The organism is Pseudothermotoga sp. U03pept (assembly GCF_051235805.1).
GTDB lineage: Bacteria > Thermotogota > Thermotogae > Thermotogales > DSM-5069 > Pseudothermotoga_B.
In genome coordinates this window covers 115,344-230,686 of sequence record NZ_JBPNXV010000001.1, presented here as the reverse complement: position 1 = coordinate 230,686, position 115,343 = coordinate 115,344, and the positions used below count along the sequence as shown (strand labels likewise).

At 43.4% G+C, this 115,343-nt stretch carries 100 protein-coding genes, 6 tRNA genes and 1 CRISPR repeat array (2 of these 107 cut by a window edge); of the genes, 53 read left to right on the top strand and 53 right to left on the bottom strand.

The annotated features are described in order from the left end of the window. The 3 genes in view from wecB to ACSFC1_RS01125 are tightly spaced (at most 5 nt apart) and all read left to right on the top strand, a layout consistent with a single transcriptional unit that may run on beyond the window. Nucleotides 1-905, top strand: partial view of a non-hydrolyzing UDP-N-acetylglucosamine 2-epimerase gene (wecB, locus tag ACSFC1_RS01135; protein ID WP_435564298.1) — the 3' portion only. It extends 175 nt beyond the left edge of the window; 905 of the gene's 1,080 nt are visible here — the last part of the coding sequence; its start codon lies beyond the left edge, outside the window; it ends in the stop codon at nt 903-905. Then, entirely contained in the window at nt 905-1,978 is a 1,074-nt protein-coding gene (locus tag ACSFC1_RS01130; protein ID WP_435565957.1) for a Gfo/Idh/MocA family protein, read from the top strand. Before wecB ends, ACSFC1_RS01130 begins: the two co-directional genes overlap by 1 nt. A gap of 5 nt (nt 1,979-1,983) precedes the next feature. Beyond that, the gene (locus tag ACSFC1_RS01125) at nt 1,984-3,597 is read left to right on the top strand and encodes a sensor domain-containing diguanylate cyclase (RefSeq protein WP_435564297.1); all 1,614 of its coding nucleotides are present in this window, start codon (nt 1,984-1,986) and stop codon (nt 3,595-3,597) included. On the opposite strand, the gene ACSFC1_RS01120 is transcribed toward ACSFC1_RS01125, so the two are convergent. From ACSFC1_RS01120 to ACSFC1_RS01100, 5 genes are read right to left on the bottom strand one after another with little or no spacing between them, the layout of a single operon-like run. Continuing rightward, entirely contained in the window at nt 3,584-6,109 is a 2,526-nt protein-coding gene (locus ACSFC1_RS01120) for an AAA family ATPase (protein ID WP_435564296.1), read from the bottom strand. The genes ACSFC1_RS01125 and ACSFC1_RS01120 overlap by 14 nt on opposite strands. After that, the gene (locus ACSFC1_RS01115; protein WP_435564295.1) at nt 6,106-6,720 is read right to left on the bottom strand and encodes a hypothetical protein; all 615 of its coding nucleotides are present in this window, start codon (nt 6,718-6,720) and stop codon (nt 6,106-6,108) included. Before ACSFC1_RS01115 ends, ACSFC1_RS01120 begins: the two co-directional genes overlap by 4 nt. Nucleotides 6,721-6,731: 11 nt before the next feature. Further along, a complete protein-coding gene (locus ACSFC1_RS01110; RefSeq protein WP_435564294.1) occupies nt 6,732-8,717 on the bottom strand; it encodes an alpha-amylase family glycosyl hydrolase in 1,986 nt (661 codons plus the stop codon). Nucleotides 8,718-8,731: 14 nt separating this feature from the next. Next, a complete protein-coding gene (locus ACSFC1_RS01105; protein WP_435564293.1) occupies nt 8,732-9,937 on the bottom strand; it encodes an adenosylhomocysteinase in 1,206 nt (401 codons plus the stop codon). Between the two features lie 9 nt (nt 9,938-9,946). Next, nucleotides 9,947-10,933 carry a DUF362 domain-containing protein gene (locus ACSFC1_RS01100; protein WP_435564292.1) on the bottom strand — a complete coding sequence of 329 codons (987 nt, stop codon included), beginning with the start codon at nt 10,931-10,933 and terminating at the stop codon, nt 9,947-9,949. A 150-nt stretch (nt 10,934-11,083) separates the two neighbouring features. Here ACSFC1_RS01100 and ACSFC1_RS01095 point away from each other — a divergent pair, with 150 nt between their 5' ends. The 11 genes from ACSFC1_RS01095 (at nt 11,084) to ACSFC1_RS01045 (ending at nt 27,429) form a co-directional block, all read left to right on the top strand. Continuing rightward, complete coding sequence (locus ACSFC1_RS01095) at nt 11,084-11,992, top strand: AEC family transporter (RefSeq protein ID WP_435564291.1); 909 nt, start codon at nt 11,084-11,086, stop codon at nt 11,990-11,992. A gap of 140 nt (nt 11,993-12,132) precedes the next feature. Continuing rightward, nucleotides 12,133-12,220: transfer RNA gene (locus ACSFC1_RS01090), tRNA-Leu, on the top strand. A gap of 99 nt (nt 12,221-12,319) precedes the next feature. Next, the gene (locus ACSFC1_RS01085; protein WP_435564290.1) at nt 12,320-13,807 is read left to right on the top strand and encodes a diguanylate cyclase domain-containing protein; all 1,488 of its coding nucleotides are present in this window, start codon (nt 12,320-12,322) and stop codon (nt 13,805-13,807) included. 20 nt (nt 13,808-13,827) lie between these two features. Next, entirely contained in the window at nt 13,828-14,658 is an 831-nt protein-coding gene (locus ACSFC1_RS01080; protein ID WP_435564289.1) for a DegV family protein, read from the top strand. A gap of 899 nt (nt 14,659-15,557) precedes the next feature. Next, a CRISPR array of direct repeats spans nt 15,558-18,783; the repeat unit is 36 nt; unit sequence GTCCGAAAGAAGGTCCTCTCTGAAAGGGATGGCAAC. 155 nt (nt 18,784-18,938) lie between these two features. Then, a tRNA-Leu gene (locus ACSFC1_RS01075) sits at nt 18,939-19,025 on the top strand. A 44-nt stretch (nt 19,026-19,069) separates the two neighbouring features. Beyond that, nucleotides 19,070-19,903 carry a Cof-type HAD-IIB family hydrolase gene (locus tag ACSFC1_RS01070; protein WP_435564288.1) on the top strand — a complete coding sequence of 278 codons (834 nt, stop codon included), beginning with the start codon at nt 19,070-19,072 and terminating at the stop codon, nt 19,901-19,903. Further along, nucleotides 19,903-21,063 (top strand): DegT/DnrJ/EryC1/StrS family aminotransferase, encoded by a 1,161-nt coding sequence (locus ACSFC1_RS01065; RefSeq protein WP_435564287.1) that lies wholly within the window; start codon nt 19,903-19,905, stop codon nt 21,061-21,063. The genes ACSFC1_RS01070 and ACSFC1_RS01065 overlap by 1 nt, the downstream gene beginning before the upstream one ends. After that, the gene (lnt, locus tag ACSFC1_RS01060; RefSeq protein ID WP_435564286.1) at nt 21,064-22,557 is read left to right on the top strand and encodes an apolipoprotein N-acyltransferase; all 1,494 of its coding nucleotides are present in this window, start codon (nt 21,064-21,066) and stop codon (nt 22,555-22,557) included. It abuts the gene before it with no gap. Further along, the gene (locus tag ACSFC1_RS01055; protein ID WP_435564285.1) at nt 22,554-23,741 is read left to right on the top strand and encodes a phosphopentomutase; all 1,188 of its coding nucleotides are present in this window, start codon (nt 22,554-22,556) and stop codon (nt 23,739-23,741) included. The genes lnt and ACSFC1_RS01055 overlap by 4 nt, the downstream gene beginning before the upstream one ends. Then, nucleotides 23,738-24,583 (top strand): creatininase family protein, encoded by an 846-nt coding sequence (locus tag ACSFC1_RS01050; RefSeq protein ID WP_435564284.1) that lies wholly within the window; start codon nt 23,738-23,740, stop codon nt 24,581-24,583. Before ACSFC1_RS01055 ends, ACSFC1_RS01050 begins: the two co-directional genes overlap by 4 nt. A gap of 356 nt (nt 24,584-24,939) precedes the next feature. Continuing rightward, nucleotides 24,940-27,429, top strand: a complete 2,490-nt coding sequence (locus tag ACSFC1_RS01045) for a VWA domain-containing protein (RefSeq protein ID WP_435564283.1) — start codon at nt 24,940-24,942, stop codon at nt 27,427-27,429. Between the two features lie 86 nt (nt 27,430-27,515). Here ACSFC1_RS01045 and ACSFC1_RS01040 read toward each other — a convergent pair whose 3' ends face one another. The 10 genes from ACSFC1_RS01040 to ACSFC1_RS00995 form a co-directional block, all read right to left on the bottom strand. Then, nucleotides 27,516-27,779, bottom strand: a complete 264-nt coding sequence (locus ACSFC1_RS01040) for a stage V sporulation protein S (protein WP_435564282.1) — start codon at nt 27,777-27,779, stop codon at nt 27,516-27,518. Between the two features lie 58 nt (nt 27,780-27,837). Further along, nucleotides 27,838-27,913, bottom strand: a tRNA-Arg gene (locus ACSFC1_RS01035). A 6-nt stretch (nt 27,914-27,919) separates the two neighbouring features. Continuing rightward, a tRNA-His gene (locus ACSFC1_RS01030) sits at nt 27,920-27,995 on the bottom strand. A gap of 5 nt (nt 27,996-28,000) precedes the next feature. Next, nucleotides 28,001-28,077 (bottom strand) — tRNA-Arg (locus tag ACSFC1_RS01025). Then, nucleotides 28,078-28,152, bottom strand: a tRNA-Gly gene (locus ACSFC1_RS01020). It lies immediately after the preceding tRNA gene. A 569-nt stretch (nt 28,153-28,721) separates the two neighbouring features. Beyond that, nucleotides 28,722-29,657, bottom strand: a complete 936-nt coding sequence (arcC, locus tag ACSFC1_RS01015; protein ID WP_435564281.1) for a carbamate kinase — start codon at nt 29,655-29,657, stop codon at nt 28,722-28,724. A 68-nt stretch (nt 29,658-29,725) separates the two neighbouring features. After that, nucleotides 29,726-29,968 (bottom strand): 30S ribosomal protein S18, encoded by a 243-nt coding sequence (gene rpsR, locus ACSFC1_RS01010; protein WP_435564280.1) that lies wholly within the window; start codon nt 29,966-29,968, stop codon nt 29,726-29,728. A 13-nt stretch (nt 29,969-29,981) separates the two neighbouring features. Beyond that, nucleotides 29,982-30,428 (bottom strand): single-stranded DNA-binding protein, encoded by a 447-nt coding sequence (locus tag ACSFC1_RS01005; protein WP_435564279.1) that lies wholly within the window; start codon nt 30,426-30,428, stop codon nt 29,982-29,984. Nucleotides 30,429-30,433: 5 nt separating this feature from the next. After that, complete coding sequence (gene rpsF / locus ACSFC1_RS01000) at nt 30,434-30,778, bottom strand: 30S ribosomal protein S6 (protein WP_435564278.1); 345 nt, start codon at nt 30,776-30,778, stop codon at nt 30,434-30,436. A gap of 136 nt (nt 30,779-30,914) precedes the next feature. Then, nucleotides 30,915-31,832 carry an alpha/beta fold hydrolase gene (locus ACSFC1_RS00995; protein ID WP_435564277.1) on the bottom strand — a complete coding sequence of 306 codons (918 nt, stop codon included), beginning with the start codon at nt 31,830-31,832 and terminating at the stop codon, nt 30,915-30,917. Nucleotides 31,833-31,914: 82 nt separating this feature from the next. On the opposite strand from ACSFC1_RS00995, the gene ACSFC1_RS00990 reads away from it, so the two are divergent. From ACSFC1_RS00990 to larA, 11 genes are all read left to right on the top strand, one after another. Then, nucleotides 31,915-33,411: a hypothetical protein gene (locus ACSFC1_RS00990; RefSeq protein WP_435564276.1), complete on the top strand. Its 1,497-nt coding sequence runs from the start codon at nt 31,915-31,917 to the stop codon at nt 33,409-33,411. Beyond that, nucleotides 33,411-38,207 (top strand): Ig-like domain-containing protein, encoded by a 4,797-nt coding sequence (locus tag ACSFC1_RS00985; RefSeq protein ID WP_435564275.1) that lies wholly within the window; start codon nt 33,411-33,413, stop codon nt 38,205-38,207. The genes ACSFC1_RS00990 and ACSFC1_RS00985 overlap by 1 nt, the downstream gene beginning before the upstream one ends. A gap of 152 nt (nt 38,208-38,359) precedes the next feature. Beyond that, nucleotides 38,360-39,349, top strand: a complete 990-nt coding sequence (locus tag ACSFC1_RS00980) for a D-alanine--D-alanine ligase family protein (RefSeq protein WP_435564274.1) — start codon at nt 38,360-38,362, stop codon at nt 39,347-39,349. A gap of 16 nt (nt 39,350-39,365) precedes the next feature. Then, the gene (locus ACSFC1_RS00975; RefSeq protein ID WP_435564273.1) at nt 39,366-39,737 is read left to right on the top strand and encodes a CoA-binding protein; all 372 of its coding nucleotides are present in this window, start codon (nt 39,366-39,368) and stop codon (nt 39,735-39,737) included. Between the two features lie 220 nt (nt 39,738-39,957). After that, nucleotides 39,958-40,905, top strand: coding sequence for a tripartite tricarboxylate transporter substrate binding protein (locus ACSFC1_RS00970; RefSeq protein WP_435564272.1), 948 nt, complete (start codon nt 39,958-39,960; stop codon nt 40,903-40,905). Nucleotides 40,906-40,957: 52 nt separating this feature from the next. Then, the gene (locus ACSFC1_RS00965; protein ID WP_435564271.1) at nt 40,958-42,475 is read left to right on the top strand and encodes a tripartite tricarboxylate transporter permease; all 1,518 of its coding nucleotides are present in this window, start codon (nt 40,958-40,960) and stop codon (nt 42,473-42,475) included. Then, a complete protein-coding gene (locus ACSFC1_RS00960) occupies nt 42,472-42,918 on the top strand; it encodes a tripartite tricarboxylate transporter TctB family protein (protein WP_435564270.1) in 447 nt (148 codons plus the stop codon). The genes ACSFC1_RS00965 and ACSFC1_RS00960 overlap by 4 nt, the downstream gene beginning before the upstream one ends. Nucleotides 42,919-42,934: 16 nt before the next feature. Then, nucleotides 42,935-44,263: an NAD(P)-dependent malic enzyme gene (locus ACSFC1_RS00955; protein WP_435564269.1), complete on the top strand. Its 1,329-nt coding sequence runs from the start codon at nt 42,935-42,937 to the stop codon at nt 44,261-44,263. A gap of 13 nt (nt 44,264-44,276) precedes the next feature. After that, complete coding sequence (locus ACSFC1_RS00950) at nt 44,277-44,564, top strand: UxaA family hydrolase (protein WP_435564268.1); 288 nt, start codon at nt 44,277-44,279, stop codon at nt 44,562-44,564. After that, complete coding sequence (locus tag ACSFC1_RS00945; protein WP_435564267.1) at nt 44,561-45,718, top strand: UxaA family hydrolase; 1,158 nt, start codon at nt 44,561-44,563, stop codon at nt 45,716-45,718. The genes ACSFC1_RS00950 and ACSFC1_RS00945 overlap by 4 nt, the downstream gene beginning before the upstream one ends. Nucleotides 45,719-45,729: 11 nt before the next feature. Continuing rightward, nucleotides 45,730-46,989 (top strand): nickel-dependent lactate racemase, encoded by a 1,260-nt coding sequence (gene larA, locus ACSFC1_RS00940; protein WP_435564266.1) that lies wholly within the window; start codon nt 45,730-45,732, stop codon nt 46,987-46,989. Between the two features lie 33 nt (nt 46,990-47,022). On the opposite strand, the gene ACSFC1_RS00935 is transcribed toward larA, so the two are convergent. The 11 genes from ACSFC1_RS00935 to ACSFC1_RS00885 form a co-directional block, all read right to left on the bottom strand. Continuing rightward, nucleotides 47,023-47,649 carry an ABC transporter ATP-binding protein gene (locus ACSFC1_RS00935; RefSeq protein ID WP_435564265.1) on the bottom strand — a complete coding sequence of 209 codons (627 nt, stop codon included), beginning with the start codon at nt 47,647-47,649 and terminating at the stop codon, nt 47,023-47,025. Then, nucleotides 47,634-48,293, bottom strand: a complete 660-nt coding sequence (locus ACSFC1_RS00930) for an ABC transporter permease (RefSeq protein WP_435564264.1) — start codon at nt 48,291-48,293, stop codon at nt 47,634-47,636. The genes ACSFC1_RS00935 and ACSFC1_RS00930 overlap by 16 nt, the downstream gene beginning before the upstream one ends. Then, nucleotides 48,290-49,078 (bottom strand): substrate-binding domain-containing protein, encoded by a 789-nt coding sequence (locus tag ACSFC1_RS00925; RefSeq protein WP_435564263.1) that lies wholly within the window; start codon nt 49,076-49,078, stop codon nt 48,290-48,292. Before ACSFC1_RS00925 ends, ACSFC1_RS00930 begins: the two co-directional genes overlap by 4 nt. Before the next feature lie 20 nt (nt 49,079-49,098). Continuing rightward, entirely contained in the window at nt 49,099-50,082 is a 984-nt protein-coding gene (locus tag ACSFC1_RS00920; protein ID WP_435564262.1) for a M48 family metalloprotease, read from the bottom strand. Between the two features lie 8 nt (nt 50,083-50,090). Further along, nucleotides 50,091-50,648: a LemA family protein gene (locus ACSFC1_RS00915; protein ID WP_435564261.1), complete on the bottom strand. Its 558-nt coding sequence runs from the start codon at nt 50,646-50,648 to the stop codon at nt 50,091-50,093. Nucleotides 50,649-50,726: 78 nt separating this feature from the next. Further along, nucleotides 50,727-51,734: a hypothetical protein gene (locus tag ACSFC1_RS00910; RefSeq protein WP_435564260.1), complete on the bottom strand. Its 1,008-nt coding sequence runs from the start codon at nt 51,732-51,734 to the stop codon at nt 50,727-50,729. 55 nt (nt 51,735-51,789) lie between these two features. Then, nucleotides 51,790-52,998 carry an S-layer homology domain-containing protein gene (locus ACSFC1_RS00905; RefSeq protein ID WP_435564259.1) on the bottom strand — a complete coding sequence of 403 codons (1,209 nt, stop codon included), beginning with the start codon at nt 52,996-52,998 and terminating at the stop codon, nt 51,790-51,792. Between the two features lie 127 nt (nt 52,999-53,125). Then, nucleotides 53,126-54,319 (bottom strand): tyrosine--tRNA ligase, encoded by a 1,194-nt coding sequence (gene tyrS, locus ACSFC1_RS00900; protein WP_435564258.1) that lies wholly within the window; start codon nt 54,317-54,319, stop codon nt 53,126-53,128. A 4-nt stretch (nt 54,320-54,323) separates the two neighbouring features. Next, entirely contained in the window at nt 54,324-54,554 is a 231-nt protein-coding gene (gene secG / locus ACSFC1_RS00895) for a preprotein translocase subunit SecG (RefSeq protein ID WP_435564257.1), read from the bottom strand. A gap of 405 nt (nt 54,555-54,959) precedes the next feature. Further along, nucleotides 54,960-55,628, bottom strand: coding sequence for a GntR family transcriptional regulator (locus ACSFC1_RS00890; RefSeq protein ID WP_435564256.1), 669 nt, complete (start codon nt 55,626-55,628; stop codon nt 54,960-54,962). 5 nt (nt 55,629-55,633) lie between these two features. After that, a complete protein-coding gene (locus ACSFC1_RS00885) occupies nt 55,634-55,972 on the bottom strand; it encodes a DUF1292 domain-containing protein (RefSeq protein ID WP_435564255.1) in 339 nt (112 codons plus the stop codon). A 206-nt stretch (nt 55,973-56,178) separates the two neighbouring features. Between ACSFC1_RS00885 and ACSFC1_RS00880 the strand changes: the two genes are divergently transcribed. The 6 genes from ACSFC1_RS00880 to ACSFC1_RS00855 are packed head-to-tail and all read left to right on the top strand — an operon-like array spanning nt 56,179 to nt 62,817. Further along, the gene (locus ACSFC1_RS00880) at nt 56,179-57,162 is read left to right on the top strand and encodes a BMP family ABC transporter substrate-binding protein (protein ID WP_435564254.1); all 984 of its coding nucleotides are present in this window, start codon (nt 56,179-56,181) and stop codon (nt 57,160-57,162) included. Then, entirely contained in the window at nt 57,155-58,684 is a 1,530-nt protein-coding gene (locus ACSFC1_RS00875; protein ID WP_435564253.1) for an ABC transporter ATP-binding protein, read from the top strand. The genes ACSFC1_RS00880 and ACSFC1_RS00875 overlap by 8 nt, the downstream gene beginning before the upstream one ends. After that, on the top strand, nt 58,659-59,693 hold the full coding sequence (locus ACSFC1_RS00870) for an ABC transporter permease (RefSeq protein ID WP_435564252.1): 1,035 nt from the start codon (nt 58,659-58,661) through the stop codon (nt 59,691-59,693). The genes ACSFC1_RS00875 and ACSFC1_RS00870 overlap by 26 nt, the downstream gene beginning before the upstream one ends. Beyond that, complete coding sequence (locus ACSFC1_RS00865; protein ID WP_435564251.1) at nt 59,690-60,574, top strand: ABC transporter permease; 885 nt, start codon at nt 59,690-59,692, stop codon at nt 60,572-60,574. Before ACSFC1_RS00870 ends, ACSFC1_RS00865 begins: the two co-directional genes overlap by 4 nt. A gap of 4 nt (nt 60,575-60,578) precedes the next feature. Next, a complete protein-coding gene (locus tag ACSFC1_RS00860; RefSeq protein ID WP_435564250.1) occupies nt 60,579-61,430 on the top strand; it encodes a MurR/RpiR family transcriptional regulator in 852 nt (283 codons plus the stop codon). Further along, nucleotides 61,420-62,817, top strand: a complete 1,398-nt coding sequence (locus tag ACSFC1_RS00855; protein ID WP_435564249.1) for a xylulokinase — start codon at nt 61,420-61,422, stop codon at nt 62,815-62,817. Before ACSFC1_RS00860 ends, ACSFC1_RS00855 begins: the two co-directional genes overlap by 11 nt. On the opposite strand, the gene ACSFC1_RS00850 is transcribed toward ACSFC1_RS00855, so the two are convergent. The 8 genes from ACSFC1_RS00850 to ACSFC1_RS00815 form a co-directional block, all read right to left on the bottom strand. Then, entirely contained in the window at nt 62,818-63,783 is a 966-nt protein-coding gene (locus ACSFC1_RS00850) for a histone deacetylase family protein (protein ID WP_435564248.1), read from the bottom strand. After that, the gene (rpiB, locus tag ACSFC1_RS00845) at nt 63,783-64,217 is read right to left on the bottom strand and encodes a ribose 5-phosphate isomerase B (RefSeq protein ID WP_435564247.1); all 435 of its coding nucleotides are present in this window, start codon (nt 64,215-64,217) and stop codon (nt 63,783-63,785) included. The genes ACSFC1_RS00850 and rpiB overlap by 1 nt, the downstream gene beginning before the upstream one ends. Nucleotides 64,218-64,223: 6 nt before the next feature. After that, nucleotides 64,224-64,577 carry an STAS domain-containing protein gene (locus ACSFC1_RS00840; protein WP_435564246.1) on the bottom strand — a complete coding sequence of 118 codons (354 nt, stop codon included), beginning with the start codon at nt 64,575-64,577 and terminating at the stop codon, nt 64,224-64,226. Then, nucleotides 64,570-65,169, bottom strand: a complete 600-nt coding sequence (gene lexA, locus ACSFC1_RS00835; RefSeq protein ID WP_435564245.1) for a transcriptional repressor LexA — start codon at nt 65,167-65,169, stop codon at nt 64,570-64,572. The genes ACSFC1_RS00840 and lexA overlap by 8 nt, the downstream gene beginning before the upstream one ends. Then, complete coding sequence (locus tag ACSFC1_RS00830) at nt 65,166-65,543, bottom strand: archease (RefSeq protein ID WP_435564244.1); 378 nt, start codon at nt 65,541-65,543, stop codon at nt 65,166-65,168. The genes lexA and ACSFC1_RS00830 overlap by 4 nt, the downstream gene beginning before the upstream one ends. Beyond that, entirely contained in the window at nt 65,528-67,954 is a 2,427-nt protein-coding gene (gene gyrA / locus ACSFC1_RS00825) for a DNA gyrase subunit A (RefSeq protein ID WP_435564243.1), read from the bottom strand. Before gyrA ends, ACSFC1_RS00830 begins: the two co-directional genes overlap by 16 nt. A gap of 12 nt (nt 67,955-67,966) precedes the next feature. Then, the gene (metG, locus tag ACSFC1_RS00820) at nt 67,967-69,841 is read right to left on the bottom strand and encodes a methionine--tRNA ligase (RefSeq protein ID WP_435565956.1); all 1,875 of its coding nucleotides are present in this window, start codon (nt 69,839-69,841) and stop codon (nt 67,967-67,969) included. A gap of 88 nt (nt 69,842-69,929) precedes the next feature. Further along, nucleotides 69,930-71,498: a ribonuclease J gene (locus tag ACSFC1_RS00815; protein ID WP_435564242.1), complete on the bottom strand. Its 1,569-nt coding sequence runs from the start codon at nt 71,496-71,498 to the stop codon at nt 69,930-69,932. A gap of 430 nt (nt 71,499-71,928) precedes the next feature. Between ACSFC1_RS00815 and ACSFC1_RS00810 the strand changes: the two genes are divergently transcribed. The 7 genes from ACSFC1_RS00810 to ACSFC1_RS00780 all read left to right on the top strand — a co-directional run bounded on the left by ACSFC1_RS00810 (nt 71,929) and on the right by ACSFC1_RS00780 (nt 78,973). Further along, the gene (locus tag ACSFC1_RS00810; RefSeq protein ID WP_435564241.1) at nt 71,929-72,888 is read left to right on the top strand and encodes an ABC transporter permease; all 960 of its coding nucleotides are present in this window, start codon (nt 71,929-71,931) and stop codon (nt 72,886-72,888) included. Between the two features lie 34 nt (nt 72,889-72,922). After that, nucleotides 72,923-73,897 (top strand): sugar-binding protein, encoded by a 975-nt coding sequence (locus tag ACSFC1_RS00805; RefSeq protein ID WP_435564240.1) that lies wholly within the window; start codon nt 72,923-72,925, stop codon nt 73,895-73,897. Between the two features lie 41 nt (nt 73,898-73,938). After that, the gene (locus ACSFC1_RS00800; RefSeq protein ID WP_435564239.1) at nt 73,939-75,471 is read left to right on the top strand and encodes a sugar ABC transporter ATP-binding protein; all 1,533 of its coding nucleotides are present in this window, start codon (nt 73,939-73,941) and stop codon (nt 75,469-75,471) included. Nucleotides 75,472-75,661: 190 nt separating this feature from the next. Continuing rightward, entirely contained in the window at nt 75,662-75,898 is a 237-nt protein-coding gene (locus ACSFC1_RS00795) for a PAN domain-containing protein (RefSeq protein WP_435564238.1), read from the top strand. Further along, nucleotides 75,895-77,196, top strand: a complete 1,302-nt coding sequence (locus ACSFC1_RS00790; protein WP_435564237.1) for an ABC transporter substrate-binding protein — start codon at nt 75,895-75,897, stop codon at nt 77,194-77,196. Before ACSFC1_RS00795 ends, ACSFC1_RS00790 begins: the two co-directional genes overlap by 4 nt. Nucleotides 77,197-77,250: 54 nt before the next feature. After that, nucleotides 77,251-78,132, top strand: a complete 882-nt coding sequence (locus ACSFC1_RS00785) for a carbohydrate ABC transporter permease (RefSeq protein ID WP_435564236.1) — start codon at nt 77,251-77,253, stop codon at nt 78,130-78,132. Between the two features lie 10 nt (nt 78,133-78,142). Then, complete coding sequence (locus ACSFC1_RS00780; RefSeq protein WP_435564235.1) at nt 78,143-78,973, top strand: carbohydrate ABC transporter permease; 831 nt, start codon at nt 78,143-78,145, stop codon at nt 78,971-78,973. Between the two features lie 33 nt (nt 78,974-79,006). Here the strand turns inward: ACSFC1_RS00780 and ACSFC1_RS00775 are convergent, their stop codons facing one another. From ACSFC1_RS00775 to ACSFC1_RS00750, 6 genes are all read right to left on the bottom strand, one after another. Continuing rightward, nucleotides 79,007-80,062: an ABC transporter permease subunit gene (locus ACSFC1_RS00775; RefSeq protein ID WP_435564234.1), complete on the bottom strand. Its 1,056-nt coding sequence runs from the start codon at nt 80,060-80,062 to the stop codon at nt 79,007-79,009. Nucleotide 80,063: 1 nt separating this feature from the next. After that, on the bottom strand, nt 80,064-81,104 hold the full coding sequence (locus ACSFC1_RS00770) for an ABC transporter permease subunit (RefSeq protein WP_435564233.1): 1,041 nt from the start codon (nt 81,102-81,104) through the stop codon (nt 80,064-80,066). Next, the gene (locus tag ACSFC1_RS00765) at nt 81,097-82,689 is read right to left on the bottom strand and encodes a sugar ABC transporter ATP-binding protein (RefSeq protein ID WP_435564232.1); all 1,593 of its coding nucleotides are present in this window, start codon (nt 82,687-82,689) and stop codon (nt 81,097-81,099) included. Before ACSFC1_RS00765 ends, ACSFC1_RS00770 begins: the two co-directional genes overlap by 8 nt. A 75-nt stretch (nt 82,690-82,764) precedes the next feature. After that, on the bottom strand, nt 82,765-83,883 hold the full coding sequence (locus ACSFC1_RS00760; protein WP_435564231.1) for a DUF3798 domain-containing protein: 1,119 nt from the start codon (nt 83,881-83,883) through the stop codon (nt 82,765-82,767). A gap of 77 nt (nt 83,884-83,960) precedes the next feature. After that, the gene (locus ACSFC1_RS00755; RefSeq protein ID WP_435564230.1) at nt 83,961-84,314 is read right to left on the bottom strand and encodes a hypothetical protein; all 354 of its coding nucleotides are present in this window, start codon (nt 84,312-84,314) and stop codon (nt 83,961-83,963) included. Nucleotides 84,315-84,317: 3 nt separating this feature from the next. Continuing rightward, the gene (locus ACSFC1_RS00750) at nt 84,318-85,565 is read right to left on the bottom strand and encodes a DUF1576 domain-containing protein (RefSeq protein WP_435564229.1); all 1,248 of its coding nucleotides are present in this window, start codon (nt 85,563-85,565) and stop codon (nt 84,318-84,320) included. Nucleotides 85,566-85,733: 168 nt separating this feature from the next. Here ACSFC1_RS00750 and ACSFC1_RS00745 point away from each other — a divergent pair, with 168 nt between their 5' ends. From ACSFC1_RS00745 to ACSFC1_RS00730, 4 genes are all read left to right on the top strand, one after another. Further along, nucleotides 85,734-86,162: a 4Fe-4S dicluster domain-containing protein gene (locus tag ACSFC1_RS00745; RefSeq protein WP_435564228.1), complete on the top strand. Its 429-nt coding sequence runs from the start codon at nt 85,734-85,736 to the stop codon at nt 86,160-86,162. Beyond that, a complete protein-coding gene (locus ACSFC1_RS00740; RefSeq protein ID WP_435564227.1) occupies nt 86,146-87,927 on the top strand; it encodes an aldehyde ferredoxin oxidoreductase N-terminal domain-containing protein in 1,782 nt (593 codons plus the stop codon). The genes ACSFC1_RS00745 and ACSFC1_RS00740 overlap by 17 nt, the downstream gene beginning before the upstream one ends. Before the next feature lie 86 nt (nt 87,928-88,013). Beyond that, nucleotides 88,014-88,949, top strand: coding sequence for an inorganic phosphate transporter (locus ACSFC1_RS00735; protein WP_435564226.1), 936 nt, complete (start codon nt 88,014-88,016; stop codon nt 88,947-88,949). Nucleotides 88,950-88,974: 25 nt separating this feature from the next. Then, nucleotides 88,975-89,616 carry a nucleoside deaminase gene (locus tag ACSFC1_RS00730; protein WP_435564225.1) on the top strand — a complete coding sequence of 214 codons (642 nt, stop codon included), beginning with the start codon at nt 88,975-88,977 and terminating at the stop codon, nt 89,614-89,616. Nucleotides 89,617-90,078: 462 nt separating this feature from the next. Here ACSFC1_RS00730 and ACSFC1_RS00725 read toward each other — a convergent pair whose 3' ends face one another. The 7 genes from ACSFC1_RS00725 to ACSFC1_RS00695 form a co-directional block, all read right to left on the bottom strand. Next, nucleotides 90,079-91,323 (bottom strand): glycerate kinase type-2 family protein, encoded by a 1,245-nt coding sequence (locus ACSFC1_RS00725; protein ID WP_435564224.1) that lies wholly within the window; start codon nt 91,321-91,323, stop codon nt 90,079-90,081. Nucleotides 91,324-91,635: 312 nt separating this feature from the next. Then, complete coding sequence (locus ACSFC1_RS00720) at nt 91,636-92,598, bottom strand: TRAP transporter substrate-binding protein (protein WP_435564223.1); 963 nt, start codon at nt 92,596-92,598, stop codon at nt 91,636-91,638. A 57-nt stretch (nt 92,599-92,655) separates the two neighbouring features. After that, nucleotides 92,656-93,837 carry a Gfo/Idh/MocA family protein gene (locus ACSFC1_RS00715; protein WP_435564222.1) on the bottom strand — a complete coding sequence of 394 codons (1,182 nt, stop codon included), beginning with the start codon at nt 93,835-93,837 and terminating at the stop codon, nt 92,656-92,658. Nucleotides 93,838-93,848: 11 nt separating this feature from the next. Beyond that, nucleotides 93,849-94,943, bottom strand: coding sequence for a M24 family metallopeptidase (locus tag ACSFC1_RS00710; protein ID WP_435564221.1), 1,095 nt, complete (start codon nt 94,941-94,943; stop codon nt 93,849-93,851). Beyond that, entirely contained in the window at nt 94,940-96,430 is a 1,491-nt protein-coding gene (locus tag ACSFC1_RS00705; protein WP_435564220.1) for a tripartite tricarboxylate transporter permease, read from the bottom strand. The genes ACSFC1_RS00710 and ACSFC1_RS00705 overlap by 4 nt, the downstream gene beginning before the upstream one ends. 12 nt (nt 96,431-96,442) lie before the next feature. Further along, nucleotides 96,443-96,892 (bottom strand): tripartite tricarboxylate transporter TctB family protein, encoded by a 450-nt coding sequence (locus ACSFC1_RS00700; RefSeq protein WP_435564219.1) that lies wholly within the window; start codon nt 96,890-96,892, stop codon nt 96,443-96,445. A 46-nt stretch (nt 96,893-96,938) separates the two neighbouring features. After that, on the bottom strand, nt 96,939-97,907 hold the full coding sequence (locus ACSFC1_RS00695; protein WP_435564218.1) for a tripartite tricarboxylate transporter substrate binding protein: 969 nt from the start codon (nt 97,905-97,907) through the stop codon (nt 96,939-96,941). Nucleotides 97,908-98,275: 368 nt separating this feature from the next. Between ACSFC1_RS00695 and ACSFC1_RS00690 the strand changes: the two genes are divergently transcribed. From ACSFC1_RS00690 to amrB, 9 genes are all read left to right on the top strand, one after another. Next, nucleotides 98,276-98,794: a hypothetical protein gene (locus ACSFC1_RS00690; protein ID WP_435564217.1), complete on the top strand. Its 519-nt coding sequence runs from the start codon at nt 98,276-98,278 to the stop codon at nt 98,792-98,794. A 387-nt stretch (nt 98,795-99,181) separates the two neighbouring features. Continuing rightward, nucleotides 99,182-100,375, top strand: a complete 1,194-nt coding sequence (locus tag ACSFC1_RS00685) for a type II secretion system F family protein (protein ID WP_435564216.1) — start codon at nt 99,182-99,184, stop codon at nt 100,373-100,375. Nucleotides 100,376-100,435: 60 nt separating this feature from the next. Beyond that, nucleotides 100,436-100,777, top strand: a complete 342-nt coding sequence (locus ACSFC1_RS00680) for a hypothetical protein (protein ID WP_435564215.1) — start codon at nt 100,436-100,438, stop codon at nt 100,775-100,777. Between the two features lie 4 nt (nt 100,778-100,781). After that, nucleotides 100,782-101,768 carry a hypothetical protein gene (locus tag ACSFC1_RS00675; protein ID WP_435564214.1) on the top strand — a complete coding sequence of 329 codons (987 nt, stop codon included), beginning with the start codon at nt 100,782-100,784 and terminating at the stop codon, nt 101,766-101,768. Then, nucleotides 101,740-102,318, top strand: coding sequence for a hypothetical protein (locus ACSFC1_RS00670; RefSeq protein WP_435564213.1), 579 nt, complete (start codon nt 101,740-101,742; stop codon nt 102,316-102,318). The genes ACSFC1_RS00675 and ACSFC1_RS00670 overlap by 29 nt, the downstream gene beginning before the upstream one ends. Nucleotides 102,319-102,320: 2 nt before the next feature. Continuing rightward, entirely contained in the window at nt 102,321-102,785 is a 465-nt protein-coding gene (locus ACSFC1_RS00665) for a hypothetical protein (RefSeq protein WP_435564212.1), read from the top strand. Continuing rightward, nucleotides 102,782-103,258, top strand: a complete 477-nt coding sequence (locus tag ACSFC1_RS00660; protein WP_435564211.1) for a hypothetical protein — start codon at nt 102,782-102,784, stop codon at nt 103,256-103,258. Before ACSFC1_RS00665 ends, ACSFC1_RS00660 begins: the two co-directional genes overlap by 4 nt. A 12-nt stretch (nt 103,259-103,270) precedes the next feature. After that, nucleotides 103,271-106,999, top strand: coding sequence for a type II secretion system protein GspD (locus tag ACSFC1_RS00655; RefSeq protein ID WP_435564210.1), 3,729 nt, complete (start codon nt 103,271-103,273; stop codon nt 106,997-106,999). Then, nucleotides 106,996-107,835, top strand: coding sequence for an AmmeMemoRadiSam system protein B (gene amrB, locus ACSFC1_RS00650; protein ID WP_435564209.1), 840 nt, complete (start codon nt 106,996-106,998; stop codon nt 107,833-107,835). Before ACSFC1_RS00655 ends, amrB begins: the two co-directional genes overlap by 4 nt. Here the strand turns inward: amrB and murJ are convergent. From murJ to ACSFC1_RS00620, 6 genes are read right to left on the bottom strand one after another with little or no spacing between them, the layout of a single operon-like run. Continuing rightward, nucleotides 107,816-109,258: a murein biosynthesis integral membrane protein MurJ gene (murJ, locus tag ACSFC1_RS00645; RefSeq protein WP_435564208.1), complete on the bottom strand. Its 1,443-nt coding sequence runs from the start codon at nt 109,256-109,258 to the stop codon at nt 107,816-107,818. The two genes, amrB and murJ, sit on opposite strands and share 20 nt — an antisense overlap. Before the next feature lie 2 nt (nt 109,259-109,260). Next, nucleotides 109,261-110,454 carry a pyridoxal phosphate-dependent aminotransferase gene (locus ACSFC1_RS00640; protein WP_435564207.1) on the bottom strand — a complete coding sequence of 398 codons (1,194 nt, stop codon included), beginning with the start codon at nt 110,452-110,454 and terminating at the stop codon, nt 109,261-109,263. After that, nucleotides 110,451-111,569, bottom strand: a complete 1,119-nt coding sequence (locus tag ACSFC1_RS00635; RefSeq protein ID WP_435565955.1) for a class I SAM-dependent rRNA methyltransferase — start codon at nt 111,567-111,569, stop codon at nt 110,451-110,453. The genes ACSFC1_RS00640 and ACSFC1_RS00635 overlap by 4 nt, the downstream gene beginning before the upstream one ends. A gap of 46 nt (nt 111,570-111,615) precedes the next feature. Then, nucleotides 111,616-112,704, bottom strand: coding sequence for an iron-containing alcohol dehydrogenase family protein (locus ACSFC1_RS00630; RefSeq protein ID WP_435564206.1), 1,089 nt, complete (start codon nt 112,702-112,704; stop codon nt 111,616-111,618). A gap of 12 nt (nt 112,705-112,716) precedes the next feature. Beyond that, nucleotides 112,717-113,397: an endonuclease V gene (nfi, locus tag ACSFC1_RS00625; RefSeq protein WP_435564205.1), complete on the bottom strand. Its 681-nt coding sequence runs from the start codon at nt 113,395-113,397 to the stop codon at nt 112,717-112,719. Beyond that, a complete protein-coding gene (locus tag ACSFC1_RS00620) occupies nt 113,397-114,560 on the bottom strand; it encodes an LCP family protein (protein ID WP_435564204.1) in 1,164 nt (387 codons plus the stop codon). Before ACSFC1_RS00620 ends, nfi begins: the two co-directional genes overlap by 1 nt. A 93-nt stretch (nt 114,561-114,653) precedes the next feature. On the opposite strand from ACSFC1_RS00620, the gene ACSFC1_RS00615 reads away from it, so the two are divergent. Beyond that, nucleotides 114,654-115,046 (top strand): hypothetical protein, encoded by a 393-nt coding sequence (locus ACSFC1_RS00615; protein ID WP_435564203.1) that lies wholly within the window; start codon nt 114,654-114,656, stop codon nt 115,044-115,046. After that, nucleotides 115,043-115,343 carry the 5' portion of a restriction endonuclease gene (locus ACSFC1_RS00610; RefSeq protein WP_435564202.1) on the top strand. Its footprint extends 179 nt past the window's final position, so the window shows 301 of its 480 coding nt (coding positions 1-301); its start codon is at nt 115,043-115,045; its stop codon lies off the right edge, out of view. The genes ACSFC1_RS00615 and ACSFC1_RS00610 overlap by 4 nt, the downstream gene beginning before the upstream one ends.

Below are 115,343 nucleotides of genomic sequence, written 5' to 3'. Positions count from 1 at the left end.
TCATGACACACAATCAATCCTTGAACTCAATTGTTGCGCGCGTTATGGAAAGATTGGAGCCTGTACTGTTAAAGGAAAGCCCCGATATTATCTTCGTTCAAGGAGATACCACAACTGCCTTCACCGCAGCTCTGTGTGGATTTCATCTGTCCATACCTGTTGCTCACATAGAAGCTGGGTTGCGAAGTGGCGATCTGTACGACCCATTTCCCGAAGAACTGAACAGAAGATTGATCGACGTTGCCAGCAAGTATTTGTTCACTCCGACCAAGAGAGCTAAGGAGAATCTCCTGAAAGAAGGGATTGAAGAGAAAAGAATCTTTGTTGTTGGTAACTCCGTTGTAGATGCACTCGAGTATGTTAAGAGCAAGATTGATATGAACTCTTACAGGGAAAGACTCGTCGCTTTAGATGACTACATTCTTTTGACTCTTCACAGAAGAGAAAACATCGGCGAAAAAATGAGATCTGTTCTGAGGGGTATTGCACAATTTATCGACGAAGTTGACCTAAGAGTTGTCTTTCCTGTTCACAAAAACCCGAGAGTTCGTGAGATTGTAAACCAAGAGGTTGGCAACAACCCCAGGTTCATTCTGATCGAGCCGGTAGACTATCTGCAGTTCTTATCGCTCTTGGATGGAGCTCGATTTGTCGTTACAGATTCAGGTGGCGTACAAGAAGAAGCACCGTCTTTTGGGAAATTCGTCGTCGTTGCAAGGCAGACAACGGAAAGACCAGAGTTGATCGAAGCTGGTTTTGGTTTGCTTTCTGGAACTTCTCAAGAATCGATCTACAAAGCACTGATCGAAGCAAGCCAAAATAGATTGTGTATTTCTGAAAATCCCTTTGGTGATGGAAAAACATCCGAGAGAATATATAAGATCACAAGGGGTGAAGGCATTTGATGTTGAAGATGGCTTTGATAGGCTGTGGACGAATCTCTCCGAAACACATCGAGGCAGTTGTTGAAAACCACAATCTCGTAACACTGCAAGCAGTCTGCGATCTGTTTGTCCAAAAGGCAGAAGCTACGGCTGAAAAGGTCGAAAGAACTCTTGGGTACAGACCACAAGTCTATGTAGACTACAAAGAAATACTCCAGATGGACGATATCGATTTTGTAGCGATTTCAACACCGAGTGGTACACACTATCAAATAGCGATAGATGCTCTCAGCAGTGGAAAACATGTTCTTGTTGAAAAGCCGATGGCTTTGAGCACAGTTCATATGCGGCAGATGATAGAGCTCGCCAGAGAAAAAGAGCTGAAACTCGGTGTTTGTTTCCAAAACAGATTCAATCCTCCTGTTCAGGAACTGAGAAAGAAGATCGAAAACAACAACTTCGGCAGAATCTTTTACGGAACGGTGAGTGTGAGGTGGAACAGAAACAGAGATTACTACGAACAGGCTTCTTGGCGTGGCACCTGGCAGCAGGATGGCGGTGTTTTGATGAACCAGAGTATCCATGGAATAGATCTGCTCCAGTGGATGCTTGGTGGCAAGCCAAAGAGAGTACTTGGTCTCATAAAGAACATGAATCACCCTTACATAGAATCGGAAGATCTCGGCATTGGTATAGTGGAGTTCGAATCTGGAGCGATTGGAGTTGTTGAGGGCACCTCGAATATATACAACAGAAATTTGGAAGAAGTTCTCAGTATTTTTGGGGAAAAAGGGACTGTGAAGATCGGAGGATTGGCAGTTAACCGCATCGAAGTGTGGAGATTTGCAAATGAAGAAACTCATCCTTACATGAATCTACCAGATCCGGAAACAGTCTACGGCAGGGGGCATGTACCACTCTACAGAGATTTCTGTGAGGCTCTGATCGCTGATCGTGATCCATATATAACTGGAGAAGAAGGAAAAAACGCTGTTGAGATCATCTTGGCGATCTACAAATCTGCCCTCGAGAGGCGATGGATTGAACTGCCCATGGAGTTTTCGACAGAAGATATGAAAAGGTGGTCACCTTGAGAAAGATGCATTGGGTACTGTTGGTATCATTAGCCACTGTGCTGAATCTTCTGTTCAAACCTGTGCAGCCAACTCCTTTGGACATAGTCTTTTTACTGTACTCACTTTTAGTCGCATCTCTTCTCGTAGACAGAGTTGATCTCATAAGCCTTCTTCTCGTCGCGTTGCCACACGCGCTGTATTCTCAACACTCACTAACTGCTTTTGTAATTGCCTTTGGAGTCTTGGCGAGAATCGGGAAGATCGGTGTAAAAAGAAGACTATCTCAAGCACTGTTTTGTTTTATAACCATCGGATATTCTCTGTTCATAACATCTGTCTTTACAGATTCATACCTGAGGTTTATTTCCTTTGCACTACTCACTTTATTCCTCCAAATTCCCATTGGCTACCTTTCAAAAGAACCTTTGAAATTGAAATTTGACCAGCTGATCTTTGCAGGCTTTTTCGGATTGATAACAGCCCTTCTCGCAACTCTGAAATATCCATCTGCTTTGACATTATCTCTGTACCCCCTTGGACAGCTTCTGTACTTGAAGGGTCTTTCAATCGAAAAAAGACTGAGAACCTGCGAGTCTCAACATAAAAGATTTGAACAGTTCAGGAAAAAGTTAGCCCTTTTGACAGAGTTGACGAGCTCTGTCTCACAAAAAAGTACGATTCAACAAAGTCTTTCAGAAACAGCAGAAACAATAAGTGAGATCAGCGGTTACAGGTATGTCTTGATAAACCTACTCAATAAAGAGAGTGGTAAAGTGGTCAGAATAGCGCATTATGGTATAAGTCAGCAGGAGTTCGAAAGGCTCAGATCTAACCCGCCACCGGTCGAGTACATATACAAGTTTATGCAAGAACGCTTTAGGGTGAGCAACTCTTTCTTTGTTCCAGATGGCGCCTTGGAGCTACCTGCAGAGTACACTGCGACCTTCTTAGATGCAAAATCTGCCTTTGAAGAACCTGATGCCTGGAAACCCAACGATATGCTCATAGTACCCATATACAGCCCAAGTCAAGATTTAGTCGGATACATATCAGTGGACGCCCCTGTTCACGGTAAGAGGCCCACGCTCGAGGACATCCAGATCATTGAACTGATTGCGAACCAAATCTACAAGTTGCTCGAACGTTCCGAAATCTATCAGAGTATTGTCATAAGACAACCTTATGACCAGCACACGCTACTTTTGACCCACTCAGCCTTCCTTGGTGAATTAGAAAATCAGTGTCAAAAAGGAGAACCTTTTGCTGTTGTCATACTTGATATCGATAACCTCTCGAAGATAAACAGTCAGTATGGACACGAAACCGGTGACAGGATTATAGAGAAAATCGCTGATGCACTCAAGGCAAGAACTCGAAAATCAGATCTCGCCGCACGCTATGGCGGAGAGGAATTCGCACTCTTGCTGAGAAATGTTTCAAAATCAAAGGCAATTGAAATCACCGACAGAATACTCGACGAGATAAGAAAAATACAAGACGTCGTGAATGTCACATGCAGCGCAGGTATAGGGGTCTTTCCAGACCACGGCACAGACTACGACAGCATACTGAAGCAGGCATTGAAAGCACTCGAAATAGCCAAAAAGTCTGGTAAAGACAGGCTCATGGTGTTTTGAGATCAGCGAGCACCAAAGTTGGTTCTACTCCAAAGATCTTCACAAGTCTCTGATCACTGGTGAAGATTATGATCTGTCTTTTCTTAGATTGTTCTTTGAGTATTTCAACCGCCTTTTGCAAACGCATCTCGTCGAATCTGATGAGAAAGTTGTCTATTATCAAGGGCAGCGACTCTTCTGGCTCTAATGTGTTGTAAAGTGCAACTTTGTAGCAGAAAAGCAACTGATCAAGAGTGGCTCTACTCAGAGACTCAGCGGTACTCGTAAGCTGATTCCTGACGAAGAATCTGACTGAAAGATCTGGCTCAACGTACATGTTCTGCGACAGATTAGTGAACTCGGCGAAAAGGTCTTTCAGCGATCTTGAAAACCTTTCAACATAGGTGCCGGTCAAACGATTCAGTTCGTCTTCCAGAAAATCTCTCACATGTGTCATTTGATCTCTCAGTTTTGAGTACGCCTCTCTCTCCAGTTTCTTGAGTGAAAGTTCGTGTAGCTGTGAAGATATATCCGCTGGCAAATTGATCGACGAAATCTGTTCTTCTATCTGTTTCAATGACTCTGTTGTCTTTACGTGTTCTTGAGAAAGCCGTTCTAAAGAACCTTCCAAATCCCTTTTCTGATCGATCAACTTGGCGAGTTCCTTATAGTTCAGACCAAGGAGAACCAGCTCTCTGCGCTGTACCAATTCGAGTATTTTCAAGAGTTCTTCTATCCTTTTGTCAATCTTCTCTATCTTAGAACTTCGCTCAAAGGCTGACAGGAGTTCTTCCATATCTTTTATTCCCAAAGATCTCAGCTTTGAGTAAAGTAAACCAAACAAGTCTGACAGATCCTCTTTGATTCTCTGAAGCTGATTCTTGGTTTGCTGGACAGATTGCTGAATTAAGAGGTATTCCAATTTCTTCCTCTCAAGAGTTTCGAGCAACGTGCTCAATCTCAAGATCACGCTGGGTACATCGCTTATCTCTTTTGCACCAAATCTGCTCAATTCATCGATTAAAACTTTTACTTCTGATGAGAGCTTCTTTTTGAACTCTTCCAGTTCCTGATCGCGCCTTAACCAATCTCGATACTGTTCGTAAGATTGTCTCAGTTCCTCTATGCTGTTCACGCCAAAAGCACTCAAGAGGCGCTGAATAGCTGAATGCTTCTTCTTTTCAATCGCGCGAAGTTCAAGCTGCAATTTCACTTTTTGCTCTTCGTTTTCTTGTAAACTCCTTGCAGTTGATTTCACAGTCACGAATAAAACAATAGAAGCCAAACCAGCAGCAGCAGAAACATAAAACCACATAGGATCGAGGAAGAAACCCAAAGCGACCGAAGCTACGGCGAAGATCAACACAAGTACGGTGAAGATGCGCAGACTGCTTGCGCGTTTCGTCTGTCTTGAAATCTCAGATTCTATGAACTGGAGTTTGTTGTTCGTCTGTCTCGTCTCCAGTTCCAAGGATGTCGGTATCTCTTTCTCGAGAGAGCGAAGAATCTTATCATCTTCGCGTTTGAAAACATCCCAGCCCGCTTGATAGCTCCTCTCATGCCTTTGGATTTGTTCCAATTTACCCTCCAAGACCCTGTAACTGAGTTCAAAGTTCTTTACCCTGAGTCTCATTTTGTCGATATCTTCCTGCCAACCGAGTTCTTTTTCTATCTCTTCGATCTCTTTTCCTGTATCACTCTGCCTTTTCATCAGTTCATCTATCTTGCCCTCAGTATCTTTAGCATTCTTTTCAGCGCTTTGGATCTTCTCATAAAGCTGAACGATTTCGGTATATTCTTTTGTGCCAACGATTGGTAACTGCTTCTCGGTCTCAAGTTGCTGCTGCAATTCCCTTATTTCTCCGTTGAGTTGGTTGGCAATCCTGACAAGTTCTTCATCTATCTGCCTTTCTACATTCTTCAGCCTCTCTGTCGCTTGTTGCTTTTGACTCAGGAGTGTTTCAATTTGCTTTTCAACAGCATATTTATTACCCAGCAGAGCAAAGAGTCTATTTCTTTCTTCTTTGAATCTTTCTATCTGCCTCTGTAACTGATCGATCTCTTCATCGAGAATCCTTTCACTTACCAGTAATTTCGCCTCGAAATCAGGTTGTCTTTTGAGAAGAATAGAGATCCTTTCGGCTTCCTCAAGCTGAGCCATCTTCCTTTTCAGTCTCGCAATCACGGTTTCATCGGCTTTGAACAACTCCATGAGATCTTCTTCGTCTGAAAGAAGTGAAAGTGACTCGAGATACTTTCTGTCCAAAAGAGGTTGCCCAATGAACAATTCTTCCTCTCTGATTCTCTCTACAACCAGCGACCCACCAAACTCATCAAAATCCCATGGTTTGTATCGAGACAGCTCGTCTTCGTCAAGTCCTGCGAGATTTGAGATTATGAATTTGTACAGCGTGGTCTTCCCGGATTCATTCGGACCAACGACTATATTCACACCATCTGTGAAATGCACCTGACAATTGTGAAATTTTCCAAAGCCCAATATCTTCAGTTCTTTTACTTTCAGAAAACTCACCCCTCACAGAAATCTAAGAGCTTTATCAAAGTACACAGCGTATGTTGATCCACTCTGCCGGCAAACCTTCTTTCAATGACATCCTTCGGGTCTCTACACACAAAAGCGACTTTGTTGCCGAAGAGCTTAGCGAGCTCTGATTGAGAAGATGTCACAAAAGTTGGAATATATCCAACAACTCCATCTGGAAGATTAGTCGGCTCCTCGAGTACCTTCGGGACCAAACCTTTCACAGAGCTTTCAACAACATGACTTTCACCATCTTTTAGAAGCAGGAAGGCAGGCTTTTTGTTTTCTAACGGATTTGAAGAAAAATCTGTCTGTGGCTTTTCGTCGGTGAGTTCTATTGTCCTGGGTAACTTCAGATTGTTCAGCAAACCATCGCTTTGACAAATCTTCATTTTTCTTGGGACAAGGGAAAGGATCTCAAGGATCTGCTCAGGTAATGCGAGATCACCAAAGAGGTCAACTGCTACATGTTCATCTGCTTCAAATCGAAGAAATTCCAAGAACATCTCCTTCTTCAGACTCGTCACCTGCTCGAATACCAGTGGAAACTGAGCATCCTTTGAATCATACAATTTCAGCGATATGAGAAAGATTTTCTGCACGATCTCACCGCCTATTTGAAATCTATCTTGTACAGTGCAAAACCGAAACCTTCTATCTTGCAGACAATGGTCTTTGAAGGTTCCAACTCACGCCAACCTGATCTGTCCCACACTTTCACAGCTTCAACTGTTAAAGGCTTTCCGAAAGTATTTTCGATTTCTATTCCAACCTCACGTCCAAATTCATCGAGATTGCAGACCATTATGATCGCCTCTTGATCTGACCAATAGGAGGCATTCGCTGTCTTACCATCCTGCCATGTCAGATAAACCGGTTTGTATTCTCCATTCACAATCAAAGACAGAAAGTGCTCTCTAACCTTCGAAAGTTCTGAAAGAAACTCAAAAACTTCTGAGTCCTTCCAGTGCATCACATAGTGATCGAAGAAGGCAAGTTTACCTTGAAATTCATCTTCACAACTGAGAGTAAACCTGCCGCATGCATCGTTGTCAAGGCCAAGATTCATCGGCTGGGTTTCTTCGATCTCTTGACCCGAGTTTATCATCAGAACCCCGTTGGGTAGAAAAGCACAGAGGAATGGTATGAGACACTTGAGTCTGCCATTCAGCCTTTGAGCAATTCTTGGAGTATCTGGTGTCTCTGCACAAGCGATGTAAGGCAATTCTACCTTAGCGGCTGTAACCTGTGCAAACTCATAGGTCTTCTCAGGGACCCTTGGAAGCATCCACCAGCTATTTCCAATCACCACATCGTATCCCGCTTCCTTTGCCTCTTTCGCCCTGTGCATCTCAAGCTCTTCGGCAATAAAAACAAAGGATGGATCGTAATCCCTCGCGTTTTTGATGATCATCTGTTCCAGATCATCAGGCAAAGCATGTCCCATATCAAGTCTTATTCCGTCCAGACCGAACTTCTTTTGGAAATGTGGAATGACAGAAGCGATGTAGTTCCACAGTTCTGTGTTAGGTTTTCTGCCGGGAAAACGGCTTGACTTTATCACATCAAACAAGACATACGGTGGCTGATCTTTAGAAACCTTCCCCTCGCTTGTAACTGGATGATCATGGTACAACCTCAAAAAGGTTACATCATCCCAAGTAGGTTGTGTATCGTTTATCCAGTCTGAGAAACCAGGCGCCGTCACAATACCAAACTCTCTTGCAATGTTGTAGATGAAATCCTCCTCGGTCAAATCTTTTTTCAATCTTTCCCATTTCTCTGCATCGATTGTCTTTGGGTCAAAGGTGAATCTCTTCAAGTGTTCTTTCACCTGGTCTTGATCGTAGATCTTCTTCATGTTTTCAAAATCAGGCTGGCAAAACCCGAGTCCAGGGATCTTTGGGGGAGCGTAACTGGCGAGTTCGTCCACTTTGATCCAGTAGAACCAATCTGGGTGTTCAAGAATCAGATTGCAATCTCTTGCGGCAGTTCTTGGTATGAAATCGAGGATCACCCTTATTCCCAATATGTGACATGATTCGACAAGAGCCGTGAATTCATCTTCCACATTCCAACCATCGAGTAATGGATCGTGGTAGATGGGATCTATCTTGAGAAAATCTTTTACAGAATACGGAGAACCTATCTCGCCTTTCTTGAAAACCTGACTGCTCTCTGTCAAGGGAAGGAGGTACAGAACATTCACACCCATCTTCACAAGATGTGGCAATAGAGCGATCATCTTGAGAAAGGTACCAGATTCACGATATCCAAGGATGTCATCGGGCTCGAACCGTCCAAAACCTTTGTGATTGTAAGCAACTGTACTTCGAACGAGTGAAGAGTAAATCACAGCCGTTCTTATCCAATTTCGATCTTCAGTGCCGTTTTTCAAGCTGAGTGACTGATTGTAGTCAATGCCATTCTTCTTTTTCCTCAAAATCCAATTGATGATCGATTTGAAATAAGAAGACGGTTCGACGAAAACTCTGTTCCCTTCAAATCTTGCCTCACCATCGTACTCCTCGAAAAACCAGTTTCTTGGAATACAATAATCTGGCTTTTTCCTTGGTTTTATCGAGATCTTGTCGATCACCCACCATCCCCCTCTCAGATGCTTTCAAGATACCTTTTCTGTTCCAAGGAAAGTTCATCTATCTTGACATTCATCGAATCGAGTTTCATCCTCGCGACCCTTTCGTCTATCTCTCTTGGTACAGAGAAAACCCCTGCAGGCAGATTAGAAGATGACAGATAGATCAAAGACAGAGCTTGAACGGCAAAGGAAAGATCCATGATCTCTATGGGATGTCCGTCAGCCGCAGCAAGGTTTACAAGCCTGCCTTCAGCCAACAAAAAGATGGTTTTCTTGTTTTGCATAACATAACCAACTACATTTGGACGGGCTTCGAATTTTTCAGCGCTTATATGTTCGAGTGCTTTGACATCGATCTCCACGTTGAAGTGGCCCGCATTTGCAAGAACTGCACCATCCTTCATCGACAAGAACTCTTCCACGGATATCACCGTGGTGTTTCCAGTAACGGTAACGAAGAAGTCTCCTATTTCTGCGGCGTCTTTCATTCTCATGACTTCAAAGCCATCCATGAGTGCTTCCAGTGCCTTAATTGGATCTGTTTCAGTAACGATAACCCTTGCTCCAAGGCCTTTTGCCCTCATTGCCACACCTTTGCCACACCAACCATACCCGGCGACTACAACGGTTTTACCCGCGATCAACAGATTTGTATTCCTCATGATGCTGTCCCATGTCGATTGCCCGGTACCATATCGGTTGTCAAACAGATGCTTGGTGTACGCATCGTTCACCGCTATGACTGGTACTCTCAACTTTCCCTGCTGGTGCAATGCTCTGAGTCTTCTCAAACCTGTTGTCGTTTCCTCTGTTACACCCTTGACACTACTGAGAACCTCAGGCATCTCAAGATGTGCCGTTACTGTGAGATCTGCTCCATCATCTAATATGAGATTTGGCTTTGATTCGAGTACTGCATAGATACCCTTCATGTATTCACTCTCATCTGTGGTTCTCTTCGCAAAAACATTCAAACCATTTTCTTTCAGTGCCTGAGCGACATCGTCTTGGGTACTGAGTGGATTGCTACCCGTTACGAAGACCTCCGCACCAAGTTTGCTCAGCAATAAAGCAAGATAAGCTGTCTTCGCCTCGAGATGAATTGACATACCTACCTTTACACCCATTAGTGGCTTTTTCAGCATGTACTCACTTTCAATTGAGTTCAACAAGGGCATGTACCTGCCAGCCCAATCGATCTTCCTTTGACCGCTGTTCACAACATCACCTCACAGAAATCTTCTGATTAGGTCTATCGCGTTTTGTGGACAAACCTCATGACACACATAACACCTAATACATTTATCGTAATCAATCCTGTATTCTGAAACCTCAATAGCTTGTGCAGGACATCTCTCTTCACATATTCTACACTGAACGCACCTTCTCTTGGCAATTCTTGGTACTCTTACAATACTCCTCGCTAATCTCTTGAGCGGCTTGGCCACAGGCAGTGTTTGAGCGGTGACAGGAAGCTCTATTGTCGAATGCCAATTACCATCGATCTCGTAAACGGGAACAAGATTTCTCCTCAAACTCTCTTTGACAGTGAAGACTACCTGCGGTTGAACACTAAGCCTCTCACATATGGCGTGATCAAGAGCAAATGCGTTTTCACAGACTGCAAGCACACCAAAGTTCTTCAACTTTCCATTTGCAGGACCATTGCCCTCCATACCCAGTACGCCATCTAAAATTGTGAGAACTGGTTTAACAAGAAGATGAACATCCACGAGCAAAGAGGCAAAATTTTCGTTTGTACCACACCTTATGTGCCAACCTGACTTTTCCAAGCCGGGTATACAACCAAAGGTGTTCTTCACTCCAAGAGTGAGTATCATCTGTGAATGTGTTTTGAGTTTGGCAAGATTGACTACTTTGTCTGCTTCAAAGACCTTTGAACTGATCTTTATCTTCTTGTACACTTGCCCATCGACTACGATTGGATCATCCAGTTCAACCGTTGGTATTCCCAATTTCCTACACACATCTGCAATGCCTGACTCTGAGATAACCCTCTGAAAAACACCTGCGGCGGGGCTATCGCCGACGAACGGCTTTGTGCCGAGTGAGATCAAAAACTTCAAAACAGTTTCTACAACAGCAGGATGAGTTGTCACACCTTGGTCTGGCTTTCTCGCTGAAAGCAAATTCGGTTTTATCAAAACAATGTCACCCTTCTGAAAAAGTTTCGAGTATTTCTCGAGTAGTGGCAAAAGAGTTTCTTCCACTCGATCGTAAGATTCACACTTTGCGAGATGAACTTTCAGATGGCTTCCTCCTTTCTTTGAATATTCTACTTGAATTCGGTTAATATTCGTTGGCACACTCCAGCAGAGATATATGATTGTATTAGAGGTGATCTTTTGACACAAGTTGTTGTAAATCAGGTCTTGATGATTTTTCTTTTGATCGGTTTTGGATATTTTCTGAGAAAGCTGAATGTCATGAACGATGGTTTTACAAAAGGTGCAACCGATTTGATAATCTATGTAACTCTTCCGGCTATGGTCCTTGCTTCGATGGATAGAGACTTCTCAAAGGAACTTGCATCCAACGGTCTTGTAGTTTTCTTCTTCGGTGCTTTGATGTATCTAATACTCTCGATTATTGCCTTTGCCTTTGTGAAATTCAGAGGTATAAACGACAGCGATAGAGGTGTTTATCTCTACATGGTCATCTTTGGAAATGTAGGTTATCTTGGATACCCTATTGCTAACATAGCGTTTGGTGATATCGGTGTCTTTTACACAGCATTTTTCAACATCTGGTTTCAGATACTGACGTGGACACTCGGTGTGAAGTTGATGTCCAAGGAGAAGATCAACTTCACCAGACTCATCTTGAACCCTGGGCTGTTGGCAACTTCTTTCGGTGTGATGATCTTTTTCTTTTCTTGGGATCTTCCAGCGGTTATCAAAAGCACACTCGAAACAGTTGGAAGTATGACTGTTCCCTTGGCAATGTTCATAGTTGGAGCTTTCTTGGCAGATGCGAAATTTTCCGATTTTCTCAGCAAAATCGATCTTTACATCGCAGCAATTGCGAAATTGGTCATAGGTCCTGCATTGATGGCTTTGATACTCTTCAAAGTCGATCTGCCCATCATCGTGAAAGCAATACCGATCATCATGAGTGGAATGCCTTCTGGTGTGAACACGGCAATCTTCGCGAGAATCTTTGGCAGAGATTACAAACTCGCCTCACAGGGGGTTGTGCTCTCTACTGCTCTTTCATTGGTGAGTCTTCCTATTTTGTTGATCTTGGTTCTCTAAAGCTGGAGCAACCATCTTTGAAAATCTGCGTGAAAAATATCGTGCTTTTACTGAGTTGGTTGAATAGGTTATTCGTATGAATGTTAGTACTTAAAACCTCTTGTCATCAGAAGAGTTCTGTGGTAAAATCTTTCACGGTTGCCGAGGTGGCGGAACAGGCAGACGCGACTGACTCAAAATCAGTTGAGGGATGACCTCGTGCGGGTTCAACTCCCGCCCTCGGCACCAATTTCCTTCCTTACAACCTTTGTACACCCCCAAATGTTCAACACCTCTTAAAATCTGGTAAAATCTCTTCAAGAGTATCTTTCACCTTGGAGGGTCATAATGATTCATAACAAGCACTCAGTGAGATCCTTTGTGTACATACTTTTAATCGGTTTGAGCATAGCTGTTCTGGGAATATTCGTCTTGACAACCATTTTCCCAAGGATAGAGAACTTGATCAAGAACAGTCTGATCAGACAAGCAACCGACATGCTTGACATTGCTTACACTTTGATCAGCCAGCACTATGAAAGTTACAACAAAGGCTTCTTTGACGAATCAACAGCACAGAGGATGACGAAAGAGCACCTTGGTACTTTCCTCTATGGTTTGGAAAAACTTGATTATTTCTGGGTTTTGAACAAAGAAGGAATACTTCTTGTACATCCATATTTGAAAGACTACGTAAATCATCACTATCTTGAGATAGAAGATAGCTTGTACAAAGATGCAATCGAAAAGATTCTGCAAGCAGCGAAGGAAAACAAACCTTATGTTGAGTACGACTTCTACAGGTATGATCGAGAGCGAACAGAAAGAAAGATCAGTGCAATAAAAGTCTTCGAACCATGGGGATGGATCGTCGGAACCGGTTTTTACAGAACCACCCTTATGAATCAAGTCAAATCAATAGAGAACAGTTTCAAAATTGCCGTCTATTTGTTTCTTACTCTGCTTGCTGTTATCTATTTCAACTTCTTGGCTCAGTACAAGAAAGCCAACCGCGAGATATCAAGAATTTTAAAGGAAATCTCCACCGAAAGAGATCGTCTCAAGACGCTGATTGAAACAATGCCTCAACCTGTGGCACTCTTTGATCAAACAAAAAAACTTTTGGAATACAACAGAGCCTTCTCTGAAATACAGAACTACGATCATGAACCGTCTACATGCCGCACTTGCGCAGACAATTCACAGCAATCTTTTGAAATCACCCTGAAAACCCCTTCGGGCACAAAGTGGTACAGAGTGAATTGCATTCCAATTTTTGACAAAGACAAAAACCATGAAGGTTTTATAAAAATATTGAGCGACATAACAGAACAAAAATTGCAGATCCTTTTCTGGCAAGACAAAGCTAATCAAGATCCGTTGACGGGTGTTGCCAACAGAAATGTTCTTGAACAGCTCATGGACAGTTTTCCAGACTTGGGACAAGAATTTTCTGTTATAATGCTTGATATAGATGGGTTCAAACAGGTGAACGATACTTATGGACATTTGGTTGGAGATCAAGTTCTAATACATTTTGCAGAAACAATCAAAAACTCGTTGAGAAAAGACACCTTTTTCGTCAGATTCGGTGGTGATGAGTTTCTCATTATTGCTCCAAGAAGTGGAAAGGAAACAGCCAAAAATCTGGTTGATCGTCTCAGAAAAGAGTTCAAAACACCTTTGCAAACCAACGGAGGTCAAGTCAGCATAAGTTTTTGTGCAGGAATAGCCAGCTTTCCTGAAGATGGTAAGAAACTTAGAAACCTGATCGAGCAAGCAGACAAAGCTCTTTACAAAGCTAAGTCCATAGGTACTAATCAGACTGGTTTTTGAATTTTAAGGAGAGTGGTTTTATGAAAGTTGCAATAGTCTTCGACAGCAGTATAGATATACCTGCTGAATATCAATTTGAGCTGCCCCACTACATTCTGCCACTGAAGGTTTATGTTGAAGCCAGTGAATTCAAAGACAAAATCGAGATTACAGACGAACAATTTTATTCACAGGCACTGTCTGGTAAGAAGGTTGGAACGGCTCTGCCCAATCCTTCGGAGACTGCCCAGTTGTTGGTGAAGCTTTCGAAAGAATACGACCATCTGTATATAGTTACCATCTCGAGCAAATTGAGCGGCACCTGGAACATGGTTCGAATGACCCTCGAGCAGATGAATATCAAGAACGCAACTTTGATCGACTCAAAGAGCGGCAGTGTCAAGAGCTTTTACGTAGTTTACAGATTAATAGAGGATTTGAAAGCACAAAGGGAAATTACAGAACAAACGGGGCAACAGTATGTTCAAGATTCTCTTTTGGTTTTCACAGTGACAACCCTTGATTATCTTCACAGAGGCGGAAGAATAGGTAAGGCAAAGGCGCTTCTTGGAAAGATTCTGCGGATAAAACCAATCCTCTCAACAAGTAATGAGGGAGAAGTGTTGAGCCTCGGTTCAGCAAGATCGATCAAACAGCTCATCGAAGAGATGGTCAAGAAAACGAAGGAGTTTCTGCATTTTGAAGACTACATCATCATAGGAGGATATGGAGCACAGCACATGAAACAGTACTTAGACGAACTTTTATCACATTTTCCAAGTCAGAAGATATTCGGAATTTCGAGAATTGGTCCTGGTGTGAGTGCTCACGTTGGTCCAGAGGTCTTTGGATTGGTAGCGGGCAAGATTTAAGTCAGCTTATCCTCGACCGAGGACAGAAACACAAAAACGAAGATCTGTTCAGCCTCACTTTGTGAGTTGCGTGATAGCAAACCAAGCCAACAATATTTCTTCAAATCCAGACTATGATGGTTGACATAGAACAAAACAAGCCATCTCTTGGTGATCTTATATCACGTCAAGACAAAGCCAAATCTCCGTAGTTCTGAAGATGTTGAAAACAGTAAAGCTGGACTAACCGCAATATGCAGAAAAATCTTTATCTCCTTCAAAGCATTCCGAGAAGTTCAAACGAAAATTCCCTCTAAATTACGACAAAACAAAAGCTAAAAACAACACCCCGATTTCAAGATCTGCCAAAAGTGTTGTAGAATATCTATGAATATGAGCAACAAGGGTACTATATTACATTTCAGTAACACTATGAGTTAATCAAACACATATAGCCCTGCGCTCATACACGCGAACTGGAAAAAAGATCCAAAATGCATTTTGAATAAAAGTACTGTAAGGACTAATAAATGCAGCCATGACAACTAATATTACCCATTGCAGGCTCATAACTCCAAAAGTCGTAAAATGCTTTCATGAAGATATTATAAACTGAAACATGCATGAATACACAATAATAGCACACTCTGCCAACTCAACGAAACAACGAGGATTGTAATAACTTTACTCACAGGTCATTGACATATTAATATTGTAGTCCAAAAAGTTCCATATCTCCCTCAAAAAGTATCAGTTGCGTATTTGTGCGGGTTTCCGTCAACAGATCCTGAATACGCATCAATACTGAATAAAATTAACCAAATTGCCCCCATGTTAGCCTCGCACTCACTTTGTTAACACTAGACACAGAATATTATACATATTTGGCATCATATCTATCATATATTCAAAATGTAAGGGTCCGAAAGAAGGTCCTCTCTGAAAGGGATGGCAACTCACCTACACTTCCACTATCTTTATAATAACATTTATTTCGTCCGAAAGAAGGTCCTCTCTGAAAGGGATGGCAACCTATATGTAATCATTTTTTTCATCCGTGCATTATACATGAGTCCGAAAGAAGGTCCTCTCTGAAAGGGATGGCAACTTGGGTTGATTTGTCTTCATGCCCGCTCTTAATTATGAATTGTCCGAAAGAAGGTCCTCTCTGAAAGGGATGGCAACGGGGGGGAGGTGGAACTTAGCTCCTCCCCCTTTTCTAATTTGTCCGAAAGAAGGTCCTCTCTGAAAGGGATGGCAACAAGTCTGCTTTGAATTGTGCTATGATGTTTGCTGTGACTGGTCCGAAAGAAGGTCCTCTCTGAAAGGGATGGCAACATTGGAATTCCCAACAGGTTTGAAACTATTGTTGCTGTATGTCCGAAAGAAGGTCCTCTCTGAAAGGGATGGCAACCCGGGGCGTCTGGGGTCACGATTACTTACTTCTGTAGAGTTGTCCGAAAGAAGGTCCTCTCTGAAAGGGATGGCAACAAATAAGTGTTATCAACAAGTGGGTAAACTCCGAACCAGAGTCCGAAAGAAGGTCCTCTCTGAAAGGGATGGCAACTACGTATCGTTCCTGAGCTCGTAGCAAATACTCTTGGTAAGTCCGAAAGAAGGTCCTCTCTGAAAGGGATGGCAACATTTTGGCACCCTCTGGGAGCGTTGTCGCTCCCTCAGGCAGTCCGAAAGAAGGTCCTCTCTGAAAGGGATGGCAACAAGATCGCGAGAATTAATTCGTGTCTGGTTATGTTCTTTTGTCCGAAAGAAGGTCCTCTCTGAAAGGGATGGCAACTCTTTGACTGTTTTTGTAGCTTCTGCTATGTCTGTTGCTTGTCCGAAAGAAGGTCCTCTCTGAAAGGGATGGCAACTTATCAGGACCTCACCCCCTCCGTTCAACTCCCCTTTTATGTCCGAAAGAAGGTCCTCTCTGAAAGGGATGGCAACAAAAGGAACAACTGTTTTGAAGCGTCAACTGGGTCTGCCGGTCCGAAAGAAGGTCCTCTCTGAAAGGGATGGCAACAGGGGGAGGGAGGATCTTTAATTATAACCTCCCCCCCTTCGGTCCGAAAGAAGGTCCTCTCTGAAAGGGATGGCAACTTGATTGCCCTAAGGACTCTCAATCTGAAGCTATAATTTCGTCCGAAAGAAGGTCCTCTCTGAAAGGGATGGCAACCCCCGCACTCAAGCTCCCAAGAGGGGCGCTCTTGGGAGCTTGTCCGAAAGAAGGTCCTCTCTGAAAGGGATGGCAACCATTTCAACCAGATAATTCAAAAAGCTGGATTTAAAATCCTGTCCGAAAGAAGGTCCTCTCTGAAAGGGATGGCAACGCTACAACGTTTGCTGTATCTTGATGTCCCACAATAGATAGTCCGAAAGAAGGTCCTCTCTGAAAGGGATGGCAACCTTCTCTTTGTCTGCTTGCCAATGTTCTCCAAACTGTGTCCGAAAGAAGGTCCTCTCTGAAAGGGATGGCAACTTTTGGCACCATCTGGGAGCGTTGTCGCTCCCTCAGGCAGTCCGAAAGAAGGTCCTCTCTGAAAGGGATGGCAACGGGGGAGCTGGACAAACTGGCCCTCGATTTTAATCACGAGGGGTCCGAAAGAAGGTCCTCTCTGAAAGGGATGGCAACGGTGACTGGATATTTTTTTCTTATAATTTACACCACTTTGTCCGAAAGAAGGTCCTCTCTGAAAGGGATGGCAACGGGTCTTTGATTATGACCTCACCTTGGGCCGTTTCACCTCGTCCGAAAGAAGGTCCTCTCTGAAAGGGATGGCAACATACTACCTCTAACTAAGTTCACTCTTGGTAGTTCGTTAACGTCCGAAAGAAGGTCCTCTCTGAAAGGGATGGCAACCAAGTGGGCGGCGGCCATCATGAACGATTTCGTATTTCACGTCCGAAAGAAGGTCCTCTCTGAAAGGGATGGCAACACTAATCTTTCTCTTTGGTCTAAATCTCTAACTGGCATAGGTCCGAAAGAAGGTCCTCTCTGAAAGGGATGGCAACCAGGACCCTTTAATTACAACTAAAATTCCATGGGCCTGGCGTCCGAAAGAAGGTCCTCTCTGAAAGGGATGGCAACTCAGGTGGTGGGTCTTTAACGATTACCTCACCACCTGCTTGTCCGAAAGAAGGTCCTCTCTGAAAGGGATGGCAACCCCCTTCCCTGACGGCCGCCGCTCAGGTGGTGGGTCTTTAAGTCCGAAAGAAGGTCCTCTCTGAAAGGGATGGCAACACAACTTACCGCCACGACGGGAGGGCGGTAAGATCAAAAGTCCGAAAGAAGGTCCTCTCTGAAAGGGATGGCAACCCCTGACGGCCGCCACTCGAGGGCGGGGATCTTTAAGTCCGAAAGAAGGTCCTCTCTGAAAGGGATGGCAACTCGCCGCCCTCCAAGCACCCAAGAGGTACACTCTTGGTCCGAAAGAAGGTCCTCTCTGAAAGGGATGGCAACCTCCTTCCCTGATTTTGTGCTACCATGCACTACATTAACAGTCCGAAAGAAGGTCCTCTCTGAAAGGGATGGCAACGAGTTTTTCAACCCTGTCCATAACGTCATCTTTTTTCATTGTCCGAAAGAAGGTCCTCTCTGAAAGGGATGGCAACATAACCTCTCACCGAAGCTGTTGCCCTGTTCAAATTCAAGTCCGAAAGAAGGCCCTCTCTGAAAGGGATGGCAACTTCTAATCCCTGCAGTATCTGGTTCACTACTCTGGCAAATGGTCCGAAAGAAGGTCCTCTCTGAAAGGGATGGCAACCCGCTGGGGGGATCCTTTACTATCACTTCCCCCCCTTGACTCAGTCCGAAAGAAGGTCCTCTCTGAAAGGGATGGCAACGGATTGTTACTGTCTGGTGCAACGACGTCGTTTCGTATGTCCGAAAGAAGGTCCTCTCTGAAAGGGATGGCAACGTCTGGGTGTCCGACTATGCTTTGAAAATTGCCGTTCAAGGTCCGAAAGAAGGTCCTCTCTGAAAGGGATGGCAACTTTGCATATTGTGACCGTTGCTGTGACTCGGTTGTTGAGCGGTCCGAAAGAAGGTCCTCTCTGAAAGGGATGGCAACTTAAGTTCGTAATCTTCTCTGATGATAAGAAAATCACCATGTCCGAAAGAAGGTCCTCTCTGAAAGGGATGACAACAATTTGAAACATCTCAATCTCTTTTATGCTCCAAGGAGGTTTGAAAGAAAGCCCTATCTGAGAGTGATAAGAATCTGTGAAAAAGTGCATAATCACTTTAGGCAAAAAGAATGATTGACAAGATTCGATCAAAGGTGGTAAAATCTTTCTTGCCTGCCGAGGTGGTGGAATTGGCAGACACGCATGGTTGAGGGCCATGTGGGTATAAGCCCGTGCGGGTTCAAGTCCCGCCCTCGGCACCAAAAGGGAGCTTTCAGCTCCCTTTTTTGTTATACTTTTGTTGGTGATGATCTTGGTTAAGTTGATCTGCATAGATTTAGACGGGACACTATTGAACGATGAAAAAAAGATTTCACATAAAGACAAAGAGGCCATTGAAACTGCGAGAAGACACGGCATTTACGTCACGATCTTCACTGGAAGAAATTACTATGCCGCCTTTCCTTATCTACAAGAACTTGGTATAGAGATTCCTGTGGTTTTTCAAAATGGAGCCCTAATAGCCACTCCATCGGCGAGCGAAATCTTTCGAATGATAACCTTGGATTCAAAGATCGCCGCTCAGACAGTTGAGTTGTGTAAAGAGTATGGACTGTACCCTGTTGTGTATGAATCTTTTTTCAGCAAGCAGGACATGATCGTTGAAAAGAATTACCAAGGTGCCTTTGAAAATTACTTTCGCTTCAATCAGCACAGGATAAAAAAGATCGAACGATTGGAATCTCTTCTGCACGCAGTTCAAGAAATAGCCGAAGTGGCAGTAGTGGGCAAAGATGAGTTGATCAAGGCGCTCTTATTAGATCTCCAAAACCACACGAGCGAGTTTACACCTGTGAAGAATCAGAACATCGATGGAGAAACTTTCATGGAAATCTTTGGAAAAAATGTTGGCAAGGAGATAGCTCTCGATTTTCTTCTTGAGTTTTTTGATTTAGAATTATCGCAAGTAGCCTACATTGGTGATAACTACAACGATCTCAAAATAATGCAAAGAGTTGGTTTCCCTGTGGCAATGGCAAATGCCCCAGAAGATGTAAAAGATGTTGCGAGATTCGTGACATCTTCAAACAACGACTCGGGTGTTTCACTTGCAATAGAAAAGATCACGGGGGCGGTTTGATGATACAACTCTCGAAACCATATATAACCCCAACAGAGATTGAAGCAGTTCTCGAAGTTCTCAACAGCGACAGACTGAGCATGGGGAAGTACACCGAACTTTTTGAGAGAGAGATAGCAAGACTTGCTCAAGCAAGATTCGCTGTGGCAGTGAGCAGTGGAACTGCTGCTCTCCACTTGATTTTGAAAGCACTCGGAGTTGAGCAAGGAGATTACATGATCGTGCCATCTTTTACTTTCGTTGCATCGGCGAATGTGGCTCTCTTTGAAAAAGCAATACCGATCTTTGTGGATATAGACCCAGGGACCTTCAACGTCGATCCTGCTGCACTTGAAGATCTCTTGCTAAGAACAGAAAAAGGAAAGGTTTACATAAACGGGCAGCGTGTGAGAATCGAGAGAGTTCGATTCTTGATGCCGGTCGACGTCTTCGGGCAGCCTGTTGATTACGATGCCATAACACCAATCGCAGATAGGTGGAAGCTCAAAGTCATAGAAGATTCCTGTGAAGCTCTTGGCTCACATTACAAGGGTAAGCCGTGCGGCAGTTTTGGAGAGGCTGGTGCTTTCGCTTTTTACCCAAACAAGCAGATCACCACAGGAGAAGGTGGAATAATCGTTACCAACAACGAAGAGATAGCAAAGCTTTGCAGGAGCATGAGAAATCAAGGACGAGGCGAAGACAACGCTTGGTTGTGTCATCTACGTCTTGGTTATAACTACAGAATAGATGAACTGTCTGCTGCACTCGGTTATGCACAATTGACACATCTTGAGGAAATCTTATACAAGAGAAACGAGGTTGCATTACGTTATTCTCGGCTTTTGGCACAGTATGACTGGGTGAAACCTCCATATATTGCAGACTACACAACACAAGTTGGCTGGTTTGTCTACGTTGTAAAACTCGATGAAAAGATCAATCGTGATAAAGTCATAGAATACATGTGTTCGCATCAAGTACAAGCGAGAAATTACTTCGCACCTGTTCATCTGCAACCGTTTTACACACAACTCTTTGGTTACAAAGAAGGTATCTTACCCGTTACCGAGAAGATCTCAAAAAGCACACTTGCCATACCTTTTTACACAACGATGACTTTGCAAGAACAGCAAATCGTAGTAGAAACGCTGAAGGAAGCTGTAGAGAGGGTGGGCTGAGTGATTTCACTTATTCTTTCATCTGTTTTAACTGCTCTTTCAATGCCTGGTTTTCTTGCAGGTTTCATCGTTTGGTTTGCACTTATACCGTTCTTCAAATCACTCGAAAATAGAGGACCACTTTTTGGAGCACTGCACGGCTTTTTGTACTTTTATTTGTTCTCTGCGATAAACCTTTACTGGGTAGTACCTGTACTCACAGAAAACCTGCCTAAGGTCTTTGGGAAATTCCCCGGTTGGCTTGGCATCTTTGTGTTTTTGCTAATGCTTCTTTTGCAGTCCATACCTTTTGCAGCCTTTGGATTTCTTTACGGACTCATGGAAAAAGCAATAAAGAAAAACCCATTCAAAGAAATACTCTTCACCGCTTCTTTGTACACGCTCTTTGACTTCGCCAGAGGCATCGGCGAGATGGGATTCACCGGAGGAACACTCTCTGATGCCCTGTACAAAGATACAGGTGTACTGCAACTTGTTTCTTTGATTGGACCATACGGACTGACTTTTTTGATAGTCGCTGTCAACTGCTGGCTGTACATCATCTTGAGAAAGAGCGCAAGACCGATCGAAAAGATCTCTTTCAATGTACTTTTAATAATCTTTTTGTCTTACCTGATCTCTCTCTATCTACCTATGGCGAAGAGCTCTGATAAAACGATCGTAGCACTTCAGACAAACACACCTCAAAAGGTTAAGTACACAGAGGATCCTCTAAACCTTCTTGGCCAACTGGAGCCGTTTTTGAGAGAAACCAAAGATTCTGTCGTTGTGCTTCCAGAAGATGTCTTTTCTTTTGATCCCAGAACAAGTACCATAGCGTCAGAACTGATAGAACTCTGCAAAGAAAACGATCTGGATATTCTCTTTGGTGCTGTGTCTGTTGATTCAAAGGTTTACAACTCGGTGTTTCACGTCAACGAGAATGGCTTTGTTGATAAGTACTCAAAGGTAAAACTCTTCCCGTTTGTCGAGACCTTGCCCTATCCAAAGGTTTTCGGTGTATTCTCATTTCTTCGCGGTTTGTCATACTTCGAACCAGGTGATGGATATAGACCTCTCAGTGTAAGAGACCATCCTCTACTCGGTGTTCAGATATGTTTTGAATCTTATTTTTCTGAACCTTCAAGAGAGCTAACCAAGAACGGTGCTCAAGTACTTCTGGTGTGCACAAACGACGGATGGTTCATCTTTGACACAGCTTTAAAACAGCACTTTGCAAAATCTGTAATGAGGGCAGTGGAAACAAGAAGACAGGTGATACAGATCTCGAATGCAGGCATAACGGGCATGGTAGATCCTTATGGAAGAATCTTGAAAACAGTAGAACCGAGGAACTTCGAGAAATCAAGCTTTGAACTGATGCCAAGAAAAGATTCGACGATTTATTCGAAGATTGGGGATACCATAATTTGGTTTTGTTTGGGATTGATACTCCTTATTTTGCTTTTCCCAGGTGAGAAAACGATCAGCACAAGAAGGAGGATATGGCAGTGAGAGTGATCGCAATAGTTCTTGACAGTGTCGGCATAGGTGAAATGCCAGATGCAAGTGAATACAACGATGAAGGAAGCAACACGCTTGTTAACACCGCCAAAGCCGTTGGAGGGTTGAACTTACCGAACTTGGCTAAGATGGGGCTTGGGAACTTAGACGAAATACTCGGTGTTCCAAAAACGAAAGCCATTGGAGCTTACGGAGTCATGCTTGAGAAAAGCCCTGGCAAAGATTCCACTACAGGGCATTGGGAACTTGCCGGAATTGTCCTGAAAAAACCTTTCGATCTTTTTCCAAACGGATTTCCCAAAGATCTCATAAAGGAATTTGAGAAAAGAGCCAACAGAAAGGTGATAGGTAACAAACCTGCATCTGGTACCGAGATAATTAAGGAACTTGGGCTTGAGCATGAAAAGACAGGTGCTTTGATAGTTTACACATCGGCAGACAGTGTCTTTCAAATAGCGGCAAAAGAAGAAATCATTCCCGTGCAAGAACTCTACAGATACTGCGAGATAGCAAGACAATTGTTAGATGAGATGGGTTACAAAGTTGGAAGGGTGATAGCAAGACCATTCACCGGTGAGTACCCCAACTACATTCGAACACCCAGGAGGCACGATTACTCGCTTGAACCAGAAGATGAAACTTTGCTTGACATACTCACGCAGAGCAATATTCCAGTCTACGGGGTGGGAAAGATATACGATTTGTACGCTGGTAGAGGAATAACAGAGAGCTTCAAGACTGAGGACAACATGGATGGAGTTGATAAGACAATACAGGTCATGAAAGAAAAAAAGCACGCCTGCATGATCTACGCGAACTTAGTTGACTACGACATGAAATATGGGCATAGAAATGATCCACAAGGGTATGCAAAAGCTTTAGAAGACTTTGACAAGAGATTGCCTCAGATATGGCAAACGATGGAACAAGATGACTTTTTGTTCATCACTGCCGATCACGGCTGTGATCCTACCACACCTTCAACAGACCACTCAAGGGAAAAGGTGCCAATCTTGGTGTGTGGTGAAACTCTCTGTGCAAATGTCAACATAGGTATTCGCGAGAGCTTTGCAGATTTCGGTCAGACGATAGCCGATATCTTTGGTGTTAAAAAACTCAAAAACGGGGAATCTTTCAAACAATTGATTCTGTGCAGCAAGGGGGCAAAAGAATGAGCGAATATCTCATTCTTTCGGCACAGGATATTTCAAAGTTCGAACCCGAGAAGACCGCTGTTGTCTCGGTCTTATCACCAATCGAGACGCACGGGACTCACCTTCCAGTTGGAACCGATGTTTTCATTGCTCGCGAGGTGCTTCAAAGAACATGTGAAATTCTATCAAAGCAGTTCAAAATACTTCGTCTGCCAGATCTGTGCCTTGGTGCAGATGCACAACCAGTCTTTGGCTCGATATCTTTGAAATACAGAACATTAAAAGAGTTGATCATCGATATAGGAAAAAACCTTGCAACGATGGGTTTTAGATACTGGATGATCTTTGACAACCACGGTGGACCGAGACACCAACTTGCCTTGGCTGACGCAAGTGTACACCTGAAGAAAAAATACCAATTCACATTGATAGTTCCCTTCTTGCACATATTTCAGGAAATGCTTCAAGATTCAGAAGAAATAGGCATACCAGCCGGTATGAACGGCGATGTTACAGACCTACACGCTGGTACAAACGAAACTTCCTTGATGCTTTACACACATCCTGAAATGGTGAAAAATTACAATCTTCCAAGGTATATTCCATCAACCCAGAGCCGTCTGGGGAACTTTTTGAGATTTCTTGGATCAAAAGAACTGGCAATCACCGCCGATTGGGTGAAAGACCCAAAGAACCCATATTATCTTGGAGATCCTTCAAAAGCCGATGCCCAGCGTGGAAAGAAAATGATCGATTTTCATGTGAAAAGGTCTGTAGAACTTTTCCAGCAGGCTTTGAATTCACAATACAATCCACCAAAACTCTACAACGCAATCATCCGACTGCTGTTGAGAATCCTGTGAAGATCTAACAATTTGATTGAGCAGATTTCAAGCAAGTAGATCTCATGATATTGCAGTGAAAGAATATCGTCTATCTTTTAGAGCTTCCACTCTTAGATTGAGACAGACGCCGAGACCATCAACCTAAAGAACTTTACCTAAGATAATGCCAGTGTAGAGAGATCAATGTGTGCAAGAGACTTTCTGTCGATTTGCTGCAAATCTCGAAAACAGAATGCACATTCCCACTCAGATGAACTCACCTGTGTCAAAAAGATTCGATACACTTTAGTCGTTGATCTCTCAAGCTTCTCGTTATGAGTGTTCCTGAGTAAAGACTTGGCGCTATAATATGTTTATCCTAAGGGGGGATCTTTGTGAAAAAGGTCTTAACCATTCTGCTGACCTTGTCTGCAATCATGCTGCTGTCTTACCAGATACAACTCAGAGAAAACGAGCTCTGGTGGCCCGAGAAGCTGTGGAATGCAGTCTGGTGCTCTGTTACAGTGAAAGACGATGCGGGAAATTACGTCACAAACCTGAAACTCGAAGATTTCAGAATAACCGAGAAAGCCTACGGCAAGAACCAAGAACTACTGGAAGAGAAGAGCGTTACTTTTGAAAGCCATTCAAGCTACAAGTTTGATGGAAAGGGTTTTTGGGAAAAATCCGTTAACTCGGACAAACTCGACATCGCCTTCTTCATCGATGGAACTGGTTCAATGCGCAAGTACGCAGATTCCATCATCGAGCAGCTGCACAAGTTCGTCGACAGACTGCTCCAAAGCGGCACAGATTTCAGAATCTTCATTAGCATGTACGAAGCAGAAGACAAGCCAGGATGGACCGTCCCCACCTACACGACGAGGTTCCTCGGCCCAGCAATGATCGACGAAATAAGAGCGGCGATAGACGAAATAGACACCTGGGGCGAGTGGTGGAACCTCACCTGGGGTTACGACGCGTACCTGTGGTCTTTGAACTTGGATTGGCGCGAAGACGCAAGAAAGATCGTTGTGATAATCACAGACGTCTACACGGATTCAGTCTACGGTCCAAATTGGTATTTTTCTTCTGGCTGTGTGACGTCCATGCACGCGGTGGACATGGCGATCAAAGACACTAAGATTCAGCTCTATTACTGTCAGCCAGACGAGAAAGACATGGCAAAGACGGAGCTTTCTGAAAACTATTCGCCGCAGGTGAACATCTTGGTGAAAGAGAACAACTTCGACAGACTCGCGCAGAGGAACGAACTGGTCAAAAAGCTTTCTTGGCCGTTCAATCAAGAAGAGATCGAACTTGAAGAACTGCCCATAGTTGATTCGAAGTACTACTTCGCGTGGGTCAGCGATTGGAACAAGTACAGCTTCGTGAGCAGAGTCGAGGTGCAAATTTCTCTTGTTCAGACGAACGAATCCGTTCAGTTCGTCTTTTATCCTCTGGAGAAACCGGACGGCACGAAGACGGACATTTGGGCTCGAAACGTCAGATTTGTTGTGAAAGATGATGCGAACTTACCTCTAAAGGGGAGCAACAACGTCTGGGTCTATTTCTACAAAGTCATGGGAGATTTAGACAGAATGAGAATTATAAGAGCGATGCATCAAATAGGCGATAAAGACGGTGTCTTGAATCTGGGGACTGTTATACCTGGAAGGTATTATTATATCCTGTATTCAAGTTCTGGCACTTATCTTCACAATCGATATCACGAATTGGGTTACACAGCCAGAGGTTGGGTGGAAATTAAGCCAGATGAGGTGATACCGAAAGAGATCACAGCTCACACCTATGGCAAATCGATGGAACTGTATCGTACAAAAGGTTTGCTGTACGAACTTGAAAACTCAAAGATCACGACGAACAAAATGAAATCTTTTGCGGTAGAAGCATCGAAGTGGTTAGACGAGATCTGTGAGGACGGCATAACACTTGTTGAAATGGAAGCAATCAAGAGATTTTACGTCGGCGTTGGTACTCTGGTGAACATGGTCGGATATGCCTGCACAACTCAAGACAGAGTAACGCATGACATAGAACAAATAGTTCAAAAAGCCACAGATATGGTGAGAAAGGCACGTGAAGTGATCGGGAAGCTCGAATCTGCTAAACATTTGATTTTGGACGCTGTAAACACCTTCATAGACATAGTCACAGGCAACTGGGCTGGCATTGCTGCGAATGTGACGATTGAACAACTGATAGATAGGCTGGCAAAGTACGTTCGAGACGAGTTGATCGACGATATCATGAACGCAGTTTACAACAAACTGCTCGAAGTTGTGGCACAACCGGAGGTGATTCTTTCTTTCTTCAAGGGCAATGTCAAAACCTGGGTAGAACAACAGCTCAGCCCAAGCCAAATAAGCCAGGTCTCTCGTTCCTTTGTGAAAAACGACTTAATATACCCACAGTTCACTTCTCACCTGGAAGAGGAACTCTACAGACTTTTGAACACTTCGAAGACGCTTGTGCAAGAGAACTATCAAAATTACTGGAACTTCTACGAGCGTTCTGCATTGATAAGAAAGAGCTTTGAAGAGATGAGAAAAAACTTGATGGGAACTCTTTTTGACATCTCTTACAAGGCTTTAACAGACAAAAAACCGATCGATGATTGGAAAAGTGTTCTTTTGGTCTTTCGAGAAACCATACCACTCGTCATCGATCTTCTGAAATTACTTGAAGTTCGCTATCCTGAGTTCAAAGAGATCAAAGAAGCTTTAGCAACTCTCTACCAAGCTTTGGATGCCATAGGGACTCTGACAAAGACATACGAAGTGGCATTGAAGGTCGACTATCTGAACAAAGAATTTCAGCAAAGGATTTCATCTGTGACAGATGCCATTTATCAGTTCAAATAGCAAAATGCCGTCTTCAGGTGTATAAGGTTGGTAGAATAAAAAACTAAGCCCCGCATTACGCGGGGCTTTTTCATCTTACTTCATTCTCAGTTTCTTGGAAAGACTATAAACTTCAGAGCCGTTCTTGTTTCTTTGTCGATCTCGACATCTGTAAAGGCAGGAATGCTGACAAGATCGACTCCGCTTGGTGCCAAATAACCCCTGGCTATTGCGATTGCTTTGACTGCTTGATTCACGGCACCTGCACCAATCGCTTGAAGTTCAGCCTTACCACTTTCTCTGATCATACCCGCAAGAGCACCTGCGACCTTGTTAGGATTAGAGTTAGAGGCTACCTTCAGTACTTCCATCTTTTCTACCTCCTTTAGAAAAACAACTTCACCTTCTCAGCTACGTTGACCAGGGGATTGGCGCGCCTGGCAGGACTTGAACCCGCAACCATCGGATCCGAAGTCCGACGCTCTATCCATTGAGCTACAGGCGCGCGTCCTGGGGTGACCAGCGGGATTTGAACCCGCGGCCGCCTGATCCACAGTCAGGCGCTCTACCAGCTGAGCTATGGTCACCACGCTGGTGCGCCCGGCGGGAATCGAACCCACAACCCTCGGATTAGAAGTCCGATGCTCTATCCTATTGAGCTACGGGCGCTGGAGCGGGCGACGGGATTCGAACCCGCAGCCCTCGGCTTGGAAGGCCGATGCTCTACCATTGAGCTACACCCGCTTGTGCCAATAAGTATTTTACTACATCATTTGGAAAAATCAAGAGTTACAAAACCATCACCGAATGCATACATCATTTTGATCTAGAAAAACCCTTTTCTTGAACGACTCTTTTTCGATAAGTCATTCCAGCATGTGCCGGATAAACACTCAAGAAAAGTCAACATTAAAGCCACTACTTTCCCGAAGATTTGCCATCTCTTTCAGAAATTTCTGACCTTTTACGGTGAAGATCTAAAAAAGCAATCTTGAATCCTTTTTCGCCAGCTTTACCTTTCTACACTTACGTGGATTAAATTGCTCTCGCGCATACGTGTGGTATATAATATACAGCATTTTATTTGTCAGGAAAGAATCATGTGAAAGATGTCGTATAGTCAATTCAAGGTCAGAGCCTTTCATTTCCACTTTAAAAAGGTGAGGATTCTCGCCTCTTTGTCTTGAAAATGCTCGGCATAGACTTGCCTTCAAGGCTGCTGGGTTTTGGACGATCCTCGAGAAGGCAGGCGCACACCTGGTGAGGGTCATCGCTATGAAGTAAAAAAGGGGCACAAATGTGCCCCTTTGAATTCAGTTTCTTATTCGAGTACCGGTTTCGCCATTCAAAGCCAACTCTATCTTCGCCATGTCTGTTATAATACACTCTCTTCCTGTAGTCTTTACAAAATCTATTGCCGATTCTATCTTTGGTCCCATGCTTCCTGCTGGGAACTGACCTTCCTTTAGAAACCTTTGAGCCTGATCAACGCTCAGTTCATCCAAATCTTCTTGGTTTGGTTTTCCGTAATTCAACGACACCTTTTCAACACCGGTGAGTATTATGAACAAATCTGCATCGATCTCGACTGCAAGAAGTGCGCTGGCTCTATCTTTGTCTATCACGGCTTCCACACCTTTCAAAGCGCCATCTTCTCTGATTACGGGTATTCCACCTCCACCGGCGGCAATGACTATCACATCGTTTTTCAGAAGCATTTTAACTACTTCCTTTTCTACTATCTCAAGTGGCTTTGGCGATGGAACAACCCTTCTGTATCCCCTTCCCGCATCCTCTTTCATGATCCATCCTTTTTCTCTTGCAAGTCGTTCTGCTTCCTGTTTTGTGTAAAATGGTCCGACTGGTTTAGTTGGATTTTGAAAGGCTTTATCGTTTTTGTCAACAACGATTTGAGTGACAACTGCCGCAATTTCACGCGATAGGTTTTTCCGTGCAAGATTGTTTCTGAGGGCTTGGGCTATCATGTACCCGAGACTTCCCTGAGTTTGCGCGTCGTTCACATCGATTGGAAAAGGTGGAATGACCTCTTTTGCCATCTCTTGTTGGATCAAGATATTGCCAACCTGAGGTCCGTTGCCATGGGTGATTACCACATCGTACTCGTCAAGCATTTCAACAAGATATCCCATTGCCTCTGTAAGCGCTTTGAACATGTTTTCTGCCGTTGGTTTTTCTCCCGGCCTGTTCACCGCGTTACCGCCTATCGCTACTACAGCAAGTTTCTTCACAACAACTCAGCCTCCTCAAAAAAGAAATGGAGGGACGAAGTCCCTCTCATCTTCAAGAGCTTAGAGTTTCAAAGCTTTATGAATGGCAACAGTGCCATGTGTCTTGCACGCTTTATAGCAGTCTTCACCATTCTCTGGTGTTTTGCACAATTTCCTGTGACTCTCTTTGGTATTATCTTACCCTTATCTGTGAGATACTCACTGAGAAGGCGAATATCCTTGTAGTCGATGTAATCAACCTTCATCTCACAGAGTTTACATTTTTTGACCTTTCTCTTTCTTCTCTTCTTCTGTTGCTGTTGTTGTGCCATTATTCACACCTCCTCAAAATGGTGGTTCATCTGGGTCGTGCTCATCGATTTCGTGCTCTTGTGGTGCTAATATTTCGTCTTCTTCTCTTGAATAAGAGTTTTCTTTTGGCACGACATCTTCCTCGACTGTCTTCTTCTCCATGAATCTTATGTCCCTTGCCCAAATCTCGGCTGTCGTCCTGTTCGTTCCATCCTTTGCCTGCCATCTCTGTAACCTGAGCTCGCCTTCAACCAGGATCAATCGCCCTTTCTTCAGATATGTCTTTGTGAAATCTGCAAGTTTGTCGAATGCAACTATTTTTATGAAGTCTGCTGTTTGTTGATCCTCTGGAAGATCTGTTCTCGCCGGTCGATTCACGGCAAGGTTGAAGTTTGCAACACTTTTACCGGAGGTGGTGAATCTGATCTCTGGATCTCTGGTTATCCTCCCGATGAGGATCACCTTGTTGTAGTATGACATAATAATCATTCCTTCTTTTCTTCAGGTTGGGCTTGCTCTTTCCTTTCTTTTTTCTCGAGGTCCTCTCTTCTGAAGGTCTGCCAACGCAGAATTTGAGGAGTCACCCTGAAGAATTCTTCAAGCTTGTCTAAGTCTGTAGTCGGGGCTTTGAACAACAAAACGGTGTAATCTCCTTCAACCTGATGATTGATTGGGTAGGCGAGTTTTCTTATGCCCCAGCGGTTAACCGTCTGAATACTTCCTTTAACACGCTCTACGATGATGTTCTTTACTTTTTCGACAAGCGCTTCTCTTTCCTCGACTTTCAATCGAGAATCCATGATGAACATACTCTCATAAATTCTTTCCATCACACATCTCCTCCCTCGGCCTAATGGCTTTGCCCACCTCCGGCAAAGCGGGAGCACAAAAGAGATTATACACACCCCAACGGCAGATTTAGTTACAGAAATGTGAATTACCAAAAAGTGATTCTTCTGAACTTTTTCAATCTATCAAGCATTCAAGAAACTGCTCAGGACACTCTTCCTGTGGAATATGGCCACAATCTTCTATCACACAAAGCTTTGCATTCTTAAATCTTTTCGCCAATTCCTCAATTTCTTGAAGAGGAATTACTCTGTCCTCTCTGCCGTGGATTATTAGAACATCTTTGTCTATTGTTGAAAGCAGAGGAGTTATGTCCTCATACTCAGAAGATCTTACAAATTCCCAAAATGCCTTTTTCCAACCAAGAACTTTTGTGGGCCTCAAATAGGCTTCTTTATCCTCTTCGCTTAACTTTGAGGTGTCGTAATAGATCTGCGAAAGATTCTCACCATAGGATCGAGTGATCAATCGTGCGATTACATCGGGCCCAACGTGATTCACTTGAGGTATTTTGAAAAGAACTTTCACAAAATCGTTGACGCCACCTCTTGTGATTATCGCTGGATCAATCAAAACGATCTTTTCAACCATCTGAGGATAAGTGAGTGCGAATTTCAATACTATAAAGCCACCGGCTGAATGACCAACTAAGGTTGCCTTGGAGATACCTAAGTGTTCGAGCAGCTTTCTCAAAAGTTCTACTTGGTATTCGTTTGTATATGGATTGTACTTCAAATCAAATCTTCTCTCAGTCAAACCAAAGCCTGGTCTGTCGTAAGAGACAACTGTATAGTACTCAGAAAGCTTATCAACAACCTTATGCCAACTGTAGGTGCTTGAACCAAAACCGTAAAGCAAGACCATGTATTTACTCTCATCACCGTAGATTCTGTAATGAATCTCAAGGTCGTCTATTCTCACAAAGTGGCTATCGGGGTAAGCCAGTTCTCTGTGGGTGAACTCACCATCTGTGTAAACATAGAAAAATGGTGCAAAGAACAGAACCACAAAGACCGCAAACCACACTATGTTCACAGCTTTCACCCCGAGATTATTATAGCCTCCTGTCAAGGAATACTGTTGCTATACGATAAAATATATAGAAAGAGGTGCGTTCATGAAGTGGTATTTCTTTGCGATGTTAGTCATCGTTCTGCTTCTGTTTTCATGCCAGCAGAGGTCAGATATAACTATTTCTTTGTCTGTTGACCCATCTGCTCCAACACCGGACAGTACCGTTACGCTGAGACTGTCAGCATCCTTCGATGTTGGAATAACACTGGCTGCAATAAGTGTAGACGGGAAGACTGTTCAAAATGGAGATAGACTACCACTTGAGTACCAGTGGGTTCCAACCGAGGCAAAAGAGTACATAATCGAAGGGTACGTTGAAAATATATTCGGACAAAAAAAGACCACACAAACCGTTGTTACAGTCCTTGACAAAACCGCACCAGTCATAGATCAAATAAAAGTTCTGCCAACATTCCCAGAAGCTGGCTCCAGCATCTATCTGTCGATTGATGCTCAAGACAAAGAAAGCAGGCTCATAAAAGCAGTTGCAAAAGTTGGGTCTCTTTCAAGCCAGGTTCAAACTATAGACAATCCCATCGTCATCGAGCTACCTGCACTAGAAGAAGGTGAATACCCGCTCAGTATCATTTTATCAACCAGCGATTTTGCAAAAACTGCCACATCAACTACACTAACAGTCTATCCAGTTGATATCTCTGCTCCGACCTTAGAGATAAGTTATCCAAAAAAATTCTTCTCTGTAGAAGAAAACGTCATTTTGAAAATAAATGCGCAAGATGACACAGAACTCTCGTCTATCTCGGTCGAATGCAACGGCACTGTACAGTATGAAACACAGCTGAGCAAAACGAAATCTACACAGTTCTCAGTCAACCTTGGAAAGTTCGATCCGGGATTGCAAGCTGTTGTGGTAACGGTGAAAGATGTTCGTGGGAAATCGACCGTTCAAGGTGATTACTTTGCCGTCGGGTTAGGTCCTGCGTCTGTGCGTTTAACAATCAGTAATTCAAATCCAAGTCCCGCAGATTTGGTTCAACTCACTGCGGAAACAGAGGAAACTTTGGTCAAACAGATTTCTTTCTACGTAGATGGAGTACTCATGTCACAAGGAACGGCATTTTCGTATTGTTGGCGTGCAGTTTCTGGAAGGCACACTCTGGCAGTACTTTTAGAAACAACCGATGGCAGAACAGGGGTAGACTGCATTCAAATAGATGTACAGGATAACAAGCCACCACGAATCGTATCTTTCAAAGTGGGGAATGCACAGCTGAAGACCGACGAATTCACAAGCATAGAGGCTGGATATTACGGTGTGAGAATAACGATCTCCGACGATACAGCTGTAAAACAAGGTGGCACGATCTCGGTGATAGTTTCGTCGAATGAATTTCCTAATGTGAACCCGATCAAAACGATAATCTTGGTTCAAGAGAGTGTCTCAGATGATCTCAAAGAAGCGAGCTACGTTGGTGCAACCTCACTGACCCAAGGCAGATATTATTTGTTACCCAGCGGCATAGCAGATATCTATGAAAACCAAAGTGGAAATTTACAGTTCTTACTCGAGGTGAGATGATGAAGAAAACAATTTTGTTCTTCACCATAATATTTCTTGCTGCATCTTGCGCGATGCTTGATAAGATACCACCTACCTTGGAGGTTTCAATCTCTAAGACCACCGACATAGCTGGAGAGAGTATTGTTTTAAACATTAACGCTACTGATCAAAGCGGTATTGGTTCGGTAGAGATATACGCAAACGACAAGTTAATACTCAAGACAACACAGACTGGGCAAATAAGTATCCCAGCTCCCTTTGGATCGTTCACGCTGAAGGTTGTTGTCTTGGACAGAGCAGGCAATTCGACCAGCAAGATAGTCGGCTCTTTCAGAACCAGAGATCTGACTAAACCGACGGTTTCTGTTGACTACACACCGAAAGGTGTTCAGCCAGGCGAGACCGTCACGGTTATTGTCTCAGCACAAGATGAAGAAAGCGGCATCAGAGTTGTTGGGCTGAGAGTCAACAAAAAAGAGGTTCAGCTCACGAACAACAGATACACCTTTCAAGTTCAAGCCGGCACATACGAACTGCAAGCCTATGCGATCGACAACGAAGGAAACGACAATTCATCTAACTTGACGCTGAATGTTTCAGCAGCTGGTGACACAGCAGGTCCACAGATAGAGTTTCCAGATCTCGTCAAGAAGGCTAAGCCTGGGACCGCTGTGAATATAGCAGTTTCTGCAACTGACGAAAGTGGCGTTTCGAAAATCGTCTTCAACGATGGTCGTGAAACGGTCTACGTGCCCACAACACCAGCAACACAGCTTATCTGGACTGTGACAAGAAATGTTGGTACAACAAACCCTTACAGCTTTTCAGTGACAGCTTATGACTCGAAAAACAACTACGCTACAAAGACAGCCTCGATAGAGATTGGTACTAACTTGCCCCCCTCTGTGTTCATAGAGGTGGACAAACCAACACCAAAAGAAGGAGAAAAAGTCGAAATAACTATCACAGCGACCGACGACTCGAAGGTGACACAGGTTGTCCTGTACATAGACAACGTGGCTGTGAGAACCTTCACACAAGAACCTTACAAACACGAGTGGACAGCAGTAAAGGGTATCCACAAGGTTAAGGCAGTCGCAAAAGATGATTCGAATGAGTCCAGCGAGGCATTCTATACGATAAATGTTTCAGTAGTGGACACAGAAGCACCAGTGATATATTTCACACCACCTTATGGTGTTCCTATCAACGAAGCTTACACCTTCTATGCCTTTGTGACAGACAACGTGCAGGTCCAGGAGGTCACCTTCTATTTCAATGGTCCTGAAAACAAAGGACCGTTGAAGGCTTCTACAATCGGCGGGGGCGTCTTCACACTGACAGAAGCATTTACTCAAAAAGGTACATACGAGGTAATCATCGTTGCCAGCGACACCTCTGGTAATAGCTCTTCACAGAAAGGTCAATTCCCTGTCGATGAGGCTTACATAGTTAAAGCTCCAAAGATAAAAGAGTTCTCGTATGCTCCCACACTGTTAGATCAAGGTGAAAGAGTGCACTTCAAAATTGTTGCTCAGGACGATCTTGGTCTGAGTAAGTGCGATTTCTATGTGAATGGAATTAAACGTGATTCTATAAAACCTACCGTGAATATCTTTGAATGGGACTGGATTGCAACTACACTCGGAGTTCAGGATCTAAAAGCGGTAGTCATCGACACAGAAGGATTCACCGCAGAGGCAACCGGTTCGGTGACTGTGGTTACTTCAAGACCAATTGCAAAGATCCTCCAACCGCAAGATGGCTTTAGAACACCTTTTGCAGAGAATATGAGCCTGTCATTGAACGCACAGGTGGTTGATACGAACAAACCATCCACAGCGTACTTTGATGTAAAAGGACCTGTCGATGAAAGAATACCTGTTAGTCCCACTGGTGATGGACCTGTTTACACCTTCACTGCAAACTGGGCTGTTCAATCATCTGGTGAGTATAGGATAGATTTCTACTACAAGAACGATGTAAATCTGTCTGATGCAACTTCCGTCTCGGTGAACATATTAGACCTTGGGGTCGTCTTTGAACAACCTCTACCTGGTCAAATACACCAATGTGGTTATGACTTGAGGCTCAGGGTGAAAGCAAGTATTTACTTAACCGAGAGCGAAGAATTCGAAATAAGATACGCCAACAGAAGCCTAACAATTGGTGTACCTACCCCATTTGCGACAAGCTCGACTTACAACATTTATGAAGCGACTGTCCCTTCAACCTTTTTCACAGAACCAGGTGGCTACTCTATAACCTTTAAGGCAGAAACATCAAAAGGTGAAAAAGGAAGTGCAACCACAACTGTTACAGTCATTGATACTGAACCTCCAACGATAACAAAAGCCAAGATCAATACACAAGATATCACAGAAGGTGCTGTCTACGAAATACTGATGTCAGCTAGTCCAAACATAGAGATTGAGGCAACCGACAACAGACGGGTGGCAAGCATCAGGCTTCAGAAGAGAATATCTGGTTCTTATAATGACATAGCCGTTTCTAGCAATAATACTACTCTCAATTACACTATCACACGCCTCGATCCTTATGAAAACATCTTCAGAATTGTCGTGACAGATTTAGACAACAACTCAACTGTTCGAAACTTCACAATCTACGGATGCGAGGAAACCGCGCCAACAGTAGAAGGTTTTAGAACCATGCAACTATATCCATCATCAACTGTCTATGACATGGGTGCGCAACTTTTGATCCAGATCAGAGGTTCTTTGAACAACAACAGTCAGTTCAAAGTCAGTGACGATACGGGTATAAAAGAGGTTCGCTTGAAGATAGTGGACAGTCAAACAAATGGAGATGACTACGATGAAACGATCAAGAAACTCTACGAATACACTACTGGTAACATACCCAAAGAACTGTTCATAAACAATCAAGATGTTTCAATGTTCACACCAGCGCAAGTTGGTGGATTCAACATCAACCTCGAAGCTGTCGATGTCTTCAACAACCGCTATTTGATAGCCCAGCAACAAGTTATCGTTGAAGATCTCACGCCGCCAATAGTGAACTTAGATATACCGCAAGGTAAGTACGATGGAACCAATACCAGTGGCATGAAGATACTCAGAAGCTTCACAGATGTCAAAGTGAGTTTCTTGGACAACACAGAACCCATATCCAGCGTAGAACTTTTCATCACAGATAGCACAGGTAACAAACAAAAGATCGGTGAAAAATCAGATCTCGCGACCAACAGCTGGACTTTTGAGAACATACCTTTGACGTCATACCCAGATGGTGTAACTATCTTCGAAGCAATAGCGACTACAACAAACGGTGCAACTGGGGCAGGACAGCTTTCGGTGGTGATAGATAACAGAAGATCACCTGTAGTCACCATACAGCTTCCGGCGGCTCAGACCTTCTTGGGCAAAGAAGTTTACAGAGGTTCTATAGATGTCATAGCCCAGATAAGCGGAACAGATGTACCTTACGATGTACAAAAAGTGATACTGTATGTCGATGATGTGCAAAGGGCAATGATCACATCACCGGTGTATGAGGATGGTGAATTCAAATTCAAATTCTCCCTGAATACAAGTAGTTATACCAACGGAGAACATAAAGTCGGTTTACAAGTCTACGATCATGCAGAGAATCATTCTCAACAGACTGACTCAAGATCTTTTGCAAATGTCATATTCGACAACAGGCCACCAGCCTTATTGAGTGACTCTGGCAGACTTTATACAAACCAAAACACAGTCACTCTGCAAATCGATGAAATTACCAAAATAACAGAAGCCTTCATGAGAGTAAATGGCAATACAATAAATCCTTTACCAAACACACTGACCTTTGAACATGGTTTAAATGAAAACACCTCAGCCGAATACTCGCTTTACTTGAAAGACATCGCAGGTAATGTTGCAAATTACGCCGGCACACTTTACTACGACACAATTCAACCAACTCTGAGTGTGGACTTTGAACCTACAGGTGTATCGTCTGCAACACAGATCACATTCAACCTGAATTTCTCAGACAACCTCACCTGGGGATCAAAAATCGATGTTTCTGAAGGATCAACACCTCTTCAAACACTACCATTACAGTGGGGGCAGACCACAACACAATGGCAGTACAATACACCTGCAAATTACGAAGGACAAAAGGTGTTCACCTTCGAATTATTTGACGGGGCAGGTAATTCAAAAAGCCAATCACAAACAGTTGATATCGATAGATTAGCACCGAGAATAGATTTATTTACATGTGACGTTCCCATCTTTGTTAACAACGTTTATTACACGAATTATGCAACTGTTGAAGTTAGCTGGCAAGTCACAGATGGTTACTTTTCTCACATCGTTCTGCAAAAAGGTTCAACGACCATAATAGCCAGTGGCCCAATCTCTGGTGCACAGAATGTTGGTTTAGATAGCGGATCAAACACGGTAAAACTCACCGCGTACGATCAAGCATCGAACAAAACCGAGAAAGCGATGAGCATTGTTTATGACAACCAAGAACCTCAGATAAGCAACGTAAGAATCGAAAATACTAACGTCACAGAGGATGCCACAGTGACACTCACAACAGGCAACAAACCTTTGACCTTCGATGTGAACGAACTGTACATCGACTGGAATAACTGCAAGATTCTTGTGAACGGCGAGCAAACCTCTTCGGGAAATAGTTGGACTAAATCGGGTACATCACAGAATTACAGTGTTTCGAGCCAAGTGAACATAGCCGTTGATTCAACGATAGAGATAATCTTGAAAGATTATGCAGGAAATGAAAGAAAATACCTCTTCTATGTCGATGTACCATGAGTGCTGTACTGTGATCAGCAAAGTATGGGGCAGTTATCTGCCCCTTTTTCTTAACACAAACTCAACTGAACAGAACATTGTTGAAATGATTTTTGCTCATCAACAGCGTGATAATCTGATTGAACAAAACCATGGAGGTGGTTTTTACGAAGGTGGGGTTAGCCTATAACTTACCCAGAGGAATTAGACCGGACGTCGAGGACTGGGAAGCAGAGTACGACAGCATGGAAGTTGTCATGGACATCAAGAGATCTATCGAAAGTGGTGGACACGAAGTTATTCTAATGGAGGCTGTACCTGAAAAGTTCATTCCCATTCTGACATCTGAGAAGATCGACATCGTCTACAACTTTGCAGAGGGTACCTTCAGCAGGGCAAGAGAAGCACAAGTTCCAGCAATACTTTCTTTCTACAACATCCCATACTCTGGTTCAGATGCTACAACACTTGCTGTCTGTCTTGACAAAGCACTGACCAAGCAGATCCTTTTAACCAAAGACATCAAAACCCCACGTTTTCAAGTCATCAGATCACCACAAGAGAAATTGAGGAAAAACATGAGATTTCCTTTGATCTTGAAACTCAATGCCGAAGGCTCTTCTAAGGGGATCTCAGAAACTGGGCTTGTACACGACTACGAAGAATTCAAGAAGGAAATCGACAGACTGTTTTCTATCTACAATGAACCAGTCTTGGTGGAAGAGTTCATTCGTGGTAGAGAGTTCACGATCGGCGTTCTACAAGAAGGCAACAAGTACCGAGTTTTACCCATAATGGAAATTCACTTCAAACATGGCAAACAATTCTACAGCTACAAAGTCAAGAAAAACTCTGACTATTACGTGGATTACACCTGTCCGGCGAAGATTGACTCGGCACAGGAAAGGAAACTCAAGAACATGGCAGTCAAGATCTGCAAGACCCTCGAAGTTAAGGATGTAGCGAGGATGGATTTAAGGGTATCTGAAGAAGACGGGAACCCATACTTCCTTGAGATCAACCCACTTCCTGGAATGGCAAAGGGATTTTCAGACCTGCCCAGAATAGCTGAAATCGCCGGTTTTGCGTACGAAGATCTGGTTCTGCACATCCTTGAGAACGCAATGCAAAGAAACGGTCTTCTTGAACGTGTTACTGTATGAGTGGGGGTGATATATGGTGAACCCCAAAGAGTTCAAGAAAATCGCAGTCATCGGTGCGAGTGAAAATGAACAGAAATACGGCAATAAGATTGTAAGAGATTTGCGCAGCAAGGGTTTTGAGGTTTTTCCAGTCAACCCAAAAGGCGTAACAGTAGATGGTATAAAATCCTTCACGACCATTGAACAGTTGCCAAGAGATACCGAGCTTTTGGTTTTTGTCATTCCTCCAGAAAGAGGTCTTGAAGAACTTCAAAAGGCTGTGTCGTTTGGTTTTAGAAGATTTTGGTTTCAGCCAGGCGCTGGATCAAAGGAAATCGAAAGCTTTCTTAAAAGCACAGATTCAGAATACTCAATAGGAAAGTGCATAATGATCGAAACAAGTTTCTAACCCCGCCGAGAGCGGGGTTAAGTTTTATCTCTCAGATGGTTCTTAGAGCGAACAAGAATGCGAAATAAGAAGAAAAAAGACAAAATCTGTTGATCACAGGGCCTCAAAGCAAAGATTCTGACAAATTCACTCCTTGATGCCATAAAGGTGTTTTGCAGCTATGCTTATAAAAGAGATAGAATATTAGATAAGCTAAATCCACTTAAGGGAGGGTGTCAGTATGAGAAAGGCTGTCTGGTTTCTTTGTGTTCTCCTTTCAACTTTTTCATTAGTTTTCGCGGCAGATTTTCCAACAAAACCTATCACCTATGTGATCTGTTTTGATCCGGGTGGAGAGTCAGACATCACAGCAAGAATTCAACAACCTTACCTGGAAAAGATCCTCGGTGTACCCATAGTTATTACTTACAAACCTGGTGGTGGCGGAGCAACAGGTTGGTCAGAGCTGGTCAATCGAGCTACACCAGATGGATATTCAATCTACGGAACGAACCTGCCTCACACAATACTTCAACCAATTCAAGGTGGAGTGCCGTACAAGACCGAACAGATCGAGAACATATACTTTTTCCAGACAACTCCGTGCACTTTGGTTGTACCTATCGACAGTCCCATCAAGAATTTCGACGATTTTTTGAAAATGGCAAAAGGAAAGAAATCTGTGCTCATCGGCGGTAGTGGCCAACCGACTGCGAACAGCTTTGCCACATTGAGGCTTGCCAAAGTTGCTGGTCTTAATCTGACCTACATCCCGTTCACTGGTACAGGAACAGCTGTGCCAGCTCTGCTGGGTGGAAATGTTGATGCCCTGATGACTTACACAACTGTCTCTGTGCAGTACAAAGACAAGCTCAGGACTATCGCTGTAGCTACAGAGCAGAGAGTGCCGTTCCTGCCTGATGTTCCGACCTTCAGAGAACTTGGATACGACGTCGTTGAAAAGGCTTTCCGCGGTGTGGCTGTACCCCCTGGAACACCTTCAGAGATCAAGAGAATACTCGAAGCTGCCTTCGCTGAGGTGAACAAGAACCCAGAGGTTAGATCAAAGATGGAAGAACTTGGTTTTGTTCTGGAAGATTACAACGAAGCTCAGGCAAAAGAATTGGTGGCAAAACTCATACCTTATTACAAAGAACTGTGGGATGAAACCCAAAAGATGGGTAAGTAATTCCCTCCCGCACCTTCAGGTGCGGGTTTCCTGAAGGGAGGAAAAACCACAGATGGCAAGTTTCGAATATCTTTTGAATGCCATACCGCAGATCTTCTCAGTAAAGATCTTTTCTCTGATGATCGGTGGTGTCAGTGTAGGTTTAATAATAGGTGCATTGCCAGGTATGAGTGCCACGATGGGAGTGGCTTTGTTTTTGCCGTTGACTTACTGGATGACGCCTTCTGAGAGCTTGGTCTTTCTTGGCTCTCTGTACATGGCTGCGATATACGGAGGAAGCTTTTCGGCGATCTTGCTCAGAACACCTGGTACACCATCGAACATAGGCACGACCTTTGATGGTCATCCCATGGCAAAGCAAGGCAGAGGGTGGCAGGCGATCTTGATAGCGACGTACTCATCCTTGTACGGTGGATTGTTCGGTATGATCTGTTTTCTCATATTTGCCCCGATGCTTGCAACGATAGCACTGAGATTCGGACCACCAGAATACTTCTGGTTGGGTATCTTCGGTTTGACAGTCATATCGTCCTTGTCTCGTGGCAACACTTTAAAGGGCTTTATCGGTGGGCTCATAGGCATGATGATCAGCTTCGTGGGTGTAGCCCCTGTAGGTGGAAATGTCAGGTTCATCTTCGGATCTTCATATCTCATATCAGGATTTGGATTGATACCTGCGCTGGTTGGACTGTTTTGTATTCCTGAGGTCATAAACATGATTGTGCAAAGAGGTCAAAAACAACTCTTTGTGGAAGCGAAGGTGGAGAAAGGGACCATAACTAAGACCTTCGTAGATGTCATGAAGAGACAGGTAGATCTCATCAGAGCTTCTGTGATAGGTTTCATAATTGGTGTACTGCCAGGTGCGGGGGGAAACATCGCAAATTTGGTTTCCTACAGTGAGGCAATGAGGGCATCAAAGCACCCAGAAAGATTCGGCACAGGCATACCAGAAGGGGTCATAGCCACCGAGGCCTCGAACAACGCCACTGTGGGTGGTGGTTTTGTCCCATTGATGACTCTCGGTGTACCTGGAACACCCGTTGATGCAATCTTGTATGGAGCGCTCTTGATACAAGGACTGAGACCTGGTGCAGAACTCTTCACAACCCGTGCCGATGTTGTCTACACCTTCATAGTTGGTGTGTTAGCCGCAACCTTACTCATGGTACCCATTGGATTGCTCTTCGGCAGGGGAATGACCAAAGTGATCTACAAAATACCGATACATGTTATTGTTCCTGTAATCTTGTTGCTAACGATGATTGGTTCATACTGTGTTCAGAACGATATAAGCAATGTCTACACCATGCTCATACTTGGTGTGCTTGGTTATATATTGAAAAGATTCGGCTTCGAGGCAGGACCGATCACACTTGGACTGATATTAGGACCCATCGCCGAAACAGGGTTCACTCAGGGTTTACTGATGGGAAGAAAACTCGATTATCCCTGGACGATCTTTTTCATTCGCCCAATCTCGTGGGTTCTCATAGTACTGTCTGTGTTGTTCCTGCTCTGGCCCATGATCAGAAAACAGGCTCCTTCTGTGGCAGGTGACAGACAATGAAATCGAATTTAATCGTGAGCGCCGTGTTCATTCTTCTTGCGTTCGTTTTTCTGTTTGAATCGAGAAATTTGAATTATCTTTCCGCCATCTTTCCACAGATCGTTTCGATCCTGCTGATTGCGCTTTGCACAGCTTTGATGATCACCACATTGAAATCAAAAAAACAAGAAAAGACTCAGAAATTGGGAAAAAAGGACCTTTTGTACATAATTACAGTAATCGTACTATCCTTCCTTTGGGTTTATCTGATGGACTGGGTCTTTGGTTTCACAGTTGGAAGCATCATCTTCATGACAGTCATATCGATCGTGGTCGGCGGAAAGAATCTAAGTTTTCGACAACTACTCGTGAACATAATCAGCTTTGCAGCTACGGCACTGCTCTTTTGGTATCTGCTTGCAAAACTTTTAACTGTTCCACTACCAAGAGGACTACTATTCTGATTAGGAGGTATGTCTGATGTACGAAAGAGACGTTGAGAAACTCTTAAAGAAGGCGCAGAAACCTTCTGAAGATGCGATGATACTTCATCCGTTCTACAAAGGAAAGATCCAAACCGCTCCCAAGGTACCGGTCAGAAGCTTTGATGACTTTGCCATATGGTACACACCGGGTGTTGCAAAGGTATGCCAAGAGATCGCAAAGGATCGAGAAAAAGTCTACGAATACACGAACAAAGAGAACACGATTGCGATCATAAGCGATGGAACGAGAATTCTTGGGCTTGGCGATATTGGTCCAGAGGCTGGACTCCCTGTCATGGAAGGAAAGGCGCTTCTGTTCAAATACCTTGGTGGGGTCGATGCAATACCTTTGTGCATTGGCACAACGCAGATAGAGGAAACAGTTCAGTTCTGCAAATGGCTTTCGCCATCGATAGCGGGAATAAACCTTGAAGACGTTGAAAAGCCAAAGTGCTTTGCTCTGCTCAAGAAGCTTCAAGAAGAACTGTCTATACCAGTGTTTCACGACGATCAACAAGGTACCGCTACTATAACGCTCGCCGGTTTGATCAACGCGCTTCGCATAGTTGGCAAAAAGATCGACGAAGTTAAGATCGCAGTCATAGGCGCAGGAAGCGCCAACTATGCATTCTTGAGGTTACTCGAAAAGGTCAACGTTGATCTTGGAAATATCGTTGTCTGTGATTCAAAGGGCATACTCACAAAAGAAAGGGCGCAGACTCTGGATGAAATAAGCAAACAGATGTGGATCAAAACCAACAGAGAGAACATTAATGGAGGTATAGAGGAGGCACTGAGAGGTGCAGATGTGTGCATAGCATACTCAAAGAGTGGTCCTGGGGTGATAAAACCAGAATGGGTAAGAGCGATGAACAAAGACGCCATCGTCTTTGCGGGCGCAAACCCAGTTCCCGAGATCTGGCCCTGGGAGGCAAAAGAGGCAGGCGCAAGAATAGTTGCAACTGGTAGAAGCGACTTTCCAAACCAAGTGAACAACTCTCTTGGATTCCCAGCGATCTTCAGAGGTGTGCTCGATGTCAGAGCAACAAAGGTGACAGACGAAATGTGCGTAGCAGCAGCTCAAGCGATCGCAGATTTCGCATACAGGAAAGGCATACATGAAGAATACATAGTCCCCACAATGGAAGAAGATCAAGTCTATGTGGAAGAAGCGATGGCTGTCGCAAAGAAGGCAATCGAACAAAAGGTTGCACAAAAACCGTTGAGCGATGAAGAGCTCAGAAAAAAGATCGAAGAGAGAATAAAAGCTGGAAGAATAATGGAAAGAGTTCTGGTAGATGCCAAGATTATAAAGCTCCCATGAGGAGGTACATCCTATGGATGCCATAGTTTTTTCTGAAAAAGACAACGTTGCAACGGCTGTGAAAAACCTTTCAAAAGGCGAAGAGATTCAACTGAATCTTGAGAATAGAACACTGAAGGTAAAGTTGAACCACGACATACCTTTTGGACACAAATTTGCCGTAAGAGATATTAGTAAAGGCTCTGAGATCTTCAAATATGGTGAGCCGATAGGCGTGGCGACAGAAGATATAAAGATCGGAGATTACGTTCACGTACACAACGTATCAGGCAGACGTGGCGTGAGGAGGTATACTCTGTGAAGATCTTCGGATACAAAAGAAAGAACAATAAAGTAGGTTTTAGAAATCACTTTCTGGTCGTCCCAACGGTGATCTGCGCAACGAGGACAGCCCAAGAGATCGCAAACCACATAGACGGTGCTGTTTTCTTGGACAATCAGCACGGCTGCAACCACATGAAACAAGATCACGAAAAGGTCTTCGATGTCCTGGTTGGCATGGCTTCAAATCCCAATGTTGCTGGTGTTCTATACATCGGTTTAGGCTGTGAAACGATACCAACCAGACAGATCGCTGAACAAGCCAAAAAGGCGAACAAGCCAGTCGAGTGTCTGATCATTCAAGAAGAAGGTGGAACACTTCAGACAGCACAAAAAGGAATTCATCTGATGAACAAGATGATAAGAGAGCTTGGCAATCTGGAAAGAACACAGGTTGATCTTTGTGACGTTGTTGTTGCAATAGAATGCGGTGGTTCGGATACAACCTCCGGCATTGCGTCAAATCCTGTGGTTGGATATGTCGCAGACAAAGTGATAGATCTTGGTGGAACAGTTGTTTTCTCTGAGACTACAGAGATCATCGGTGCAGAACATCTCTTGGCAAAAAGAACGGTGAACAAAAAAGTGGCAGAAAAACTTCTAAGGCTCGTTGAAAGATGTGAAAAAAGCGCACTTGCAGGTGGAGAAGACATAAGAGGTGTGAATCCAACACCTGGCAACATCCAAGGTGGTCTTACAACCTTGGAAGAAAAATCACTTGGTGCCATATACAAGGCAGGTACAAGGTCTATACAAGACGTCTTAGAATACGCAAAGCCCATCACCGGTAAAGGACTCTTCTTCATGGACAGCCCAGGGCATGATGTTGAATCAGTCACTGGGATGGTCTCTGCTGGTGCACAAATAGTTATCTTCACAACGGGTAGGGGCACTCCAACAGGTTGTCCAATCGCACCAGTAATAAAGGTTTGCGCAAACTCAAAAACCTCTCAGAAGATGCAAGACAACATAGATATCGACGTGAGCACAATAATTGAAGGAAAAGAAACGATAAAAGAAGCAGGTGAAAGGCTCTTCACAGAACTCATTCAGGTGCTCAATGGCAAAAAGACAAAGACCGAGATACTCAAACACCACGAGTTCGCCATCTATCTAACTCAACCAACTCTGTGAAGGTGATGAAGATGAAGCAGTTCACACTCAAGTATGGTCAAAAGACCGTTCAACTGGAGCTAGCGGATGATCTGCAAGTCGATGTACTTCAACCGAATAGAGAACTCGGTGCACTCAAAGATCCAGTGGAGGAAATCAAGCAGACTCTTAAAAATCCAACAGGAACCTTGCCATTGAAGGAATTCATCGAAAAAGAAAAACCTGAGAACGTAGTGATATTGGTAAGTGATCTCACAAGACCATCGCCATCACACATACTCGTACCGCCGATAGTAGATGAACTTCTCACCGCTGGTTTGAAAGAAAATCAGATAAAGATCATCTTTGGCTTGGGATTTCATCGAAAGATGACAGATCAAGAGATGGAAAAAGCCATTGGGAAAGATCTTTTTCAGAAGGTTGAATCTATCAATCACGATATCTCACAGTGCATCTACATTGGAAAGACGAGCAGAGGTACACCCGTCGAAGTCTTCAAGCCGGTTGCTGAGTCTGATTTCATCATTGCAACTGGGAACTTGGAGCTTCATTGGTTTGCAGGTTACAGCGGTGGAAACAAAGCACTCTTGCCGGGTGTGTGCAGCAAAAGGACTATCGAGACAAACCACTCTTACATGCTCTTAGACGGTGCTGTATCTGGAAAGATAGAAAACAACCCTGTCAGAGAGGACATAGAAGAAGCCGGTAAAATGGCTAAGGTACGTTTCATAGTCAACGCCGTATTGAACAGCAAAAAAGAAATTGTGAAGATCGTCTCGGGTGATCCAATACTCGCCCACAGAGAAGGCGTTAAGTACATAGACATGATGTACAAAGTAAAGATTGAGCACAAATACGATGTAGTTGTTGCATCACCTGGTGGCTATCCAAAGGACATAAACCTCTATCAAGCACAGAAAGGATTGGACAACGCATTTCATGCCGTCAAAGATGGCGGAACAATCGTTTTGGTTGCCGAGTGCAGCGAAGGTTTTGGAGAAAAAACCTTCGAAGAATGGATGAAAAAGGCAGAGACACCAGATGAACCACTCAAATGGATAAAAGAGCAGTTTCTTCTGGGTGGTCACAAAGCAGTCGGTTTTTGCAAAGTTCTCAAGAAGGCAAAGATATTCCTGTGCTCAGAGATGAAAGAAGAAACTGTCAGAAAGATCTTCATGAAACCTTATGATTCAGTTCAAGAGGCTGTCAGTGATGCTGTAAGAGATTACAAAGATTGCACTGTCTTGTTGATGCCCTTTGCCAATTCGACTCTGCCGTACTTAGAAAGTTGACAAACCTCTCCTTTCCAGGAGAGGTTCTGATCTTTAGTAAAGCCTACCGTTGTCTATAAAAAAGATTTTCTCACAGAGCTTCGAGAGTTGTTCTTTATCGTGTGATACAACCACTACATTGCTTTTATTTTGTAGAATAAACTCTTCGATTAATCTTTTGCTGTCTTCATCAAGATCCGATGTTGGCTCATCGAGAAGCACAACCTCTGGATCGAAAACAAAACCGCGCGCAAGACAGACCCTCTTTGCTTGACCACCAGAAAGCTGCCACGATTTCTTGTCTAACAGATCTTCAATCTTTAGTCTCTGAGCTATAACTTGAACTTTCTTCTGTATTTCCCGCTTGGCGTATTTTCTTATCTTCAAAGGATAGGCGATGTTCTCAAAGACGGTCTTTCTGAAGAGAACTGGATGCTGTGGTACGTAGGTCACTACTCTTCTCAGATGTGCAAGATCTTTTTCGGTGACGTTCTTCCCCTTAAACTTGAACAAACGCCATTTTCCAGTGTACAGAAAGGCAAGATTCAGCAGAAAGGTACTCTTCCCCGCACCAGATGAACCAGTCACACCGACTATCTTTTGATCGATCTTGAATTCTTCAACAAAGAGTGTGAACTTCGAATCGTAGCTGAAAGATAGTTCTTCTATTTCGTATACCATCTCTTACTCCTCAACAGCGTCGAAATAGTTGTTGTCACAAGATTCACAGTGAAGGCAATGATCAACAATATCACACCACAGAAGATCGCTTCTTCAAACCTTCCCATACTTGTGTAAAGAACTATTGAAGTCGTCAAAACTCTGGTTCTACCTGCTATATTTCCACCGACTATCATCACCGCACCAACCTCACCTATGACCCTCCCAAAGGCAGTTAAGATGCTACTCATGACGCCAAACGAAGACTCTCTCAAAATACCCATCATAGTCTGCACACTGCTGGCACCGAGTGTCTTCATAATCAATCTAATTCTTTCATCCACAGCGGAAAGGTGAGAATAAGACACACTGAAAACAATCGGAACTGCTATCAAAAACTGCGTAAAGATCATCGCACCGCGGGTGAAAAGAAGTTCAAGCTCACCGAGTGGTCCACTGCGAGAAAGAAGAAGATAAACCAAAAGTCCAACCAAGACAGGTGGAATACCTGTAAGAGTCTGAAAGACCAAGATGATGAGCTTCTTCAATCGAAAAGAGAAAAAGTCTACGAGCAATGCCAAAGGTACCGCAACGAGCACTGCCGTGAAAGTAGCCATAGTACTCACATAGATCGATCTTACAGAGATCTCAAATATCTCGCTCATCTTGGTTCAAAGAGAAGATTGAAAAGCCTTGTTCCATTCACCGAGAATTCTTTTATTGTTTTCAAAATCTTTGGATCAAGAATAAACCTCACAAAATCGAGTGCACCTTCGTAGTTGATCTTACTGCTCTTTTGCGGATTTACAACGATGATGCTGTAGATATTCAGCAGCTGTGGATCGTTCTCGAAGAAAACCTTCATATCGATTCTGTCCTTCAAAGCAACAAAGGTCGATCTGTCTGCCAAAGTGAACGCTCTCTTTTCGTTGGCGATCAAAAGCGTTCTTGCCATATCTTGACCTGTTTGAATGTACCAACTACCAGAAGGAGTCTTTCCCAAGCTTTTCCAGATCTGCATCTCCTTCTTGTGTGTGCCGGACTCATCGGCACGTGACACAAAGCTCACTTTGTTCTGGAAAATGTACTCGAAAAGCTCTTGAGCGCTGTTGAAAGATGGGACCGCCTTTTCAGTTGGTCCAACGATCACAAAATCGTTGTACATGAAACTCACTCTCAGAACGCCATGATTTTGCTGCATGAACGCAAGTTCATCCTCAATGGAATGAACCAACAACAGGTCTGCATCGCCCCTCTTACCATATTCAAGTGCTAAACCTGTCCCGAGTGAAAGCACACTCAAAGAATGGTTGTACTGCTTTTCAAAGAGTGGTTTCAGTTTGTCTAAGAGTCCTGTGTTGTAAAGACTGCTTGTCGTTGCAAGAATCAATTGTTTTGCCATGCAAAAAGAAGAGAGAAAAAACAACATCAAAAGAAAGAGCTTCTTCACTACGCAGCCTCCTTGCAAAATCAAAGCTGCTGAAGTTCTCTTAAAACAACCTCTGGTGAAACGTTCTCAAGCAATGCGATGCGCTTGTGAATCGGCGGGTGGGTGCTGAAGAGGTCTGCAACAAAACCTTCTTTGTTGTTAATGTTCCTTTTGAGTGGATCAGAGATAAAAAGATGCGCCGTTGCACTCGTTGCACCTTTTACTTTGCCTTTCACTCTTTGAGTCTTTGCTATCTTTCTTAAAGCGCTTGAAAGTCCCAATGGATTTCTCGTCAATTCGACCCCCTTTGCATCTGCTAGGTACTCACGGCTCCTTGAGACTGCAAAGAAGGTTAATCGACCAATGAAAGAAAAAAGCGTTGCCAATAACGCTATAACAAGCAGTGCAAAGATGATGTATGCACCTCCGTCATTACCTTTTTTCCTGCTCGATCGGCTCCTTGAATAGCCAAAGGTCATGAATCTGAGTGAACGCCACGCAAATAACTGCACTAACACCATCGTGCCAAGGATCGCACTGATCGTCGTCATCAAAAGTGTGTCTTTGTTGAGTATATGGCTCACCTCATGAGCAACAACGCCTTCTGTCTCTTCTCTGTTCAGATTTTTCAACAAGCCTCTTGTCACACAGACAGCGCTGTCTTGCTCTTTAAAGCCAGTTGCGAAGGCGTTGATATTCTCATCTTCCATCACATAAACCCTTGGCACGGTCTTCAAGCCTGCGGCGATCGAGATCTCTTCGACGATGTTTTTCAGCTGCTTTTCCTCAAGCTCCTTTTCGTTAACAGGCTTTGCACCAACTGAATTGAGTACCAAAGAGGCGCCAGATTGAGTGCCCACAAGCACCTGAATCGCTGCTATGATGAGCAAAACGACCGTACCTATCGGGAAAGTTTCAAACAAACCATCGATGATGAGCCCCAAAAATGCCATCATCGACATAAAAACCGTGATCAAAAGATATGTCTTTCTGAGATTCTTCTTCTGAATCACAAGATAGTCCATATTTCACCTCAAAAAGAAAGATCCACCTTTGGTGTTTCCTTCTCGGCTGCGGCCGCTTCAAAGAACGGGAATGGTTTGAAGTTGAACATCTTTGCGACGATGTTGGTTGGAAAGACCTCTATCGAGGTGTTGTATTTCATCGTGGTATCGTTGTAGAACTGCCTTGCGTAGGTGATCCTGTTCTCTGTGCTGGTCAGCTCTTCCATCAATTGGCTCACCTGCTGGTTTGATTTCAATTCAGGATATCTTTCAAAAACGGCGAGCAAGCGAGACAGTGCACCAGAAAGCTCACCCTCTGCCTTTATTCGATCATCAATTGAGCCACCAGCTACAGCTTTCGCGCGCGCGTTAATTACAGCTTCAAGCGTTTCCTTTTCGTATTTCATATAACCTTTCACCGAGTTCACAAGGTTCGGTATCAGATCATGCCTTCTTTTCAGCTGTACATCGATCTGACTCCAAGCGTTCTCAACGCGCTTTTTCTTCGAAACAAGAGAGTTGTACATGCCAATGAACCAGAAAACCAAGATCAAGACTACCGCCAAGATTATTCCAACGATCAGCATTCAAACACCTCCTGAAAGAATATACCACAAAAAATAAAACCCCGGCATACGCCGGGGTCTTTACAAATCACTTCTCATTCAGAAGCTTACAGACATATCCCAAGAAATAGTCGTTGTCTTATCAGCTGCTTCAAAGACCAAGGAGACCGTGTGAGAAATGAGATCCTGTGTCCAGCTTGCCCATCCTGCTGCACTGAATGCCAACATATCTGTAACATCAAGAGCAACTTCTGCTCCAATCGTTACTGGATCAAGAATGCTTGTGTTCACAGCAAAGCCAAGTGTGCTTGGGCCAGCAAATGCAACGCTGCCGTTGAACTTCTCCATACCAAAGTCAACACCGAGCATGTAATTGCTGGGAACAAAACCAGATGTCGGAACTTCCAAATAGGCATAACCGCTCAGGCTTCCTGCACTGATGTTGAGTGCCTTTGCCAGATCAACTTTTCCACCGACAGCTATACCTGGCAATGTTCCAGCCTGTGCGCTGCTCAGAATATCTTTAACCAAGACTTGCAGGGTTACAAAAGAGAAGTTCATGCTGTTCCAAACATCAAAATCTGCTGTGGTTGCATTTGGCAAATATCCATAAAGGACCAAAGTATCAGACAGATCTCCTGCTTTCATACCAAAATCAAATGCCAAAGCAGGTGTCTGTTTGCGGCTGACGAAATAAGGTGGTGTGACATACCACTGGAAGTTTGCACCGGTCACGTAGCTAAAGCCGCGTCTCAGTAAACCTGCTCTGAGTGTCACTGTGAGAGGATCAGAGACATAAAGCTTCTGCCAAATCTGAGTGCCCCAGGTCATCGCTGGTGCCCATGCGGATGCGCCAGTGTTAATCATTTCAAGAGTTTCTCCAACGCTGCTTCCACTGCGAGAAACAGACAGTGTGAATCCTGTGAGACCTTCTGAGCCAGTTGCACTGAAGTCGATTCTACCTGTTACACCAAGATCAAGGCTTGTTGTTGCGTTGCTGGCATCATACGTTACACCCAGTGAAGTGCCAAGCCAGCCAGAAAAGTTCACGGCTGCGAATGCTGCGACTGTTACCAGAGCGAGCAGAACCACTAAAAGTTTTTTCATACTCTTACACCCTCCTTCACCTTTAAAAGTGTTGTTTTTAAACCCCTGATGGGGTTTACATTGCACCCACGATCATGGCTGCAACTGCAACGATTATAGCACCTATCACAGCACCTGTGAGAGCACTGTTCGCCTTTTGAAGTTCTTCGATCTTTACCATGAGATTTTCAATAGAAGTCGTTGTCTGTGCAAACTGTGAAGCTGTATCCTCTCTCAGAGCAAACAAACCATCACGAAGTTCTTCGATCTGAGTGTTGACGTTGTCAAGTTCATCCATCACGTAGTTGATCTGTTCGTCGTGCATCGCTGCAAAGTCAGAAAACTTTGCTTCGAGCTCTGAGAACTTGTTGGAAAGATCTTGCTTGAGTGCTTCAATTGCTTTTGCGTTTTCATCGATCATCTTTGCCTTTTCTTCGAGTGCCGAGACTCTGTCTGTAACTTTGTTCAGATTCTCCTGCGCCCTGTCAAGTTTGATAGAGACATAACCGAGCGTCATAACTGCATTGTCAAGTGTTGCACTCAGATCGCCGATCTTTCCTTCTGCCAAGGTGAGTCTTTCCCCTTGTGCTGTTACCTTCGTGGTGAGATCTTTCAAGATGTCCTTCATTGGTTCGAGCGACAGAAGTTTCTTTTGAACTGCAACGATCTTTGCATCGAGCTGATCAATAGTCTTTTCAAGTGCTGCGATTTTATCAAGGGTAGCGGCGTCTGCTGCACTGAGCTCGGCAAAACGTGCTTCGCAAATCTTTTGAAGTTCAGCGTACTTTGCATCCAAACTCTTCTGTAGATTTGCGACTGTTTCATAGAGCTTGACGATGTCTTTGTCGTGGATGTTCACAGTCTGTTTGAGCATTTCAACACTCTTGGTCAGCTCTGTGAGCTTAGATGACACTGAACTCAACTCACCCGAGACACCGCTCATAGCGTTGAGCTTACTCTCAAGTTGGTCTACCTTCTGCACTGTCGCACCAAGCTTCAGGCTGATAGCATCCAAGACCCTTAGAACATCAGAGATGTGTGGAGCCACAATTTCAGTTTCAATCAAACCTATCAATCTGCTTATCATTGCTGCTTCTTCATAACGGGTAATGTTCCGATCACCTTTGAAAGTGCCATCTGGATAGCCAATCACAATGCCTTTGTCCTTGAGGTGCTCGACGTATGGATAAGCCCAGTGCTTCGCAGGTACATCGGGAAACATCCCTGCAGCCATTACCCCTACTGCTACGAGCAATGCCGCGACTGATAGCACAAGTTTCTTCATAAACTCCAACCTCCCTTCATATTATTTGCGACGGTGGGATCACTCCCCCCACTTTTCAAAGACCAGAACATAGATCAAGATAGATTATAGCATCACTCAACGTCAAAAATCAAGAGTACAAATAAGTTTACTGCCTGATGAGTTTGAAGAACTGTCTTTTGCCTACTTTGAGAATCATTTCCCTGTCTACCGAGATTTTAGCATGTATGTCTGTAATCTTTTCATCGTCCAATTTCACTGCGCCTTGAGTTATGAGTCTTCTTGCTTCGCTCTTACTGGGAACTACCTGTAACTTCAACAGTAATTCTACCAATTCAACGCTGTCTTTGTCAAGTTCAACAACGGGTAATTCTGTCGGCAGTTCTTTTTTTCGAAAGATCTTAACAAATTCGTTTTCAGCATTCTGAGCTTGTTCCCAGCCGTGGAAGAACTCTGTTATCTTGAAAGCCAATTTCATCTTGACATCTCTTGGATTTATCGTCTTGTCTTTCATCGATTGTTCATACTGATTTATCTCGTTCTCAGGTAACTGTGTGAGAACTCTCATATATTTGATGATCAGTTCATCTGGAATCGACATCAGTTTGCCGTACATCTCTAACGGCTCGTCGTTAAAAGCGATGTAGTTGCCATAGCTCTTGCTCATCTTCATCTTGCCATCTGTTCCTTCGATGATGGGCATCGTCATGACAACCTGTGGTTCTTGTCCAACTTCCTCTTGAATCTTCCTACCAACCAACAAATTGAAGTACTGATCGGTGCCACCGAGCTCGACATCTGCCTGTATCGCAACTGAATCATAAGCCTGCGCAAGTGGATACAAAAACTCTGCGATCGATATTGGGATATTCGAAGAGTATCTTTTTGAGAAATCATCTCTTTCGAGCATCCTTGCAACGGTGTATTTCGAAGCAAGTTTGATCACATCTGCAAAGCTCATCTTACCAAGCCATTCACCGTTGAAGCGAACCTCGGTTTTGTCCCTGTCGAGGATCTTAAAGGCTTGTTCTTGATAAGACTTTGCGTTGTGCTTAACCTCTTCCTCAGTCAACATCGGTCTTGTTGAATCTCTACCCGATGGATCACCTATTTGTGCTGTGAAATCGCCGATGATCAACACAACGTGATGGCCTAAATCTTGAAACTGCCGAAGCTTGAAGAGAACAACGGCATGACCAAGGTGAAGATCAGGTCTCGATGGATCAACACCCAATTTCACACGAAGCTGTTTCTTCCTCTCTAATTTGCTTAAAAGATCTTCTTCACTCACCAGATCTACTACATTTCTCTTCAGAACTTCGAGTTGTTCTTTTGGTTGCATTCCATCACCTCGAGATGAAGAATGCCGTCAAAATACTGCTCACAAAAAACGCAATGCTCAATCCAAGAGTGATCTTTCCAGAAGTATCAAGACCTTTCTTTCTGCCAAACATGGTGTGCAAACCACCAGAACCAAAGGCACCTCCAAGCTCTGCAAACTTGCTCATCTGGTTCAGCACCATGTAAATCAACGCAACGCTGATCAGTGAATGAACTATCATCATGACAGTTTTCACAAAGACACCTCCTTCTTTCGTTATACTACCACAGATTCTGCTGTGTGTATAGGGATTCATCGAAAAGAACAACAATTCTGCTCGATCTGAATCGATAGAAACAAAAAAGGTTTCACAGAGAGTTTTTTCATGTGCGTAATGCATGAAAGACTGTGATGCTGAAAGATGAATTATGTTGAGGAACGGAAGGTTCTTAAGAACCTTCTTGCTTGGGTTTCTGACAAAAACAAAGGGCGATCCTGCGATCGCCCTGAGTGAATCTCTATAAGGTCTATCTATGTGTCAAAAGGAGGGTGGGGGGTCTGTTTTGCTTTCCGATCTTTAGACGGTGTGCCTCGAGGCTAAGTTCAAACAACACATGTGACAGTACTGTAAACACAAAGGTTCGACAATGAAAAGATCTTTTTAGAACTTGTGAGATTGATTGATCTGAACCGAGGGGTGATAGTACAACCAGGAGAAGCCCAGTAACTGCTCAAGGTGATCGAACAAGAGTACAGTCCTTCGAATCAAAAAGGTCTGTTCTTCGATGGAGAGATTTTTCAACACAGCCTTTTGCGGTTTTAAAAGTTCAAAGATCTCCTGTATTCTACCAGATTTAATCTTTTGCGCCGAGAAATCGATCGGATGAATCTTTTCTTCACTCTGCAGAAGCCTCAAAGCAGTCGGATTTTTGATGGGATCGAGGTAACATCTTTCAAAACACATCTTTCTTTCTTCTGTATGCCAAAGGATCTCAAAAGACAAGACAATCTCCCTTTCGAAATAGGGACAATCCTTTGGTGCGTTGCCAAGGTTTTTTCTGAGTATTCGAAAGTCCCACGAACTGTCGATCAAACCAAGTAGCTGCTCTTTTGGTGTGAAAAGAACAAAGGTGCCGCGTCCTTTGACCCTTTTCACGGCACCTTCATCGACGAGTTTTTTTATTGCCAGTCTAATCGCTTGCTTGCCAACACCATATATCGATGCCAACTGTTTTTCATCTGGCAGTCTTCTATCTTGTGAGTAGTATCCACTCTCAATCTTTGTCCTCAGGTCTATGTAAATGGATTCAACTGAATAACTTCTCTGCAAAGTTATCAGTTGTCCTCCTCTTCGTCGTGTTCATGTTCGTGCATCTCGAAGACATCTTTGAGGTTTTCATCTTTTTCCAAAAGTTCGTTCCAAGCTTTTGAGACTTTTTCGAATTCCTCATCGGTTTCTATCGAGTCAACGAAGAGGCTACCGTCTTCGCCTTCTTTAACTTGGAAAGGATATATCTCTCCAAAGTCGGTGATCTCGCCTTTTTCATCAACCATTATTTCTTCACAGACCCAGTACTTTTTGCCAGAATCTTCGATCTCTGCAAGCAAGACAAAATGATGATCGATGTTGTCCTCGTCGGTTAGTACAAAGACCTCAAAATCCTCTTTTTGCATAATACCAACTCCTCAGTCAAGTTGTTGTAACTACATGATACCACATAAAGCACAAAGTACTTTGATTTTGAAAAACAAAAAGATAAAGAACTGGCAAAGGCGTTGACAAGAACAAATTGCTTGGTAAAATATTTTCGGAACCAAGCGAAATAATTTCGACTTTCTCGGTGATCTTGATTTTATTTTACAACAAGAGGTGATGATCTGTGAAAAAATCAGCAGTGATTTTCCTTGTGATGATCTGTGTGATAGCGAACGCTTACAGCGTTGCGCTGCTCATAACAGGCGAGGTCGGTGGCAATGCGATCTACGAGATGATGGTCGATGGTGCAAAGAAAGCTGCCAAAGACTTCGGCTTTGATGTGAAGATAGTCGAGGGTGGTTACAATCCAGCAAAGTGGGAACCTTTGTTGATAAGCCTTGCCTCGACTAAATCATACGATTTGATCATCACCTTCACAGAAGGCATGCCAAAGAGTGTTGAAAAGGCGGCGAGAATCTTCCCACAACAGAAATTTGCACTTCTCGACGGCATCGCCCCAGTTTTGCCAAATGTCTATTCCCTTGGTTTTAAGGATGAAGAGATGGCGTACTTGGCAGGCTATTTCGCCGCATTGGTAACAAAGAGCGATCTTGAAGGTGCCAACTCACAGCTCAAAGTGGGAATGATCGCAGGGGATATCTACCCTGCAATGATGGAAAAGATGAAACCCGCTTATGAAAGGGGAGCAAAAAGCGTTGATCCGAGAATCGAAGTTATCTTTTCCGTGGCAGGGAGTTGGGCTGACCCAAACAAAGGTTCTGAACTCGCACAACTACAGTTTTCACAAGGAGTCGATGTGATCTTCACAGTCGCTGGTGGAACGAGTGTTGGAGCTATACAAAAGGCCAAAGAGCTTGGTAAATACATCATCGGTGTCGATTCAAATATAATAGATATTTCACCCAAAACCATCTTGGCTTGTGTTTTGAAGAAAGCAGACATAGCTATATATGATCTGTTGAGAAGAGCTTATCATGGAGAATTAGTCTTTTCAACCTACGAGAGATGGGGTATCAAAGAAGGAGTTATAGGTTTTACCTTTGATGACCCATATTATTTGCAGAATGTACCACAACAGATCAGAGAGCAGATGCTGAAAGTTTTTGAAGAAATGAGGGAAGGGAAGATAAACCCACTTGGTGACTGAGACGAAAATATACCTCGAGATGAGAGATATACACAAGATCTTTTCAGTGAATAAGACCAAAGCATTGGATGGTGCAAATTTGATCCTTGAAAAAGGCACAATACATGCACTGCTTGGCGAGAACGGTGCAGGCAAAACAACGCTGATGAGAATCCTCTGTGGTTTGGAAAGAATGGACCGTGGGCAGATCTTCTATGAAGGCAAACCAGTTACAGTAAGGAATCTCAACGATGCACGAAAACTGGGAATAGCGATGGTTCATCAGCATTTCAATTTGATAGAGGATTTCACCGCACTGGAAAACATCTTTTTGCAGAGAATATCATCGAAGTGCCTTACGTCCTGCAATCTGAAAAGCGCTGAGCAAGAAATTGGCGAAATCATGAAACAGACCAATCTTGTGTTGGACTTGAGAAAAAAGACCAAAGATCTGTCTGTGGAAGAAAAACAGAAATTAGAGATACTCAAAGCACTCTATATGAAAGCAGAACTGTTGATACTCGATGAACCCACTTCTTATCTTGCAGAGATCGAATCAGAACAACTGCTGAAAGTTATGAGAAATCTCAAGAAGCTTGGTAAAACGATCGTCTTTATAACTCACGAGATAACAGATGCTATTTCTGTGGCAGATCACGTAACTGTTTTAAGAAAAGGTAGGACGGTCTATTCTTCAAAAGATGAAAAACCTTCTTTTGAGAAACTCGCCTACTTGATGGCTGGTGAAACCAATGTAGTAAGAAGTAAAAGAAGGCACAATTCTCAAAAGATCCTTTTGAAGGTCGATAGACTCACACTAAAATCAGAAAGACAACTTATAGGTCCAATTTCATTTGACATAAGAGAAGGAGAAATAGTGGGAATAACAGGTTTTACCTTCAATGGAGCTGTTGAGATTTTAGAGGCAATTACAGGAATGAGAAAGATACTTTCTGGGAAAATAGAGTTTCAAGGTGTAGATATCACCTTCAAAAACATCAAAGAAAGAAGAAAGGTTGGTTTGGCTTACATACCCCAGCAGAAGACTCAGATTGGTTTGTCACTTCAACTTTCCATAGCCGACAACTTGATAGTGACAAACTACGAAAAATTCTCACACTTTGGTTGGCTATCTTTGAAAGAACTCGAAGCTTGGTCAAACAGAGTTGTGAAAAAATATCAAATCAAAGCCGATTCAATATGGCAGACGATCGAGACCCTCTCTGGCGGAAATCAACAAAGGGTCCTACTCGCAAGAGAACTGGAAATAAAACCAAAACTCTTTATTGCCTCTAATCCAACAGCGGGTTTGGATCTGAGGTCTGTTTCCCTTCTCAGAAAAGCACTCTTAAGATTGTGCGAAGAAGGCTCTTCGATTCTTCTGTACTCAACAGATCTTGAAGAGATTCTCGACCTCTGTGACAGGATCTTCGTTCTCTCTAAGGGCACTTTGGTTGAAGAATTTGTGAACGACAGTTCTGTGACCAAAGCCAAGTTGATCGAGGCGATGCTTTCACATGAAAAGGACTCTGTACTGGCTTAAAGTCTTTCTTTTCACCTCAGTGGTTGGGTTCGCCGCTGGAACAGCGATCATTTTTTTGACAAGCGAATCACCTTTGGAAACGATCAAATGGTTCTACCTTGGGCCTGTAAGCAGTCTGTATTTTTTGGGCAATATGCTGAGTGGCTCTGTTCCACTGATGCTGACTGGTATTGCTGCGGTGATCGCCTTTCGTACATCGACCTTCAATCTTGGGTTAGAAGGGCAGCTCTACTTTGGGACATTCTGTGCAACCTTCATAGCACTTCAGTTGAAAGCAATACCAGTTCAAATCTCACAGCTTTTGGTTATGCTCACAGCTTTCTTCATCGGTGGTTTGATCGCTGCCCTATCGGTGGTCTTGAAGATCTCATTCGATGTTGATGAACTACTCTCTTCTTTTCTCATTGGACAAGCTTTGATTCACGTGGTGAATTACTTCATAAACGGACCGATGAGAGATCCACTTGCTGGTCTTTCTGCGTCCAGATATGTCGAGCATTCGATGATCTTTTCAAAAATTCTCTCACCTTCAGACTTACACACAGGAATCTTTCTCGCCGTTAGCTTGTGTGTAGTGGCTCATTTCATTTTGAGATCTTCTGCGCTTGGGTATCAGATCAAGGTAGTTGGTTCAAACTCTCTTTTTGCAAGATACGGCGGAATAGAGGTTGAGAAAATATGGTTTGCGGCACTGTTTTTGAGTGGTGGTCTTGCCGGTCTTGGAGGCATTGTAGACCTCTTGGGCGTACACGGTCGCTTTGTGAAAGGCTTTTCGTATGGCTATGGTTTCAACGGTATTGCAGTCGCTATGATCGCGAGAAACAATCCATTACTCGTTATACCATCTGCAATACTCTTTTCTTACCTTGAATCAGGTGCACAAATCGCTTCGATCATGGCACAGATTACACCGGAGATCTCAAAGATCATTCAGGCAATGATCTTTTACCTTCTCACAGCACAAGCTTTGTTGGAGTTTCTTGAAAAAAGAAGGGTAATGAGAACATGACTTTGAGATTCATTCATTCAGTTATTTCGTCATCTGTTCCGATAATTCTCGCTGCACTGGGAGGAACGTTCACAAACCTTGCAGGGAAGTTGAACATAGCGCTTGAAGGCATGATGTTGATAGGTTCTTTCACAACGATATATGTTGTCCACAGAAGTGGTAATCTCTTGCTTTCTGTTTTGATTTCTATTGCAGTCTGCTGTATCTTTGCTCTTCTGCTCGAACTGTCTTGTAAGTTGAAGGCAAATGTTTTTTTAGCAGGACTGGCTATCAATCTCCTGGCAAGCGGACTGACGAGTTTTCTGATGCCAGTTCTTCTTGGTTCAAAAGGCACCTTTGTTTCTCAGTATGTACCGACTCTTAGAAAGATAAATCTACCACTTGTTCAAAACCTTCCACTACTTGGTGAGTTGTTCAGCGGATATGACATCTTTGTTTATCTCAGCTTCTTGCTGGCATTTCTTTGTCATCTGTTGATATACAAAACTCCATTTGGATATCAAATCAGAGCTACTGGACAAGATTCAAAGATTGCCAGAGATCTTGGAATAGATGTTGATCGAGTGAGAGCTGTAGCATTTTTGCTGAGTGGTGTATTTGCAGCCCTTGCAGGTGCAGCCCTTTCTCTGCCTATGAAAGCTTTTGTATCTGGTATGACTAACAACCGAGGTTGGATAGCCCTCGTTGCAGTGATATTGGGCGGGAAGAAAATTCCTGTGGTCGTTCTATCTTGTTTGGTCTTTGGGCTGTTCGGTTTTCTTTCAGATTATCTGCAGTTGGTTTCAAAGATTCCCTCCGAGCTCTTGATGACTATTCCGTATATCAGTACGGTTGTAACAATGATACTGTATGCTTATCTGAGAAAGTACAAAGTGAGGTAATGATATGGCTGTTGTGAGTGTTTTTCAAAGTATAAAAGATCTTCTGCCCACGCTGAGCGAATCACAAGCCAGAATAGCAAAGGTTGTTATAGAAGATCCAAGCAGAGTTTTACAGATGAACATCACAGAATTTGCAAAACTGTCAGATACTTCACCTTCAACAATAGTGGAGCTGTGCAAGAAATTGGGTTTCTCGGGCTTTAAAACCTTTAAGATCGCCATAGCACAGGAGATAAACTTGCTGCAAACGATGAGACCAGATCCATCCAGGATAGGCAGAATAACAAAAGATTACTTCGGTTTTGTCTTCTCAGAACTCAGAGAATCTATCCAGCTCATCAATGAAGAACAGATAAAAGGTGCGGCGGAAGAGATTCTGAGAAGCAGAGTCGTAGATATCCTTGCCTATGGCTTTGATGCCATTGCTGGAAAGGATTTGTTTTTGAAACTGAAGGAACTTGGTTTTCAAGTGAATTTCTTCGACAATCCATTTCTGCAGAGCATCTCCGCTTCACAGTTGGGAATTGATGGGTGTGCTGTGGCGATCTCGAGTAGCCATTCCTCAACGGACTTACTCGATTCTATCAATTATTCAAAGAAATCTGGTGCGCGCGTCTTAGCCATAGCTTCACCTGCCTCCAAGATAGCTCAAGCTTGCGATATACTCGTACCAACCTATGTCAAAACTGAGGTTCTCTCTGAAGGTGGCTTTTTGACCAGATACTTGCAGTTGTTTGCCGTTGACCTATTGGTTTTGAAGATGCTCGAATTAGATCAAGAGAGACTGACTCAACGTTATAAAGATTTCGAACAGATACTGGCTTACAAACGAAGGGGCGACAAGGGTGTCTTCTGAACTCTTTGCAACTATCGACGTTGGCACTACCAACGTCAAAGTGGCAGTCTTTGATTTGAATGGCGAAAAAGTCTTTGATTTTCAACAGCGTTGCACTGAAAGACTCAAGGATGATATACACGAAATTGATCCTAACAGATGGTGGAAGGTTGTTGTTCAAGGTTTTCACACAATGGAAGATGATACGAGAAAAAAGATCGTATCGATCTGCGTTACGGGGCAAGGACCAACCACCGTGATGGTGAAAGAAGATGGGAAACTCTTTGGGAAAGCAATTACGTGGCTCGACAAAAGAGGGTATGAGCACATTGGTTCGATAATCAAAAAGGGTATAGACGAACAGATAGCAACGGTTATCTCGCATTTGATCTTTCTCAAAGAGATAAGCCAGAGGGTGTACCTACTTCAACCCAGTGACTACATAATCTTGAAGTTGACTGGATTGATCGTGAATGCAACCTTTCCTTTTGAAGGGTATCTTCCGTGGAACTGCGAAGCACTCGAGACCTTTGACCTTCATAAGACCTTTCTCATACCACAGCTGATACCTACGGGAAATTCAATCGGAAAGATCAAACCAGAAGCCGCACACACTTTAAAGGTTGATGAACAAATCGAGATCATCTCTGGCGCACCAGATTTTGCCATGGCACTGGTCGGTACTGGCACACTGGAAGATGGTATGCTCTGCGATCGAGGGGGGACCTCTCAGGGTTTGACGTTGTGCAGCAAAGAGAAGATCGTCTGCCTTGGTCTGATGACAACACCTTTTTTCATAAAAGACTATTGGAAGATAAGCGCAGTGATGACGACAACTGGCAAAGCCTACGAGTGGTTCTCACAGAACGTTGCGAGAACTCGACTGATTGAACTATCACAACTGATCACAGTTAAAAGACCTACTGGCGTAATCTTTCTGCCTCATCTGAATGGAGAGAGAAGTCCATACTGGAACAAGAATTTGAGAGGAGTTTTTTTCGGTCTATCGCTCGAAGACGACTACAGATCTTTGTTAGTCAGCGTCATCGAAGGTGTTGCGTATGCTATGAGAAACATTTTGCAGTTGATGGAATCTCATGGCTGCAAGATAGAGAGGATAAGGGCAACAGGTGGCCAAGCGATGAACAATCTCTGGAATCAGATAAAGGCCGATGTTCTCGGAAAAGAGATCGAAATACCACAGATCTTTGATTCTGAACTCTTGGGTTGTGCCATAATCTCGATCTGTGCCTTCACAAAGGAAGATTTCAAGAGTTTGAGCAAGAAAATAGTGAGGATATCAAAGATTTTTTCTCCATCTGCTCAAAGACATACCCTGTACGAAAGATTTTTCGAAGTGTACAGATCTTTGCACGAACGCAATATGGATCTCTTTGAGAAACTCTGATCACTCAAAATTGGAAAAGAAATTCACAGCCGCTAATGCATTTGCTCGAGGGTTGTAGCCTCCCTCTTGAACGACGAGAGTTGCCAATTTCAATTTCGAGATCATCTTTGCCATTTTCGCATAGTTCTCATCAACCAAACTGAACTTGCCAACAGGATCTTCGCTGTGTGTGTCAAAACCTAAGGAAAGTATCAGTATATCGGGATAATAATCGTTTATCTCTCGGATCGCATAGGAAAGTGCCTCGGAGTATTTATCCCAGTCTGCATGTGGTGGTAAAGGAAGGTTCAGATTGAAGCCCTCACCAGGTCCTTCACCAACCTCACTCTCTTTTCCGCTGATCCATGGATAGAAGATCTTGGGGTCACCGTGAATGGATATGTAGTAAACCAGGTCTGTATCGTAAAAAATCTCCTGTGTTCCATTACCGTGGTGGAAATCAAGGTCAAGAATAGCGATTCTTTCCGCACCTCTTTTGAGTAGATAACTTGCCGCTATCGCCGCGTTGTTGAAATAACAGTATCCTCCGCAGAGATTACGCGTGGCGTGATGACCTGGTGGTCTTGTGAGTGTGTAGACGAGATTCGTGTTAGAACCGACGATCGACGCAGCTGTGAGAACGGCATCAACAGCCCTTCTCGCAACCTCGAAGGTATTCTGTAAAATAGGCGTGCCGGTATCAAAACACATGTCATAGCCAAAAACTTCTGTGATGTACTCATCTTCTTTCGAAAGCGAAGAGGATTTTTTCTTCAACCATTCTACGTATATTTCGTCGTGAACCATATACACATAACTCATGGGGAATTTGCTTGGTGGGACAAGGTTGTCAAAGCCGTGGAGTATCAATACTTCCTTTATCGCATCTATTCGCTCTGGTTTCTCGGGATTATCTACAAATTTGCCGTTGTCGATCTCCTTAGTCGGTCTGTAATTCGAATGGAGCGAATCATAGACTACCTTCATTAATCCATCTCCTCGAGTTTCTTTATGCGTCTTTCGTGTCTTCCTCCTTCAAACTTTTCACTTAGAAATACCTCTACTATCCATTGTGCCAGTTCACTGCTTATCAACCTACCTGGCAGAACAAGCACATTCGCATCGTTGTGTGTTCTTGCCAACTTCGCCATCTCCGGGAATAAGCACAGTGCAGCCCTTATGCCTCTGATTCTATTCGCCGCTATACTCATGCCTATGCCCGTACCGCAGACGAGTATACCGAAGTCAGCCTTCTTCGATTTTATGTCCTGTGCAACCTTCTTTGCAAAATCTGGATAATCGACTGATTCCTCAGAATAAGTACCTTCGTCTAAGACCTTGTAATCTTTCGAGACCAAAAAACCCTTCAAAGCTTCCTTTAGTTTGAAGCCAGCGTGATCCGAAGCAAGTGCGATTCTCAATTCAGCTCATCCTTCCAGAAAAACTTTCAAGGCTTCTTCTAAACTCTCGCGAATAGTGAACACGGAATCAAGTGAAGTCATTTTCAGAATTCTCTTCAAATTGTTCTCAAGTCCACAGAATACTAAGGCACCACCGTTCATCCTGCAAGATCTCTGAAGACTTATCAAAACACCAAGGCCTGTACTGTCGATGTAATTAACCAAGGACAGATCGAGTATCATGTTCACCTTACCCTGCTGCACGAACTCCTTCTTTATATCTTCTTTGAAGGTTGTCGCATTGGTCATATCTAACTCGCCCTTAGGACGAACTACCCAAATATCTCTTATGTTTGTCACGCTGTAAAATCTTTCATCCATAGATTCTTATCACTCCCACTATCTTACCGATGATTTTGACTCTCTTGGGATCTAATTCTAAGGGCTGCAATTTGGAATTGGCAGGTTGCAGAACGATTCTGTCTCGTTCTGCATAGACTTTCTTCAAAGTGGTTTCGCTGTTGTCTATTAGCACAGCTGCTATGTCACCGTTGTCAACAATCTCTTGTTTTCGAACAACCACATAGTCCCTATCCACGATGTGTTCTTCGATCATACTGTCACCTTTAACGCGCAACAAGAAATGATCAAACCCACTTCTGATCATGCTGATCGGCACCTCAACAAGTTCGGTGGGATTCTCTATGGCTTCGATCGCATTACCGGCTGCTATGTTGCCAATGACTGGCAATCTAAGTGACTCAGATCTGTTCAAAACCCTTATGCTTCTTGCCTTTCTTCCTCTGGTGATATAACCTTTCCTTTCCAAGGCATCTAAGTTTATCATCGCACCTCTTGGAGTTATGCGAAAAGCCCTGGCAACATCTCTGACACTCGGTGGATAACCATGTTTGTCTATGTAAGTGAGTACAAAGTCCAAAACCTTTTTCTGCCTATCAGTAAGTTCTTTCATGTATCGAACACCACCTTTAGCATTATCTTGCCTTCATTTGTCTGCGCTTTCAGCTGGTGATATGTCAAGGCTTTCAACTCAACACCTCTCAATTTGGAAAAACCAACAAAACTACAGTACAGAAGATTTTCCATTCTGCACTGCAGCGGAAAAACTCTCTGCGCATCGATCATATATATCCAATCGTTGACAACATCAAAGACCATATCCTCGATCTCTTTAATCTGATATTGCTTTTCCAAAACCACCTTTCGCTGCAACACAGGTTTATAGTTGCTTTTGAGAATGAGTATCAGGTCACGAAAGACAGACTCAAGGTCTTCACAGATAAGTTCATACCTCAAATCAGCCACGTGGTTTAATTCTCTGTACATGATTCTACCACCGCAAAACGTGAAACTTCATCTGATTCCGAAAGTTCGACGATCTTAACACCCTTAGCAGTCCTGCTGAGTAGACTGACCGTTGAAACCTTGAACCTTATGGATTGACCATTCTTTGTCATAACTATCACATCGGAGTCTGGATCTGTAACGACATCGATACCGCACAAGTGGCCTGCTTTTTCGACTCCAGGCATCGTCTTTATTCCTATGCCTCCTCGATTCTGAACTCTGTATTCACTCAGCAAAGAACGTTTGCCGAACCCTCGCGCAGTTATAGTAAGAATCTGACAATTTTGATCAAAGATGGCTATCATTCCAACAACCTCATCGCCCTCTCTCAATCTTATACCCGTTACACCCATCGCAGTTCTACCCATCTGTCTGACGTCTTTGAGCGGAAATCTTATCGACATACCATACTTTGTCGCAAGAATTATGTGGTCTTCTTCACTGCTTGAAAGTGTTGCGGAAACAACTATATCGCTGTCTTCAAAGGTTATTGCCCTGATACCGCGGCTTGTCACATTTTCAAATTCCTTTAGAGGAGTTCTCTTTATCTTGCCATTCTTAGTCACTAAGACCAGGTCACCAACCCATTCGTCAAAGGAGATCATCGTGAGCACAGATTCATCTTCTTCGAGATTCAGATAAAACCGTATCGGTTTACCTTTGCTGTCTCTGCCGCTGATCTCTATTTCATAGTTCTTCAGCAAATATGCCTTTCCCTTGGAAGTGACAAACAAAGTCTGTGAATGAGTCCTACTTGAACAAACATTGAGAATCTCATCGTCTTCTGCTGTTCTAAGCCCGACGATCCCTTTACCACCTCGTCGCTGACTTCGATAGTCTTTGAGATTTGTAGATTTCAAATAACCCTTTTCGGTCAATGTGATCACTATCTCTTCGTTGGGTATCAAATCCTCGGGCATGTACTCAAGTTCATCTGTTGCGTTTTCAATCATGGTTCTTCTTTCATCGCCGTATTTTTTCTTGAGTTGTTCGAGTTCTTCGTACATGACTTCATAGACTCTTTCATCACGTGTGAGAATATCTTTGACATCTTCTATCTTCTTTATTAGTTGAGAATATTCGCTTTGGAGTTTCTCCACCTCAAGGCTGGTGAGTCTACCAAGTCTCATATCGAGAATTGCCTTTGCCTGTTCTTCTGTTATGGAAAGTGTTTCAACCAGATTCCTCATAGCGTCCTCGGCATCTTTACTAGATCTTATTATGTCCACCACAACACCGAGGGCACGAGCTGCCTTCATGATCCCTTCCACAACATGCGCCCTTCTTGAATAGAGATTCAGTTCGTACTGTGATCTTGCTCTGATGACATCGTATCTGTGTTTTATGAAGGCTTTCAGCAACTGAACGAGATTCATCAGCTTTGGTTTCTTACCATCAATCACCAGCATCTGTACGCTGAAAGATGTCTGCAAGGATGTGTGTTTGTACAGGTTGTTCAGTATTATGTTGTAATTCGCATTCTTTGGGAACTCTATGACTATTCTCATGCCTTTTTTGTCAGACTCATCTCGGATGTTCTTTATCAACATCTTCGGATTTCTCTCAGCATAAGCCGCTATCTCTTCTATAAGTGCAGCTTTGCTCACGTTATAGGGTATCTCAGTTATCACAAGGCTGTCATACTTCTTGCCCTCTTCAAAACTCACCTTGCTCCGTACGATTATTCTGCCCTTGCCGGTGGCATAGACCTCGGCAAGTTCATTTGCATTCACAACTACTGCGCCAGTTGGAAAGTCAGGTCCCTTGATCTCTTCGAGAACTTCAGAGATCGTCACATCCGGGTTCTTTATAGTCTTCTGTATGGCATTTATGACTTCCCTAAGATTGTGCGGAGGTATGCTGGTCGCCATACCAACGGCTATACCACTCGCACCGTTGATCAAGAGGTTTGGTACCTTGGCTGGCAAAACGGCAGGTTCATCGAGTGAGTCGTCGAAGTTCTTGATCATCGCCACTGTTTGTTTGTCCAAATCTTGCAACATCTCTTCCGCAAGCTCAGAGAGTTTTGCCTCGGTGTACCTCATCGCAGCAGGTGGATCTCTGTCGATTGACCCAAAGTTACCCTGGCCTATCACCAAAGGATATCTCATAGAAAATGGCTGTGCCAATCGTACAAGAGCATCGTAAACCGAAGCGTCACCGTGTGGGTGATATTTACCCAAAACCTCACCGACAATTCTCGCCGACTTTTTGGACTGAGCGTTGTGCGTTAAACCCAGTTCATGCATGGCGTAAAGGATTCTGCGCTGAACTGGTTTTAATCCATCTCGAACATCGGGAATAGCACGCCCGATGATCACGCTCATCGAATAATTCATGTAAAGCTCTACAAGTTCTTCTTCTATGTTCTTTGGGTGAACCTCTGCCACTTTTGCAACCTCCTATGAAATCGTCGCGCCAGGTGCGATTTCGCCGTCAACGGTCAAAATTCGCAGATTAACGCCATCTTTTGCCGCAAGAAGCATTCCCTGCGACTCGACGCCCATCAGTTTGGCAGGCTTCAAATTCGCAACTATCACAATACTCTTTCCAACCAGATTCTCTGGTTCATAGTACTTCGCTATACCCGCTACAATCTGTCTCTTTCCAAGTTCGCCGACATCCAGCTCGAGTCTGATCAACTTGTCTGACTTCGGAACCCTCTCGGCTGAAAGCACCTTCGCTACCCTTAGTTCAACCTTCTTGAACTCATCGAGTTCTATCAAATTCTCCACCTTTGGCTCACTCTCCTTCTGTTGAACTATCTCTACTTTTTCAAACAAAGGCTTAGAATGGATTATCTTTGCCATTGGTTTCAGAACACCCCATCTGCTGAGCACTTCACTCGATGGCTTCGAATCATAACCAAGCCTGTTTAGAACTTCTTGAGAGGAATTCGGCATTATCGGTGAAAACATCACTGCAACCTTGAGCAGTGATTCACAGACGTTGTACAGAACTGTGCCAAGATTTGAAAAATCCTTTTCTTTTGCCAAAACCCAAGGTCTTTTCTCATCAAAATATTTGTTTGCCAACATCAGAATTTCCAAGATTTTCTCAATCGCCTGGGTTAGAGAGTATTCGTCCATCAGTTCTGTGTATTCTTTGATTCGGCTTAACACATCGTCTTTGAACTTTTCATCGACTTCGTCATATTTGCTGGGGGCAGGCAAAACAGAAGAATAGTGCTTTTGTATCATTGCCAAAGTTCTGTGAAGCAGATTGCCATAGTCGTTTGCGAGATCTGAATTAAGTCTGTTGATTAAATTCTTTTCAGAAAAATCTCCATCTTTGCCGAAGTTTATGTCTCTCAAAAGATAGAATCTTAGAACATCGTTGCCGTATTTTTCAACAAAGTATGTTGGGTTGATGGCATTACCAAGAGATTTAGAGATCTTCTGTCCATCAACAGTGAGCCACCCATGAGCGAAGATCATCTTCGGCAATGGCAAGCCCACAGACATAAGCATCGCGGGCCATACAATAGAATGGAATCGGTTTATTTCTTTACCTATCAAGTGAAGATCGGCAGGCCAGTATCTGTTGAACCTTTCGACATCAGATGGGTAACCTATCGCAGACACATAGTTTATCAGTGCATCTACCCAGACGTATATGACATGCTCAGGATCTTCTGGCATAGGTACTCCCCATTTGAAGGTGGTTCTCGTTATGCTCAGGTCCTTCAGCCCGCTTTCGAGAATCTTGAGCATCTCATTTTTGCGAAAATCCGGCTGGACAAACTCTGGATTTCTTCGATAATGTTCTAAAAGTGCATTTGTGTACTTCGATAACCTGAAGAAGTAATTCTCCTCGCTTATGTATTTCAACTCTCGACCACAGGAAGGGCAAAGCTTGTCAGTTCCTATTTCATCCTCGTTCCAGTAGCTTTCACACGGCACACAGTACCAACCGTGGTACTCACCCTTGTATATATCTCCATTTTCAAGCATCTTCTTCACAAAATACTGAACAACCTTCATGTGCTCAGGATCGGTCGTTCTTATGAAATAGTCATTTGTGATGTCAAGCTTCTCCCAAAGACTTTTGAAACGAGAAGCGAGCTGGTCGCAAAAACTCTGAGGATCCTTTCCGACTGCGTTAGCAGCCTGTAAGATCTTCTGCCCATGTTCGTCGGTACCAGTAAGAAAGAAGACATCATAACCCATCATGCGTTTATAACGGGCTATTATATCGGCGACAATCGTTGTATAAGCACTTCCGACATGTGGATCTGAATTCACGTAGTATATCGGCGTAGTGATGTAGAACTTCAGAAAAATCACCTCCACTGCTGTTTTTATTCTACCGCATTTTTATTGCCAAGAAATTTCAACTGGAGTGAGATTTGTTTATTGAAAAGAATCATATCTGAAAGAAATCTTCCTGGATCACTCTGTTTCCCCAACGTTCCACGAACCAGTCTCTGAATGTGGTGTGAACAGGAAGTATTAAAGTTGGATCCACTTCGTCTATAATCTGTTGAAGCTTTTCTGCCGAGACATGACCTGAGGCATGAAATTCTCTTGTGAATATGATGCTGCCCTTTTCATCGAATTCAACGCCATATGTCTTTATACAGAATTTCTTGATCCAGTTGCCAAACCTTTGGAAATCCATTTGCTGTTCTTCTGTATAAGCTTCACTGGAGGAGTGAATGTAGACTGATCCTTGCAAGACCGACTCGTCAAGATCGAGTATATTTTGAAACTCCCAGTAACCTGCACAGAGCATGTAACTTGAAGGATGGGTGTTGATCGATTCTGGTAACAGCAGAATTCCTTGATCTCTTGCTTTTTCCATGACCAGTTTTTCGAGACCTGCAAAGTTTGTCTTAGCCGTGTGGAAAACCCTCAAGTGTCTCAGTTCTTCGTCAGACAACCTCCATATTGGCTCAACCTCTCCCATCTTTGTGAGGTATGCGTAATCTTTTGGCATGAGAACGAGGGTTCTGTCAGTTTCCAAAGCAATCTTCAGGAAACTCATCAGCCTTTCTAAGTGTTTAACAGAAAAATCGACTACAACAAGTTTGTTGGTTTTCTGCACAACATCAAGTGCATTTTTGTAAACATCGCTTTCGTCATTGGAAGATTCGTTCTCTCTTGAGACGGTCGTTCCCTCAGTGATCAGCAACAAGGGTTTCTTGTCCTTCAAGAACTGAAAGAAATTCTCCGTTCTCTTGGAAAGACTGAGCCTCCTTTGTCCCAAGTGTTGTTCCCAAAAACTTTCTTCTTCGCGTTTTTGCGGACCTGTTCGAAAATCCCCTGTGTAGGCAACCCAGAGATCATCAACCTTTGCAACTAAACCAGATGCTCCTATCACAGAATGATAAACAGGCAGAACATACAGCTGTTCCTTCCACAAATCTTTGATCTCGTATGATTCAAAGAAATCTTTAGCGAGTTCACAATGATTGTCAAATGTGTTGTACACACATATTCCTCTTCTGATAAACGCCCCTTTCTCTGTTTTCAAGACATCAGGTCTGTATATATCATCTGGTTGAGATCTCTGTCTTTTTCTGAGATAGAGTTCATTCCACACTTCCTGTCTTATCTCGGCATTGGTACTGATAATGGCGAGTGTCTCGTTCGTAGTAAGAATGGGTATTGTCTCACTTATCAAGCCGATCAGACCTGTATGATCTTCGTGTCCATGGCTCAAGAACAAGAAATGCACACGTTCATTTCCCGGGAATTCAGGAGCTTCGAGATCCTTTCTGTAGATGTTGATTTTTGGTACCAAACCGAGTTTGAGTAGATCATGCAGTACCTTACCTGTTCGTGGCTTCAAGTACTCCTCAAAGTACATAGACCACTTTGAAAAATTCAGTCCAAAGTCCAGCAGAAAACCATCATTGTGATTGTTCACAACCAAGATTTTGTTACCACCGATACAATCATGTCCATCTAAAACCATCACCTTCAATCTCATTCCACCCCCAACATTATACCAACACGCACACTCTTACAGCACCAAACTATGCATGCAGATCCGCTCTTGGCGAAAAAGACATATTGACAATGTTACAAAAGAACTTTTTCACTGAAGGTATAAAGACCAAATTGGTCAAAATCAAAAGTTTTTCTGAGCAAATCAGCACAAAGACCAAAAACAGGAACAAATCAGCCAATTGTTCCTGTTCTGTCTCAAAAACCATCCAAAACGCCAAGAAATCGGACTTGATTTTGTGATAAATTACAGTTACAATTTTTTCGAGGAAAAAATAAAAGACCAGGAGTTATCCAGATGGGGGTTTTGATCAAAAAATATATACACTTTAGCTGAATGGACTGACTCAAGGCACTGTTTTGATGATCTCTTCTTTGTGTAGGGTGCCTCATCTGCAAAAGGAGTGATCCAGTTGGCAAAGCAGAAGGATACGTTTAAGAAATTCTCCAAAGAACTTGGTCCATTCATCGCTTTGATTGTACTTGTCATCTTTACAGCGGTGCTCAATCCAAGATTTTTGACTCCATTCAATCTTCAATCCCTTGGAAGGCAGATTGCGATCTTTGGTCTTTTAGCAATTGGTGAAACGTTCGTGATCATATCTGGTGGGGGGGCGATAGATCTTTCCGCAGGTTCTGTAGTCGCTCTAACAGGTGTCACAGTTGCGTGGTTGATAAAGCATCAAGTACCTGTATGGTTGAGTGTTCTGCTGATTTTGTTCTTTTCCGCTGGCATTGGAATGTGGCATGGTTTTGCAGTAACAAAGATGAGAGTTCCCGCATTTATTGTCACACTTGGTACGCTGACCATTGCAAGAGGCATGGCGGCTGTTATAACCAAAGGTTGGCCAATCGTGGGTTTGCCCAAGAGTTTTCTAACCATAGGACAGGCAGATTGGCTGAGTGTACCGATAGCAGTTTGGATATTCGCAGTAGCAGCTCTTATCTTTCACTTTTTCTTGACGAAAACTGTGTACGGCAAACATTTGCGAGCTACAGGTGGCAATGAAGTAGCGGCGAAATTCTCTGGTGTGAACATTGATAAAGTAAGATTCATAGCCTTCACAATTTGCGCTGTTCTTTCGGGATTGGTTGGAATTGTTGTTGCTTCAAGGCTTTCTCAGGGTCAACCTGGCGTTGGAAGCTCTTACGAGTTGTACGCAATAGCTGCGTCGGTGATTGGTGGTACGAGTCTTGGGGGAGGTGAGGGAACTGTAATAGGAGCTGTGATAGGCGCAAGCATAATAAGTTTGTTGTGGAATGCACTTGTTATGCTCAATGTTTCAACTTACTGGCACAACGTTGTGATAGGTTTAGTCATCGTTGTAGCCGTTACACTCGATGTACTCAGAAAGCGATTGGCAAAGCAATAGCTTTTTCCATTTCAACCTTGGGGGAGGTGTTCGTATGAAGAAACTCTTTTTCATGTTCCTTTTAGTTCTCGCGGTAAGCACTGTCTCCTTAGCTGTCACAATAGGGGTCATCGGTAAATCGGTACACCCATATTGGGCACAGGTTGAAGAAGGAGTCAAAGCCGCTGGTAAGGCTCTGGGTGTCGATGTCAGATTCTTCGTTCCGGCAAAAGAGGATGTACCAGCTCAGCTTCAAATGCTTGAAGCATTCATCGCTCAGAAATTCGACGGCATAGCAATAGCACCATCTGACCCAAGCGCTGTGATTCCAACAATCAAGAAAGCCATTCAACTTGGGATTCCAGTCATAACTCTTGATACAGACACACCAGAGAGTGGACGATATGTATACATCGGCACAAACAACTACAACGCTGGATATCTTGCTGGTACGGTGATGAAGGAATTGTTGGGTGGCAAAGGAAAGGTCGCAATCGGGACAGGATCCCTCACTGCAATGAACTCGCTCGAGAGAATGCAGGGCTTTAAAGATGCAATTGCAGGGACTAATATCCAAGTAGTTGATGTGCTGAATGATGAAGAAGACGGTGCAAGGGCTGTGTCGCTTGCTGAGTCAGTTCTGAGCGCGCATCCAGATCTGGCTGCATTTTTCGGCGTGTATGCATACAACGGTCCAAGCCAAGCTTTGGTTGTGGCAAACGCAGGCAAGAAGGACAAGGTAAAGATAGTATGCTTTGACACAACAGCTGATATCCTTTCCTATGTAAAAGATGGAGTTATACAGGCAACGATGGGGCAAAGACCGTACATGATGGGCTACCTTTCAGTGACAGTTCTGTATCTGATGAAAAAGATAGGTGTACAAAATACCCTCACGATGCTCCCAAAGGTCACAGTAAACAACAAAGTTGATTATGTGATCGACACAGGTGTTGATGTAGTCACCCCAAACAACTTGACTGAATATCTGAATGAGATGGCGAAACTTGGTATCCCGATAAAGTTCTAAAACTCAGGGGGCAATTTGCCCCCTTTTGAGAGGTGACATTTTTGGAACTTCTCACGGCAAAGAGGATCACAAAAAGATTTCCCGGTGTTTTAGCACTCAACGAAGTTGATTTCGAAGTTCAAGATGGTGAAATTGTTTCACTCATTGGTGAAAACGGAGCCGGAAAGTCAACCTTGATAAAGGTTCTGTCTGGCGTTTACAAAAAGGATGCTGGTGAGATCTTTCTAAACGGTGAAAGCGTTGAATTTCACAATCCTGCAGACGCCTTCAAAATGGGGATAAGTGTCATTCATCAGGAACTCAACCTCTGTGACAATCTAACAGTTGCTGAGAACCTGTTTCTGGGCTATGAAATAACCAAAGGAGAAAGGCACAATCTCACAAAGGTTGTGGATGATCAAAGTATGCAAGAAAAGGCACAAGAACTCTTAGATATGATTGGCGCTCGCTTTTCACCACATACTTTAGTTCGAAGTCTGACTACCGCACAGAGGCAAATGGTTGAGATCTGCAAAGCTTTAACACGCTCACCGAGGATAATCTTCATGGATGAACCAACTTCTTCTCTTGCATTGGAAGAAATCAAGAGACTCTTCGAGATCATCAGGATGCTCAAAGACAAACAAATATCTGTTGTGTTTGTCTCTCACAAAATTGATGAAGTAATGGAAATCAGCGACAGGATAATAGTGATGAGAGATGGTAAAAGGGTTGGAACGCTACACAAAAATGAATTCGATGCAGACAACATAATACGGTTGATGGTCGGCAGAGATATCGAATACTTTCCACACGTGGAAACAAAACCTCAAGATGTGTTACTCGAAGTCAGGAATTTAACCTGGAAGAACAAAGTTAAGAACGTCTCATTTACCCTTAGAAAGGGAGAAGTGCTCGGTTTCGCCGGACTGATAGGGGCTGGAAGAACGGAAACGATGCATCTGTTGTTTGGCATAAACAAAAAGGAAACAGGAGATATATTCATAAGGGGGAAAAAGGTTGAAATAAGATCTCCTCACGAAGCTATTAGCTACGGCATAGGTTTGATACCAGAAGACAGAAAACTGCAAGGATTAATCCTTCGGCTCACTGTGAAAGACAACGTGTGTCTACCAATTCTTGGTAGGATTAGTAAATTCAAATTCCTTCTCAACGAAGATGCACAAATGAGTATCGCTGAGTCTTTTGTACAAAGGCTCTCTGTGAAAACACCATCTGTACATCAAATTGTTGAGAATCTATCGGGAGGTAACCAGCAGAAGATCGTTCTCTCAAAGTGGATAGCAACAGATTCAGAGATAATCATCTTCGATGAACCTACAAGGGGTATCGACGTTGGGACAAAGGCTGAAATACACAAAATGATAAGAGAACTCGCTGTAAAAGGCAAGGGAGTGATAATGATTTCATCGGAACTACCGGAAATTTTGAACCTGAGTGACAGAATAGTTGTTATGTGGGAAGGACAGATAAATGCCATCCTCGATAACACAGAAAGGAAGGTCACACAGGAGGAAATAATGTACTACGCGTCAGGTAAGAAACGGCAAAACGATGAAACGTGCAAAGAGTGAGACACTTGGAACAAAACACTCTGTGGTTTTTTAACAGTTATCACCTTTGCCCATTTGCAGTGAGATTCTTGAAGCCTTTGATGTAACCTTTTTCTGGTTAACATGCTCAGCAAGCAAAAAGACAGTTGATATTGCCAGAATTTAGGGATAATAACTTGTCATGTGCCACTGAATTCGTTGGTCATCGGAAATGAAGAGAATTTCTCCACTATTTGTTGTTGCGCATCAGATTACTCGCACCTCTTATTGGGTACAAGAGGACAAGACAGTAACAAACACGCCCACGGTTCATGACTGCCTTTATTCATGTCAAGAGAGACCAGAATGCAGACACTTCAATTACCTCCAATGGTTTAACTTGAAAGAACGGTTTAGAAAATGTAAAATAGAAGTGCTACATACTCAACAACAGGGGGTGGAGTTATGAAGCGTTTGGTTCTGGTTCTTCTGGTGATCACAACCATTTTTGCAGCAGCTTTCGCTAAGACAACCATTACATTGTGGCACGCTATGAGCGGTGCAAACCTCACAGCTCTCGAACAAATCGTGAAAGACTTCAACGCCACACACCCAGATATCGAAGTAGTCGCTGTCTTTACTGGAACCTATGCCGAAACGCTCACCAAGGCTATAGCTGCCTATAGAAACAACACACAACCACACATAGTACAGGTTTACGAAGTAGGACTTCAGACGATGCTCGACAGCGGTGCCATTATGCCAGTTTTTGAGCTTGCCGAGCCAGATTTCGACTGGGGTGACATAGTGGTACCTATTCTCAATTACTATTCCGTTGATGGAAAACTTTATTCAATGCCCTTCAATTCCTCGACGGCAATTTTGTATTACAACAAAGACATCTTCGAGAAAGCAGGACTTGACCCGAACAAACCTCCAACAACTTTTGATGAACTCTTTGAATACGGTAAGAAGATAGTCCAATCTGGTGCGGCACTTGGAGGAATTGCTTTTGGTTGGCCCGCGTGGGTCTTTGAGCAAATGCACGCACTCCACGCACAGTTTTATGCCAACAACGAGAACGGGAGAAAGGCAAGAGCAAGCGAAGTCTACTTCAACAAAGATTTTGGTGTCAAGGTCTTCGCCGAGTGGATCAGATGGGCACAGAATGGCGTACTTGTCTATGGTGGAAGAGAATACAACGCCAACAATGCATTTTTGGCAGGACAAGTCGCGATGCTGATCCAATCAACTTCGTCGGTTGGTTCGATAGAGAGCAAAGCTAAATTCAAAGTAGGTACCACCTTCTTGCCTCGAATTCCTGGTTATCCAAAGGGCAACTCAGTCATCGGTGGTGCAACCTTGTGGGTAATGAAAGGTAAACCCAAGGACGACTACAAAGCCGTGTGGGAATTTCTGAAATTCGTTGCCAGACCTGAGGTTTCTCAGAAATGGCACAAATCTACAGGTTATTTCCCAACCAGTAACAGTGCATTGAAGGGATTGCTCGACGAAGGTTGGTTCTCAGAACATCCAAATCACCTGACTGCCTTCTTACAAATCCTCAGTGGGATCAACAGACCTGAGTCGCAAGGCGTAAGACTTGGAAACTTTGTAGCAATAAGAGATGTAGTCGATTCTGCCTTTGAAAAGGCACTACAGTACAAAGGACCGGATATAGAAAAAATAGCAAAAGCCATACTAGATGAAGCAGCAAAACAATGCAATCAAATTTTGAAAGATTACATCTCACTGTACGGTAAGTGATTCTTAGGGGGACTCTGTCCCCCTTTATTCATACCAAAAGTGGACGGTGATGTGATGCGCAGTAGATTCCCCAACAGAGTTATGCCCTATCTCTTGCTTTTACCTTCGATTGCAGTGATAGTTGTCTTTTTCTTAATTCCAACTGTTCGCTCGATATACCAAAGCTTTTTCAGAGTTTCACCCTTTGGGGATCGCCGAATCTTTGTCGGGCTTGGAAATTTCTCACGACTTTTCAGTTCCACTGCCTATGTAAGTAGTCTGGTGAGAACACTTGTCTTCGCTGGTTCTGTTGTCGTAATTGGTTTGATTTTCTGTGTGATCGTCGCCGCATTACTCAACCAAAGGCTTCGGGGTATGACGGTGTACAGAACTTTTTTCATCTGGACATATGCGATTTCACCGGCGATAGCAGGAACAGTTTGGGCATTGATGTTCAACCCTGCAACAGGTCCTATTGTCTATCTTGTGAGGTTGTTCACGGGTAAAACCATTAACTGGATGAACGATGGAAATCTTGCTCTCGCCATCGTAATCATTGCTGCCGTATGGAAGATGATGGGTTACAACGTTATCTTTTATCTCGCGGGACTGCAAGCTGTACCAGATGAACTTTTGGAAGCCGCTGCCATAGACGGCGCCAATGGGATTAGAAGGTTCCTTCGGGTTACTCTACCACTGCTGTCACCGACAACCTTTTTCTTGTTGATAATGAACATGTTGTATGCATTCTTCGAGGTCTTCGGTTTGATCGACATCATGACCAAAGGTGGGCCAGGCAATGCAACAGAAATTCTTGTGTACAAACTCTACAGAGATGGATTCATAGCGATAGATATCGGTTTTGCTTCGGCACAGTCTGTTGTGCTTTTCATCTTTGTCACTATTTTGACTGTGCTACAGTTCAGATACACACAACAAAAAGTCTTCTACGGATAGGTGGTGAACTGTGAAAGCTTACAGAAGACAAAAAACTCAAATTTACACGATCTTGACGATCCTCACATTAATCGTCATGTTTCCTATATACTACACCTTCGTGATGGCAACACTCAACTCTGTGGAATCTTACAGTTATCCACCAAGATTTGTGCCGAGTTCCCATCTGTTTGAAAACATGAAAGAGGCTTGGAAGAGCGCAGAAATGGGTAGGTTGATGTTCAACAGCGCCTTCACTGCGACGGTGGTCGCATCAGCAAAGATTTGTTTTTCAATACTTGCAGCTTTTGCCTTCACCTACTTTGGAGATTTCAAGGGCAAATATCTGTTTTTTGGACTGATACTGATAACACATATGTTGCCACTTCCCGTGAGACTTTTACCAACTTATGACATGATGAAATCCTTTGGATGGGTTAACACTTACTATGCACTCACGATACCATTTTTCGCAAGTGCGACCGGTACGCTGCTATTCAGGCAACTTTTCCTCACCGTTCCGTCATCTCTTGCTGATGCAGCAAGAATAGACGGCGCTGGTCCAATGAGATTCTTGTGGCACATACTCGTACCTCTTTCAAAAACAAATATGGGTGCTTTGTTTTTGATTGAATTCAACTACATATGGAACGAATATCTCTGGCCACTGGTGATAACCACAACAAAGGAAATGAGAGTCGTTCAAATAGGCATAAAGATTCTCTTGGCGTCAGAAGCTCAGGCAGCAGATTGGAACATAATAATGGCTGGAACAATTATGGCTATGTTACCTCCTCTGATCATGCTTCTCATCTTTCAAAGGACCTTCATGGAAGGCTTTAGTATGAAAGAGGAAAAATAAGAGGGTCTGTCACGACCCTCTTGTTCTTAGTCTTCAGTGTTTTTGTTTCTTTGCACTCCAACCGTGCATTGCAAGGGCAAAGGCTATAACTGCATAGGCGAGAAACTCTCTGAAAAACTCTCCGACCTGCGGTTGACCAAACAGTTTGTTTCCTGCACTCGGTGCAACAACGAACAGTGTATGGAACAACAAAACGCCAATTATCGCATTCCATATCGATGCCCTTCTTGTGGATGCACCTCCGACGAGCAATGCGGCTATTGAAAACAATCCGACCTGTTCGTGACTGTTGTAAGTGTTTATCGTGCTGATATCTTGAAGGTATATGATCTGTCCGATTGTCGCTAAGACTGTTGACATCATAACCGCTGTTATTCTGATCTTATTCACGTTTATTCCTGCCACTTCGGCTATGTGCATATCTTGTCCCACCGCTCTTATGTTCTGACCAAGTTTTGTTTTAAACAAGAAGTAGATAAACAAGCACAGAGTAACTGTGATAAGTATAGGTATTACAAAAACTCTCACCGTGCCTATCTGAATTGTCCACGGTTTGTTCAAAGCCGATGCGATCGTTCCGTAGAGATCAACGGTGTTTCTCAATCCAACGCCATCCGGAAGCAAAAATTGTTTCGTTTTGAAGGGAATTATCGAACCAACGAAGAACAGAAAGATGAGTTGGTAAACACCATTTGCAAAAAAGCCGAGAATCATCGAGGTGATCATCTCTCTTCCTTTGGCTCTGTTCAAAATGAGACCTGCAATCCATCCTAAAACTAAAGCAATAGCCGCTCCGAGAATAATTGAAACTACAATACCAGATATACCTTTTATCTTCCAGTCAACGACAAAAAACATCGCCGCTTGTCCTGCCATTGCTCCAAGAACGATACCGAAATTCAAACCCATTCCTGCAACTACTGGTATTAGAAGAGAAAGCACCAAAAAGGTATTCCTACTGAGCCGTCGTACAACCTCACTTACCAAGAACAGAGGAGGTATTCCGGCAACCAACACCGCCGAGATGGACAGAACCAAAAACACTATAGGAACGATATTTGAAAGAAGAATCTTTTTCAGCTTCTCCATCTCAGCTCGCCTCCTTTGGAGCTCTTGTGAGTGCGTAAAGGATCATACCGTTACTCACAATCAACCTCATGACCTCTGTTATATCGCCTCTCGTCACCTGACTCAGCACGGGCAGAGCAATTGTCAGAAGTGTTTGAAAGGCAACTGTACCGATAACGACATTCATTATCGAAGCCCTTCTTATGGAAGCACCACCTATAAGAATGGAAGCCACAGCCGGGAAGGTCATAAACAATGGAGCTTGATAGAGCTGCAAGAAACCATAGCTTTGTGCATACACTATGATACCAACGCCACCGATTATCGTAGACAGTATTACTGCAATCAATCTGGCTCTCTTGGTATTCACACCTGAACTTATTGCATAACGTTCATTTTGCCCAACTAAGTCAATTGCAAGACCTATTCTTGTCTTGAAGAACAAGTACACAACAAAACAAGCACCAGCAAAGAAAAGTAACAACCCTGTCGGTACTTCAAAACCTCCAATCTTGAATTTGAGAAAGTTGTTTAGAATATGTGCAAAATAGTTCTGGAGAGTGAGCGTATATCTTAACCCCCTGCCACCAATTGCCCAAACCATGTCTGGGTTGGAAAAAGGTAAAAGCAGCCACATGATGGACATGAACGCCACTATTGAATAACCCATGTAAGTGCCCACCATCATCTCTTGACCACGAACCCTTTCAAGCAACCAACCGTAAGCAAAGCCAATTGCCGCACAGATCACAACAGCCAAGAATACTGAAAACCAAAAACCTGTAAAACCAACCAAACCAAGCTGCATGCTTATCAATGCACCGATGAGCCCACCTATTATCCCAACAGGAAGACCAAAGTTCGGGCCTATGCCTGATCTGATCGTTGGCACCATCGCAAGAACCAAAACGCCATTCATGCCAATTCTCTTGAGTGAGTCACTTAGCAAAGATGGTATCGAGACCTTCGTAACACCAGCCAAGAAAAACAACCCTATGAGAAAGATGAAGATTATAATGGTCGGTATGTCCACTCGTTTCAGGAGATCGAGGAGTTTATTCACTTGCTTTCACCTCCTGTAATTCTCCAGCCATTGCAAGTCCAAACTCGGCATCCGATGCATCAGGTGGCAGAATTGCAGAAAGTTTCCCTTCTGCTACTATGGCTATCCTATCGCAAATTGTTCTCAGTTCAGCAAGTTCACTGGACGTCATGACTATGGTTATGCCATGCTTTCTGTTCATCTCGACTAAATGGTCTAGAACGAGTTTCTTTGCACCAACGTCGATACCTCTGGTAGGTTCCGAGACAAAGAGGATCTTGGGTTTCAAAGTGAAAGCCCTTGCCAAACAAACCTTTTGTTGATTGCCACCACTGAGCCTCCTAACAGGCTGTGTTGGCGATTTACACCTTATATCGAGTTGCTTAATCATCTGTAAAGCATGTTCTCTGAGTCTTTTCTTGTCATAGATCTTGAAAAACAAGAATCTCTTTGTGAATTCATCAAATGCTTCTATCGCAGTTGCCGCGATATTCATTTCAACAGATTCATTGAGCAACAAGCCGACACCTCTGCGATCCTCAGATAGATAGACTACACCCCTCTTCAAAGCGTAAGCAGGATCATTCAGTCTATAAGGTTCTCCTTCCAGCAAAACCTCTCCAGTAGCTGGGTACATGCCTGCTATACCGTTGGCTATACCGATCTTTCCGTGCCCCGCCAATCCTCCTATGCCTAAGATTTCTCCCCTTCGAATATCTAAGTTGAAGTCATATACATTCTCACCAGGCATCTGCACCTTCAGAACCTTGATGGACATGATTATGTCTTTATCTGAAGGCTCTTTTTCTCTGGGTGGCAATCCAACTGAATCTAATCTTCTACCGACCATCTTTTCGGCGATCTCAGAGATCGTAAAAGACGAAGCAGGTCCTTGGTCAACGACAGCTCCGTCTCTTAAAATCGTGATTCTGTTTGAGACTTTGAGTATCTCAACTAACCTATGGGAAATGAACAGTATGGATATACCTTTTGAAGACAGCAATTTTATCGCATCCAGAAGCTTCTCAGCCTCTGTTTCCGATAGAACTGCCGTTGGCTCATCGAGAACGAGTACTTTTAGATTTCTCTTGTCTATTTCTCTGGCAATCTCTATGAATTGTTTGTGACCGACAGGAAGACCCGCGACCATGAGGAATTCATCGATATTCATTCCAATAGAACTTAACGCCTGTTTTGCATCCCTTCTCATTGAAGACATATCGAGTGTTTCCAAGGACTTGCCAAAGAGTTTGCTGACGATATTAGCTCTCGTGATCTCTCTGTTCAACTTGATGTTTTCAGTCACCGTAAACCCAGGGAGCAGCATGAATTCCTGATGAACCATACCTATACCCAACTCCATGGCCTTTTTCGGAGAATCTATTTCAACTTTGCGGCCATCTATCAATACTTCTCCCTCAAAACCTCCAGTTGAATGAATCACAGGCATACCGAAGAGGATGTTCATCAAAGTAGATTTACCGGCACCATTTTCTCCAACAAGACCATGAACCTCGCCTGGCATCAAATCGATACTCACATTTTTCAGAACTTGGTTGCCGTAGAAAGACTTATTTATGTTTCTCATTTCGAGGGTTTTTTCCACGCGCATTCCTCCCACAAATCAAAGATGTCGGCATTAAAGCCGACATCTTTGAGAAAGTGTTTACATTCATAACAGTTAGAACTGGGTCTTTCCAAAGATAACCGAATCACAAATCACTAAATAATAGTTACCTGCGTCTGGGTATTTGCTTATCGATTTCAATCCATAACCAGAAACCTTTTGAGAAATCACCTTGTCGAAAACAGCCTTAACATCATTCATATCGTCTGCTTTCACAGTCTTCTTAACAAGTCCCACCGCCAATTCAACACCGGCTTCGACAAAAACCATGTTGATCGGTATGGGCCATGTTGCAAATCTTCCCGCTCCACCAAGTTCAACTATTTTACCGTTCACAGCCTTGAGTATGTAGTTGATGTCACCTTTCTTTTCCGGTGGAATCGCTATACCAAGAGAACCTGGAAAACCGTGTGTCGGTGATGGGCAGCAAGGTTCCGGATAGATTCCGCCATGCTGCAGGATGGCTTTCTGCAAAGGCTCTTGCATACCGCAGTTTGTGGAGAAGAAGGCAGTGTCCTTTCCATACTTGGCGATCTGCCTTGGAACATCCTCAAGAATGAACTGCTGAGCACCGGTTAAACCTTGCTCTCCAAGTGGGTCTGGAGCAGAAACGAATATGAACTCAATACCGAGTTCTTTACAACGCTTTTCCATGATATCGCGTCTCTCAGCAAGTAGTTTGTAGCTCATGTGCCTTGGGAAAGAATAGTGAATGAACCTCTTTGCCCCCATGCTGTAAGCCAGATCAATTATCGTGACGCCACGGCCAAGATCATCTGTCTGGAATGAAACATCAGCAACAGGGCCAACAACTTCTGGATCTTCATGTGGAACGCCCACAACAAAGATCATATCAGGTCTAAATTCCTTGACTCTTCTAATTGCCGAAACCGTTCCAGGAACACCTTGGCAGATCACTATTGCCTTGACCATAGGATCATAGGCAAGCTCGACGATTCTCGCAATTGTAGTCTCTTGTTCCTGCATGAACTTGTCTGGGTAAGTCACGTGGATTATTTCTTTACCGTATTTTGCGATCACGTTTTCTGCGCCGCGGTACTCGTCCTCACCCTGTGAAACTGTACCTGTTACAACTCCGACCTTGAACCCAAGCGCTGCAAAACTCAAGGTCACAACCAGCAACAAACCAAGTACAATAAAGAGCTTCTTCATCCTAAGTACACCCCCTACTGATGAGTTTGTAGCTCTATTATACCATAACAGGTTTATCATACCATAACACCTTTGCCTCAATTCTTAACATTGCATACGAAAAAAGTAATCCTCAAAACTGATTCTTCTTCATTGTAATCAATTTTCACTGAGTTCACCAACATTGACATCAATACCAGATCTTCATCTGATCCATACTCGCCTAGTAACGGGAGATAGTAGTAGGCAAACTCTTCACGGTTCTCAACCTTTAAGTATCCCTCAAGTGTCTGTAATTCCTGTTCTTTCAAGGCAACAGTTGCCTCTATGGAAACAGAGATCTCATCGTTTTCAACTTTTATGTTCATACTTATCTCACTCGCTGATCTTGCTAAGAGAAATTTCATCAATTGGGAACTCAACTTTGTAACTATCTCAGCTTTTCTCGGCACAATTCATTCCCCCTTCTTGCGAAAAAGTTGGATGATCGGTACCAAAAACATCGCTACCAACCCACCTGCAAAACCGTTGTTGTAAAGATTCAATCCTCCGTGTAAGAAACCAACGTTGTTCACAACAGCGGTGTGAAGAAATCCAGCAACAACACCCCAAATGATGCCAAACTCACCTGCTATCGGTGCTAATGTCGTTCCAAAGAGCGCAGCGAGTATGTTGTTTGGTTCGCTCAAAGCATATTTGTTTGTTACAGCATTCAAGGTGACACCCAACAACAACGGTAAGACATTTTTCGGATGCTTGCCAAAACCTCCAAAGCCTACAACGGTCATTATACCGCCTATTGTTGGGCCATTCAGTTGGCTACCTGTCAGAAGAACATAGATGGTCATCGCCATGCCAAGTATTCCCATGTTCAAAAGAGTTAAAGGAAAACTCTCTAATATGACGAAATCAGTTACAAGTCTCCCTGAGTGTTTCATCAACTTTTTGTAATTCTTGAAAGATCTTCCATTCAACTTCCATCCAAAGTACGCTAAAAAGAAAAAGATCAGAAAGAGGAAAATCGACAGCAAAAGATTATTTCCGCTTGACCAAACCTTGCGCGCAGGTATTTCATATCCGTATACTCTGAAAAAAGCGGCGGCAATCATGCCGATCATTCCGCACGTAAAACCCACGTTGTACAGGTTATAACCCTTGTGCGTGGTCAAAAGATGTGCAGCGATGTCGACTAAAAAGAAGCCGATGATCATGGCGACCAAATAAGATGTGATGACCTGTTTGAGTCCCCTGAATGGCAAGACAAATGCTATTTGTGTGACCAATGGTGATATAGCCGTACCAAAGTACGCCACGTAGATATATCTTGAAAGGGGTTCTCTCTTGTAAAGCGAATAGAGAAAAACACCTATTAATATGGGCCAGACATTGAAAATATTCTTTCCAAATAAGGCGAACCCACCTACGGTAAGCACACTCGCAAAGGACAGCCCCGTAACAGAAACCCTTAGCAGGCGCAGAAACCAAGAGAAAACCAACATGAGCAAACCAGAATTCACAAATGCAGCAGGTATTCCACCCACCTCGATATAATCAGTCAGAAGGTAATCTGGTACCACAACGATTCTTAACAAACCCTTGAGCAACTCGGCAGGATTCCAAAGACCTCCACAGATTATTCCAAAGACGATGAATGACAATCCGAAGGAATACAGAAAAATCCAGCGAGGCTGACGCGACTGCACTCAAAATCCCCCTTCGTCCACAAGATTTGTTCCGCTATTACTTTTATACCAAAAACCACCGATATCTTTTCCACAGAAAATGAGGTTTTCGCGAAACAAGATCAAATCAATGGTATAGTTGAGGCAGAAAGAGTTCAGATGAATATCGACTTTGTGGAGGTAATGACTATGGGTAAAAAACTTTCTGTAAAAGACAGAGAAAGATGCATCGGATGCTACTCTTGTATGTACGCATGTAGCAGATCATGGCACGGTATAGTGGGTATCGAGAAGTCTGCCATGAGGGTGAAGAATTACCCTGGCGTCGAAGGTGCATTTTCGGTAAGAGTCTGCCAAGGTTGCCTTGATCCGGAATGTGCTGCGGTTTGTCCAACAAATGCACTTAGACCTTCGAAAAGGGGTTATGGAGTCGACTTAGAGAAGGAAAGGTGTACACACTGCATGAAGTGCGTGAAAGCTTGCAGTGTGGCAGCCCTACAGTGGGATGAAGAAGCAAAACTACCACTGCCCTGTTTTCACTGCGGCATCTGTGTGATGTACTGCCCAACCAATGTCTTAGAGATGCAAGAGGTGATGATCGATGTACAAAATGCTTGAAGTTAATCTTTCCACAGGCGAGACCAAGATCAAAGATCTTTCAGATCTTTTTTCAAAGCTTATTGGCGGCACGGGTGTCTTAAGCTATCTGGCGCTGAGAGAAATCACCAAAGAGCTCGATCCATTTTCACCTGAATCACCTATCTTTCTTGGAATTGGACCGTTTAACAACTACTTTCCGAGCGCCTCAAAAACTGTCGCGATCTTCAAGTCTCCTCTCACCGGTGATCTGGGTGAATCTCACGCCGGTGGAAGGCTATCAATGGCGCTCTTTGCTGCCGGTTTTCACATCGTAAAGATAACTGGGAAGGCAGAGAAACCTGTGTATCTTTCGATAGACAACGAACAAGTGAATTTGATCCCATGCCAGTCTTTGTGGGGAAGGAGTGCGCTCTCAGTAGAAAGAATCCTTCGAGAAAAAGAAGACAACAGAAAAGGCAAAAAGAGTATATTGAGGATAGGACCTGCGGGGGAAAGATTATCACCGATTGCTTGTGTAACCGTTGATTCATCAAGACACTTTGGAAGACTTGGATTGGGAGCAGTCTTTGGATCAAAGAATTTAAAGGCAGTAGTGATATCTGGAAACAGGTACAGCCGTATTTTGGATAAAAAATCTTATCAAGCTTTTTACAATGATCTTTTCAAAGATCTTGCCTACTCAGAGAACACTTACAAATACAGAGACCTTGGCACATCAGCGAATGTTGTACCTCTTTCTAAGATACACAGTCTACCAACGCGAAACTTTTCCCAAGGTTTTTTTGAAAGTGCTGAGAGGATAAGTGGAGAGTTCTTCGCAGACAACTTCCTTGCTCAGCAGATATCTTGCTCACATTGTCCTATAGGCTGTATTCACGTTGCAACGCTCAGAGAACTTTTCGCAGATCCACACATGTACAAAACCATAAAGGTTTCCTACGATCACGAACTGATCTACGCAATTGGATCTAATCTGAGTATTTCAAAGGCAGAAGAAGTTCTCAAACTCTTGCAGTTTATCGAACGTCAGGGTTGGGATGCGATAAGCATCGGTGTTGCATTGGCATGGGCAACAGAAGCCTTCCAAAAAGGTGTAATAGATCTCTCTCATACAGATGGTGTTGCTCTGGGTTTTGGTGACAGTCTGAGCTATATGAAAGTCTTGGAAAACATCTCAGCTGGCAAAAATGAATTCTACAGAGATTTGGAAAAAGGTGTACACCACTGTTCGCAAAAGTACGGTGGAGAGGAATTTGCCATTCATTTCAACAAGAACGAAGCCCCTGGTTATATGACAGGACCAGATGCCTTTGTGGGTTACGCAGTCGGTGTAAGGCATTCTCACCTCGATTGTGCTGGTTACAGTATCGACCAGAAATTCATGGGTAGACAACAGGATATCGAAAAAGAAGTGAAAATGATGTACGAAGAATCACTTTACAGAATGATCACTAACTCTCTTGTCACCTGTCTCTTTGCTCGAGGTACGTATACACTCAACAACGTCGAAAAAGGTTTGAAAATACTTGGGTTCGATGTAGACCTGCAGCGCTTGAACAAAACCTCACGGGTGATTCACGGGCTGAAGTACATGCTTAAAGAAAAGCTTGGCTTTAGCTTTGAAAACCTCACAATTCCTGTGAAACTCACAAAGGTATACACAGGCAGAGGCATGATGAGCGCTGAAGACTTCACAGAGAGGGTTAAGATCTACGAACGTTTGGTATCACAAGACAAGCATCTTGCATCGGAGTTTCTGAATCAAAATTCATTTTCAAAATGATCTTGTAAGGTCACCAAATCCCTTAAAGGCACAAAAGAGAAAATCTCCTTGTAAGATATAGATACGGATGACTGAACCTGGAGGAGATGAAGTTGAACCTTCTGCCATCAATCTTTCTTGGTTGGTCACTCGGAGCAAATGATGCGGCAAATTGCTTCGGACCTTTTGTTGGTTCTGGTTTGATAAGTTACAGAAAGGCTGTAATTTTTGCCAGCATTTTTGTGGTGATAGGTGCCGTCTTAGGTGGACGGCACGGACTGGCGAACATAAGTAGTGTTTCCAAATTCTCAAGTTTTGACGCTTCTTTGGCACTGTTCTCAGCAGCCTTGACGGTGACCGTTATGACATGGATGAAATTGCCTGTCTCAACATCTCAAGCAGTGATCGGCGCTATCATAGGATTGAACGTGAAAACTCAAGGATTCCAAGGTCTTGATTGGTCTGTGTTCTTGAAGTTCTTCATTGTCTGGATTCTCACACCTGTGGGAGCCTTTGTGATAAGTTTGTTCATGTACAAGATTGGAGCACAGCTTTTCAGAAAGATCAGAAATATTCAACTTCAAGATACCTTTATAAAGACTGGCTCATGGATTGTAGGTACGTATGGAGCCTATGCACTCGGTGCAAACAACGTTGCAAATGTAACAGGGGTGCTTGTTGAATCAACTTTTACGATCACAGAGGCTGCGATCTTCGGTGGACTGAGCATAGCCTTTGGCATCTTAACTTTCAGCAAAAGGGTTATGCTCACAGTCGGAAAAAATCTCATAGAACTGGACCATTTCTCGTCGCTGGTAGCTGTTTTTTCTCACTCATTAACTGTTTGGATATACAGTTTGGTGGGTATACCAGTTTCCTCATCACAGGCAATCGTTGGAGGAGTTGTTGGAGCTGGCTTTGCCAGAGGAGAGCATTTGTCGTACCCAAAGATGATCTATCGAGTATTGATGGCATGGGTTGAAACACCTATTGTATCTGGCTTGGTTTCATTTTCACTGAAAACAATTCTTGGAGAAATATAGTTTAAATCAACCAGGAGGTATTGCGGTGACAGATATCGAGATTGAAGTGATTGAATTGTGCCTGGAATCGTTACGAGAAGGGTGTTTCCCAGTCGGTTCTGTGATCACAGATGGACAAGGAAAGATAATCTCAAGAGGAAGAAATGCCATTCATGATACGGAGTTCAAAGGTTATCCAGTCTTTGGTAATAGTATTGCACATGCCGAGTTAAACGCGCTTGTTTCTATGAAAAGAATTCCTGATGACTTGAACGTTTCTGATTATGTCATCTATGCTTCGATGGAACCTTGCGTTATGTGCTTTGGAGCAATCTATATGTCTGGAATAAAAAATGTAGTCTATGGTATGAAAGATGCTGTTGGAGGCGGATTGAACCTGTACGGTTTGACTGAGTATTACAGCAGAAAGAAGATAGAGATCATTCAAAGCAAAGAGCTTGAAAAGATTCAGTCAATCTTGATAGGTTTTCTGTGCGACAAAAGCTATGTTCAGCGAGCCGGATTTTGGCAGACTTATCTGTCAATGTATCCAGAGGCATTCGAAATAGCACAACAACTGAGGGAAGATGGTTTCTACGAGAAGCTACTGACCAATGAACTGAATGCCCTTCAATTCATTGAGATCGTTGAAAGGCTTATAAAATCACGATCTGGCATTGAGATATAAACTGATGTTGTGATTTTCTCTCGGCTGTAGTTGTTCGAAGATCAATCTAACAATAAGTTGAATTGGCGGCGAAGTTTTTCATGTGCAATTTTATGTGGTTCTATCTTTTCGTGATTTACTACATCTTTTAGCCGAATTTGTCTCTCACTGCTAATGAGATAGTAGGGTTTTAAAGTCAGCTTATCTGCAAATCCAAGGAGGATGTTCTTATGGGAGAGGCTACAGCTGCCCGAGCCCCCGATATTCTGTGGGAATTTCCAAAGAAAAAGCAAGGTGCACAAACACCTTGCGATTGGCTAAATCATCTATAAACCCATCCCCCGATGGACGTCGTTGACTGTTTTCAGATAGAGTTACACCAAAAGATTAAAAATTGATTAGAAGTATGGTGTGAATCCTCGGCAACTGAATTCGCCATTTGATTTCTTGATGCTCTGCAGAATCAAGGCGCTCTTTGAGTTATCATCTACCAACCAACAAAAAAACAAGGTCGTTTACATTAGTACCAGTAGGTCCAGTGATGAGAAGATCACCAATTGGTTTAAGCGCATTGTAAGAGTCGTTGTTCAACAGCATCTTCACCGGTTCAATACCAAGAGCTTTCATTCTTTTACATGTTGTACCATCGACTATGCCACCTGCTGCATCTGTAGGACCATCTGTTCCATCGGTTCCAAGAGAACAAATCACGATCTTCTCAAATCCATCTATTTCAATTGCCGCAGAAAGCGCCAACTCTTGATTTCTTCCACCCTTACCTGTCCCAGTTACTCGAACAACAGTCTCTCCACCGAGTATCACCGCGGCGGGCTTTGAAAGAGGTCTGTCACTGCGAAGAATCTCTTTCGCAACGGATACTAAAAATTTTCCAGCCTCTTTTGCCTCACAGGAAAGTGTTGTAGTTAAGATCATCGTGCTATACCCAAGTTTCGAAGCCACTTCAGCCGCTCTTTCGCAAGCAAGTTTAACACTGCCAATGATCTTCGTTTCCACATTGAAGAGTTCTTTTGGAGTCTCTTCTTGGAGTTCCTTTTTGATCGAATCTTCCACCTTTATCTTGTACTTGTCAAGAATCGCTAATGCTTCTTCACTGGTCGTAGAATCTGGATATGCGGGTCCAGAGGCAATACTGTCGATCCTATCACCTATGACATCCGAGAGAATCAGCGAAATCACTCTGGCAGGAAAGACCTTTTGAGCGAATCTTCCTCCTTTGACCTCAGATAGATGCTTACGAATCGTATTGATCTCCACAATGTCAGCACCACTTCTCAGAAGCTGCTCTGTGAGATCTTGAAGTTGCTGCAGTGTGACACTACCTTTTGGTTTTTCAAAGAGTGCAGAACCTCCTCCAGAGATCAAAAGCAAAACAGTGTCACCAGAATTCAGATCGCTCACAATCTCCAGGACGCGTTCAGTAGCTCGAACTGAATTTGCATCTGGTACTGGATGTCCTGCTTCACAGACTTCAAGAGTTTCTATCTTTCCCAAACTGTGACCATATTTCGTAATAACCACGCCTTTGATAACCTTGTTCCCAAGAACTTCTTTGGCAGCCTTTGCCATCCTCCATGCTGCCTTACCAATGGCAACGACTGTCACATTCCCTTCCAAATTGATTTCTTTGAGTGACTCAGTCACTGCGTTTTCTGGTAAAAGATGGTGTACAGTTTCGGTGATTATCCTGAGCGCATCCTCTCTGAGCATCTTCATCCCCTCACCGAGATTCACTAAAGAAGCCTATGTTGAAGTTGATCAGAACTGTACTGAGCTCTCAAAAAACTCTCTCGAACCTGCTGGATTGATATTGGCAGATGTACCTCTCAAAAACAAGGCAAAGTAGTCGGCAACTCTCATCAATTTCGCACACAGAGTACTATAGGCACTATCAACAAAACTGAGTTCAACAGCAGAAAGAAAGAACACACTTTACGTAACTTCGGCAACCTTTATGATTCTAACATATGTACCTTGCCTGGCAAATATTCGTATTTAAGGGTGCCTTGCGGCACCCTCAGTTTACTGTGCAAGGACCTCTGCCCAAGTCGTGACGGGCCAGGTAGTCTTGAAAAGTTCTTCCACGGCGGGCTTAGCCATCTCTCTTATGGTTTGAAGAACAGAGGAATCAAGCGTAACAACCTTCATACCGTTTTTCTCAAGTTCTGCTATTATATTGCTCTCGTTGTCTTTTATCTTCTGCGTAGCCCAAGCACAGACCTCATCGAGTATCGATTGAATGAGCTGCTGATCTTCTTTAGATAGCTTGTCGTAAGTCGTTTTGTTCATGGCTACCCAACCAACACCACACAAGTGATTTGTCAAAGTCAGGTAAGACTGAACCTCGTAGAGTTTGAAAGAGGAAATTTGCGTCAGATCTCCCTCAGAAGCTTCTGCTCTACCTTCCTTTAGAGCTTGATAGAGCTCAGTCAACGGAACTGTGACTGGTTTTGTGCCAAGGGCTTCCCATATCTTCACCCAGGTCGGGACAACCGGAAGTCTGAGTTTGATCTCCTTGAGGTCCGCTGGTCCATAAATAGGTTTGTTCGAAGTGAACTGTCTGTAACCGCGATAGACCGTCCCAAGACACACCATGTTACCCTTCTCGGCTATTTGAGCTTTTGCCTTTGCACCGAGAGGTCCATTCCAAACCCTCAGAAAATGCTCGTAATCTTTGATCACGAACGGTGCATTGACAAAGAAATATTGAGGAGCAAACACTTCCACGGGTCTTCCACCAGTGAACTGCATATCAACAACACCTTGCGAACATTGAGTGTTCGCATCTTCCTCAGAAACTGTACCGACGATCATCTCTACCACAATGCGACCATTAGTCTGTGCTTCAATCTTTTGTTTGAACAACTCCATAGCATCAGCCAGAACATGTCCCTTTTGAAATGGTGTGGCAGCTTTCAGCGTGATTTGGGCTCCTAAGACCATCATAGAGAAAAGCAGCATCAAGACAAGAATCCACTTTTTCATCTATCATCCCTCCTACCCTGAAAATTCCCCCAAGACACGCCCCACATGGCTTGAGGGTCAATCAATTTTCACCTTCCTCTGAAGCTCTGCAGAAAGATACGCAGCATAAATCACCTGGACAGTCTGTTTTGCAAGATCGAAACCAGATGCAGGTTCTCTGTTTTCAAGTACACTGAGTGCGAAGTCTTTCATCTCTTGTGGATAGCCCCTTGCCCAGAATTCATCCGCCGATGGGAAGCTATAACCTGCTTTCGTCTCGAGCTTTTCACAGATGTACTCATCTTTCCAGACAGTTTCATTAGGTGCGAACGCAACCACAGAATCATTTGGTGTCATGTTTGCAGTTATCACACCGTTCGACATGTATGCAGTTATTTTGTTCTTCACACCACCAAGACTGAGATCTGTTGAAAAAACGGTTGCTTTGGAACCATCATCAAAATCGATGATTGCCATTGACCAATCTTCAACATCCTCCCAACCTCTTGCCACATAACAAGGTCGATCTTTCAAAGACTCCATCTTTGTCAGGTAACCGATCTCTCCGACAACCGCCACTGGTTTAATGGGTCTGCCACTGCGTACGAGTCCCTCAAAATACTTCATGTGCAATACTGCTGCAATTGGATGCGAGCCAAGGCGCATCAAACTCCCCCCACCCGATGTTCTCCACTTCCTCGAATAGGAAGCTTGTGAACCTGAGTGACTGCACTCAGCTCTAAGTTCAAAAACAACTCCGTCGGAGACTCTTAGCAACCTTTTCATCTTCTCAACGGAGGGTGCATAAACCCAATTCTCTGCGTACATGAACTTGACGCCTGCTTGGGTGATTTTCTGCTCAATCAAGGTCATCTTTCTGGAAATCTCCTGGTACATCTTAGTTTTGGACACCTCGAATCCAACGTGTTCGATTCCTGGTTCATCCTCTCCGTAGTAACCGATGAGTGGTTTTTCACATATGACGTGCTTTTTGTTCTCGCAAGCCGAGAATATCACCGCATCGTGCAGCGCTGTCGGGGCACAAATGTCAACCACGTCGATTTCTTCACTTGCACACAGTTGTTCAAAGTTCTCAAAAACGAGTGGTACCTTGTACTGAGAAGCAAAGTTCTCAGCATTTTCCCTTTTCGAGGCACAAACACCAACGACCTCAATGAACTGACTGGTTTCTGCGAAAGCAGCCATGTGTATCTTGGCTATGAAGCCAACACCAACCATGCCGACACGAATCTTTTGCACACTAATACCCCCTATAAGACAATGACATCTGGTCTGACGAACTTAGCCCCGTTAACTTCAATCTCCAGTCTGGGAAAGATGAACGGTCTGGTTATCATCACAGGACCATCCTCAGTGACTATGAAGCCGTCCTCAGATTTCGTACCGCTGATCGTCGGATTCCAGCAAAAGGCTTGGTTTTTTCTCACTACTTCTTCACAAGATGGAGTTACTCTTATGTCGCGGGCATAGTATCCCATCGGACCTCCTTGATGATGACGCTTCCACTCATCTGAATAGCCCCGTTTTTGGTATTCTTCAATTGCTGCAAGTACCGGCACATTCATCTTCGTACCGATCTTTGTTTTCTCGATCATGATGCATTCTATTTCTACATTCTCTCTGTACTGCTCGATGTATTCTGATGGTGGTTTACCAAACCAGACGGTTCGAGTGATGGTTGTTATCAATCCCTTGTAGCGCGCATTTACAGAAACCATCACCATCCGCTGGATCTTCTTCGTTGTAGGAATCGGGTGACGGTAAAGTTTTGCCCTCTCGTCAGCGGCAACCATAAACCCAGTCGGATCGATTCTGTACTTCCAGAGCTCTGCGCTGATTCTGCCTGCGATTTCACATTCACTGTCCTGCGGCTTTGTGAAGAGCAAGACACTTTCAAGACTTCGCGATAGATTCTCACCAAGGTACATATACCGCTCAATCTCCGACTCAGTTAATTCATATCTCAATTTGTTGAACTGTGGCTCAACGTACTTCAATCCCCCCACCTGTGTATCACAACCTACTTCACCACTCACAATACTCTTCACAATATCTATTTCTCTGTTTTCAAACCAATCGTATTCAAGAATCTCAAAGAAATCGTCAACCTCTTCGTCTTTCATCCTCGGCGCTTCTATTTTGTTTGCAATCACGTATGCTCCGTCTTGAGTTATCAAAACAGATGTGACCCCCATTTCCGTTGCGATACCCACCATGTTCAAGCCACCGGCAGTCACCCAAGAGAAGTTGGGCTGTTTTTTCAAAAGCATTCCAACAAGATTTTGTTGATCGAGGAAATCTCTAACCCTTTTCAGTTTGATCTCAATTTCTTGTGCTCTTGTCATCTCTTTGCCTCCTTTTTCGAAGCCCTGTAAGAACTCACTATTGAAAGAGTTGCGGACAAAAGAGCAAACAGAATCAGTGTCAAGGAAATAGGACGTTTGAAGATCACAAACCAATCATTCTTGGATGTCAAGAGTGCACGATTCAAATTCTGTTCAGCCATTGGACCCAAGATCAACCCGAGAACGAGCGGAGGCATTGGAAACTCTGCTTTTCTCATAAAATAACCTATCACACCAAAAGCGAGAGCAACAAAGACATCGTACATGTTATTGCGCAGCGCAAAAGATCCAACAACACACAAAACCAAGACTATCGGCATGAGTATCTCGTCACGAACCTTCAAAATGCTCGGGGCTGCAATTATTGAGACAAAGCCCACTGCAAGCATCAGCAACTGTATGATGAACCATCCGGCAAAGAGTGTATATACAACATCTGGATACTGCGCAAAGAGCAGTGGACCTGGTTTAACACCTATCAATATCAGCGCACCCAACATCACCGCCGTCACTGCATCACCAGGAATACTCAGTGCCAAGGTGGGAACCATCGCACCCCCAGTAACTGCATTGTTAGTGGTTTCACAGACAGCAACGCCTTCCAAAGCACCTTGGCCAAATTTATCTTTGTTCTTCGACCATCTTCGCAGCTCGTTGTAAGCAAGGAAGGTGGCAATCGTTCCACCTGTTCCAGGAAGTACACCTATGAAGACCCCAATGACAGAGCCAACCAGAACTGCGAGCAAAATACCGCGAAATTCATCCCATGTGAGCCACAGTCCTCGAATGGAAAAAGTGGTCTGTTCAACTCTTTGTCTTTTTCCTATTCTCTCAAGAACTTCTGCTACAGCAAAAACACCTATCATAACAGGCAGAAAATCAAAACCGTTGTCCAAAGCAGGTATGCCGAAGGTAAGTCTCTCTGTACCTCTTATATTGTCAATTCCTATCATTGCCAGCAGCAAACCGATCAAACCAGAGACAATACCTTTTAGGAGATTCTTCCCCGAGACACTTGCTATGATCGTCAACCCAAAGATTGCCAAGGAGAAATATTCAGCGGGACCGAACTTCAAAGCGATTTTTGCAAGAAAAGGAGCCAGAAATATCATACAAACACCGCTGACAAGTCCACCTATTACAGAACCTATCAATGCAGCACTCAGCGCCTTTCCTGCTTTGCCTTGTTGAGCCAATGGGTAACCATCGATTGCTGTCGCCGCCGCAGAGGGAGTACCCGGCGTTCGAAGCAAAATCGCAGCTATTGAACCACCGAACATAGAAGCACAATACATCGCAACAAGCATTAATAACGCTATTTTCGATTCAAGATAGTAAGTGAACGGCAGAAGCAATATTATTCCCATCGAAGAGGTCACACCTGGCAAAGCTCCCACAACTATGCCACTGATCACACCGAGCACCATCAACAAGAAAGTGGATGGTTGAAGTGCGATCTTTATTCCTTCAACCCAATAGTTGAGCATATTCAACACCTCTCACAGAGAAAAACGTGGTAGGGGGACTTTGAAAACATGTGCAAAGACAAGGTACACAGCAATCGTTGTTGTAATACTTATGATGATGTTCAACAGATGTCTTTTCATTCCGAAAACATACATTGAAGCAAACAGAAAGACTGGTGTCAAATACACAAATCCTATCCGATCCAGAAGTAAGGCATAAAAGAAAAAGACAGCAACTAAGAACCCTATCTTCTTGAGATTACCTGACTCGAAATCCCTTTTCTGCTTAACGTGTTTTGTAACCAATGCCTTCAGAACAAGAACAGCACCACAAATCATCATCATCGTCGTAATCAATCTGGGAAAATCAGCAGGACTCAAACCTATTTTCACTGGTCTTATCTTCAGAGTCTGTAAATAGAAGGCAAATCCCGTTAAAAACACTATGGAACCAGAAAGAAGATCTTTCGCGCGCGAAGACATACCGTTATCCTCCCAGAACCCCCCCACCTGACGGTGGGGGGAAAGATCACTTACCGTATTTTTCTCCAAGTCGTCTACTTTTCATCAAAGCTTCCCAAAATTGGCTCTGGTCTCTCATGAACTTCTGGTAGGTAGCAGAATCCATATACGAAATCATGCAACCAAGTTCCTTTGCTTTTGCGAGGAAATCGGGATCGTTGATGCACTTGTACAAGATATCGTGCAAAACCTTCACAGTCTCAAGAGGGGTACCTCTTGGTGCTGCAACGCCTCGCCACATGCCAAGCCTGAAATCATACCCCTGCTCCACCGCAGTAGGTACGTCAGGAAAGACTGAGAGTCTGTTCGCGCCCAAAACCCCAAGAACTCTTAACTGACCACTCTGCACATTAGTTACGCCTTCTGGAGCCGCTGCAATCACCGCATCAACATGTCCACCAACGAGCGCTGTTATCGCTGGTCCACCACCTTCATACGGTACGTGTACGAACTTAACACCAACGAATTCTTCAAAGGCTACGGCAACAAGATGATTTCCTCCTCCAGCACCACCATTACCAAGGGTTATCGTCTCAGGATTCTTGCGAGCTGCTTCAACCAGATCAGTCAACGTTTTGTAAGGAGAATCCGACCTAACCAAGATGTAACTGGGATCGTGAACTATGTTTATCACTGGAACAAAGTCGTCAATTGTGAACTTAACCTCACTCCAGTGAATCTTCGTGATGATTGCTGCTTGAATTGACAGAAGTGTGTAACCGTCTGGCTTGGCTTTCAAGAACTCCATCACACCAGTGACAGCACCAGCGCCTGGTATGTTGTTCACGACCAAAGGTTGACCGTTCGCATACTTCGGGAACACCGATGCAACCGCTCGGAAAATCAAATCTGTTGCTCCTCCAGCAGAATAGGGAACTATGATCGTGACTGGTCTGGTTGGAAAGTCTGCACCCAAGGCTATTGAACAAAAAACCGCACCGAGCAAAACCACTATCAAGACGTGCTTGCCTTTCATCCATCACACCTCCCCAAAAAATAATTTTTTGATGTATTCTCTGATTATAGACATCTGCGAAAGAATTTTATCTGATTTACATTTCTTTGAGATGACTTTCATGTCATTACTCTTTCATACACGTGTATTAAACGTTACAATTCATGTACTTTGTAACATTCGCATATCAATTAACAGAAAAACACAGCAATTAAAAACCACTGATAGCTTCCAGCTGGCAGATTCCTATCTCAGGCACTTTCATCTCCCGGCTATAGTTTGCTTCTATCCTCTATAAGAGTATGCAAGATGACTTACGAAAAGAGCAAAGGTTGGTGTAAGATAGTAAGTAAGGGATTTGCGGACACTTCAAAACAGGGGGGATTATGATGAAGAGAAATGTAATAGTCATATTCATTTCTATTCTAACGCTTCTTGCTCAACTGGTCCTTGCTCAGAACACATGGACTACAACAAACAGGAAAGATCCGATGACTGAAAAGATCACTTGGTATGCCCTTTCACCATCAGTTTCTCCAATCGAGAAGATGTCCTTTCCTTATGAAAAAACGCAAGCCTCGATAGTTGTCGCAAGACAAGGAAAAGAAGAATGGGTGTACATAAGTTTTAACGTTAGACCCAATATAGTGGGAGGATCCATAGTGGATGGCTACGAAGTTATAACCACAAGGATAAAATGGGACAATTCTCAGCCAGTGTATGCAAAGTTTCTCACACAATTTGGTTCCAAGTTGCTACTTTTCGAAAACACAATGGAGATAATACAAAAAATACTCCTACACAGGAAGCTCATTGTTGAATTGGACTGGTACGGTCAAGGGCTTGTCCACTTTGAGTTCTCATTAGAAGGTGCGGCAAACGCAATTACTCAAATCAGGAGAAAGTGAAAAAACTCAACAAACGACTCAAAGAAATTGAATCTTCTCGTAGCTCCAAAGGCTACGCTTTTTGGACCAGAATGGTCAGTAGTCTCATTTCAGATGGTTGAAAAAGAATACGAGTGAGTCCAAAGACTGTTCTTCCTTCTTTTGTATGCACAGTTTTGATCTTCAAAAACAGCACGATTACAATGAAATTACAATCAAAAAAAATAGATTCTCCTCATGAACTTGGCAGTGGCAGGATATCAAAATAACACATTTGATGATTAAATTAAATGATAGAATAATTCATCACCAACTCGAGATTTCTGATGAACAAATGAAAATGTTTGATCTTGTGCGCTTCCTCCTGCGACTTCAGTGGTATACTATAAAACAAGAGGGTGAACGTGAATGCCTTACTACAGATATACTGCCATCGACAAAACCGGCAAGCGGGTCAGTGGGGTTTTGGAAGCTGATAATGAATCGCAAATCATTGATCTGCTCAAGAAAAGACAGTATGCCGTACTAAAAGTTCAGCAAGTTTCCACGAAGAGAGAACGAATCCTCTTTGGTATATCGCTCGCCGAACTGGTCATTTTCTCAAGACAGCTCTCGACCATGGTGGGCGCAGGTGTGAGAATAAAAGATGCTCTTGCGATACTTTCAAACCAGTTGGTTTTCTCGAGCAGATTTCGAAAGATAATCAACCATCTTGTGGTTTCCTTGGAGACAGGTTCCACTTTTTCTGAAGCCTTGAGAAATGAACGCGTTTTTGATTCGATCTTTATAAACTTGGTCTCTGCCGGTGAAGAAGGAGGCGTACTGGACAAGTCACTGGAAAAGGCGGCTGATTTCTACGAGGCATCGAAACGTTTGCAAGATGAAGTGAAGTCAGCGATGGCATACCCGATTTTCGTTCTGATCTTCGCAATAGGTGTTATCTTTATTATATCTTTCTACATACTCCCAAGATTGATAGGTGCCTTTGGTAGTATACCAACTTCAGGTATAGTGAGCTTTCTAATGAATGTGAACGGCTTTCTGAGCCGGCATTGGCTTGGATCACTCATAACAGCTGCCCTTATTGCTGTAGGTCTGATCATCTTTATGAAAACGAGGTTTTCAATGTACCTGAAAGAGTTGCTTGCAACCCTCTTCCCCCCAGCAGCCAAACTGCGAAATATGATGGGCATTGAGCGTTTCTGTAGAACGCTTTCGGTCTTGACAGGCAGTGGTGTGCTTTTGACAAAGGCGGTTGAGATGGCAGCAGCGGCATCGAACAATCCTCGACTTGTCAAGAGAAGTAAATTGGTGAGCGATAGAGTCAAAGAAGGTGCCAGTTTGAGGCAGGCGATGATCGAAGCTGGTCTCTTCCCACAGATTGTCTACGAACTGGTTGGCACAGGCGAAGAAACAGGTAAACTTGAAGAAGTGTTGGCAAAGGTGGCAGATTTCTATGAAGATCAAGTGAGAGTAGGTGTGAAGAAACTGGTTTCATTGATCGAACCGATGCTGATCGCCGGTGTGGGTGGATTTATCGCATTCATGGCTTTTACGATGTACAGCACTATCTTCCAGCTGCAGCAGACTATAGGAAGGTGAGCGAGTCTGCTCATAGAATCGCTGATAAAACTTCTAGTCGTCGCTGGTTTTCTGTGTACGATGGTATATGGTATCTCTTGGTTGAGTGACGTGCAAAAGCAGATAGAACCATATTATGCCAAATGTGCTGTATTCAAAGCTTTGGATTGGGTTGATGGTGAAATTCCTGGAACTGTTACCGTTGCTCAGCACAAAGGCACTTTGGTGATCAAGGCGATACCGGTAAAGGGATCACCGAAGACCATATCTTTAGAGACAAACAGCCAAGTCAAAGTGAAAGCCAAAGATTATCCAACCATCGTGACCTCACCAAACGGTGTTCTCAGAGCTGGAACAGTTGAGACAGCTGACTGGACAATGACCTTTCCACCTGTTGTGACGAAGATAAATATAAAGAGGTGATGCGATGCAGATCTTTCATAAAATCATCACAGCAATAGACATCACCAAAAGATACATTTCACTTGCAAGAGGCAGAAAATCAAGAGGCATACTGACTTTGACAGAGAGTTTTTATGTTGAAAACAAAGAGAATGAAGATCCATCCAAAAAACTTGCTGAACTTGCAAAAAGGATAAGACCTGACGTTGAAGACATTGTGGCTGTGAATTTCCCCAACGAAAATCTCTTGTTCTACACAGTGGATGCACCAGGTGGGTTGAAACCGAGAGATGACAGAGAGTATGCACGAACTGAAGTCTCGAGGCTATTGAACCTGCCGAGTAACGAAATCGTTGTCGAGACGATCAGAACTCCTGTTAGAAAAATGCTTGTTATCGTTTCCAAGCAAAAAGATGTGAACGAAATCATATCTACGATCACTCAAGCGGGTTTCTCTGAGCCAGATGTAGTTCTACCAGATCCCTTCAAGTACCTTGAAATAGCAGAGATTGCTACTACGTCCACTTGTGTCTTGTTACTCTTCACACCAGAGTACGCAGCAGTGATAATACTCATATCGAAGATTCCTGTAGCAGTTAGAACCTTTGCTTACTCAACATGGGAAATGATCGACATCTTGGCAGAAGAAACAGGTTTCTCTGTTGAAGACATTCACAAGAGTTCTGAAGCATTTGAATCTTCAAATATTTCATCCATGGTGAATTCTTTCTTGGCAGATCTACCTTACAGCGTTGAACGTGAAACGATATTTCTTCTGAACAGTGTTTTGTCTGGCACGTCGATAAGAGAAGTTTCAAAATTCTATATCCTATGTGATCCTCCCGCTTTGACGAGTTTTTACGTGAAGGCTTTCAACCAGTTCGAAACCTTTCAAGGAAAAGTAGAAGATGCAAAGTTCTCTTTGAAATCAGCCGAAGCTGGTGTTGGAGTGCTTGGAGTATTTGTGAGGGGTGGTGCTGAATTTGGAAAGAATAAACTTGTACAGGCGTAAGAAACAAGTACTCAAATTGTCTTCCTTTTTGGTACTCTTAGCCGCTCTTATATCACCCGTCATAGCGGTTAGATTCACCACGGAATTCTACAAACAATCTGTCATGAACTCTCTTCGTTCACAACATAGTTATGTTTTACAGAAGTATCAAATCACTTTGAAGACCTCTCAGCTCAAAGATCAGTTGAACAACATTATTACGAGAAATCAAAGTCTCTACACTCAGAGCAAAAGATTGCAAGACAGAATCGATGTACTCGAGACTCACTTAACCAGTTACGAAAACGGCAGCAATCACATCAAAGAACTCTTGAATCTTTGGGGTAATAAAAGCGATGACTGGATGATGCTTTCGCAGATCAGTCTCGATAATCAACTGATTTTGACCTTTTTTGAGCTTTACACACCTGAGAAGGAATCAAGGGCTGAAAGAATTTTTCAGAAACTCGCGGAACTTGGTTACAAAGTGAGCAAGATAGTTGATTATGATACCTCTATGAGTTTTCTTTCAATGAGGTTGACAAAGATCACTCTCCAAGGTGGGCGATGACGATGCCACGCAAAATGGCCATTATCCTGTCAATTTTGATTTTTTTAGCATTAGCGGCTTATTTTGACGTTTACGATTATCTGAGGTTCAACACATTTGTCAAGAAGATAGACGACGAACTCTTCAGAATGGCGGAACTGGATAAAAACATCACGGCAAAGAGGGAGTACATCGATACACTCGAAAAGATCATTCAGCCAAGAATGAGACTCGATGAAATAAAAGAACTGGCAAGAACAGTGAACCTCGATTTTTCTATTGAGAAGGACGGAACGTATGTTCTTCAAGGCGAAACGAGTTCCGAGGTCTTCTCACGCGTTTTGGTAGCAATTCTGAACTCAGCCAATCTGAACATCAAATCAATGAATGTGACGAACAATTTGAGGGTTCCTGTTGACATCCCTGGAATTACAAACGAAGGATCGGTTAGGTTCAAAATCGTTTTAACGGGTGTGATGGTCGAATGAACAAAAGAATACTTTTCTTCATCATTCTTTTAATCGGTGTGTGGAGCGTAGCCATATACTTTTTGTTCTTCTACGGGAAAGGTACTAAACCCACATCTGTGTCTAAACCACAGCCAACACAGCAGGTTACGCCAATGAGGAGAAGGCTTAGGAGCGAAGATCTGAGCAGAATATCGATGCTCTTACAACTCACCACACAAGAGATCGATCCATTTAAGCCATACAGATTGCACTTTGATGAGGAAAAACTCAACGCCAGTATACTTTCGTCCATAGAACCACTATCAGGGTACAAGTTTGCAGGTTATCTCAAAGGAGAAGTTGAAAGAGCAATTCTATTGGTGAATCAAAATCAGATTCAGAGAAGAGCACTAAATGACATGTTAGATGGTAGGTATCTGATTCTTCACGTGACCAGTTTTGCCGTTGCTGTACTTGATCTTCAGACGGGAAATCTGTATACAATAAGGTGAGGGGGAGTTCGCATGAAGAAAATTCTCGTCTTCTTGCTCCTGGTTTTGACAGTTGTATTACTTGGAGCAGAAATCAGAGCCATAGTGCCATCATTTGAAAAAGGCAGGGTGAGTTTCAAAATTGAAACTGACGCTGTCTTGGACAAGAATAACCTCTTTGTCGAGAAGAATGCCGCCGGCTCCTTGGTATCAGTGCACCTGAAAGATGTGGCTTTAACAAACTCTCCGTTCTTTCTGCCAGTTGCTTATGGACCGGTTGATTCATTGAGGGGTATAGGTACCTATCAAGGATCATTGATCATCTTCCAACTTTTGGTACCAACACAACCAGAAATAGAGATCGTGGGTAAAGTACTTAAAGTAACCTTTAAGAGTTCTGAAAAACTCGTAGATCTTGTTTTGACCGACATCAGCAACTTAGAGACCGCCGTTAAGTTCCTCGCAGAAGAGCTGAAGATGAACGTGGTTGTATCAGATTCTGTCAAGACAATCAAGCTGTCTTTGAAGCTCTCTCAGATAACCCCGGAAGAAGCCTTGAGAAACATACTCTTAACGGTTAAGGTTGGATCAGAACCACTTGCTTACAGCTATATGCCAGACGGCACGTTACACATTGGCACTAAAAGTGAGATCTCTTCAAGATTCGCCCAATTTTGGGGAATATACGATGTGAAAGACCAAGAGTTGGTTGAAAGGTTGCAAAAAGTTCTTTCTCCGACAACGGTCATGACGTATCTGCCAAACAAAGCCGTACTGTTCGTCTATGGTGATATATACGAGCAAGAGTTGATAGCCAGAATACTCTCGATAGCCCCACCGTCTGTCACAAGGGAGATCACCGTTTCAGCACCAACTGAAGACGTAACAAAGTTGCTCGAATCACTCAAAAAGGTTTATAAATTTGATTTCAACCTCCTTGAAGGTTTGAACAAATACATCATCGTCGGCGATTCAAAAACAATCCAGACGGTTCTCAGCTACGTAAATCAGCTCGAAGAGCGCTTCAGAAAGTCTGAAGCCGAAAAAGTACATCAACCGACAGATCTCCAGCCTCAGCCACAGATTCTTTCAAAACAGTTCACAGTGATCTACCCTGAAGAAGCCGCTGAGATACTGAAAATTTCAGGATACGAAGTCTTGGTGATGCCCTTTGGCGTTTTGGAGGTAGCTGGTTCCGAATTCCAGCTGCAAATAGCAGAAAGGATTTTGCAAGATTTTGGCTTCTTAGAAAAGGCTGAAATTGATTCACTGAGTGTCCCAAAAGTGGTACGAAACCAATTGAGAGCTTTACTCAGTGAACTATTTGGAATACCCGAATCGCGCTTTGTGGAAACAGAAGATGGTCTGTTGATAATCGCTCCATCGCAGGTGCGAGAAAATGTTAGGTCTGTTGCGGCTCAACTGATTCAGTATTTGTACTCTTTGGAGTATTCAGAAGTCTTCTTCCTCAGTGACGAAGAGACCGCATCGCAGGTTTCAGAGATCATAAGCAAGATATACGGTATTGAAACCATCTCGGTTCAAAATGTCCTGAAAGCGACAGGCACAGATGAAGAACTCAGCAAAGTCAAAAACTTTTTGAGAACCTTTGTGAAAGACAGACTCGTCAGAACCATAGATGTGAAAGGTTTCACTGACGAAGTCTATTCGGAAGTCAAAACATTAATCGAAAGTAGATTCGCTGTGAGAATCGAAGCAAATCTAAAGTCCTTGGATATGATCCTGATGAGCTCTTACGATAAACAAGATCTTGAAGAAGCCATAGGAGAGATCAAAAGACTCAATGCCTTGATCGCATCAAAGGCGTTTGTGAGACTCGTCCCTGTGATTGTAAATCTTCCACTTGAAGATACAAAACTCATCCTTCTGAAGATGTTTGGTGTGGACTTGGAAGAAACAGCTGTGTTCTACGTGCTTTCTGGTGAGAAAGAAAAGGTCATTGAGGCTGAGAGATTTCTTGAAGATCAGATCAAACCACTGATAGGGAAAGAGAATTACGCTTTGATTTTACTCCCAGAGTACATGGATATGCAGAATCTATCGAGTATCTTAGAGACTTTGACCAGCGTGAAGGTTTATACGATAAACCAACTGATGATCTTGCAAGGGACCAAAGAAAGAATAGAAAGCGCACAAAAACTGATCGATGAGATTCAGCAAAGAGTGAAAGTACCATCTGGTGAAGTTTATTCACTGGTTTTGTTGCCAGAGTACATGGATATGCAGAATCTATCGAGTATCTTAGAGACTTTGACCAGCGTGAAAGTCTACACGATAGGTCGTTTGATGATTTTGCATGGGATTAAGGAAGCGGTAGAAAGAGCTGAAGATTTCATAATGCAGGTCCAAGAAAAAATCCCCGAGCCGACTAAGCCCACTTTGATAGTACAGATACATCAGTACGTAGAAGAAATCGCAACCGATCAATTCCAGAGTTTTCTTGAATCGATTGGCATCCCTGTGAAGCTTGATGTCTATGAAAAACTCGGAGTGGTTGTTTTTTCAGGGAAACCTGAGGATGTAGAAAAGGCAGTTTCGAAATACGAAGAGTTCTCAGAAAAACTGAGGCAAGAAGCCGAACTATCGATACTACAAGCTCAGCCGATCAAAGTGGAGAAAAACCAAGATGGTACAATTTCTATCAAATGCAGCGATGCATCACTCATGGAAGTCATCTCGATCGCTGCCGAAAATTTCGGCGTATCACTCGCTTTTGTGAATTATCCAACCGAGACCATAACGATGAACGTCTCTTCAATAAGCTGGAACCAACTCAAAAGGCTCGTTGAAGAACAGTATGGCTATTCATTTGTAGAAGCAGAAAATGTCACGGCATTTGTAAAACCAAAACCAGTTCCTGACACTACAAAAGAAGAAAAATTCATATACACGATACCACACAACCTCGACAATGCGAAATCATTGGTTGAGTTCTACGGTGGAAAGGTTCATCTGGACAACATCAGGAATTTGATGGTGGTAACTGGTTTGACCAAAGAGGCACGTGAGGAGCTCGAAAAACTGATGCAAGAGGTCTCTAAGCCTCTTGAACAAGTTGAGATCGAAGCTCGGCTGGTCGATAGATCTTTAATCGACGAGCTGGAAAGATCGTTATCTTTTAAGATAGATTTACCAGGTCCTGCCAATCCTGAGCTGAGCCTGAGTGGATCTGAGCTCAACATCACAACAAGCGTGATAAGTCTCTTTGATTATCAAAGATTTCTATCGTTTTTGCCCAATGCCTCAATCACGATCTCATCGAAAGCAAGTGATTCAAAGAATCTGGACAATTTGCTCGCTAGTCCAAGGATTGTCACAAGTAGCGGCAGGGAAGCCAGAATACTCATTGGAGATAGAATACCTTACCAGACTGTAGACGCCGAAGGGAATGTAACGGTGAATTTCTTAGACACGGGTATCGAACTCAAGATAACCCCGTTTGTGACGTCTGACGGAACCATTGAACTTCTCGTCTACACAAAGGTGAGTAAACCAACCTACTACCCAAACATAAATATTCCTGGTGAAAGCACACGCGAAGCGAATACTCACGTGGTGATAAAGAACGGAGAAACATTGGTTATAGGCGGTCTCATCAGAGAAGTAAAGGAGCATAGTGAATCGAAAGTACCTATTCTTGGAGACCTACCGTTCATCGGTCAACTGTTCAGAACTAAAACAGAAAAGGCAGATAAACGTGAGTTGGTGATCTTTATAACAGCACGGGTGATAGAACGATGAAGAGATCTGCTGTAGTTGCCGGATCATTTTATCCAAGCTCTGCTTCGAGATTGAAAGAAAGCATAGAGATGTGTTTTAAGTCATCGCTTGGTCCTGGTTATGTACCGAGCAAACCATATGAGAAATCTCAGAAAAATTTAGCCATAATTGTACCGCATGCTGGCTACATTTACAGCGGTCCTGTTGCAGCACACGCTTATGCAGAAGCTGCCAAATTTGGAAAACCAGAACTGGTTGTCTTGATTGGTCCAAATCACACAGGTTTTGGACCGCAGATCAGTGTCTGGAAGGAAGGTGAATGGGAAACACCACTTGGCAGTACAGAAGTTGACATAGAAGCCAGTGAGATCTTCTTAAACAGCTGCGATGAAGCAGCTGAGAACTATGAAGCGCACATGAACGAACATTCACTCGAAGTTCAGCTACCATTCTTACAGCATGTCTTTAGTGAGATCAGAATACTACCAATTTGCATCTTCCCAGTTTTGATCAAGACATGTGAAAAGATAGCCAAAGGTCTGGATACCGTTGCCTCAAATCGTAATTCTGTTCTGTTCGTTTTCTCGACAGATTTGAACCATTATGAGAGTGAAGAGATCACAAAGAGAAAGGATCAAATGGCTATAGAGAAGATAATTGCAAAAGATCCTGTAGGACTTTACACAGTTGTGGCAAGGGAAAGAATCACCATGTGTGGCTTAGCAACGGTGGCGAGTTTGCTCTTCATGAAACACTTTGGCAAGCCAAGATTGTTATCTCACGCAACGAGTGCAGATGTTACCAAGGACAGAACACAGGCAGTTGGTTACGCAAGTTTTATCTGCGAACCAGCTTGAGAATTTCACCGATTTCCGGTATTTTGAAGATCTTACAGGCTATAGCATAGACAAAGATTCCAATCAGAACGAGTAGTATTGTAAAGAAACGTGAATCATTGGACAATGAAAGAAGAGATATGACACTAATCATGACAATCGATGCACCGATCACCTTCGATAGGTGCACCAGATTAATCTTTGGTCTTGCCTTGTAGATTAAATAAATCATGCCTGAAAGACCTGCTATTGAAGTTGCCAAGGCTATGCCTGAAACATTGAACGCGAAGCCAAGTACAAAGTCGAGTACAGCGTTGACGACAAAAGAGATGAGAGTTGCTTTAAAAGGCGTTTTCATATCTTTTTTTGCGTGAAATCCTCTCGAAATTACAGCCATTATTGAATAGAGAGGAAGACCCAATGAATAATAAAACAACACCTTACTCGTAATGATTGTATCTTGATACGTGAAGGCTCCGTGTTGATAAACCAAAATTATTAGCCTTCTGCTCAAAGCCATAAGTCCAAACATTGAAGGAATCGTTAGAAACAAAGACAATTTGATCGATTCAGAAAGATGAACCTGCGATCGATCCGATTCGTTGACCATCATTGGCAAGACAACAGTTGCCATCGCAACACCGAATACCCCAAAAGGCAATTGATAAAACCTATTGGCATACTGCATCGCAGAAACGCTCCCAGGTCCCAACATCGATGCCACATTCACATCGATCAGAACGTTGAACTCAGAAACAGTCATCGCCAGCAACGCTGGGAAGAAGAGCTTGAAGAACTCTTCCACTCCATTGAAAGAAGGTCTGTAGCTGAATCCAACCTTTCTCGATCCAGGTATTAGACTCACAAACATCAGCAGCCCACCAACTGTGAAACCAAGAGTGGGACCCAAAATGGGTGGATCAAAAACTCTCGCAAGGAGTGTTCCAGCTATCACACCTATGTTCATCAGAGTTGGTGAAACTGCTGGTAGAAAGAACTTGTTGTGCGAGTTTTGAATAGCGTAAAGTACCGCCCACAAGAATATGAACACAATAAAAGGCATGCTTATCCTTGAAAGCATCGCAGTCAAATCTTGTGCCTTTCGGTCAGCTCCACTGGAAAGAAGAGTGGGTACTATCTTTGGAAAGACTTCGATCAACAGAGTGAGCGAAACAGTCACAATACCAAGGGTTGTTATCACAGCCGAAGCAAATTCGTTGCTCTTGTTTTTTTCGTTGTACAGTGGAACAAAAGCAGAGGTCATTGCTCCTTCTGCAAAAGCGCGCCGAAGCAAAAAAGGGAAGGAAATCGCAACCACATAGGCATCAAACTCTATCCCTGCACCGAATTCGTGAGCTAAAAGAACATCTCTGATCAAGCCTGTAGAACGAGAAATCAGTGTCGCTATGGCAAATAGGACACCGTATTTCATCATTTTCGTCATTTTTATCTCTTCTCTACATATGCTTTTAGGCCTTGAGCGAGTATCTTCACGGCATCACGAAGACTGTCTTGATTCAAGACATAGGCGATCCTTATCTCATTCAGTCCTGCCCCCGGTGTGACATAAAACCCGTCGAGTGGAGAGACCATCGTTGTCTTACCATCAACATCGAACTCAGAGAGCATGAACTTCACAAAGTTTTCTGAACTGTCTATCGGCAGTTTCACAGAAACATAGAAGGCTCCGTGGGGTTTTTTGAAAACAGCTTGATCGATCTTTTTAAGTTCCTCATAGACAGCATCTCTTCTCTGTTGGTATTCTTTTCTAATTTGTTCTGTGTAATCATCGCCGAGTGTCAGAAGACCAATCGTCGCATACTGAGATGTCATAGAAGGACACAGTCTTGCTTGGGCTAATTTCAAACCAGCTTGGTAAAGTTCTTTGTTTTTCGTTACAAAGGTCCCGATTCTTGCTCCACACGCACTATATCTTTTCGAAATGCTATCTACCACAATGGTACGGTCTAGTATCTTATCGAAAGTCATCATCGATATAGCCTTGTACCCATCAAATGTGAACTCTCTGTACACTTCGTCAGATATCACGAACAGATTTTTTTCAAGGGCAACATTGGCGATTGTCTCAAGTTGCTGATAGTCGTAAACCGCACCGGTTGGATTGCACGGATTAGAGAAAATCACAGCCTTAGTCCTTGGACCAATCTTTTCGAGAAAGGCTTCTTTTTCTGGCACAACATAACCGTTCTCTGGATAGGTTCTAACAGGCACAAGCTTAATACCAAGTTGAGCAGCAAAACCGGCATAATTGGCATAGAAGGGTTCCAAAACGAGTATCTCGTCGTCTGGATCTGCAACAACTGCCATCGCAAAGAGTACTGCCTCGCTTCCACCATTGGTGACGATGATCTCTGAAGGTGAAAGCTGTAGTTCGAAGTTTTTGTAATATGTCACAAAAGCCTCGCGAAGCTCAAGCAGTCCTGCTGAATGTGTGTAAGCCACTACTTTGGGCTTGTACATCTCTGCGTACTGAAAATAGACAGGAGGGGTTGGAATATCGGGTTGCCCTATGTTCAGATAGTAGATCTTTTTGCCCCTCTTTGCAGCTTCTTCTGCAAAGGGTATCAGTCTTCTGATGGGGCTTGCAGGAGCTTGTTTTGCCCTGTTCGAAAGATTCATTGATCTCGCCTCCAGATAGACATTATGTGAAATTTCAAGTATCTCGTTTCAGGAACACCGAGTAAAACAGGATGATCCGCTGGTTGCGATCCTCGATAGAGTATACCAGCCTCAACTTTACAGTCCTGGGCAGAATCTTGTAAAACTTGTTCGAAATCTGCTTCGGAAAGTACTTGAGTACAGCAAGAACTTACCAAGATTCCTGGCTTTTTCAGAAGTTTCATCGCACGCAGATTTATTTCTTTATGACCACGTTGTGCCGAAGGTTTTGAAGCTGAGGATTTTGCAAAAGAAGGAGGATCGAGTACGATTAGATCATACCTTTCTTGTGAGGCAGACTCTCTTTTGAGCCAGTCGAAGGCATTCTCATTGATCAGTTCATACCTTCCCTCAAAACCATTCATCTTCAACAACTGCTCGGCAATCTGTAAAGATCTCTGTGAGTAATCGATCAATCTGACGTGTTTTGCACCGTACTTGAGCAAGTGTAAAGAGAAATTGCCCGTGTAAGAAAAAACGTCTAAACAAACCCTACCATCTGCGTAAGGTTCAAGTGCCCTTGCGCTGAATCTTTGATCGAGGAAAGCACCTGTCTTTTGACCTCTCAAATCTGCAGCAAGCATCAGATCCTCAGACTGATAAAAGATCACTTCTGGTCCAGATCCGTACAACCATCCACAACTTGTCGATAGACCCTCTTTGCTACGAACCGAAGAATCAGACTTCTCGTAAACACCAAGAATTTCGAGTTTCTCGATCAACTTCCTCACAATCAGTTCTTTGAGTCTCTCCATGCCGAGGGTGTTGACCTGAATGACTATATAAGAACCATATTTGTCTACGATCAAGCCTGCAAGCCAGTCTGACTCGCTGAAGATCAATCTGCACGCTTGTTCCTTTCTTAAGATGTGATCACGTTTTCTTATCGCATCTTCTACTCTCTCTTCAACAATCTGTTCAACTGTCTTAGGCAACGTCGTCAAAAGTCGAACGGCTATCTTCGATTTTGTGTTTATATAACCGCGACCAAAAAACCTACCGTTGTTGAGAAAGACGTCTACGATCTGCCCTTCTTCGAACTCTCCATCTATTTTCGATATCTCAGTGCTGTATATCCATGGATGATAATCTCTCTTAACCGCCTTTAGAACAACGCGTGCGTTAATTTGCTCTCACCCCTTCGTACAACTCTCTGATGAGATCTTCAGTGAATTTACCTCTTGTCCAACGCATGTGATTGGCAGAGATAGCCCTCTTTATCCATCGTTCGAGTTCATCATCTGTTATCTGAACCTTTATTGACAGTCCAGCCGATGCAATGAACTCATCGATTTTGCCAAAGATTTTTCTCACCAAATCGACTTTCTCAGGAACTTCACTTTGTGCACCGCTCACAATCGCGCCAAGAAAGGCAGCTGTTGCATCACCATGTCTTATTCCCTTGAAGGTACTCAGAGGATATCCCAGTACGTGTGCAAGAGTCGTGCTCGTCTGGCTTATCACCATCCCCGCCAAAGATGACGCATAAGCCATTGCCTCTCTTGCCTTGTAGTTGTCAGGTTCTTTCAGCACCACAGGCAAGTTATCCCTTATCAACCTCATTGCCTCTATTGCATAAAGATCTGAGATCAGAGTCGCTCTCTTGGACAAAAATCCTTCAACGGCATGACACAGAGCATCAAGTCCTGTAGATCTCGTCAAAGAAGTGCCCATGCTCAACGTGTAAGTTGGATCGATCAGTGCCAGAGCTGGGAAGATCTTCTCGTGTGAAAACCCTCTTTTGAAACCCATATCGTCTGTGAGTACCGAGTATTGAGTCACTTCACTGCCAGTGCCTGAGGTAGTTGGAACAGCGATTATTGGAAGGGATGAATTGTATTTACTGGCGTCGTACAGATCCTCAACACCAAGAGAGGGATTTTTCAACAGAACCGCTATTGCTTTTGCAGAATCCAAGGGGCTCCCTCCACCAACACCTATGACAAAGTCAAAACTCTGATCTTTGCACTCACCAACTGCAGTACGAATCTGTTCAAAGGTAGGATTTTCCTCTATTTTGTCGTAGGTATGATACTCAATATCGATTGAGTTCAGGGCGTTTTCAACGTCGTTCAAGGAACCGTTAAGTCTTGATGAGGTTTTCCCAGTCACGATCAACGCGTTTTTCCCAAAAGTTCTAAGCAACTCCTTGCTCTGCTCAACAACTTTTTGGGAAAACAAAACCTTCGTTGGCATGAAGTATTGCCACATCTTAAACACCTCCTAAGAAAAGAGTTTATCATTTTTGTCCTTAGACTTCTCAGACAGTAGGTGCGCCATTCTGGTAGGTTCTGGCAGTCTATAGGAAGTACAACACTTCAGCACGAGATCAATCGAAGATTGAAGATCACATTTGTGGCCTGGTGAGATGAAAAGAGGTTTGGTGTTAATCTTAGTTCTGAGCACAGCTCCTATGATCTCACCATTATCGGCGTAAAGATATTCGTAACTACCTTTTTCATTTGATGGTTCTCTGTACTTCCCATAGAGATGAGACTTTGCAACTCCTATTGTTGGAATTTGCAATATAATCCCCATGTGCGCTGCTATGCCCATACGCCTTGGATGGGCTATTCCCTGCCCATCGAACATCACCACATCTGGCTTCGAACGAAGTTTTTCCCATGCCTTGAGGAAAACAGGACCTTCCCTGAAAGCGAGCAAACCCGGAATGTATGGGAAAGTAACAGGACAAGACTCTTTCACATACTCTACCATTTGTAGAGTCTTTATATCAATCACCACAACAACGGCGTTCCCGCTCTCGGGTGTGGGAAAGGACAGATCTACACCTGCCACCAAATTCACCTGTGTCACCGGTTCATGCCTGAGCAATTCTCTAATTCTCAGTTGTTCGGCTATGGCTTGCTCCGGTGAAAGATTCCACGACTGAGCCTCTTTCATCACTTCGTCACCATCACAACAGCGTCGTACGGGAAGGTCGGGTAAATTCTGTTTTCAGACATCTTCTTGATCAAATCGAGATACTCGTTGAAAACACCTTTGTCAGAGGTAAACTTCATCACAAACTCGAGATTAGGATAGACTTTTTTCAGAATTGACTTCAGTTCTTCCTGTTTTGTCCTGTCAAGAATCAAAACGGTGTTGCTCGTATACTTTACTCCAACTTCTTCCCACACAATTTGATTCGGTAAGAAACCTGCCGTAGAAGACCACAAATCCTGTGAACGAGCGAGAAATCCCCTCGATTTGTCTTCTGAACAGTTTATCAAGAGAATCTTCGGCGGTGTTTTGAGCTCTGTTGTTGTAACAGATGACAAGATCTTCTTGTAATCACCTATCTTTTGGCTGTCGACAACCACATCTCCATCTTTGTTCAACATGTATGGAAATGTGACAAAACCCATGTTGAGGTTTCTCTTCAGCCTTAGAAAGATATAGATTACCTCACCCAAATTGAGATTCATAGAGAGGTTCTTACGAACATTCGAGAAGATAGACGCAACTTGAAAGACATCGAGGCTTCTTGCTTTGTCCATCAGTTTTATGAGAACTTCTTTTTGCCTTTCTATTCTTGCAAGATCACCCATTGCCTCACGGCGATACCTTATGTAGGCGAGTAACTGATCTCCCTTCATCTGGTAGATACCGGGTTGAAAGTCTATATAGAGATTTTGAACGGTGTCTGTGTACTTCATCGGCTCTCTAATCTGTATTTCAATTGGACCAAGTCTATCTCCAAGATACTTAAAGACCTCGTAATTCACAATTGCGTACCCGTCGAACTCAATACCTAAGAGTTCACTGAGTGTTCCTTGCAAACCGCTTATACCAGATTTTTCATACACCGAGTTTATCTTGCTCTTACCTATGAGCAGATCTCTGGGAACATTGCTCACCAGAACTCTTCCGTGCTCGTGATCAACAACTAATATCATGATGGCATCGGTCCTAACTGTCTTCTCTATGACAGCATCGGTCCCCACTACCAGAAGGCAATAAGGATTCTTCTCGACTTTGTTGTAGAGAAATTCAACTGAGATCTTGGTTAGTGCCAAAAGCGTGATTAAAAGAAGTAAGACACTACTTGTTATTGTCAGGAGCAAGATTATGAAAGTAGATCTCTGCAGTCATCGCACCTCCAATGGAATTTTATCATTACACATTGTACAATGTGTAATGGTAATGGAGTGATGTGGTTGTTTTTCATAAAAGTGACAGTTTTCATAGTGCTTGCTCTATTGTTTCGCAAAATATGGAAAGAAGCGATACAAAGGCGAAAGACTCTGAAAGCAAGGGTGCAGAAATCGCTTCAACAAGCAGGCTGGAGTTGCACCTCGCATTTTCATTATGGTGGAAGCTGGATAGCAACTTACAAAAAGACGCTTCAAAAACAAGTAGTCCTCGTGAACGAGAATACACTAACATTTGACGAACTGAGAAAAGCAACGTTGGCAGCACTCTTGTCTAACATAAACCAAGTGAAGATATACTACAACCAAATCACACCACACACGAGAAAGGCGTTGCATATGCTCTCAAAAACTCACAGAACTCACAGAATAAGGTTCACTGTGCAGGAGTCCATATGACGATCATCTTCCTTTCATTGATCTTGTTGACACTGTTGTTGTTTCTGGCATTAGTCTTCAGAAGAAAATCACCAAAGCTCACAAAGCTGAGAGAGGAATGGCGCAAAGGTTTTAAAAATGGCTGGGCGTTTGAGAAGTTCTCAGCGGAACTTTTCAACAGCCTTGGCTACAAAGCGATTGTTACGAAGGGTTCTCATGATTTTGGGGCAGATTTGATCATCAAAGACAGGAGGAACACCTTCGTCTTACAAGCGAAATACTACACAAACTCGATTTCACCAAAAGCGATCGAAGAAG

Bases quoted from the DNA above. Each gene is read 5' to 3' on its own strand.
- ACSFC1_RS01130 (WP_435565957.1), top strand. From the start codon at position 905: ATGTTGAAGATGGCTTTGATAGGCTGTGGACGAATCTCTCCGAAACAC.
- ACSFC1_RS01125 (WP_435564297.1), top strand. From the start codon at position 1,984: ATGCATTGGGTACTGTTGGTATCATTAGCCACTGTGCTGAATCTTCTG.
- ACSFC1_RS01085 (WP_435564290.1), top strand. From the start codon at position 12,320: ATGATTCATAACAAGCACTCAGTGAGATCCTTTGTGTACATACTTTTA.
- ACSFC1_RS01080 (WP_435564289.1), top strand. From the start codon at position 13,828: ATGAAAGTTGCAATAGTCTTCGACAGCAGTATAGATATACCTGCTGAA.
- ACSFC1_RS01070 (WP_435564288.1), top strand. From the start codon at position 19,070: ATGATCTTGGTTAAGTTGATCTGCATAGATTTAGACGGGACACTATTG.
- ACSFC1_RS01065 (WP_435564287.1), top strand. From the start codon at position 19,903: ATGATACAACTCTCGAAACCATATATAACCCCAACAGAGATTGAAGCA.
- ACSFC1_RS01050 (WP_435564284.1), top strand. From the start codon at position 23,738: ATGAGCGAATATCTCATTCTTTCGGCACAGGATATTTCAAAGTTCGAA.
- ACSFC1_RS01040 (WP_435564282.1), bottom strand. From the start codon at position 27,779: ATGGAAGTACTGAAGGTAGCCTCTAACTCTAATCCTAACAAGGTCGCA.
- rpsR (WP_435564280.1), bottom strand. From the start codon at position 29,968: ATGGCACAACAACAGCAACAGAAGAAGAGAAGAAAGAGAAAGGTCAAA.
- ACSFC1_RS01005 (WP_435564279.1), bottom strand. From the start codon at position 30,428: ATGTCATACTACAACAAGGTGATCCTCATCGGGAGGATAACCAGAGAT.
- rpsF (WP_435564278.1), bottom strand. From the start codon at position 30,778: ATGGAAAGAATTTATGAGAGTATGTTCATCATGGATTCTCGATTGAAA.
- ACSFC1_RS00990 (WP_435564276.1), top strand. From the start codon at position 31,915: ATGAAGTGGTATTTCTTTGCGATGTTAGTCATCGTTCTGCTTCTGTTT.
- ACSFC1_RS00985 (WP_435564275.1), top strand. From the start codon at position 33,411: ATGAAGAAAACAATTTTGTTCTTCACCATAATATTTCTTGCTGCATCT.
- ACSFC1_RS00970 (WP_435564272.1), top strand. From the start codon at position 39,958: ATGAGAAAGGCTGTCTGGTTTCTTTGTGTTCTCCTTTCAACTTTTTCA.
- ACSFC1_RS00965 (WP_435564271.1), top strand. From the start codon at position 40,958: ATGGCAAGTTTCGAATATCTTTTGAATGCCATACCGCAGATCTTCTCA.
- ACSFC1_RS00960 (WP_435564270.1), top strand. From the start codon at position 42,472: ATGAAATCGAATTTAATCGTGAGCGCCGTGTTCATTCTTCTTGCGTTC.
- ACSFC1_RS00955 (WP_435564269.1), top strand. From the start codon at position 42,935: ATGTACGAAAGAGACGTTGAGAAACTCTTAAAGAAGGCGCAGAAACCT.
- ACSFC1_RS00950 (WP_435564268.1), top strand. From the start codon at position 44,277: ATGGATGCCATAGTTTTTTCTGAAAAAGACAACGTTGCAACGGCTGTG.
- larA (WP_435564266.1), top strand. From the start codon at position 45,730: ATGAAGCAGTTCACACTCAAGTATGGTCAAAAGACCGTTCAACTGGAG.
- ACSFC1_RS00935 (WP_435564265.1), bottom strand. From the start codon at position 47,649: ATGGTATACGAAATAGAAGAACTATCTTTCAGCTACGATTCGAAGTTC.
- ACSFC1_RS00930 (WP_435564264.1), bottom strand. From the start codon at position 48,293: ATGAGCGAGATATTTGAGATCTCTGTAAGATCGATCTATGTGAGTACT.
- ACSFC1_RS00920 (WP_435564262.1), bottom strand. From the start codon at position 50,082: ATGGACTATCTTGTGATTCAGAAGAAGAATCTCAGAAAGACATATCTT.
- ACSFC1_RS00915 (WP_435564261.1), bottom strand. From the start codon at position 50,648: ATGCTGATCGTTGGAATAATCTTGGCGGTAGTCTTGATCTTGGTTTTC.
- ACSFC1_RS00910 (WP_435564260.1), bottom strand. From the start codon at position 51,734: ATGAAAAAACTTTTAGTGGTTCTGCTCGCTCTGGTAACAGTCGCAGCA.
- ACSFC1_RS00905 (WP_435564259.1), bottom strand. From the start codon at position 52,998: ATGAAGAAACTTGTGCTATCAGTCGCGGCATTGCTCGTAGCAGTAGGG.
- tyrS (WP_435564258.1), bottom strand. From the start codon at position 54,319: ATGCAACCAAAAGAACAACTCGAAGTTCTGAAGAGAAATGTAGTAGAT.
- ACSFC1_RS00885 (WP_435564255.1), bottom strand. From the start codon at position 55,972: ATGCAAAAAGAGGATTTTGAGGTCTTTGTACTAACCGACGAGGACAAC.
- ACSFC1_RS00870 (WP_435564252.1), top strand. From the start codon at position 58,659: ATGAAAAGGACTCTGTACTGGCTTAAAGTCTTTCTTTTCACCTCAGTG.
- ACSFC1_RS00865 (WP_435564251.1), top strand. From the start codon at position 59,690: ATGACTTTGAGATTCATTCATTCAGTTATTTCGTCATCTGTTCCGATA.
- ACSFC1_RS00860 (WP_435564250.1), top strand. From the start codon at position 60,579: ATGGCTGTTGTGAGTGTTTTTCAAAGTATAAAAGATCTTCTGCCCACG.
- ACSFC1_RS00850 (WP_435564248.1), bottom strand. From the start codon at position 63,783: ATGAAGGTAGTCTATGATTCGCTCCATTCGAATTACAGACCGACTAAG.
- ACSFC1_RS00840 (WP_435564246.1), bottom strand. From the start codon at position 64,577: ATGGATGAAAGATTTTACAGCGTGACAAACATAAGAGATATTTGGGTA.
- lexA (WP_435564245.1), bottom strand. From the start codon at position 65,169: ATGAAAGAACTTACTGATAGGCAGAAAAAGGTTTTGGACTTTGTACTC.
- ACSFC1_RS00830 (WP_435564244.1), bottom strand. From the start codon at position 65,543: ATGTACAGAGAATTAAACCACGTGGCTGATTTGAGGTATGAACTTATC.
- ACSFC1_RS00815 (WP_435564242.1), bottom strand. From the start codon at position 71,498: ATGAGATTGAAGGTGATGGTTTTAGATGGACATGATTGTATCGGTGGT.
- ACSFC1_RS00805 (WP_435564240.1), top strand. From the start codon at position 72,923: ATGAAGAAACTCTTTTTCATGTTCCTTTTAGTTCTCGCGGTAAGCACT.
- ACSFC1_RS00795 (WP_435564238.1), top strand. From the start codon at position 75,662: ATGAAGAGAATTTCTCCACTATTTGTTGTTGCGCATCAGATTACTCGC.
- ACSFC1_RS00790 (WP_435564237.1), top strand. From the start codon at position 75,895: ATGAAGCGTTTGGTTCTGGTTCTTCTGGTGATCACAACCATTTTTGCA.
- ACSFC1_RS00785 (WP_435564236.1), top strand. From the start codon at position 77,251: ATGCGCAGTAGATTCCCCAACAGAGTTATGCCCTATCTCTTGCTTTTA.
- ACSFC1_RS00775 (WP_435564234.1), bottom strand. From the start codon at position 80,062: ATGGAGAAGCTGAAAAAGATTCTTCTTTCAAATATCGTTCCTATAGTG.
- ACSFC1_RS00760 (WP_435564231.1), bottom strand. From the start codon at position 83,883: ATGAAGAAGCTCTTTATTGTACTTGGTTTGTTGCTGGTTGTGACCTTG.
- ACSFC1_RS00745 (WP_435564228.1), top strand. From the start codon at position 85,734: ATGGGTAAAAAACTTTCTGTAAAAGACAGAGAAAGATGCATCGGATGC.
- ACSFC1_RS00740 (WP_435564227.1), top strand. From the start codon at position 86,146: ATGTACAAAATGCTTGAAGTTAATCTTTCCACAGGCGAGACCAAGATC.
- ACSFC1_RS00735 (WP_435564226.1), top strand. From the start codon at position 88,014: ATGAAGTTGAACCTTCTGCCATCAATCTTTCTTGGTTGGTCACTCGGA.
- ACSFC1_RS00725 (WP_435564224.1), bottom strand. From the start codon at position 91,323: ATGCTCAGAGAGGATGCGCTCAGGATAATCACCGAAACTGTACACCAT.
- ACSFC1_RS00720 (WP_435564223.1), bottom strand. From the start codon at position 92,598: ATGAAAAAGTGGATTCTTGTCTTGATGCTGCTTTTCTCTATGATGGTC.
- ACSFC1_RS00710 (WP_435564221.1), bottom strand. From the start codon at position 94,943: ATGACAAGAGCACAAGAAATTGAGATCAAACTGAAAAGGGTTAGAGAT.
- ACSFC1_RS00705 (WP_435564220.1), bottom strand. From the start codon at position 96,430: ATGCTCAACTATTGGGTTGAAGGAATAAAGATCGCACTTCAACCATCC.
- ACSFC1_RS00700 (WP_435564219.1), bottom strand. From the start codon at position 96,892: ATGTCTTCGCGCGCGAAAGATCTTCTTTCTGGTTCCATAGTGTTTTTA.
- ACSFC1_RS00695 (WP_435564218.1), bottom strand. From the start codon at position 97,907: ATGAAAGGCAAGCACGTCTTGATAGTGGTTTTGCTCGGTGCGGTTTTT.
- ACSFC1_RS00690 (WP_435564217.1), top strand. From the start codon at position 98,276: ATGAAGAGAAATGTAATAGTCATATTCATTTCTATTCTAACGCTTCTT.
- ACSFC1_RS00685 (WP_435564216.1), top strand. From the start codon at position 99,182: ATGCCTTACTACAGATATACTGCCATCGACAAAACCGGCAAGCGGGTC.
- ACSFC1_RS00680 (WP_435564215.1), top strand. From the start codon at position 100,436: ATGGTATATGGTATCTCTTGGTTGAGTGACGTGCAAAAGCAGATAGAA.
- ACSFC1_RS00675 (WP_435564214.1), top strand. From the start codon at position 100,782: ATGCAGATCTTTCATAAAATCATCACAGCAATAGACATCACCAAAAGA.
- ACSFC1_RS00665 (WP_435564212.1), top strand. From the start codon at position 102,321: ATGCCACGCAAAATGGCCATTATCCTGTCAATTTTGATTTTTTTAGCA.
- ACSFC1_RS00660 (WP_435564211.1), top strand. From the start codon at position 102,782: ATGAACAAAAGAATACTTTTCTTCATCATTCTTTTAATCGGTGTGTGG.
- ACSFC1_RS00655 (WP_435564210.1), top strand. From the start codon at position 103,271: ATGAAGAAAATTCTCGTCTTCTTGCTCCTGGTTTTGACAGTTGTATTA.
- amrB (WP_435564209.1), top strand. From the start codon at position 106,996: ATGAAGAGATCTGCTGTAGTTGCCGGATCATTTTATCCAAGCTCTGCT.
- murJ (WP_435564208.1), bottom strand. From the start codon at position 109,258: ATGACGAAAATGATGAAATACGGTGTCCTATTTGCCATAGCGACACTG.
- ACSFC1_RS00640 (WP_435564207.1), bottom strand. From the start codon at position 110,454: ATGAATCTTTCGAACAGGGCAAAACAAGCTCCTGCAAGCCCCATCAGA.
- ACSFC1_RS00630 (WP_435564206.1), bottom strand. From the start codon at position 112,704: ATGTGGCAATACTTCATGCCAACGAAGGTTTTGTTTTCCCAAAAAGTT.
- nfi (WP_435564205.1), bottom strand. From the start codon at position 113,397: ATGAAAGAGGCTCAGTCGTGGAATCTTTCACCGGAGCAAGCCATAGCC.